Annotated in this window: 105 protein-coding genes and 1 riboswitch (1 of these 106 only partly in view); of the genes, 53 read left to right on the forward strand and 52 right to left on the reverse strand. The window is 61.0% G+C overall.

Annotation, left to right across the window (positions count from 1 at the left end):
- Positions 1–104: 104 nt before the first annotated feature.
- The 3 genes from ACX3M4_RS28415 to ACX3M4_RS28425 form a co-directional block, all read right to left on the reverse strand.
- Positions 105–368, reverse strand: coding sequence for a hypothetical protein (locus ACX3M4_RS28415; protein WP_459356282.1), 264 nt, complete (start codon positions 366–368; stop codon positions 105–107).
- Between the two features lie 328 nt (positions 369–696).
- Positions 697–1,974, reverse strand: coding sequence for a malonyl-CoA decarboxylase (locus ACX3M4_RS28420; protein ID WP_459356283.1), 1,278 nt, complete (start codon positions 1,972–1,974; stop codon positions 697–699).
- 93 nt (positions 1,975–2,067) lie between these two features.
- A complete protein-coding gene (locus ACX3M4_RS28425; protein ID WP_459356284.1) occupies positions 2,068–2,454 on the reverse strand; it encodes a YciI family protein in 387 nt (128 codons plus the stop codon).
- A 101-nt stretch (positions 2,455–2,555) separates the two neighbouring features.
- Here ACX3M4_RS28425 and ACX3M4_RS28430 point away from each other — a divergent pair, with 101 nt between their 5' ends.
- From ACX3M4_RS28430 to ACX3M4_RS28455, 6 genes are all read left to right on the forward strand, one after another.
- Positions 2,556–3,440 carry a fumarylacetoacetate hydrolase family protein gene (locus ACX3M4_RS28430; protein ID WP_459356285.1) on the forward strand — a complete coding sequence of 295 codons (885 nt, stop codon included), beginning with the start codon at positions 2,556–2,558 and terminating at the stop codon, positions 3,438–3,440.
- Positions 3,437–4,117 carry a malonic semialdehyde reductase gene (locus tag ACX3M4_RS28435; RefSeq protein ID WP_459356286.1) on the forward strand — a complete coding sequence of 227 codons (681 nt, stop codon included), beginning with the start codon at positions 3,437–3,439 and terminating at the stop codon, positions 4,115–4,117. The genes ACX3M4_RS28430 and ACX3M4_RS28435 overlap by 4 nt, the downstream gene beginning before the upstream one ends.
- Positions 4,118–4,205: 88 nt before the next feature.
- Positions 4,206–5,291, forward strand: a complete 1,086-nt coding sequence (locus ACX3M4_RS28440; RefSeq protein WP_459356287.1) for a C4-dicarboxylate TRAP transporter substrate-binding protein — start codon at positions 4,206–4,208, stop codon at positions 5,289–5,291.
- Positions 5,292–5,436: 145 nt separating this feature from the next.
- Complete coding sequence (locus ACX3M4_RS28445; protein WP_459356288.1) at positions 5,437–5,997, forward strand: TRAP transporter small permease; 561 nt, start codon at positions 5,437–5,439, stop codon at positions 5,995–5,997.
- On the forward strand, positions 5,994–7,301 hold the full coding sequence (locus tag ACX3M4_RS28450; protein WP_459356289.1) for a TRAP transporter large permease: 1,308 nt from the start codon (positions 5,994–5,996) through the stop codon (positions 7,299–7,301). Before ACX3M4_RS28445 ends, ACX3M4_RS28450 begins: the two co-directional genes overlap by 4 nt.
- A gap of 10 nt (positions 7,302–7,311) precedes the next feature.
- On the forward strand, positions 7,312–8,181 hold the full coding sequence (locus tag ACX3M4_RS28455) for a dioxygenase family protein (RefSeq protein ID WP_459356290.1): 870 nt from the start codon (positions 7,312–7,314) through the stop codon (positions 8,179–8,181).
- A 104-nt stretch (positions 8,182–8,285) separates the two neighbouring features.
- Here the strand turns inward: ACX3M4_RS28455 and ACX3M4_RS28460 are convergent, their stop codons facing one another.
- On the reverse strand, positions 8,286–8,963 hold the full coding sequence (locus ACX3M4_RS28460; protein WP_459356291.1) for a GntR family transcriptional regulator: 678 nt from the start codon (positions 8,961–8,963) through the stop codon (positions 8,286–8,288).
- Positions 8,964–9,182: 219 nt separating this feature from the next.
- Between ACX3M4_RS28460 and trhO the strand changes: the two genes are divergently transcribed.
- From trhO to ACX3M4_RS28475, 3 genes are all read left to right on the forward strand, one after another.
- Positions 9,183–10,016: an oxygen-dependent tRNA uridine(34) hydroxylase TrhO gene (gene trhO, locus ACX3M4_RS28465; protein ID WP_459356292.1), complete on the forward strand. Its 834-nt coding sequence runs from the start codon at positions 9,183–9,185 to the stop codon at positions 10,014–10,016.
- An 89-nt stretch (positions 10,017–10,105) separates the two neighbouring features.
- Entirely contained in the window at positions 10,106–10,693 is a 588-nt protein-coding gene (locus ACX3M4_RS28470) for a hypothetical protein (RefSeq protein WP_459356293.1), read from the forward strand.
- Positions 10,694–10,725: 32 nt separating this feature from the next.
- A complete protein-coding gene (locus tag ACX3M4_RS28475; RefSeq protein ID WP_459356294.1) occupies positions 10,726–10,956 on the forward strand; it encodes a hypothetical protein in 231 nt (76 codons plus the stop codon).
- A gap of 314 nt (positions 10,957–11,270) precedes the next feature.
- Here ACX3M4_RS28475 and ACX3M4_RS28480 read toward each other — a convergent pair whose 3' ends face one another.
- Positions 11,271–12,161, reverse strand: coding sequence for an SMP-30/gluconolactonase/LRE family protein (locus tag ACX3M4_RS28480; protein WP_459356295.1), 891 nt, complete (start codon positions 12,159–12,161; stop codon positions 11,271–11,273).
- 149 nt (positions 12,162–12,310) lie between these two features.
- Positions 12,311–12,781, reverse strand: coding sequence for an Lrp/AsnC family transcriptional regulator (locus ACX3M4_RS28485; protein WP_459356296.1), 471 nt, complete (start codon positions 12,779–12,781; stop codon positions 12,311–12,313).
- 182 nt (positions 12,782–12,963) lie between these two features.
- Here ACX3M4_RS28485 and ald point away from each other — a divergent pair, with 182 nt between their 5' ends.
- Positions 12,964–14,103: an alanine dehydrogenase gene (gene ald, locus ACX3M4_RS28490; protein WP_459356297.1), complete on the forward strand. Its 1,140-nt coding sequence runs from the start codon at positions 12,964–12,966 to the stop codon at positions 14,101–14,103.
- A gap of 274 nt (positions 14,104–14,377) precedes the next feature.
- Entirely contained in the window at positions 14,378–14,554 is a 177-nt protein-coding gene (locus ACX3M4_RS28495) for a hypothetical protein (protein ID WP_459356298.1), read from the forward strand.
- 144 nt (positions 14,555–14,698) lie between these two features.
- On the opposite strand, the gene ACX3M4_RS28500 is transcribed toward ACX3M4_RS28495, so the two are convergent.
- The 7 genes from ACX3M4_RS28500 to ACX3M4_RS28530 form a co-directional block, all read right to left on the reverse strand.
- Positions 14,699–14,971 carry a glycine zipper domain-containing protein gene (locus tag ACX3M4_RS28500; protein WP_459356299.1) on the reverse strand — a complete coding sequence of 91 codons (273 nt, stop codon included), beginning with the start codon at positions 14,969–14,971 and terminating at the stop codon, positions 14,699–14,701.
- A gap of 192 nt (positions 14,972–15,163) precedes the next feature.
- Complete coding sequence (locus tag ACX3M4_RS28505; RefSeq protein ID WP_459356300.1) at positions 15,164–15,382, reverse strand: lipoprotein; 219 nt, start codon at positions 15,380–15,382, stop codon at positions 15,164–15,166.
- Between the two features lie 167 nt (positions 15,383–15,549).
- Positions 15,550–15,819 (reverse strand): bacteriocin, encoded by a 270-nt coding sequence (locus ACX3M4_RS28510; protein WP_459356301.1) that lies wholly within the window; start codon positions 15,817–15,819, stop codon positions 15,550–15,552.
- A 43-nt stretch (positions 15,820–15,862) separates the two neighbouring features.
- Positions 15,863–16,132, reverse strand: coding sequence for a lipoprotein (locus tag ACX3M4_RS28515; RefSeq protein ID WP_459356302.1), 270 nt, complete (start codon positions 16,130–16,132; stop codon positions 15,863–15,865).
- 49 nt (positions 16,133–16,181) lie between these two features.
- Positions 16,182–16,451 (reverse strand): glycine zipper domain-containing protein, encoded by a 270-nt coding sequence (locus tag ACX3M4_RS28520; protein WP_459356303.1) that lies wholly within the window; start codon positions 16,449–16,451, stop codon positions 16,182–16,184.
- A 255-nt stretch (positions 16,452–16,706) separates the two neighbouring features.
- On the reverse strand, positions 16,707–18,329 hold the full coding sequence (gene pgi, locus ACX3M4_RS28525) for a glucose-6-phosphate isomerase (protein WP_459356304.1): 1,623 nt from the start codon (positions 18,327–18,329) through the stop codon (positions 16,707–16,709).
- A gap of 155 nt (positions 18,330–18,484) precedes the next feature.
- Positions 18,485–19,276 carry a delta-class carbonic anhydrase gene (locus tag ACX3M4_RS28530; RefSeq protein ID WP_459356305.1) on the reverse strand — a complete coding sequence of 264 codons (792 nt, stop codon included), beginning with the start codon at positions 19,274–19,276 and terminating at the stop codon, positions 18,485–18,487.
- A 268-nt stretch (positions 19,277–19,544) separates the two neighbouring features.
- Here ACX3M4_RS28530 and ACX3M4_RS28535 point away from each other — a divergent pair, with 268 nt between their 5' ends.
- The 3 genes from ACX3M4_RS28535 to ACX3M4_RS28545 all read left to right on the forward strand — a co-directional run bounded on the left by ACX3M4_RS28535 (position 19,545) and on the right by ACX3M4_RS28545 (position 21,824).
- Positions 19,545–20,165, forward strand: a complete 621-nt coding sequence (locus ACX3M4_RS28535; protein WP_459356306.1) for a PilZ domain-containing protein — start codon at positions 19,545–19,547, stop codon at positions 20,163–20,165.
- Positions 20,166–20,387: 222 nt separating this feature from the next.
- Positions 20,388–21,419: a PRC-barrel domain-containing protein gene (locus ACX3M4_RS28540; RefSeq protein ID WP_459356307.1), complete on the forward strand. Its 1,032-nt coding sequence runs from the start codon at positions 20,388–20,390 to the stop codon at positions 21,417–21,419.
- A gap of 207 nt (positions 21,420–21,626) precedes the next feature.
- Positions 21,627–21,824 carry a CsbD family protein gene (locus ACX3M4_RS28545; protein ID WP_459356308.1) on the forward strand — a complete coding sequence of 66 codons (198 nt, stop codon included), beginning with the start codon at positions 21,627–21,629 and terminating at the stop codon, positions 21,822–21,824.
- 75 nt (positions 21,825–21,899) lie between these two features.
- Here ACX3M4_RS28545 and eda read toward each other — a convergent pair whose 3' ends face one another.
- A complete protein-coding gene (eda, locus tag ACX3M4_RS28550) occupies positions 21,900–22,538 on the reverse strand; it encodes a bifunctional 4-hydroxy-2-oxoglutarate aldolase/2-dehydro-3-deoxy-phosphogluconate aldolase (protein WP_459356309.1) in 639 nt (212 codons plus the stop codon).
- Between the two features lie 82 nt (positions 22,539–22,620).
- Here eda and ACX3M4_RS28555 point away from each other — a divergent pair, with 82 nt between their 5' ends.
- Positions 22,621–22,950: a hypothetical protein gene (locus ACX3M4_RS28555; protein WP_459356310.1), complete on the forward strand. Its 330-nt coding sequence runs from the start codon at positions 22,621–22,623 to the stop codon at positions 22,948–22,950.
- Positions 22,951–22,958: 8 nt separating this feature from the next.
- Here the strand turns inward: ACX3M4_RS28555 and edd are convergent, their stop codons facing one another.
- The 7 genes from edd to ACX3M4_RS28590 all read right to left on the reverse strand — a co-directional run bounded on the left by edd (position 22,959) and on the right by ACX3M4_RS28590 (position 32,016).
- Complete coding sequence (edd, locus tag ACX3M4_RS28560) at positions 22,959–24,779, reverse strand: phosphogluconate dehydratase (protein WP_459356311.1); 1,821 nt, start codon at positions 24,777–24,779, stop codon at positions 22,959–22,961.
- A gap of 138 nt (positions 24,780–24,917) precedes the next feature.
- Positions 24,918–26,393: a glucose-6-phosphate dehydrogenase gene (gene zwf / locus ACX3M4_RS28565; RefSeq protein ID WP_459356312.1), complete on the reverse strand. Its 1,476-nt coding sequence runs from the start codon at positions 26,391–26,393 to the stop codon at positions 24,918–24,920.
- A gap of 95 nt (positions 26,394–26,488) precedes the next feature.
- Positions 26,489–27,436, reverse strand: coding sequence for a carbohydrate kinase family protein (locus tag ACX3M4_RS28570; protein ID WP_459356313.1), 948 nt, complete (start codon positions 27,434–27,436; stop codon positions 26,489–26,491).
- A 283-nt stretch (positions 27,437–27,719) separates the two neighbouring features.
- Complete coding sequence (locus ACX3M4_RS28575) at positions 27,720–28,493, reverse strand: ATP-binding cassette domain-containing protein (RefSeq protein ID WP_459356314.1); 774 nt, start codon at positions 28,491–28,493, stop codon at positions 27,720–27,722.
- Positions 28,493–29,575 carry an ABC transporter permease gene (locus tag ACX3M4_RS28580; protein ID WP_459356315.1) on the reverse strand — a complete coding sequence of 361 codons (1,083 nt, stop codon included), beginning with the start codon at positions 29,573–29,575 and terminating at the stop codon, positions 28,493–28,495. Before ACX3M4_RS28580 ends, ACX3M4_RS28575 begins: the two co-directional genes overlap by 1 nt.
- Positions 29,576–29,651: 76 nt before the next feature.
- Positions 29,652–30,668, reverse strand: coding sequence for a substrate-binding domain-containing protein (locus tag ACX3M4_RS28585; RefSeq protein WP_459356316.1), 1,017 nt, complete (start codon positions 30,666–30,668; stop codon positions 29,652–29,654).
- A gap of 25 nt (positions 30,669–30,693) precedes the next feature.
- Positions 30,694–32,016 carry an ROK family transcriptional regulator gene (locus tag ACX3M4_RS28590; protein WP_459356317.1) on the reverse strand — a complete coding sequence of 441 codons (1,323 nt, stop codon included), beginning with the start codon at positions 32,014–32,016 and terminating at the stop codon, positions 30,694–30,696.
- A gap of 369 nt (positions 32,017–32,385) precedes the next feature.
- Between ACX3M4_RS28590 and ade the strand changes: the two genes are divergently transcribed.
- Positions 32,386–34,107, forward strand: coding sequence for an adenine deaminase (ade, locus tag ACX3M4_RS28595; RefSeq protein ID WP_459356318.1), 1,722 nt, complete (start codon positions 32,386–32,388; stop codon positions 34,105–34,107).
- 9 nt (positions 34,108–34,116) lie between these two features.
- On the opposite strand, the gene ACX3M4_RS28600 is transcribed toward ade, so the two are convergent.
- The gene (locus ACX3M4_RS28600; RefSeq protein ID WP_459356319.1) at positions 34,117–34,662 is read right to left on the reverse strand and encodes a DUF3592 domain-containing protein; all 546 of its coding nucleotides are present in this window, start codon (positions 34,660–34,662) and stop codon (positions 34,117–34,119) included.
- Between the two features lie 99 nt (positions 34,663–34,761).
- Here ACX3M4_RS28600 and ACX3M4_RS28605 point away from each other — a divergent pair, with 99 nt between their 5' ends.
- Together ACX3M4_RS28605 and ACX3M4_RS28610 are read left to right on the forward strand one after the other, a co-directional pair.
- Positions 34,762–35,919 (forward strand): AAA family ATPase, encoded by a 1,158-nt coding sequence (locus ACX3M4_RS28605; protein WP_459356320.1) that lies wholly within the window; start codon positions 34,762–34,764, stop codon positions 35,917–35,919.
- A 301-nt stretch (positions 35,920–36,220) separates the two neighbouring features.
- On the forward strand, positions 36,221–37,891 hold the full coding sequence (locus ACX3M4_RS28610) for a long-chain-fatty-acid--CoA ligase (RefSeq protein ID WP_459356321.1): 1,671 nt from the start codon (positions 36,221–36,223) through the stop codon (positions 37,889–37,891).
- Between the two features lie 236 nt (positions 37,892–38,127).
- On the opposite strand, the gene ACX3M4_RS28615 is transcribed toward ACX3M4_RS28610, so the two are convergent.
- Complete coding sequence (locus ACX3M4_RS28615) at positions 38,128–38,793, reverse strand: helix-turn-helix transcriptional regulator (protein ID WP_459356322.1); 666 nt, start codon at positions 38,791–38,793, stop codon at positions 38,128–38,130.
- A gap of 136 nt (positions 38,794–38,929) precedes the next feature.
- Here ACX3M4_RS28615 and ACX3M4_RS28620 point away from each other — a divergent pair, with 136 nt between their 5' ends.
- Positions 38,930–39,568: a hypothetical protein gene (locus ACX3M4_RS28620; protein WP_459356323.1), complete on the forward strand. Its 639-nt coding sequence runs from the start codon at positions 38,930–38,932 to the stop codon at positions 39,566–39,568.
- Between the two features lie 39 nt (positions 39,569–39,607).
- Here the strand turns inward: ACX3M4_RS28620 and ACX3M4_RS28625 are convergent, their stop codons facing one another.
- Positions 39,608–40,585 (reverse strand): DMT family transporter, encoded by a 978-nt coding sequence (locus ACX3M4_RS28625; protein ID WP_459356324.1) that lies wholly within the window; start codon positions 40,583–40,585, stop codon positions 39,608–39,610.
- 187 nt (positions 40,586–40,772) lie between these two features.
- Between ACX3M4_RS28625 and ACX3M4_RS28630 the strand changes: the two genes are divergently transcribed.
- The 7 genes from ACX3M4_RS28630 (at position 40,773) to ACX3M4_RS28660 (ending at position 49,488) form a co-directional block, all read left to right on the forward strand.
- Positions 40,773–41,369 carry a VOC family protein gene (locus ACX3M4_RS28630; protein WP_459356325.1) on the forward strand — a complete coding sequence of 199 codons (597 nt, stop codon included), beginning with the start codon at positions 40,773–40,775 and terminating at the stop codon, positions 41,367–41,369.
- Positions 41,370–41,571: 202 nt separating this feature from the next.
- Complete coding sequence (locus ACX3M4_RS28635) at positions 41,572–42,045, forward strand: ATP-dependent zinc protease family protein (RefSeq protein ID WP_459356326.1); 474 nt, start codon at positions 41,572–41,574, stop codon at positions 42,043–42,045.
- 88 nt (positions 42,046–42,133) lie between these two features.
- Entirely contained in the window at positions 42,134–43,039 is a 906-nt protein-coding gene (rimK, locus tag ACX3M4_RS28640) for a 30S ribosomal protein S6--L-glutamate ligase (protein WP_459356327.1), read from the forward strand.
- Positions 43,036–44,097 (forward strand): succinylglutamate desuccinylase/aspartoacylase family protein, encoded by a 1,062-nt coding sequence (locus tag ACX3M4_RS28645; RefSeq protein WP_459356328.1) that lies wholly within the window; start codon positions 43,036–43,038, stop codon positions 44,095–44,097. The genes rimK and ACX3M4_RS28645 overlap by 4 nt, the downstream gene beginning before the upstream one ends.
- A 373-nt stretch (positions 44,098–44,470) precedes the next feature.
- Positions 44,471–46,768 (forward strand): xanthine dehydrogenase family protein molybdopterin-binding subunit, encoded by a 2,298-nt coding sequence (locus tag ACX3M4_RS28650; protein ID WP_459356329.1) that lies wholly within the window; start codon positions 44,471–44,473, stop codon positions 46,766–46,768.
- Between the two features lie 192 nt (positions 46,769–46,960).
- Positions 46,961–48,220: a peptide antibiotic transporter SbmA gene (gene sbmA, locus ACX3M4_RS28655; protein WP_459356330.1), complete on the forward strand. Its 1,260-nt coding sequence runs from the start codon at positions 46,961–46,963 to the stop codon at positions 48,218–48,220.
- 275 nt (positions 48,221–48,495) lie between these two features.
- Complete coding sequence (locus ACX3M4_RS28660; protein ID WP_459356331.1) at positions 48,496–49,488, forward strand: DMT family transporter; 993 nt, start codon at positions 48,496–48,498, stop codon at positions 49,486–49,488.
- Positions 49,489–49,583: 95 nt separating this feature from the next.
- Here the strand turns inward: ACX3M4_RS28660 and ACX3M4_RS28665 are convergent, their stop codons facing one another.
- On the reverse strand, positions 49,584–49,991 hold the full coding sequence (locus tag ACX3M4_RS28665) for a hypothetical protein (RefSeq protein ID WP_459356332.1): 408 nt from the start codon (positions 49,989–49,991) through the stop codon (positions 49,584–49,586).
- Positions 49,992–50,034: 43 nt separating this feature from the next.
- Complete coding sequence (locus tag ACX3M4_RS28670; protein ID WP_459356333.1) at positions 50,035–50,271, reverse strand: Lrp/AsnC ligand binding domain-containing protein; 237 nt, start codon at positions 50,269–50,271, stop codon at positions 50,035–50,037.
- Between the two features lie 123 nt (positions 50,272–50,394).
- A riboswitch (TPP riboswitch) is annotated at positions 50,395–50,505 on the forward strand.
- A 68-nt stretch (positions 50,506–50,573) separates the two neighbouring features.
- On the opposite strand from ACX3M4_RS28670, the gene thiM reads away from it, so the two are divergent.
- The 5 genes from thiM to ACX3M4_RS28695 all read left to right on the forward strand — a co-directional run bounded on the left by thiM (position 50,574) and on the right by ACX3M4_RS28695 (position 56,253).
- A complete protein-coding gene (gene thiM / locus ACX3M4_RS28675; protein WP_459356334.1) occupies positions 50,574–51,347 on the forward strand; it encodes a hydroxyethylthiazole kinase in 774 nt (257 codons plus the stop codon).
- A 30-nt stretch (positions 51,348–51,377) separates the two neighbouring features.
- On the forward strand, positions 51,378–52,184 hold the full coding sequence (thiD, locus tag ACX3M4_RS28680; RefSeq protein ID WP_459356335.1) for a bifunctional hydroxymethylpyrimidine kinase/phosphomethylpyrimidine kinase: 807 nt from the start codon (positions 51,378–51,380) through the stop codon (positions 52,182–52,184).
- Position 52,185: 1 nt separating this feature from the next.
- Positions 52,186–53,295, forward strand: a complete 1,110-nt coding sequence (locus ACX3M4_RS28685) for a TRAP transporter substrate-binding protein (RefSeq protein WP_459356336.1) — start codon at positions 52,186–52,188, stop codon at positions 53,293–53,295.
- A gap of 627 nt (positions 53,296–53,922) precedes the next feature.
- Positions 53,923–55,254 (forward strand): OmpP1/FadL family transporter, encoded by a 1,332-nt coding sequence (locus tag ACX3M4_RS28690; protein WP_459356337.1) that lies wholly within the window; start codon positions 53,923–53,925, stop codon positions 55,252–55,254.
- A 336-nt stretch (positions 55,255–55,590) separates the two neighbouring features.
- Positions 55,591–56,253 carry a DUF6915 family protein gene (locus tag ACX3M4_RS28695; RefSeq protein ID WP_459356338.1) on the forward strand — a complete coding sequence of 221 codons (663 nt, stop codon included), beginning with the start codon at positions 55,591–55,593 and terminating at the stop codon, positions 56,251–56,253.
- A gap of 16 nt (positions 56,254–56,269) precedes the next feature.
- Here the strand turns inward: ACX3M4_RS28695 and ACX3M4_RS28700 are convergent, their stop codons facing one another.
- The 3 genes from ACX3M4_RS28700 to ACX3M4_RS28710 all read right to left on the reverse strand — a co-directional run bounded on the left by ACX3M4_RS28700 (position 56,270) and on the right by ACX3M4_RS28710 (position 59,903).
- Positions 56,270–57,544 (reverse strand): hypothetical protein, encoded by a 1,275-nt coding sequence (locus ACX3M4_RS28700; protein WP_459356339.1) that lies wholly within the window; start codon positions 57,542–57,544, stop codon positions 56,270–56,272.
- Positions 57,545–57,666: 122 nt separating this feature from the next.
- Complete coding sequence (locus tag ACX3M4_RS28705) at positions 57,667–58,926, reverse strand: hypothetical protein (RefSeq protein WP_459356340.1); 1,260 nt, start codon at positions 58,924–58,926, stop codon at positions 57,667–57,669.
- Positions 58,927–59,123: 197 nt separating this feature from the next.
- Positions 59,124–59,903, reverse strand: a complete 780-nt coding sequence (locus ACX3M4_RS28710; protein ID WP_459356341.1) for an SDR family oxidoreductase — start codon at positions 59,901–59,903, stop codon at positions 59,124–59,126.
- A 263-nt stretch (positions 59,904–60,166) separates the two neighbouring features.
- Here ACX3M4_RS28710 and ACX3M4_RS28715 point away from each other — a divergent pair, with 263 nt between their 5' ends.
- The 3 genes from ACX3M4_RS28715 (at position 60,167) to ACX3M4_RS28725 (ending at position 63,258) form a co-directional block, all read left to right on the forward strand.
- Entirely contained in the window at positions 60,167–60,970 is an 804-nt protein-coding gene (locus tag ACX3M4_RS28715) for a UDP-2,3-diacylglucosamine diphosphatase (protein ID WP_459356342.1), read from the forward strand.
- Complete coding sequence (locus ACX3M4_RS28720) at positions 60,967–62,016, forward strand: glycosyltransferase family 4 protein (protein WP_459356343.1); 1,050 nt, start codon at positions 60,967–60,969, stop codon at positions 62,014–62,016. The genes ACX3M4_RS28715 and ACX3M4_RS28720 overlap by 4 nt, the downstream gene beginning before the upstream one ends.
- A gap of 216 nt (positions 62,017–62,232) precedes the next feature.
- A complete protein-coding gene (locus ACX3M4_RS28725) occupies positions 62,233–63,258 on the forward strand; it encodes a threonine ammonia-lyase (RefSeq protein ID WP_459356344.1) in 1,026 nt (341 codons plus the stop codon).
- A 158-nt stretch (positions 63,259–63,416) separates the two neighbouring features.
- Here the strand turns inward: ACX3M4_RS28725 and ACX3M4_RS28730 are convergent, their stop codons facing one another.
- The 5 genes from ACX3M4_RS28730 to ACX3M4_RS28750 all read right to left on the reverse strand — a co-directional run bounded on the left by ACX3M4_RS28730 (position 63,417) and on the right by ACX3M4_RS28750 (position 69,363).
- A complete protein-coding gene (locus ACX3M4_RS28730) occupies positions 63,417–64,436 on the reverse strand; it encodes an ABC transporter permease (protein WP_459356345.1) in 1,020 nt (339 codons plus the stop codon).
- Positions 64,437–64,452: 16 nt separating this feature from the next.
- Positions 64,453–65,955 carry a sugar ABC transporter ATP-binding protein gene (locus tag ACX3M4_RS28735; RefSeq protein ID WP_459356346.1) on the reverse strand — a complete coding sequence of 501 codons (1,503 nt, stop codon included), beginning with the start codon at positions 65,953–65,955 and terminating at the stop codon, positions 64,453–64,455.
- A gap of 193 nt (positions 65,956–66,148) precedes the next feature.
- Positions 66,149–67,096, reverse strand: a complete 948-nt coding sequence (locus ACX3M4_RS28740) for a sugar-binding protein (protein ID WP_459356347.1) — start codon at positions 67,094–67,096, stop codon at positions 66,149–66,151.
- A 254-nt stretch (positions 67,097–67,350) separates the two neighbouring features.
- A complete protein-coding gene (locus ACX3M4_RS28745; protein ID WP_459356348.1) occupies positions 67,351–68,343 on the reverse strand; it encodes a substrate-binding domain-containing protein in 993 nt (330 codons plus the stop codon).
- Between the two features lie 39 nt (positions 68,344–68,382).
- Complete coding sequence (locus ACX3M4_RS28750) at positions 68,383–69,363, reverse strand: NAD-dependent epimerase/dehydratase family protein (RefSeq protein WP_459356349.1); 981 nt, start codon at positions 69,361–69,363, stop codon at positions 68,383–68,385.
- A 190-nt stretch (positions 69,364–69,553) separates the two neighbouring features.
- On the opposite strand from ACX3M4_RS28750, the gene ACX3M4_RS28755 reads away from it, so the two are divergent.
- From ACX3M4_RS28755 to ACX3M4_RS28765, 3 genes are all read left to right on the forward strand, one after another.
- Positions 69,554–70,294: an ATP-binding cassette domain-containing protein gene (locus ACX3M4_RS28755; RefSeq protein WP_459356350.1), complete on the forward strand. Its 741-nt coding sequence runs from the start codon at positions 69,554–69,556 to the stop codon at positions 70,292–70,294.
- 13 nt (positions 70,295–70,307) lie between these two features.
- A complete protein-coding gene (locus ACX3M4_RS28760) occupies positions 70,308–71,303 on the forward strand; it encodes an ABC transporter permease (protein ID WP_459356351.1) in 996 nt (331 codons plus the stop codon).
- 171 nt (positions 71,304–71,474) lie between these two features.
- Positions 71,475–72,473 carry a LacI family DNA-binding transcriptional regulator gene (locus tag ACX3M4_RS28765; RefSeq protein ID WP_459356352.1) on the forward strand — a complete coding sequence of 333 codons (999 nt, stop codon included), beginning with the start codon at positions 71,475–71,477 and terminating at the stop codon, positions 72,471–72,473.
- 79 nt (positions 72,474–72,552) lie between these two features.
- On the opposite strand, the gene fsa is transcribed toward ACX3M4_RS28765, so the two are convergent.
- The 7 genes from fsa to ACX3M4_RS28800 form a co-directional block, all read right to left on the reverse strand.
- Positions 72,553–73,206, reverse strand: a complete 654-nt coding sequence (fsa, locus tag ACX3M4_RS28770) for a fructose-6-phosphate aldolase (protein ID WP_459356353.1) — start codon at positions 73,204–73,206, stop codon at positions 72,553–72,555.
- 50 nt (positions 73,207–73,256) lie between these two features.
- Positions 73,257–74,873, reverse strand: a complete 1,617-nt coding sequence (locus tag ACX3M4_RS28775) for an FGGY-family carbohydrate kinase (RefSeq protein WP_459356354.1) — start codon at positions 74,871–74,873, stop codon at positions 73,257–73,259.
- 4 nt (positions 74,874–74,877) lie between these two features.
- Positions 74,878–75,606: an SDR family oxidoreductase gene (locus ACX3M4_RS28780; RefSeq protein ID WP_459356355.1), complete on the reverse strand. Its 729-nt coding sequence runs from the start codon at positions 75,604–75,606 to the stop codon at positions 74,878–74,880.
- 27 nt (positions 75,607–75,633) lie between these two features.
- Positions 75,634–76,881, reverse strand: coding sequence for a sugar ABC transporter permease (locus ACX3M4_RS28785; RefSeq protein ID WP_459356356.1), 1,248 nt, complete (start codon positions 76,879–76,881; stop codon positions 75,634–75,636).
- A gap of 26 nt (positions 76,882–76,907) precedes the next feature.
- Positions 76,908–77,720: an ATP-binding cassette domain-containing protein gene (locus tag ACX3M4_RS28790; protein ID WP_459356357.1), complete on the reverse strand. Its 813-nt coding sequence runs from the start codon at positions 77,718–77,720 to the stop codon at positions 76,908–76,910.
- 95 nt (positions 77,721–77,815) lie between these two features.
- Positions 77,816–78,868: an ABC transporter substrate-binding protein gene (locus ACX3M4_RS28795; protein ID WP_459356358.1), complete on the reverse strand. Its 1,053-nt coding sequence runs from the start codon at positions 78,866–78,868 to the stop codon at positions 77,816–77,818.
- 450 nt (positions 78,869–79,318) lie between these two features.
- Entirely contained in the window at positions 79,319–80,413 is a 1,095-nt protein-coding gene (locus ACX3M4_RS28800; RefSeq protein WP_459356359.1) for a LacI family DNA-binding transcriptional regulator, read from the reverse strand.
- Positions 80,414–80,844: 431 nt separating this feature from the next.
- On the opposite strand from ACX3M4_RS28800, the gene ACX3M4_RS28805 reads away from it, so the two are divergent.
- The 6 genes from ACX3M4_RS28805 (at position 80,845) to ACX3M4_RS28830 (ending at position 87,579) form a co-directional block, all read left to right on the forward strand.
- On the forward strand, positions 80,845–81,882 hold the full coding sequence (locus ACX3M4_RS28805) for a helix-turn-helix transcriptional regulator (protein WP_459356360.1): 1,038 nt from the start codon (positions 80,845–80,847) through the stop codon (positions 81,880–81,882).
- A gap of 412 nt (positions 81,883–82,294) precedes the next feature.
- Positions 82,295–83,755 carry a DUF1254 domain-containing protein gene (locus tag ACX3M4_RS28810; protein ID WP_459356361.1) on the forward strand — a complete coding sequence of 487 codons (1,461 nt, stop codon included), beginning with the start codon at positions 82,295–82,297 and terminating at the stop codon, positions 83,753–83,755.
- A gap of 101 nt (positions 83,756–83,856) precedes the next feature.
- On the forward strand, positions 83,857–85,338 hold the full coding sequence (locus ACX3M4_RS28815; protein ID WP_459356362.1) for a DUF1254 domain-containing protein: 1,482 nt from the start codon (positions 83,857–83,859) through the stop codon (positions 85,336–85,338).
- Between the two features lie 10 nt (positions 85,339–85,348).
- Complete coding sequence (locus ACX3M4_RS28820) at positions 85,349–86,146, forward strand: transporter (protein ID WP_459356363.1); 798 nt, start codon at positions 85,349–85,351, stop codon at positions 86,144–86,146.
- 88 nt (positions 86,147–86,234) lie between these two features.
- Positions 86,235–87,008 (forward strand): DUF2092 domain-containing protein, encoded by a 774-nt coding sequence (locus ACX3M4_RS28825; RefSeq protein ID WP_459356364.1) that lies wholly within the window; start codon positions 86,235–86,237, stop codon positions 87,006–87,008.
- A 19-nt stretch (positions 87,009–87,027) separates the two neighbouring features.
- Entirely contained in the window at positions 87,028–87,579 is a 552-nt protein-coding gene (locus ACX3M4_RS28830) for a DUF6515 family protein (protein ID WP_459356365.1), read from the forward strand.
- A gap of 257 nt (positions 87,580–87,836) precedes the next feature.
- Here the strand turns inward: ACX3M4_RS28830 and ACX3M4_RS28835 are convergent, their stop codons facing one another.
- Positions 87,837–89,063 carry a protein phosphatase CheZ gene (locus ACX3M4_RS28835; RefSeq protein WP_459356366.1) on the reverse strand — a complete coding sequence of 409 codons (1,227 nt, stop codon included), beginning with the start codon at positions 89,061–89,063 and terminating at the stop codon, positions 87,837–87,839.
- A 385-nt stretch (positions 89,064–89,448) separates the two neighbouring features.
- Here ACX3M4_RS28835 and ACX3M4_RS28840 point away from each other — a divergent pair, with 385 nt between their 5' ends.
- Positions 89,449–90,630: an MFS transporter gene (locus tag ACX3M4_RS28840; RefSeq protein WP_459356367.1), complete on the forward strand. Its 1,182-nt coding sequence runs from the start codon at positions 89,449–89,451 to the stop codon at positions 90,628–90,630.
- Positions 90,631–90,878: 248 nt separating this feature from the next.
- Here ACX3M4_RS28840 and ACX3M4_RS28845 read toward each other — a convergent pair whose 3' ends face one another.
- The 3 genes from ACX3M4_RS28845 to dgcN all read right to left on the reverse strand — a co-directional run bounded on the left by ACX3M4_RS28845 (position 90,879) and on the right by dgcN (position 93,836).
- A complete protein-coding gene (locus ACX3M4_RS28845; RefSeq protein ID WP_459356368.1) occupies positions 90,879–91,175 on the reverse strand; it encodes a hypothetical protein in 297 nt (98 codons plus the stop codon).
- A gap of 667 nt (positions 91,176–91,842) precedes the next feature.
- On the reverse strand, positions 91,843–92,826 hold the full coding sequence (dgcA, locus tag ACX3M4_RS28850; RefSeq protein ID WP_459356369.1) for an N-acetyl-D-Glu racemase DgcA: 984 nt from the start codon (positions 92,824–92,826) through the stop codon (positions 91,843–91,845).
- Positions 92,823–93,836, reverse strand: a complete 1,014-nt coding sequence (dgcN, locus tag ACX3M4_RS28855; protein WP_459356370.1) for an N-acetyltransferase DgcN — start codon at positions 93,834–93,836, stop codon at positions 92,823–92,825. The genes dgcA and dgcN overlap by 4 nt, the downstream gene beginning before the upstream one ends.
- A 137-nt stretch (positions 93,837–93,973) precedes the next feature.
- Here dgcN and ACX3M4_RS28860 point away from each other — a divergent pair, with 137 nt between their 5' ends.
- The 5 genes from ACX3M4_RS28860 (at position 93,974) to ACX3M4_RS28880 (ending at position 99,604) form a co-directional block, all read left to right on the forward strand.
- Entirely contained in the window at positions 93,974–95,122 is a 1,149-nt protein-coding gene (locus tag ACX3M4_RS28860) for an ABC transporter permease (RefSeq protein ID WP_459356371.1), read from the forward strand.
- An 8-nt stretch (positions 95,123–95,130) separates the two neighbouring features.
- Positions 95,131–95,964, forward strand: coding sequence for an ABC transporter ATP-binding protein (locus ACX3M4_RS28865; RefSeq protein WP_459356372.1), 834 nt, complete (start codon positions 95,131–95,133; stop codon positions 95,962–95,964).
- 10 nt (positions 95,965–95,974) lie between these two features.
- Entirely contained in the window at positions 95,975–97,969 is a 1,995-nt protein-coding gene (locus ACX3M4_RS28870; RefSeq protein ID WP_459356373.1) for an MlaD family protein, read from the forward strand.
- Positions 97,970–97,991: 22 nt separating this feature from the next.
- A complete protein-coding gene (locus ACX3M4_RS28875) occupies positions 97,992–98,597 on the forward strand; it encodes an ABC-type transport auxiliary lipoprotein family protein (protein ID WP_459356374.1) in 606 nt (201 codons plus the stop codon).
- A gap of 275 nt (positions 98,598–98,872) precedes the next feature.
- Positions 98,873–99,604 carry a substrate-binding periplasmic protein gene (locus ACX3M4_RS28880; protein WP_459356375.1) on the forward strand — a complete coding sequence of 244 codons (732 nt, stop codon included), beginning with the start codon at positions 98,873–98,875 and terminating at the stop codon, positions 99,602–99,604.
- Positions 99,605–99,610: 6 nt separating this feature from the next.
- Here the strand turns inward: ACX3M4_RS28880 and ACX3M4_RS28885 are convergent, their stop codons facing one another.
- The 4 genes from ACX3M4_RS28885 to ACX3M4_RS28900 form a co-directional block, all read right to left on the reverse strand.
- Entirely contained in the window at positions 99,611–100,594 is a 984-nt protein-coding gene (locus ACX3M4_RS28885; protein ID WP_459356376.1) for an agmatine deiminase family protein, read from the reverse strand.
- Between the two features lie 200 nt (positions 100,595–100,794).
- Positions 100,795–102,102, reverse strand: a complete 1,308-nt coding sequence (locus ACX3M4_RS28890) for a TRAP transporter large permease (protein ID WP_459356377.1) — start codon at positions 102,100–102,102, stop codon at positions 100,795–100,797.
- A gap of 3 nt (positions 102,103–102,105) precedes the next feature.
- A complete protein-coding gene (locus ACX3M4_RS28895) occupies positions 102,106–102,615 on the reverse strand; it encodes a TRAP transporter small permease (protein WP_459356378.1) in 510 nt (169 codons plus the stop codon).
- Positions 102,616–102,617: 2 nt separating this feature from the next.
- Positions 102,618–103,646, reverse strand: a complete 1,029-nt coding sequence (locus ACX3M4_RS28900) for a TRAP transporter substrate-binding protein (RefSeq protein ID WP_459356379.1) — start codon at positions 103,644–103,646, stop codon at positions 102,618–102,620.
- 160 nt (positions 103,647–103,806) lie between these two features.
- On the opposite strand from ACX3M4_RS28900, the gene ACX3M4_RS28905 reads away from it, so the two are divergent.
- Positions 103,807–104,340, forward strand: a complete 534-nt coding sequence (locus ACX3M4_RS28905) for a MarR family winged helix-turn-helix transcriptional regulator (RefSeq protein WP_459356380.1) — start codon at positions 103,807–103,809, stop codon at positions 104,338–104,340.
- Between the two features lie 221 nt (positions 104,341–104,561).
- Here the strand turns inward: ACX3M4_RS28905 and ACX3M4_RS28910 are convergent, their stop codons facing one another.
- Together ACX3M4_RS28910 and ACX3M4_RS28915 are read right to left on the reverse strand one after the other, a co-directional pair.
- Positions 104,562–104,840 carry a GIY-YIG nuclease family protein gene (locus ACX3M4_RS28910; protein ID WP_459356381.1) on the reverse strand — a complete coding sequence of 93 codons (279 nt, stop codon included), beginning with the start codon at positions 104,838–104,840 and terminating at the stop codon, positions 104,562–104,564.
- A 391-nt stretch (positions 104,841–105,231) separates the two neighbouring features.
- Positions 105,232–110,907 carry an apolipoprotein A-IV repeat region-like domain-containing protein gene (locus tag ACX3M4_RS28915; protein ID WP_459356382.1) on the reverse strand — a complete coding sequence of 1,892 codons (5,676 nt, stop codon included), beginning with the start codon at positions 110,905–110,907 and terminating at the stop codon, positions 105,232–105,234.
- A gap of 282 nt (positions 110,908–111,189) precedes the next feature.
- On the opposite strand from ACX3M4_RS28915, the gene ACX3M4_RS28920 reads away from it, so the two are divergent.
- From ACX3M4_RS28920 to ACX3M4_RS28930, 3 genes are all read left to right on the forward strand, one after another.
- A complete protein-coding gene (locus ACX3M4_RS28920; RefSeq protein ID WP_459356383.1) occupies positions 111,190–111,504 on the forward strand; it encodes a hypothetical protein in 315 nt (104 codons plus the stop codon).
- 251 nt (positions 111,505–111,755) lie between these two features.
- Positions 111,756–112,118, forward strand: coding sequence for an Hpt domain-containing protein (locus tag ACX3M4_RS28925; RefSeq protein ID WP_459356384.1), 363 nt, complete (start codon positions 111,756–111,758; stop codon positions 112,116–112,118).
- 160 nt (positions 112,119–112,278) lie between these two features.
- Positions 112,279–112,599 carry a 2Fe-2S iron-sulfur cluster-binding protein gene (locus tag ACX3M4_RS28930; protein WP_459356385.1) on the forward strand — a complete coding sequence of 107 codons (321 nt, stop codon included), beginning with the start codon at positions 112,279–112,281 and terminating at the stop codon, positions 112,597–112,599.
- An 84-nt stretch (positions 112,600–112,683) separates the two neighbouring features.
- Here ACX3M4_RS28930 and ACX3M4_RS28935 read toward each other — a convergent pair whose 3' ends face one another.
- On the reverse strand, positions 112,684–113,606 hold the 3' portion of the coding sequence (locus ACX3M4_RS28935) for an MFS transporter (RefSeq protein ID WP_459356386.1). 304 nt of this gene lie beyond the right edge of the window; the window shows 923 of its 1,227 coding nt (coding positions 305–1,227); its start codon lies beyond the right edge, outside the window; it ends in the stop codon at positions 112,684–112,686.

Genomic DNA, 113,606 nt, shown 5'->3' on the forward strand with positions numbered 1-113,606 from the left:
GGCTGTCCTGCAGGATGATGCCCTGGTTGTCGCGCCACGTCTTGAACAGGAAGCCGGTCTTCTCACCGGCCAGCCCGTTTTCGATCAGCGAAAAGGGGAGGGGCTCAACAAAAGCGTTGTTGCTCATGAATGCCTCCGAAGGGACTGGATTGCGGAAGATATCCTTTCTGGATGGCCTCGGCATAGATGTCGTATCTCGCCGCTGCGGCCAACTGGGCGCGTTCCGCATCGCTCAGCCGGCTGGTCTGGTCGTGGTCGAAGAGATCGAAACAGTGAAAGTCGAGCAAAAACAGGCAATCGTATCTTGCTGCGATTTCGAATAATTCCAGGAACTCGAGCTGTTCTTTCGTATAATCTTGTTGGCTCATCCCGGCCGCCTTTTCTCAAGAGACATTCATAGTTTGCCTTTCAGACAAGTTCGGGCTTCGGCCTGCCATGAACCTGACCGTGCACCTGGAACTCGCTTGCCCAGCTGCGCGCTCCGCTTCCCAAGCGTTCCCACCAACGCCGAGGCTGCTTCAATCCGCGATTGGTACGGTCCATCCGTCGCCAATCGCAGATTAGCAAACAATTCTGCGCCAGGCGAGTTTTCGTCGTCGGCTTTTTCAAGAGGCAACGGACCACATCAACACGGCCTCGATCACGCCGGCCTTACGGCCGGAGACGAGGCCGGGTGAACATGGTCTTCCGGCGGCTCTACTTTTCCGCCTGCTCCGCCAGAGGTTTCTTCGCCTCCCTCTTTCTGGCCGTGGCATCGAGGCTTTTGATGTCGGAGGAGGCGGCGATGTCGAGGCTGGTCGCATAGCGCTCGTGGTTCTGGGTGACCTTGCCGAGGTCATAGAGGTAGTTGACCATCACGCCGGCCGACTGGGCGCGGCCCTTCTCGGATGTGTCGGCTTCCGCATGAACGGCATGGACCTGGGCGCCATTGCCGAGATGAAAGCGGGCGACCGGGTCGAGCGGCTGGCCATCTTCGCGCTTTGCCGAAAGCAGGTAGTGGGCCGCAAGGGTGCGGAGCCCTTTCTCATCGGCGTCCGCAATCGCAATGCCCTCCGCGAGCAGCCATTTGGTGAGGCCCGGGATCGGCGACAGCGTGACGAAGGTCTTCAGGGAGGGCAACTCGGCCGAGAGGTCCGCCGCCACCTGCTTGATCAGCGAATTGCCGAAGGAAATGCTCGCAAGGCCCTCCTGGCAGTTGGAGATCGAATAGAAGACAGCCGTGCGGGCCTTCGCCGCGGTGATCGGTTCCCGGTCTTCGGCCAGGAGATCCTGGATCGAACCCGGAACGCTGTCGGTCAGTGCGACTTCCACGAAAATCAGCGGCTCGTCGGGCATGGAGGGGTGGAAGAAGGCAAAGCAGCGGCGGTCGCCCGGTGCAAGGCGCCGGCGCAGGTCCTCCCAACTCGTGATTTCGTGCACGGCTTCGTAGGCAATGATCTTTTCCAGGATATGGGCCGGGCTTTCCCAGCTGATCGGCCGCAGCACCAGGAAGCCCCGGTTGAACCAGGAGACAAAGAGATGCCGGAAATCCTGGTCCAGCGCCTGAAGTTCCGGATCGCGGGCCCCGAGCTGCAACAGGTCGGCGCGCATGCGCACGAGCTTTTCCGTTGCTCCGGGGATCTGGTTCAGCCGCCTTATAAGTTCCTGCCGGTCGGGCTCCACCGCAGACATGAAGTCCCGGTAGGTTGCCTTGCCGGGAGCGGCCTCATAGGCCTCCAGGGTCGTGCGCACCTTGCCCGGATCGATATTCATGTCGTGGGCAAGGTGACGGAAGAAGGCCAGCTTGCCGTCGTCGTCCATCTCTCCGTAGCGCTGCAGCAATGTGCTGGCGAGGGACAGGCCCGCAATGTCACCGGATGCGCTGACAAGCGCGGCAATAAGCTCGTCGGTGGAGCGCGGGTCCCGCCGGTTGGGTGCCGCCAGTCCGCTGCGCCGTTCGAAAATGGTCGACAGAAGATCGCCTAGAATGGTCATGCGTGTCTCCAGGTCAGTCGCATTGAGCCTGAAGATAAGGGGCCTCTGGCCCGGACCCAATTCCCCAAAAGAGGCAATGCCGGATAATTGGCCTCAGGAGAGTGCGATCTTCTTGCCCGACAGACCAACGGAAAGCGTGAAACTGCCTTCGTTGATCAGCCACCGGCGCAGCGTGAAGGTGCGCACGCCGCGCTGGTGCATCGGATCCGCCTCAGCCAGAGCTCTCGCTTCTTCCATCGAAGCCGCGCGGTAGATGATCATGCCTTCACCCGTCATCTCTTCTCCCGATGGATCCGACACCGGCCCGGCAAAGGCCAGCTTTCCCGCAGCTTCAAGCTCGGCCTGATAGGCCAGATGATCCGGCAGCGTGCCTGGCAGGTCCGCGTCGGACCCGGCAGGGGTCGAGTTGACGACGTAAAGTTCCAGCGCAAGCGCGCCGCGCTCCCGTGCGATGCGTTTGTAGTCGGTCCATTTCGGCATGGCTTCCTCCTGTTGGAGGCATCTTAAAAAAATCGATATTATTTGACAAATAGAAAAATAGTCGCCAAAAATTGAGAAAGTCAAAAAACATAGAGGCGAAGATGCGCTTTATCGTGGGAGCAGGAGTGTCGGGCAGGGGCGTGCACCTCGTGGAAGGGGAGTGGGCCTGGAACCTGACGGCGGCGGATGCCCGCGTGGGTCCGGATCTGATGGCACTGGCTCAAGGCAGGGTCGATGCCGATAGCCTTCTCGCACTCAAGGATCGGGCCGATCCAGAGCCGGTCTCCTCGCTGACGCCGGGCCTGCCGGTTGCCCAGCCAGGCAAGATCCTGTGCCTCGGCCTCAACTATGTCGACCACATCAAGGAGGGCGGTTACGACGTGCCGGTCTACCCGGCCCTCTTCATGCGCTCGCTGACATCGCTTATTCCCGCGGGTGCGCCGTTGGTTAGGCCTTCCTGCTCGGAGCAGCTCGACTACGAGGCCGAGCTTATGGTGATCGTCGGCAAGGGCGGCAAGCATATCCGGGAGGAAGACGCGCTCGGCCACGTCTTCGGGTACACCATCTTCAATGACGGCTCCGTGCGCGAATATCAGCGCAAGACCCACCAGTGGACGCCGGGCAAGAACTTCGACGCCACCGGACCGGTCGGTCCCGTCGTGGTGACGCCCGATGAGCTGCCGGAAGGGGCGGCGGGTCTCAAGATCGAATCGAGGGTCGGTTCCGAGATCCTGCAAAGCGCGACAACCTCCGACATGTTGTGGAGCGTTGCGCGGACGATCTCGACCGTATCCGAGTTCTCCACCCTGGAGCCGGGGGACCTTCTGGCCATGGGCACGCCGCCAGGCGTCGGCCATGCCAGAAGGCCGCCCCGTTGGCTGCGGCCGGGGGAAACGGTCGAGGTGGAGATCGAAGGCATCGGTATCTGCTCCAATCCCGTCGTGGCGGAGGAAGATGTTCGGGCGAAGACGGAGGCGGCGGAATGAATATGATCGCATCCAAGGCCCCGACCGGTGAAGCGCTCGAGAAGCTGCGCGCCGAAGCCCGGGAAACCGTCCGCGCGCTGCGGCAACGGATCGGCCGTCTGGATGACTACAGCATCGATCTTGTTCTGAGAGCCGCGCGCTCGCATTACGCTTGGCAGGACCGTCCGGTGCCGAGAGAGCTCCTGGAGACGATCTACGACATAACGGCGGCCGGTCCGACGAGCATGAATTCCTGTCCGGCAAGGTTCGTCTTCGTCGAGACACCGGAAGCCAAGACCCGGCTTGCGAAGGCGCTGAAGGACAAGAACATCGACAAGATGATGTCTGCCCCGGTGACGGTGATCATCGCGCACGATCTGGAGTTCTGGAAAGAGCTTCCATACCTCTTTCCGCACGAGGACCGGCGCCCGCATTTCATGGACAAACCCGGCCATGCCGAGACGACGGCCTTTCGCAACGGGACACTGCAGGGGGCCTATTTCATGATTGCGGCACGGGCGGTCGGTCTCGATGTCGGTGCGATGTCGGGATTTTCGAACAAGATCGTCGACGAGGAATTCTTTGCCGGTACGACGCTGAAATCCAATTTCCTCTGCAATCTTGGCTATGCCGACGAGACGGCGCTGTTTCAGAAACTGCCGCGCCTGCCTTTCGGTTCCGCCTGCAAGTTTGTGTGAGGCAAGCTGTGCCGGTGGCCGGGCACAGGTATTGAGACGATCCGGCGGAGAGCCCGACCGGTCTCGCTTTCTTTGGGAGGAGAATGCAATGATTGGAAAACTGACACGGCGGGGCGCGCTGGCGCTGGCGCTCCTGAGCGCAACCGCACTACCTGCCTTTGCCACCGAAACCATCAAGGCGGTGGTTATCGACGGCTATCCGGCGAAAGCCATGTGGGTGCAGGAATTCACCAATTTCTTCATCCCCGAAGTCGACAAACGCCTGGCGGAAACCGGCAATTACAAGATCGACTGGCAGGAAAGCTATGGCGGCACCATCGTCAAGCCCAAGGGCGTTCTGGACGGGGTGAAGCTGGGCCTCGGCGATATCGGTATCGTCACCACGATTTTCCATTCGTCCAAATTGCCGAGCCAGGCAATCGCTGCCGTCACACCCTTCGTCGCCCCGGATGCGCGCGCCGTTGCCAAGGCGGTTGACGAGATCGCCAAGGAATTCCCGGCCATGCAGAAGGAGTTCGAGGCGCAGAATCAGGTGTATCTCGCCACCGGGGTCGTCCTCGACACCTACCAGATGTATTCCAGGGAGCCGGTCAAATCGCTGAAAGATCTGGAAGGCAAGAAGGTTGCCGGGGCCGGCATGAACATGCGTTACATCGAGGGCATCGACGGAGCGGCCGGCGTGCGCGGCGGTCTGACGGACTTCTACAACATATTGCAGACCGGTCTTGCCGACGATGCCATGCTGTGGCCGGAGGCGGCCGAAACCTTCAAGATCGCGGAAGTCGCGCCCTATATGCTGAAGGCCGATTTCGGTGCCGTTAATTCCAAGACGGTGACCGTCAACAAGGACTATTGGGAGAAGCTTCCGGACGAAGTGAAAGCGGTGCTGCAGGAAGTGGCGGTCTCTTATCGGGATCATGTGGCGGGGATCGCCATGGACAAGGCCGAAGCCAGCCTTGCCGCCTATGTTGAATCAGGCGGCACCATTGTCGAGTTGAGCCCGGAGGAACGGGGCGCCTGGGCAGCCTCCATGCCGAATATCGCGGCGGAGTGGGCAGCCGAGCTCGACGCAGCGGGTGAGCCGGGCAGCGACATGCTGAAGGCCTATATGGCCAAGCTCGAAGCGGCCGGCTACACGCCTGTCCGCGACTGGGCGGCGGAATTGTCCCAATAGAACCAGGCTGCAAGTGCGGGCCGGCGCGATCCGGTCCGCACTGGTCCTCTTCGCTCCGGCCTGTCGGTTGCCCAGCAATACACCGGACAACCGATACCCGTGTGCCATAATACCCCCACCAAACGCACAAGCCGGGATGGCAGGCATGCTTCCTTTCCTCACCCCTGGTCTTCGCGCCGTCACCGCGCTGGCCAATCGCATCGCAATTTCCGCAAATGCCGCCGGCACGCTGATCGTGCTCGGCCTGATCATGGTGGTTAATTACGACGTGATCGCCCGCGGCTTCTTTCATGCCCCCTTTCGCGGGGCGGTCGAGGTGGTACAGTTTTCCATGGTGCTGATCGTCTTCCTGCAACTGCCGGACGTGGTGCGGACCGGACGCCTGACCCGGTCCGACGGCTTCCTGATACTGCTCCAGGCAACAAGGCCGAAACTTGCAGCAACGCTCAGGCGCCTGATCGATACCGCGTCGGCAGTCTTCATGGGGCTCGTTGCCTATGCGATCTGGCCGGAATTCGTCGAAATGTACGAGACACGAGACTATTTCGGCGTGCCGGGCATCTTCACGGCGCCCTGGTGGCCGGTGAAGCTGGCGATTTATCTCAGCGCGCTGCTGTGCGCGCTCCTGTTCCTGATCAAGGTCCTGTCACCGAAGAAGGAAGACCAGTCCGGGCAAACCGGTGAAACCGCAGAGGACGTCGCGTGACCCCCATTGAAATCGGCCTGCTTTCGGTCGTCGCAATCGTCCTTCTGGTCTATCTCGGCGTCTATATCCCGATCGCCCTTGGGCTTGTCTCTTTCGTGTCCATCGTGCTGATGCGCGGCAATGTCGACCTGGCGATCAATCTTCTCAAGATCGCCATCGGCGACAGCGTGATGGAATATACATTCGCCACGGTGCCACTCTTCACCTTCATGGGACTGATCGTTTCCAAAGCCGGGCTCGGGGCGGATATCTATCAGGTCATGAACACCGGCTTCCGGCGCGTCCGGGGTGGCATCGGCATGGCGACCGTCGGCGCAAATGCCATCTTTGCAGCTGTCACCGGTTCGTCGATCGCCTCGGCCTCGGTGTTCTCCAAGGTCTCCGTGCCGCAGATGCTGGCCTTCGACTACAATCCCCGCTTTGCGGTCGGTGTGGTTGCCGGGTCATCCGTGCTCGGCATGATCATCCCGCCCTCGGCGATGCTGATCATCTATTCCTTTGTCGCGGAGCAAAGCGTCGGCGACATGTTCCTGGCCGGGATCGTCCCGGGCATCCTCCTGGCGATTGCCTATGTTGCCGCGATCTTTCTGACCGGGCGCTTCGCGCCGTCCTATATCGGCGGGCGGACGGAGGCCGGCAGCGACTGGATGACGCCGCTTGAAATTGCCGACAAGACAATTCCGACCCTGCTTTTGATCGCTGCCGTGCTCGGCGGTATCTATACGGGCTGGCTGACGCCGGTGGAGGCCGGGGCCGCCGGTTCGCTGCTCGGACTCGTGATCGCGCTGGTGCGCCGGAAGCTCACCTGGAAAGGACTTTGGACCGCACTCCTGGAAACCGGGCACATCACCGCCTCGATCCTGTTCCTGATCACGGCAGCCTCCATCTACAGCCGCATGCTCGGCCTCGCAGCCCTGCCGAACGAACTCGGCGATCTCCTGTCGGCAACCCAGATGAGCTTTTTCTGGGTAATGGTCATCTATGTATTGCTGATGATCTTTCTGGGCACGCTGCTCGACACGGCCTCGATCATTCTGATCGTGGTGCCGCTGTTCCTGCCTTTAGTCGAACCGATGGGGCTCTCGCTGGTCTGGTTCGGCATCGTCACAGTCGTCGGAGCGGAGATCGGTCTCCTGACCCCGCCGCTCGGCATTTCCTGTTTTGTCATCAAGGCGACGCTGAACGATCCACGGATATCGCTGAAGGACGTCTTTATCGGCGCGTTCCCCTTCGCACTGGTTATGCTGGTTGTCCTGATTGCACTTATCCGCTGGCCGTCCTTGAGCCTTGCCATTTTGAACTGAGGGAGATCCCATGCGTCACGTCACCAAGGACACCATCACGGATGTCTTCATGGGGTATTTCGGGCCGGATACCGATCCCCGGCTGAAGGAAATCCTCAAAGGCCTGGTCACGCATCTGCACGCCTTTGCCCGCGAGACCAATCTCACTCATGCCGAGTGGCGCAAGGGGATCGAATTTCTGGAATGGGCGGGCCGGATCTCCGACGCGGAGCGGCACGAATTCGTGCTCCTGTCGGATGTGCTCGGCCTGTCGTCGCTCATTGATATGCTGCACTCCAACCCCGAGGGAACCTCTTCCAGCGTGCTTGGGCCGTTCCACATCACCGGCGCACCACCTCTGCCGGTTGGAGGCGACCTGCGGCAGGAGTTCAAGGACCAGGTCCTGCTGGCCGAGGGCACCATCCGCGACACGGATGGCAATCCGATCGACGGTGCCGAACTCGATATCTGGCAAACGGCACCGAACGGGCTCTATTCCAGCCAGGACCCGGACCAGGACACCTATTCCTTCCACGGGCTGCAGACAACCGGCGCGGACGGGCGCTATGCCTTCACGACGGTCAAGCCGGTCAGCTACACCGTGCCCGGCGACGGCCCGGTCGGCGACATCCTGCGCGCCAGCGGCCGCCATCCCTGGCGGCCGTCGCATCTCCATTACATCGTCACGGCACCGGGCTTCCGGCCGCTGGTGACGGAAATCTTCCCAGATGATGATCCCTATCTCGATCAGGACACGGTCTTCGGCGTGCGCGAGGATCTGGTTATGACCTATGTGGAACAGCCCGCGGGATCATTCCCGGCAGAGGGCTTCGATCTCTCCGGCAAGGTCGACGGGCCATGGCTGAAGGCCGCGTTCGATCTGGTACTGGTGCGGGAGTAGGGGAGAATTCAGCTTGCCTCACCATCGTCATCCCTGCCAAGCGAAGCGCGAGCCGGGATGACGGCGGATGGTCTGGATAAGCGGAGCTCACAAGCGAGCACTAGCTACCTCACCTCGGCTCCGAAATGCTTTTCCAGAAAATCGCCCGTCTTGCGGTAGTGGTCGAGCAGCAGATGGCAGGCCTTGTCTGCGTCCCGGTCGACGGCGGCATTCATGATGTCCGTGTGTTCCTTGCCGATATCGCGCTTGGAATAGTTCAGCGCCTTGCCGGCGAGATAGCGGTAGCGGATGTTGAGGTCGTAGAGCTGGTTGCAGAATTTCAGCAGCACCGGGGAGGCGCAGGCACCGATCAGGTTCATGTGGAAGGCCTTGTGCAGGTCTTCGAAGCGTTCCTCGTTGCTGCGCGGTTCGCGCATCATCTTGTGATGGCTCAAGACAAGCTTGTCCTCCCAGTCCTGGCCGGCGAGTGCCAGGCTCTCGCGCAGGGCCATTTCCTCAAGCTGGCAGCGCAACTTCAGGATCTCGCTGAAATTCCGGGGACCGACCTCGGCGGAACGGAAACCGCGCTGGTCGAGCCGCTCCACCAGAAGGTCCGACACCAGCAGCGTCAGCGCCTCGCGGATGGGCGAACCGCCCATATCGAGAAGCTTGCGCAGATTTTCGATCTTGAGTTTCTCGCCCGGCGGCAAGGCGCCCGTGAGGATCATCCGCCGGATGGTGAGATAGGCCCGCTGGGTGGAGGAAGAATCCTGCGACGGTTCGACAAGGGACTGAATGTTCATGGCGCGATAATATCGATATTTTTGACTTCCATCCATTTATTTGTTCTGTTTTGTCATCACGCCTGCCAGGAAAATGGCCGATTTCAGGCAAGTGCACGGGGATCCGAGAAACTGCGGACTTTTCACGCAAGTTGCGAAGGCGTATAGAGGGCGCCGATCGCCGGTGGCCGTGCCCTGAGGGCGCCGTTCCGGCTCTTTTCAAGAAAAAGAACAAGCCTGATGAACGAATTCCTCGTTGCCGCCCTTTATCTGTTCACGCCGCTTGATGATTTCGAGGCCATGCGCGATCCGCTGAAGGCCTATTGCGAAGCAAGGGACGTGCGCGGCAGCCTGCTTTTGGCCTCCGAAGGCATCAACGGAACCATCTGCGGTCCGGAAGAGGGCGTGCGCGCCGTGCTGGCGCATCTGCGCGCCGATCCAAGGTTTGCCGAGCTGCGCCACAAGGAGGCCTGGACACACCGGCATGTGTTCAAGCGCATGAAGGTGCGGTTGAAGCAGGAAATCGTGCGCCTTGCGGTGGACGGCATCGATCCCAACGAGATCGTCGGCGAATATGTGAAGCCGGAAGACTGGAATGCCCTGATTTCCGATCCGGACGTGGTCGTGATCGACACCCGCAACGACTATGAATTCGCCTTCGGCACCTTCGAGCATGCGCTCAATCCGAAGACCCAGTCGTTCCGGGAATTTCCGGATTGGGTGGAAAGCCAGGACGTGCTGCAGAAAAAGCCGAAGGTGGCCATGTTCTGCACCGGCGGCATCCGCTGTGAAAAGGCGACCGCCTGGATGCTGAAGAACGGATTCGACGAGGTCTATCACCTGGAAGGCGGTATCCTGAACTATCTGGAAAAGGTGCCGGAGGAGAAGAGCCTCTGGAAGGGCGAGTGTTTCGTCTTCGACGACCGTGTCTCCGTCGACCACCAGTTGCAGCCGCGCTGGGGCCAGTGGATACCGGAAGAAGCGCGCCACATCATCAACGAGGATACGGATTACGAACAGGGTCCAAAGAATGATGAGGCGCTGAGTGCGGATGCGGGCGAGCCTGTTTCTTAACGGACATTAACTTTTTCGCTTTAACCCCTTGCGGAACTTCCCTAAAGTCAAGCCAGCAGATGTTTCTGCGCCAGACTGGGGGAAAGTCCATGCGTCACAGCTTCTGGAGCGCGGCCGCCGCGCTGATCATCGGTCCGTTGTTGAGTTCGTCCGTCTTCGCTGGCGGGAATGCGCTCTCCTGCTACGAACAAGCCACCGTTCCAGCCGTCTACCGGACGGTGAATCAGCAGGTTCTTGTTCAGGCAGCCTCAAGCCACGTGGTTCAGAAACCGGCGGTTTATGCCTATCAGACAAGACGGGTTCTGGTGCAGCCGGAGCGGGTTTCCTATCGCACGACACCGGCCGTCTACCAGACACAGCAGAGCCGTGTACTCGTGCAACCGGCCAGCATCGGCTGGGAGTACCGGGTGATCCGGGGCAAGAATGTCCTGTGCAAGGTCCAGAACCCGGCCGTCTACCAGACCGTCAGCCGCCGTGTGCTGGTACAGCCCGCGGGGAAGGTGGCTGTCCGTCAGCCGGCCATCTACAGCTCCATCCGCGAAAAGGTTCTGGTCCAGCCGGCCTCCAGTTATGTGGTGCAGAAACCGGCCGTCTACCGAACCGTCAGCCGACAGGTTCTGGTTCAGCCTGCCCAGACGGTGTGGAAGCCGGTCAGAGTCCGCGGCTGCCGCTACTGAATTTTCGCCGCATCGCCAGCGGGGCCTGACCCATGATTTGCACCCTGATCGCGTCTTCCATCCTGCTGAGCGTGTCGGACGGCTCGATGGCCGTGCTCATTCCGGACAACCAGTCGGTGCGGATCTATAACGAGCAATCTGCCTCGGGCGAAACGGCGGTGGTTCATCTCTACGGCGAAACCAAGATCCAGGTGCCGGGCGTCAAGGCCGAGCAGATCATCAAGGCGCTGCGCGACTGCCAAGCTGCGAAGGGAGCGAAATAGGTGCTATTGGAGTAAGCTTCCAATTGAATATTCACGCTGGCTGAAGCCGAAATTTTCCCCTTCATCCTGCAACGCGGCCGCAATCTCTCCCTCATCCTGAGGAAGCGCGTAAGCGCTGTCTCGAAGAATGGGCGGCATATTCGGAGCAAGCGGCCCATCCTTCGAGACGGACCTGACGGTCCTCCTCAGGATGAGGTTGTGGGGCGATTATCGCCGCGCCAAAGCCAAGAAATGAGGTGAGGCACCGGAGACCGGACATGGCCCCGGGAATGCGGCGCGTCTCAGAGTATTGAAGCTTCGCCGACAGTTGCCGGTCAGTCGCGCGCCGTCCTGAACCGGTAGGTCTTCAGCCCCGTCTTGCCATGTCCTTCCACCAGGAACAGACCGCCGGACAGTGTGTCCGGTTCTTTGGCGGCCGGATCGGCGGGCTGGCGGATGCTGGTGACGATCAGGTGATCCAGATCAGGCCCGCAGAAGCAGGGCATGGTCGGCTTGGCGACCGGCATCCTGATCGCGTGCAGCAGGTTGCCGTCCGGGCCGAAGCAGTTGAGAACGCCGGCGGAGACACCTGCACTCCAGTAATTGCCCTCGGTGTCGACCGCAGCACCATCCGGGCGGCCGCCCTCGTTGGTCTGCTGGGCGTAGAGCATCTTGGAACCGAGTGCACCGGTTTCCGGGTCGAAGGCGTAATATTCGATCCAGCCGGGAGAACTGTCGGCGTGATACATGTAGGTGCCGTCCGGCGTCCACGCGAGGCCGTTGGAACATTGCAGCTCGTCGCGGATTTCGGCGACTTCGCCGCCGCCTTCGATGCGGTAGAGACCCGCAATCGGCTCGCGCGGGGAACTGGTGTCCATGGTTCCGACCCAGAAGGCTCCGTCCGGACCGACCTTACCGTCGTTGAGGCGCGTGCGCGGCTCGTCCGCCTGAACTTCCGCCAGCACTTCGCTTGCGCCCGTCGCCGGATCGAACAGTACGATCCTGTCCCAGACCGCGACCACAAGCCTGTCGTCGTCGGTCAGGCCGAAGGAGCCGACTTCGTTGTCGAACTGCCAGGTGGTGATTTGACGGCTGGCCCAGTCCATCGACTGGATCGTGCGGCCCTGAATGTCGGCCCAGAGCAGGCGGTTGTTTCGATCGTCCCAGGTCGGACATTCGGCAAGCTGGTAAGTGGTGTCGAGAAAACGGGTGATCGTATGTGTCACCGGAGCGGGTTCCTTGAAATGCCAATCTCTTGAATGGATGCGGACTATAGCGGCCAGCACAGGCTGCGTCGAGACCGGGTCCTGATCCCGCTGGACATACGCGGTAATCCTCCTGGATACCAGCAGTGCTTTCCTTTTTGCCTGATAGGTCAGCTGTCTCCATCCAGTGGGATCGCCGTGCGTTTGACGATCGGGCGGATGGCGAAGGAGGATTTCATCCTCAGGACACCCGGGAGCTGGGCAAGGTGATCGCGGTGGATGCGCTCGAAGTCGATCGGGTCCTGTGCAGACAGCCGCAGGATATAGTCCGCATCGCCCGCCATCAGGAAACATTCCATGATCTCGGTTGAGCGGGCGACGGCGCGCTCGAAATTCTCAAGCGTTTCCTTCGACTGGCCGGTGAGCGAGATTTCGACGAAGACATCCATCAGCCGGCCGAGTTTCTTCTGGTTCAAAAGGGCGACGTATTTGTCGATGATGCCGGCTTCCTCGAGCGCACGCATGCGGCGCAGGCACGCGGACGGGGAGAGGCCGACCTTCTCCGCCAGATCCGCGTTGGCGATGCGGCCGTCCGCCTGAAGCTCATTTAGGATCTTCTTGTCGATGCGGTCGAGTTTCATTTTGCTGCACTGCACATAATGCCGGGTAACGAAACTTGTATAGCAGGAAATTCGACGATTTGTCGATCTTGCGCAAGAAACGTGCATCACGCGGGGCGGCGAGCTTCAGGAACGCAAGCACATTCGATCAAATGAGGCGTAGACTCTCCGGCAATCAAAACGCTTCCAGAGGAGACGGGAACATGCGGATTGGTGTGCCGAAAGAAATCAAGAACCATGAATACCGGGTTGGCCTGACCCCCGACAGCGTTCACGAAATGGTGGCCCATGGCCATGAAGTGCTGGTGGAAACCAATGCCGGCATCGGCATCGGCGCCAGCGACGCTGATTATGAAGCTGCCGGCGCAAAGATCCTGAAGACCGCCCGGGAAGTCTTCGATGCCGCCAACATGATCGTCAAGGTCAAGGAGCCGCAGGCCGTCGAGCGCGCCATGCTGCGCCCGGACCACATCCTCTTCACCTATCTGCACCTGGCTCCCGATGCCGAGCAGACTGCCGATCTCGTCAAGTCCGGCGCGACCTGCATTGCCTATGAAACCGTTGTCGATGCCCGCGGCGGCCTGCCGCTGCTCGTCCCCATGTCCCAGGTTGCCGGCCGTCTGTCGGTGATCGCCGGGGCCAAGGCGCTGGAAAAGGCCCAGGGCGGCTCCGGCACCCTCGTCGGCGGTGTTCCGGGCGTTGAGCCGGCCAAAATCGTCGTCATCGGCGGCGGTGTCGTCGGTTCCCACGCCATCACCATGGCGCTTGGCCTCGGTGCCGACGTCACGGTGCTCGACCGCTCGACCACCGTTCTCGGCAATCTCTCCCAGACCTTCGGCCCGGCTCTCAAGACCGTCTATTCCACCAAGGCTGCGCTCGAAAAGCACGTCCTGGAAGCCGACATGGTCATCGGAGCCGTTCTGGTGGCTGGTGCCGCCGCGCCGAAGCTGGTTTCCCGCGACCTCATCAGCCGCATGAAGCCGGGCTCGGTTCTGGTGGATGTTGCCATTGATCAGGGCGGCTGCTTCGAAACCTCCAAGGCGACCACCCATTCCGACCCGACCTTCATCATCGACGGCGTCGTTCACTACTGCGTTGCCAACATGCCGGGCGCCGTGCCGAAAACCTCCACCTACGCCCTCAACAACGCCACCCTGCCGTTCGCGCTGGCACTGGCCGACAAGGGCGCCAAGAAGGCCCTGCTCGACGACCCGCACTTCCTGCCGGGTCTCAACGTCATCGGCGGCCAGGTCACCTGCGAAGCCGTCGCAACGGCTCTCGGCTACGCCTATGTCGACCCGAAGGTGGCCCTGGAACAGGTCAAGACAAGCGCGGCTGCCTGATAAGTCGCGCTGTCCTTATGAGACGAGAGAAGCCGGTCCTTGGGGCCGGCTTTTTTGCTTTCAGGACGTTGCGCAACCTCAATGGGCGAGCGGCTGCATCTCATGGGTTCCTCTCTCTTGCGCCAAATAGACACTGCCGGCTACGGGGCTGTTGAATGGTGCTATCTCGAAGAGCCGGTATGGTTCACGGTATCGGTAAATTTGCTGATAGAGAGCTTTTCTTAATGCCTATCAAAAATAGTGGAGTGAAATTTTGCACCAAAGGAGTTGACGGGTGTTTGTTTCAGTCATATTTGCCGCGATCGTGGGCGCCGGTATTGTTCTGCTTAATCAGGGCTGGAAAAAGCGAAGCTTTCTTCTGTCGCTGGCGGGCGTGGTGTTTTTGCTGGTCGGGGTCGCTCTCTTTGCCTTGAACACCATGGCCGAAATGAAGAAGACCGGTGTGATTTAAGGAGCTTTCAGATTGCTTTCCTATGGACAGGAAATGCGAGGCCTCTCCAGCAGGTCGTTGGCACTGAAGGTTTGAAAAATGTCCTGCGACAGCCAGCTTGCTTGAAAAGGTTGTTCCCGCGCGTCTAAACGAAGGCTCTCGGCCTCAAGGACACCGAACCTTGTAAGGCGTGCCCTGTTCGTCAGTGGCGATACAGTTGCGCGGAGTGGTGACGACGCCGATGAGACCGCCGCCGACAGCGCCGAGGGCCGCGCCTGCAAGGGTGGCATTGACGGTGGACCCAGCGACCGCGCCGATGGTCGCGCCGGTTGCTGCGCCGAGGCCGGCGCCGATCAGCATCCTGTCGCGCTGGCTTTCGGTATTGGCGCAGCCGGTCAGCAGAACGGCCAGACAAGCGGCGGCAAGGACGGGTTTCATCCGGGAATCCCCTGGCGGAAGGTAAGACGTCCGCCAAGGGTGTCTGGCTATGGTTAACAGTTCCTTACCCGGGGCCCGTTTATCCAAGACGTTGTATCGCACGCCTTTGTCGCTTCGCGCGTTGAACCCTGCGAAAACCGGAGAGCGTTCAGGCGGGCCGCCGATCGAGCTATCCCGACATGAGTTGGCTTGTTAGCGGGGTGTCGTTGCCGCGCCGATGGCCGCACCTCCCGCCGCGCCGATAGCTGCGCCCGCGAGAACCGGTGCGGCGCCGGCGCCGACCGCGGCCCCGACAATGGCACCAGTCGCAGCGCCAAGGCCGCCACCGATCAGGGCGCGGTCGCGTTGTCTGGCTGAGCTGCAACCGGCGAGCAGGGCGGCTGCGAGGGCTACAATCACAATCTTTTTCATTGTCTGCTTTCAAAGTGGGTCCGATTTGGATCGAACCTGATGGGACAGTATCGGCAGCTGGTCAACGAGCCACGATTGAGCCGCCGAAAACGGATCACTTGCAAAGCGTCTAAGCATCTTGTTGGCCTTCAGTTCACGCAGAAGGCTTCGATTTATCGTGAAACGCGTTAGGGGCAGGCGACCTTGTAGCTGTTGCCGTGGCGGTCGCGAGCCACGCAGTTTTTCGGTGTGGTTACGGCACCGATGACGGCACCGCCGGCAGCGCCGATGGCTGCTCCAGCCAGAACAGGCCCGGCGCCCGCACCGGCCGCTGCTCCGACAATGGCGCCGGTGGCGGCACCAAGGCCGCCGCCGACCAAAGCACGGTCTCTTTGGCTGCCTGACTGGCAGCCAGCAAGCAGGATGGCAACTGTCGAGAGGAGAACGAGGTTCTTCATTCCATTCCCCGAATGGGATCAGTGGCCGTCGGGTCAGATGTGATCAGGGACAGGCGACCCGGTAGGGGTTGCCGTAGCGGTCATAGGCGACGCAGTTTTTCGGCGTTGTCGCCGCGCCGACGATGGCACCGCCCGCTGCCCCGATCGCCGCACCTGCAAGTGCGGGGCCGACACCATTGCCGGCGGCGGCGCCGATAATGGCACCCGTTGCCGCCCCGAGACCGCCCCCTACGAGGGCGCGGTCTGTTTGGCTGTCGGATTGGCAGCCGGCAAGAAGCGCAGCTGAAGCGGCAATCAGGAAAAGCTTCTTCATCATCATCTTCCCAAAAGTTTCATTTCTGAAACAGACGAATCATGCCGCCTTACGGGCAGGCAACGCGGTAGGGGTTGCCGTAGCGGTCGTAGGCTACGCAGTTTTTCGGCGTGGTACCCGCACCGACAATGGCACCGCCGGCTCCGCCGATTGCCGCACCGACCAGTGCGCCGCCGACATCGCCCGTCGCCGCTGCACCGATGGCAGCACCGGTTGCCGCGCCAAGACCACCGCCAACAAGCGCGCGGTCGCGCTGGCTATCGGACTGACAGCCCGCCAAAGCCAGGCCAGCTACTGCAAGCAGAACGAGTTTCTTCATCTATGCACCTTCCTTCTCGAACCGCCGCCAATGGTGCGTTCGAAACGATTAATGTCTCACCAGAGGGTAAGCCGCTTTCCTTATCGGAGCAATCGCTGTTTGCCTCAACCGGACCGGGCCACCGTCGAATCTCGGACAGAGTTCTTCAATGGCGAGAACAAGATAGGGCCGGTTGGGCAAAATTAAGGCGTCCTGCCCGACATATTAACGCCGGTGCAGCCCAAGAGTTCCAAGGGTTGCGGCGGGTCAGGGCCTTCAGCTCCTCAGAGCAGCCAGCAGGCCCTGTGTCGAGGCATCCTTCGTATCGGCCGGCAGGTCACCCTTCACCATCGGCAGCAGGGCGGTAGCCAGTTCCTTGCCGAGTTCGACACCCCATTGGTCGAAGGAATTGATGCCCCAGATCACGCCTTCGACAAAGACGCGGTGTTCATAAAGGGCGATCAGGCGGCCGAGCGCGAAGGGAGTCAGCCGGTCATGGACCAGCGTGACCGACGGCCGGTCACCCGGGAAAACCTTGTGCGGGGCGAGGCGTTCCACCTCGTCCGCCGCCATGCCGGCAGCGCTCAGGAGTGCCTTGGCTTCCTCAAGGGTACGGCCGAGCATCAGCGCCTCTGACTGGGCGAGGCAGTTGGCGATGAGAAGGTCGTGCTGATGCTTGAGGTCGTCCTCGTGGCCATTTGCGGCGATCAGGAACTCGCAAGGGATGACGTTCGTGCCCTGGTGCAGCAGCTGGTAAAAGGCGTGCTGGCCGTTGGTGCCCGGCTCTCCCCAGACCAGCGGGCCGGTATCCCGTCCGACCGGGCTGCCATCCTGCTTCACGCGCTTGCCGTTCGATTCCATGTCAAGCTGCTGCAGATAGGCAGGCAGACGGGCGAGGCGCTGGTCATAGGGCAGCACCGCCCGGGCGCTGTAGCCCAGCACATCGCGGTTCCACACCCCGATCAGGGCCATCAGGACCGGCAGGTTCTGTTCCAGCGGCGCTTCGATGAAATGGGTGTCGAGCGCGTGGGCGCCTTCCAGGAAATCGGAAAAGGCATCGGGGCCGATGGCGATCATCAGCGGCAGGCCGATCGCGGACCAGACCGAATAGCGTCCGCCGACCCAGTCCCAGAAACCGAAGACCCGGTCTTCGTCGATGCCGAAGGCGGCAACCTTGTCGAGGGCGGTGGAAACAGCGGCGAAATGGTCGCCGACGGCCTCTTCGCCAAGGGCTCCGGCAATCCAGGACCGCGCTGTCTGCGCATTGGTCATGGTTTCGATGGTGGTGAAGGTCTTGGAGGCGACGATGATCAGCGTGGTGGCCGGATCAAGTTTTTCCAATGTGTCGGCAACATGCGCGCCGTCCACATTGGAAACGTAATGCAGCTCGGGCCCGTCGTGATAGGGGCTGAGCGCCAGCGTGGTCATGACCGGGCCGAGATCGGACCCGCCGATGCCGATATTGACCACATCGGTAAAGGCGTCTCCGGTGGAAGAGGTGAGCTCGCCGGAGCGCACGGCCTCGGAAAAGTCGGCCATGGCGTCAAGGACGGCGCGAACGTCCGGCATGACATCCTTGCCATCGACCATCACCGGCTTGTCGGATCTGTTGCGAAGGGCGGTGTGCAGAACGGCGCGCTTTTCCGTGCTGTTGATCTTCTCACCGGCAAACATCGCCGCTCGCCGGCCTTCGACATCGGCGGCACGGGCGAGGTCACAGAGAAGCTCCATCGCCTTTGCGTCGATCCGGGACTTGGAGTAATCGAGCAGCAGATCGTCACAGCTCGCGGAGAAGGACTGGAAGCGGCCGGGATCGGCGGCAAAGAGCTGCCGCAGCGTGGTGCTCCGCAATTCGTCCGCGTGCCGGATGAGCGCTTCGAATGCTGCATCAAGAGCCATGAACAGTCCCCTTAAATCGATTTAGCTGCCGGTATTCGCGCCAATTCGTGCGCAGACCCGAATGTCGCGCGTCAGATAGCATAGCTCCATGACGAGGGGGAGAGGAAATCGGAAAAATGCCGCCGGAAGACGCTCTCCGGCGGCACGTCACCGTTTCAATTGGCGATCGGCGCCAGCAGTTCGGGGGCGGTTACCAGCTGGCGGACACCGTGGGAATGGTCCTCTTCAAAGACATTGCCCTTTTCCGCCCAGGCGTTCAGCGAATTGATGTCCAGCTTGGCGCATTGCGGCCGCACGCTCCAGGTCACCTGCAGCGGCGAGCAGACGGCGTGATCGAAATTGGGGCCGGTGGTCGACCCGATGAAGGTAACGGGCGTGCCGGTGTCTGCGGGCAGAGCCTTGGCCTGGTGGAACCCGTTCTGGACATTGCCGTCATAGGCGAAGTCCAGGAAGTTGAGCGCGTTCGGATCGTTGACCACGAGGAAGACCTGGGCCTCCACGCGCAATTGCGGATTGCCGCAGGCCTCGCTCAGGCACGAGCCCAGGCCCTTGCCGGGTTTGACGTTGCAGGACGTGTGCACCCAGTGAACTTCGATCGTGTCGCCCGGTTTGACGCCGTGGAAGGCATGGCTTGCCGGGTCTGCCAGTTCGGCATCGGTGAGGTCCGCTGTCTCGTTGCATTGATAGCCGCCATGTTCACCCTCACCGGCAAAGAGGGTGAACCCGGGTCCCTTGTGCTCCGCATTGGTATGGGTGTGGATGTTGCACAGGTTCAGTTTGTCGGGGGACGGGGCGAGCGAGACCGATGCTGCGTGCAGGCCGTTCTTGTCGGAAATATCGCGGGGCGTCTGGGGACCATAGCCCTCGCAGAGTTCTTCGGCCTGCGCCTGCGACAGCAAGGCAAGCACCGATGCACAGATTAGGACGGAACCAAAAACTTTCGACATGAATGCCTCCTGAAGTCAGAACGGATGCCCGTGGTGAAGAAGTTGAATTCCGCAAGAAGCCGGGCCCGAGAGCGAGTGAAGCCGCCGTGGCGAATTGCAATTCATGATTTGAACCACGAAATTGAGAACAGCGCCAATTGCAAAAAATGCACAGGCACCGTGATGATTGCAGAACCGGTTACCCATGTGCGGCTCAAAGCTGGGTGAAATGCCGCTGGGGAATGCTATTTTAAGTGATTTGAAAGTTTGCCGAAGGTAATTTTACGTCATGAAAGCGGACACCAAATCTCACGGCCTGTCGCACCTGCAGGACCAACCGGACGCAGAAGAAGAAGTTCTGGTTGTCGATTTCGACACCCTGTCGGTGATCAATGCCGTCGTTTCCAATGTCAGCGAATGGGGGTTCCGGCTGACCTCGGTGGATATCGGCGAGCTTTACAAGAACATCGGCGTGCGGACGAAGGATGCGGGCAAGCTGATTAAAGCCCATGTCACCTCGGTCAAGGGCAACGACGCAGCCGTCGTTTTCGCCAAGAACGAGAGGTCGGTGTCGGACAAGCGCCGGGAAAAACGCAACAATGTCAGCATTTCGGTGAAGATCGCAGACATGGACGGCATCACCGAAATCACCGGTGTGATTGTCGATGCAGGCAAGAACGGCGTGCGGGTTACCGCCAAGGGCCTGACGGCACTGCCTGAGGAAGTGCTGCTGACGATGAAGAAATTCGACAGGCCGGTCGTCGCGGAATTTGCCTGGCGCAACGAGACATCCGCCGGACTGCGCCTTTTGTGGGATCGCACGCTTGAACACGGCGACGACGGCGAAGCGGAAGGGAGCGGCGCCGAAAGGCCTGCTGCCGAAACGTTCTCGGAATCAGGCGGCGCCTGACACCGCGAAAGCGGAAGGTGTCCGTGCGTTTGCCTGGGGAAGAGTAATCGCAGCCCGCGCCGGCTTTGCCACCATTGCCATGTCCCGGTGTCGTGGTCCTGAATTATAAAAATATTTTCTTCTGGAACTTCTCACATCCTCGAATGTTCTCACAGTAACCGTTCAGGCGACACCATCATTGTTCCTGGCGGCGAATGATTTACAGGTTGAGGAGAAGATGAGATGAAGCGTATTATTACGGCAACTGCTGTATCCCTGATGCTGACGACATCGCTATACGCAGCCGAAGAAATCAAACCCCTCCAGACATACGAATTCGATGAGTCCGTTCAGATGAACGACGTTCGCGCGTCGCAACTGATCGGCATGCGGATTTATTCCGTCGAGGAAAACTACGACCGGTTCAACGACGAATACAAGGCCAAGACCGATGAAGAGAAGGAATGGGACGACATTGGCGAAGTCAATGACGTGATCCTTGGCTTCGACGGTTCCGTGAAGGCGGTCGTGCTCGGCATCGGCGGCTTCCTGGGAGTCGGCGAAAAGGACATTGCTCTGCCGATGGACCAGCTCAAGGTGGTTCGTGAGCAGGACGATGAAGACGACTACTTCCTGGTCGTCAACGCCAACAAGGACGTTCTGACCAACGCGGCGGCCTACGAAGATCCGGACGCGGACACCTCGGAAACCATTGCTACCCAGACCTCTGAAGGCGTTGAGAAGCCCGCGGATACCGCGATGACCACGCAAACGGACACGTCGACCGAAACCGCCATGAGCCAGGACGCCGACGCCAGCGCGATGACTGCGCCTGAAGGCTCGAGCGAGACCGCGATGAGCCAGGAAACCGATGCCGGCGTGACGACGGCTCCGGAAGGCGCATCGGAAACGGCAATGGCTCCGCGGACTGACGCCGATGGCCGCGCCATGCTGCCGCGTGCCGAAGTTGAGCGCGAGGGCTATATCAACGCGGTTGTTGCCGAGTTGACTGCCGAAGACCTTGAAGGTGCGACGATCTATGACGCCAACGACGACAACATCGGCGAAATCAACTCGCTGATCGTCAGCGAAGACGGCACCATCGAGCGCGTGATCCTGGATGTCGGCGGTTTCCTCGGGATCGGCGAGCGTGAAGTTGCCGTGACCTTCGACGAGCTGCAGATCATTCGCAACGAAGACGGATCTGACCTGCGCGTCTATGTCGGCGCCACGAAGGAAGAACTGGAAGCTCAGCCGGACTACGTCGCTGAGTAAAGAGATCGGACTGTCCCGGATGATGGCATTCGGGACAGCCTGACACTCCGCCCGGCGTTTTCGAAATTCGTTTTGATCGCCGGGCGGTTTTCCCCAAGACGGACGGCCTCCAGGGACCGTCTGTCATCTTCTGAAACTTCAACCAATGCAGCAGCGTCCCGGAAAATCCGGGCGAGAACTAGCTGCAGACTAAAAGGAGTGATGGAAATGAACTGGGACATCATCGAAGGCAATTGGAAGCAGGTTAAAGGCAAGGCCCAGGAACAGTGGGGCAAGCTGACCAACGACGATCTCGACCGGATCGAAGGTAACCGCGAACAGCTTGCCGGCCGGATCCAGGAGCTTTACGGCAAGTCTCGCGACGAAGCCGAGCGTGAAGTGGATGAGTGGGCACGTCGCCACTGAACGAAATTGAAAAAAGGCCGGCGGAATTCTGCCGGCCTTTTCGCATGTCGCAATTGAATTCCCGGTCAGCGTGTCTCAGCGCTTCAAGCCTGCCGCAGCCCGGGCGCGCATTTCAATGCCGGCCCAGTCGTCTTCCGCAATGGCCTTGGCATCCGCAATCCAGGACCCGCCGACGCACAGCACGTTCGGCAGCTTCAAATAGTCCGGAGCCTTGTCCAGGCTGACGCCGCCGGTCGGGCAGAACTTGGCGGCTGCCAGCGGCGAGGAGAGGGACTTCAGGTAGGACGCGCCACCCGCCTGTTCTGCCGGGAAGAATTTCAGCCGTTCATAGCCGCGTTCCAGCAGGAACATCACTTCCGAAGCCGTTGCCGCACCCGGCAGCAGCGGAACGCTGTGCTGGTCGGCGGCATCGAGCAGGGTTTTAGTCGCACCTGGTGAAACGATAAAGCGGGCGCCGGCGGAAACGGCCGCATCATACAGCTTGCCGTTTAGTACGGTGCCGGCCCCGACGATGGCGCCTTCCACATGTTCGTTGACCGCGTTGATTGCCTCGAGCGCATGCGGCGTGCGCAGCGTGATCTCGATGGCCGGCAGACCGCCGCGCACCAGGGCCTCTGCCATCGGCACGGCCTTTTTCGGGTCTTCGACGATCAGCACCGGGATCACCGGCGCCGCGCACATTACTTTCTCGATCTTTTCAATGTCCTGGGCCATTTAGATACCGTCTGTTTCAGATTTCCAATACGTTCACATCGTCTGAAGCGCCGCTGGATCGAACGTGCGCGAAAGGGAAGTTGTGTCTGAAGTCAGATTTGATGCCACCGTATTCTCCATTTCCTGCGAGGAATTCGGAACAACCATTGGATTTTCCGAGGAACCGGATGGATCGGGCCAGTATGTCATCCTCATCGAAAATGAGACCGGATGTTACCTGGAGCTGAATGACCAGATCTATTCCTCGTATGGCGACGTTTCCTCTGCTGCCCTATCCGGCGACGAAGTTGTCCTTCAGCTGAACAAGGGCTTCGTGATCGACGGCAAGCAGCATAGGTGCATCAAAATCAGGCTTCACTCCTTTCCAGATGGACCAGAGCCGCTGCGGGCAGCTCTGAACCTGTTGATATAAGTCTGTTCCTACGCGCCGAACACATGCGCGCCGGTGTCCGGCGTGCCGACATTGGCGCGGAAGGCGGCGAAGAGATCGCGGCCGACGCCGGCCTGGTGAGCGCTGAGATCCATCTCGGCAACCGGGCGGGTATTGAATTCTGCTTCGTCAACAAGCACTTCCAGCTTGCCGGTCACTGCATCGATGCGGATCATGTCGCCATCGCGGATCTTCGCGATCGGGCCGCCTGCGGCGGCCTCAGGCGTCACGTGGATCGCCGCCGGCACCTTGCCGGAAGCGCCCGACATGCGTCCGTCGGTGATGAGAGCCACCTTGTGGCCGCGGTCCTGCAGGATGCCGAGGCAGGGGGTCAGCTTGTGCAGCTCCGGCATGCCGCAGGCCTTCGGGCCCTGGAAGCGGACGACGGCGGCGACGTCGCCGGTGAATTCCTTGTTGTTGAAGGCGGCGAGGAAATCCTCCTGGGAATGGAAGACGCGAGCCGGGGCTTCAATGACGTGACGCTCCTTGGCAACGGCGGAGATCTTGATGACCGCCTTGCCGAAATTGCCTGTCAGCATCTTCAGGCCGCCAGTCGGCTGGAAGGCCTTGGAAACTGGTGCCAGAACCGTTTCGTCGCCGGAAGTTTCCGGTGCTTCCTCGCGGCGGACATTGCCGTCCGCGTCGAGCTTGGCTTCGACCGTGTAGCCGGAGAGGTCCGTACCGTAGACGGTCTTCACGTCCTGGTGCAGATAACCGTCGCCGAGAAGTTCGCGGATCAGAAATGCGAGGCCGCCGGCAGCCTGGAAGTGGTTCACGTCCGCCTTGCCGTTCGGATAGACGCGGGCAAGCAGCGGCACGACATCGGAGAGATCGGAGATGTCGTCCCAGGTCAGCTTGATCCCGGCAGCCGCCGCTATCGCGACCAGGTGCATGGTGTGGTTGGTCGAGCCGCCGGTGGCGTGCAGTCCGACGACGCCGTTGACGATGGCCTTCTCGCTGATGACTTCACCGGCCGGCGTATATTCGTTGCCGAGGGCGGAGATGGCGATGGCGCGCTTTGCGGCTTCCCGCGTCAGGGCATCGCGCAGCGGTGTGCCCGGATTGACGAAGGAGGCACCCGGCATGTGCAGGCCCATGATTTCCATCAGCATCTGGTTGGAATTGGCCGTCCCGTAGAAGGTGCAGGTGCCCGGGGAATGATAGGCTCGGGATTCACTTTCCAGAAGCGCGTCGCGGCCGACTTTTCCTTCCGCGTAAAGCTGGCGGATCTTGGCCTTCTCGTCGTTGGAAATGCCCGTCGGCATCGGCCCGGCCGGCACGAAGACAGCCGGCAGGTGGCCGAAGGAGAGGGCGGCGATCGCAAGGCCCGGGACGATCTTGTCGCAGATACCGAGGAAGACGGCTGCGTCGAACATCTGGTGCGACAGGCCGACGGCAGCGGCCATCGCGATGATGTCGCGCGAGAACAGCGACAGTTCCATGCCTTCCTGGCCCTGGGTGACGCCGTCGCACATGGCCGGAACACCGCCTGCCACCTGGGCAACGGCGCCGACGTCGTGGGCTGCCTGGCGGATGAGGGCCGGATAGGTCTCGTAGGGCTGGTGCGCCGACAGCATATCGTTATAGGACGTAATGATACCGAGGTTCGGAACCACGTCGCCGGAAAGGGCGGCCTTGTCGGAGAGGCCACAGGCGGCAAAACCGTGAGCAAGGTTGCCGCAGGACAGGCGCGAGCGCTGTGGTCCCTTGTCAGCGGCCTTGCCGATCCGATCCAGATAGATCGAGCGGCTGTCGTGACTGCGTTTGACGATCCGTTCGGTGACGTCGCCGATGCGATCCTGGATGGTCATGGCTTCAAATCCCTTTGCTAGCCGTCTGCCGGCTTGGCTGGTCCTTGGTCAGGCACATAGGGCGGCGAGGTCTGTCTGCCGCCTTCTAATCGATTTAGCTGTCCGGAAGCGCGCAGGACCGGGATCCTGCGCGCGGTCCTACTGGCCGTCGTCCTCAGCCCAGGTGCGGCCGTCGCGCTCAACCAGCGCGATGGAAGCGGACGGTCCCCAGGTGCCGGCGGTGTAGCCTTTCGGCGTTTCCTTGGAAGCGGCCCAGGCGGCCAGGATCGGATCGATCCAGGCCCATGCGGCGTCCACTTCGTCACGGCGCATGAACAGCGTCTGGTTGCCGCGGATGACGTCCATGATCAGGCGTTCATAGGCATCCGGGTTGCGCACCTTGAAGGCTTCGGCGAAGGACATGTCGAGCGGGACCTGGCGCAGGCGCATGCCGCCCGGGCCCGGGTCCTTGATCATGATCTGCATCTGCACGCCTTCATCCGGCTGCAGGCGGATGATCAAGCGGTTGGCGGTGATGACACCGGCTTCCTTGTCGAAGATCGAGTGCGGGATCGGGCGGAACTGCACGACGATTTCCGACACCCGTTGCGCCAGGCGCTTGCCGGTGCGCAGGTAGAACGGCACGCCCGCCCACCGCCAGTTGGCGATTTCCGCTTTCAGCGCGACGAAGGTCTCGGTCCGGCTCTCGTCATTGCCGAGTTCTTCCAGATACCCCGGCACCGCGCCGCCTGAGGACGCACCGGCCCGGTACTGGCCGCGGACCGTCAGCTTGTCGATGCTCTGTTCGTCGATCGGGGCAAGTGCCTTCAGAACTTTCAGCTTCTCGTCGCGGACGCTGTCGGCATTCATGCTTTCCGGCGGCTCCATCGCTACCAGGCAGAGCAGCTGCATGATGTGGTTCTGAACCATGTCTCTCAGCGCACCGGCCGTGTCGTAATAACCGGCGCGGCCGCCGGTGCCGAGGGATTCGGCGACGGTGATCTGCACGTGGTCGATATGGGCGGCGTTCCAGAGCGGCTCGAACAGGGCGTTCGCAAAGCGCAGCGCCATCAGGTTCTGCACCGTTTCCTTGCCAAGGTAGTGGTCGATACGGAAGATCTGGTCTTCCTTGAAGACCGCGCCGACCGTGTCGTTGAGGGCCTTCGCCGACTTGCCGTCCTTGCCGATCGGCTTTTCCATGACGACGCGCGAATGGTCGTTGACAACACCGACCCGGCCGAGGTTTTCGCAGATCGTGCCGAAGAGATCCGGGCCAACCGCCATGTAGAAGGCGCGGATGTGGTCCGGGCACTCGTCCAGGATTGTCTTGAGGTCCTCAAAACCCTCGCCGGTGGCAATGTCGATCTGGACGTAGCGCAGGCGCTTCAGGAACTGCTTGAGATGTACGTCGTCGAGGTCGTGGACATGTTCCTTGAGGGCAGCCTCGGCATAGTCCCGGTAGTCGTCGTCGGAATAGTCGCGGCGGGCGCTGCAGATGATGCGGGCATCCGCGGGCATCTGGCCGTCGGCATCCCGGTGGTAGAGCGCCGGCAGAAGCTTGCGGTGGGCAAGGTCTCCGGAGGCTCCGAACACGACCAGGTCGAATTCTTCCACTTCAATGACGCGTACCGCCATGGTTCATTCCTTCTCACAGCTGCCGGTCCGCGTCCCAGTGCAACGGGACCGTTTTCGACTGCCTTTTAAATCGATTTAATTCTCTTGTCAGCCCCTCATTTCAGAGCGGCCCACTCTTTTTCCAGCTCGTGCCTGCGCGGCAGGTCGGCACCCCTGCGCGAACAGGTGATGGCGGCCGCGCCAACGGCAAACGCAAGAAGACGATTCAAGGCCTCCGCGTCAAGAGCAGACAATCCGTCGCGGCTGGTGGCGCCGAGCTGTTTCAGGCCCGCAAGCAGGGCCGCCTGGAAGGTATCTCCAGCGCCGACCGTGTCCTCGACCGCCACCTTGATGCCCGGGCAGCTGACTTCGATGCCTTGGGCAAAGGCGGTCGCGCCATCGCCGCCGCGGGTGACGATCACGAGTTTTGCTCCAAGGTCCAGCCAGGACCGCGCCATTGTCTCGACGGGCGTGCCTGGAGCGATCAGGGCAAGATCCTCGTCCGAGACCTTCACGACATCGGTCAGGGGCACGAGGCTTTCCGTGTTCCGGCGCCACAGGGCCATGTCGCCAACGACGGTCGGGCGGATATTGGGGTCGAAGGAAATCAGCGTGTGGTTCCGTTCGCGCTCGATAAGCGCTCTGAGCGCACCGGAGACCGGTTCGACCAGAGCGGTGTAGGACCCGACATGCAGGAACAGCGGGGGCGTGTCGAACGAAGGCAGGTCGGCTGACGTCACCATCCGGTCGGCGGCGCTTTCGCCATAGAACGTATAGGCTGGCGATCCGTGCGCATCCTTCTGCACAAGGCTGAGGGTGGTCAGGTAGTCCGTGTGCAGGATGTAGCGTTCGGACACGCCTTCGGTCCGGAATTTCTCGACAAGCTTTTCTCCGAGCGCATCGCGCGAGATGCCGCCGAAAAAGCCCGCTTCTTCGCCAAGGCGGGCAAGGCCCATGGCGACGTTGAATGGAGAGCCGCCGATACGGGCGTCAAAGGAAATGCTGTCGCCGGAGCCGGCTTCACCAAAGAGATCGAAGAGCGCTTCACCGCAAATCAGAAACATTCAGGCCAATACTTCCGTTGTTCTTTCCAGGAGACGCTCGTCGAAAGCGTCTTGTCGTGTTTCTGTGGGCGGGTTCCATTGACCGCCTCATCCTGAGGAGGGCCAACGGCCCGTCTCGAAGGATGGGCCGCTTGCGCCGAGTGTGCCGCCCATCCTTCGAGACGAACCTGGCGGTTCTCCTCAGGATGAGGTCGTGGGGAGGGGCGCTTGCCAGACTGTCGCGCCATCAGACGCCCCTCGTTGACTTGCCGGTCCCAGACCGCGAGGCTGCCAGATCGTCTTCCTAAGCCGCCAGGCTGCCCGGCGGGTCCATGGCACCGGTCATGATTGCCACCGCGTCGGACATGGAATAGTCCGACGGCTTGATCACGCAGGCACGCCGGCCGAGCCGGTGGATGTGGATGCGATCGGCCACCTCGAACACATGCGGCATGTTGTGAGAGATCAGCACAATGGGCAAGCCCCTTGCCCGGACGTCCTTGATCAGGTCCAGCACGCGCCGGCTTTCCTTGACGCCAAGGGCGGCCGTCGGTTCGTCCATGATCACCACCTTGGAGCCGAAGGCCGCGGCCCGCGCGACCGCCACCCCCTGGCGCTGACCGCCGGAGAGCGTTTCAACCGCCTGGTTGATGTTCTGAATGGTCAGGAGGCCGAGCTCGTTGAGCTTGTCCCGGGCGATCTCCTCCATCTTCTTGCGGTCCAGCTGGCGCAGCCAGGTGCCGCGAAAGCCGGGTTTGCGGAGCTCGCGGCCCATGAACATGTTGTCGGTGATCGAGAGCGCCGGCGACATGGCCAGCGTCTGGTAGACGGTCTCGATGCCGGCTTCGCGGGCATCGATGGGCGAGGTGAAGTGGACGGGCTTGCCGTCCAGCAGGATCTCGCCGCTATCGGGCAGGACCGCGCCGCTGAGGGCCTTGATGAGGGTGGATTTACCCGCCCCGTTGTCGCCGATCACGGCCAGGATCTCGCCCGGATAGAGTTCGAAATCGGCATGGTCCATGGCCACCACACGGCCGTAGCGCTTGACCAGGTTGCGCGCTTGCAGGACTGGTTCCATCACACCGATACCTTTCTGATCCACTGATCGACGGCAACAGCCGCGATGATGAGAATGCCGATCAACAGGTAGGTCCATTGGGCATCGGCACCGAGCAGGCGCAGGCTGAGCGTGAAGACGCCGACGATCAGCGCGCCGAACAGCGTGCCCAGGATCGAACCGCGGCCGCCGAAGAGTGAAATGCCGCCAATGACCACCGCGGTGATGGATTCGATGTTGGCAAGCTGACCGGTTGTCGGCGAGACCGAGCCGATGCGGCCGATCATGGCCCAGCCTGCAAAGGCACAGATAAGGCCGGACAGCATATAGACCGAGATAAGCACCTTCTTGACCTGTACGCCGGAGAGCTGTGCCGCTTCCGGGTCGTCGCCGACCGCGTAGACATGCCGGCCCCAGGCGGTCTGGCGCAGGATGTAGGCGAGCAGAAGGATCAGCAGCACCATGAAGATCACGCCGTAGGTGAAGATGGCTCCGCCGAGATTGACCTTGTTGCCGAAGAACTGCAGCAACGGTGCCATCTCGGAGATTTCCTGCGACCGGATGGTCTCGTTGGCCGAATAGAGGAAATTGGTTGCCAGCACGATCTGCCACATGCCGAGGGTGACGATGAAGGGTGGCAGCTTCACATAGGCGACGAGAAAGCCGTTCAGGTAGCCGCAGACCGTGCCGCAGATGAGACCGCAGAGAATGGAAACTTCTGCCGGCAGGCCGTAGCGGAAGGTGAACTGACCCATCACCACGGAAGACAGCACCATGATGGCGCCGACGGAAAGGTCGATGCCGGCCGTCAGGATGACGATGCTCTGGGCGGCAGCCACGATGCCGACGATCTGCACCTGCTGCAGGATCAGCGTGAGCGCAAAGGGAGAGAACAGTTTCGACCCGAGCAGGGCGCCGAAGATCACCAGCGACAGGACGAGAACGATGAGAGGGACCAGCGAGGGGGTCTGGTGCAGCGAATGTTGAATTTTATGCCCGATCCCATGACGGTCGTCATCGAACGAGGCAACGGCTTGCGGACTTGAGGCTGCGGCGGATTCGTAATCCGCCTGTCCGGTTGCCGTTTTGCTTTCCAAGGTCATGCCCGTTTAACCTTTCGTGCGATTTTTTAAAAAAGGGGCAAGGTTGCCCATGCCCCTTTTGATCTCGAAAGCGGGATTAACCCCAGCAGAGTTCCGTGCCCTTGGCGGTGTCGATGCTTTCGACGCCGTCGACCGGCTTGTCGGTCACCAGGGCAACGCCGGTGTCGAAGAAGTCCTTGCCGGGGGTCGGCTCGGGCTTCGCGCCGCTGTCGGCCCAGGCCTTGATCGCCTCGATGCCGAGGGATGCCATGAGCAGCGGATACTGCTGCGAGGTCGCGCCAATGACGCCGTCCTTGACGTTCTGCACGCCCGGGCAACCGCCATCGACGGAAACAATGAGGACGTCGTTCTCGCGGCCGATCGCCTTCAGCGCCTCATAGGCACCGGCGGCAGCCGGTTCGTTGATCGTGTAGACGACATTCACCATCGGGTCCTTGGCGAGCAGGTTTTCCATCGCCTTGCGACCGCCTTCCTCGTTGCCGGACGTCACGTCGTTGCCGACGATGCGGGCATCGGTTTCGTCGCCCCACTTGTTCGGGTCGCCAAGTTCGATGCCGAAGCCCTGCAGGAAGCCCTGGTCACGCAGCACGCCGACCGTCGGCTGGCTGATGGCGAGGTCCAGCATTGCGATCTTGGCGTTCGCGGCTTCATCGCCGAGAGCTGCTGCCGCCCACTGGCCGATCAGTTCGCCGGCCTTGAAGTTGTCGGTGGCGAATGTCGCGTCGGCAGCGTCGATCGGGCTGAGCGGGGTGTCGAGCGCGATCACCAGAAGGCCGGCATCGCGGGCCTGCTGCACCGCCGGAACGATCGACGAGGTGTCGGATGCGGTCAGAAGGATACCCTTGGCGCCGTCGGCAATGCAGGTTTCGATGGCGGCAACTTGAGTTTCATGGTCGCCGTCGATCTTGCCGGCGTAGGACTTCAGCTCGATGCCGAGCTCTTCGGCCTTGGCAGTAGCGCCTTCCTTCATCTTCACGAAGAACGGATTGGTGTCCGTCTTGGTGATGAGACATGCCGAGATATCTGCGGCAGCTGCGGGCGCTGCCGCCATGACGGCAAGAACGGAACCGGTTACGAGAAGTTTGCGGATCATTTGCGTTTTTCCTCCCTGGCCAAAGTCAGTTGGAACGGCTGGGTGCGGCCAGATGTGACCCCAACCGTGCTGCCCGTGCCGGAAAGCTGGCTCTGTCCTCCGAGCTGCCAGCCCCGGCGGGTCCGGTGTCTTTCCCGCCCGTCAGGATCGCGGCCCTGGGCGAGAAATTGAAGAATTGCGGCAGGCTCGCCGCGCCGATGGCGCCGGCGTCATGGCGGAAACTGCCGATTTCGATGTCCGGCGACTGCCGCTTCTCGGGCGCGGACCTTTCCACGGCTTCCTTGAGGGCGGCCCGGAAGGCCTCGGGGAAGGGGCCGCCGAGATCACCGTCGATCACGACCAGCGGCACATCGAGCAACGCGTAGGCGGAGCGCAGCGCCAGCCCCAGGGCTTCGGCGCAGTCCTTCATCCATTCGGTGTATTTCGGATCGCCCGCCTCGACAGCCGCCTGGAGATCCGTGCGGTTGAGGCTGGGGAAGTTCTCCGGCGACATGTGCCGGGCCAGAGCCACCAGCGACGCCCGAGCCAGCAAAAGGTCCCAGGCCTGGCGCGGTTTCGGCGCCGTGGAGAGCGTGCTGGGCGGCACCGGCATCATGGCGACGTCGCCGGCGTTGCCGGAAACACCGCGCACGACATCGCCCTTCAGGATCAGGCCGCCGCCGATGGCAGGCCCGAGAAACAGATAGAGGAAATCGTCGTTCTGGCGGCCGAAGCCGTAGAAGAGCTCGGCCACAGCAGCAGCCGTTCCGTCGTTCTCGCTGAAGACGGGAAGGTCGGTGGCCTTTTCCAGTGCCGATGCGAGGTCGTAATCCTCCCACTTCGCAAAATCGGCTTCCGGCAGGCCCAGTTCGTGCAGCCAGGCGCCGAGGTTGAAGGGCTGCGCGAGACCAATGCCGGTGATACGGCTCTGGTCCTCTTCGCTCAGGTGCTGGCGCAGCAGCGCCAGGTCACCGGTGAGGATTTCCATTGCCCTTTCGGGGGCAGGAAGGATCATGTCGTGCAGGCGGCGGGCGATGATCTGCCCGGAAAAATCCATCAGCACCGTTTCCATGTTCGTGCGGTCCAGCCGGACGCCGAAGGAAAAGGCACCACGCGGGGCAAGGCGCAGGATCGTGGCCGGCTGCCCGCGGCTGCCGTCGTGGCGCTTGCCCGCCTCGACGATCAGGCCTTCCTCGATGAGGTTCTGGATGATGGCGCCGATGGCAGCGTTGGTCAGCTGCACTGCGCGGGCGAGTTCAGCCTTGGAGGCTTCCCCGGCGCGCCGCAGGATCTGAAGCACGATGCGTTCGTTGTAACGCCGCAATTGCGCCGAATTCGAGCCGCGGCCGCTTTTGCGCGAGTCCTCCATCGTTTCCATCCTCCCCAGGATACGGCTTATTCCGCCCGCCTTTTCGAAACGGTTCAGAATAATTTAGTTTGATGAAATTATTCGCCTATGTACCCCGTCTGTCAATCGCAATTTGTTTTGCAATGCAGGGATTCGGTGTTGTCATGCGGTAAGATGCTGCGCAACAACACGAAAAAATTTGCGGCCTTTCGGCAACAAATAGGCCGGATCCGGCCGCTGTCCAGCGAATGACGGTCACCTGCCAGTTCCTGCCAAACCGGCGAAGGTTCAGCTTCCCGCTGCAATTCATTCTACCACACGTTCGTGAAACCGTTGCTGCGGCACGCAAGTTTCGTATTGTCGGAACGAGACAGAGAATCGGAGATAAAAATGCCGGCAAGACACGACGAAGCGTTTCTGAAACGGGCGATTGCCACCGGAGCGGGGGAGAGCCCAGCCGACCTTGTGATCAAGGATGTGCGCCTTTTCAGCGTCGTCGACGGTTCGACGACGGAAACGGATATCGCCATCGTCGGTGACCGGATCGTCGGGACGCACGGAAGCTATGACGGGGCGGAAACCATTGACGGTGCCGGTCTGACCGCAGTGCCCGGCTTTATCGACACGCATCTTCATGTGGAATCCTCCCTCGTCACGCCTTTCGAGTTCGACCGCTGCGTGCTGCCGCACGGGGTGACGACCGCGATCTGCGATCCGCACGAGATTGCCAACGTGCTCGGCGCCGAGGGCATCCGCTATTTCCTCGACAGCTCGCTTGAAACGGTGATGGACCTTCGGGTGAACCTTTCCTCCTGCGTCCCGGCAACGGCCTTCGAGACAGCCGGTGCCCGGCTGGAAATCGAGGATCTTCTGCCGTACCGGGATCATCCGAGCGTCATCGGCCTTGCGGAATTCATGAATTTCCCCGGCGTGCTTGCCTGCGACCCGAAGGTTCTTGCCAAGCTCGCCGCCTTTCAGGACGGCCATATCGACGGCCATGCACCGCTGCTTTCGGGCCTCGGTCTCAACGGCTATCTCGCGGCCGGCATCCGCACCGACCACGAGGCGACGACGGCGGAAGAGGCGCTGGAAAAACTTGCCAAGGGCATGACGATCCTGATGCGGGAAGGCTCCGTTTCGAAGGATCTGGAGGCGCTGGCGCCGATCCTGACGCCGGACGTCTCCGCGTTCGTTGCGCTTTGCACCGACGACCGCAATCCGCTCGACATTGCCGAGGAAGGTCATCTCGACAGCATGATCCGGCGGCTGATCGCCAGGGGCATCCGCCCGCTCGATGCCTACCGGGCCGCGAGCTGGTCGGCGGCCAATGCCTTCGGGCTCAGGGACCGCGGCGTCATCGCCCCCGGCAAGCGGGCGGATATCGCGCTCCTGAGCGATTTCGGCGATTGCCGGGTCGCAAAGGTCCTCTGCGGCGGTGTTCTGGCGAGCGACGAAGCCTTTGCCAGGAGAACCGTCGTGCCGCCGGTGGGCCTCGACAGCGTTCATGTCGGCCCGGTCACAGCGGCGAAATTCGACATTCCGGCGCGCAACAGCGAGGCGGACGTCATCGGCGTGGTTCCGGGAAAGATCATCACCGAACACCTGAAGCGCACCCTGCCGGTCACCGGCGGCAAGACGCTGGCCGATCTGACCCAGGACGTCCTGAAGGTTGCCGTTGTCGAACGCCACAAGGGCACCGGCAATATCGGCCTCGGCTTCGTCAACGGGTTCGGCATGAAGCGCGGGGCGATCGCCTCCTCGGTCGGCCATGACAGCCACAATATCTGCGTTGTCGGTGCTGAGGAGGAGGCGATGGCCCACGCGGTCAACCGGGTGATTGCGATGAAGGGCGGTTTCGCCGTTGCCGACAAGGATGGCGTGAAGGCCGAACTGGCGCTGCCGCTGGCCGGCCTCATGAGCCTGGAGCCGTTCGAGACGGTGAGGGAAGAGCTGGAAGTGCTTCGGGCGGCGGCCAGGGATCTCGGCTGTACGCTTGCCGAACCCTTCCTGCAGGTGGCCTTCCTGCCGCTGCCGGTGATCCCGCATCTGAAGATCACCGATTTCGGCGTCTTCGATGTGAACAGGTTCGAGCTGGTGGATCAGGGGAGTTGATGCTTCCCCTTAGTACCGGCGCATGTTCCGCCGGAAGCCCAGCCAGGCGACGGCCTTGTCGTAGCTGAAGATCACGAGAAAGCCGCCGATTGCCAGCGCCCAGAGCATGATCCGGCTGTCGAGAGCGAAGTCCGACAGGTGGTCGGCCGGATAGGCGATGCGCGGGTTGAGAGGCAGATAGGTCACCGGCAAGGTGCTGCCCGCCGGTTTGCCGGACATATCGTCCGGAAGCGTGACCGTCATTAGGAGGGGCTGGTCGGGGTCGGGTGCGTAGGAAATATGAAGTCTTTCGCCATGCACCCAGGTTCTGGAGTTCTTCAGGAAGTTGCGCGGGTTCTCGCGCTTGCGGGCCTGCTGGCCGGAGGCGCTGTCCGGCGCATGTTCCAGCGACAGCACGGTTCCGGTCGTACGCTCGCCAAAATTTTCAAGCAGCCAGTATTTCAGCGCGCCGTCGTGATGCAGGTAGATGGTGACCGAAACGGCCAGCATGGCGAAGAAGAGGATCGCGAGAATGAGCGCGTGGCTATCTTCCGCCGCTTCCTTGGGATTATACATGGTGCTGAACTCTCCCCTGGGTCGAACAGAGGTCTGTCATTCGCAAGTGCAATTTTGCCAAATTTGCATTGAATTTTCCATAGTCGATCAGGTTTTTCGATGATCCTCACGCTTGCCGTTTCCGGCTACCGTTCCCTTAGAGACATTGTCTTGCCGCTCGACCGGATCACCCTTGTGACCGGTGCCAATGGCAGCGGCAAATCGAGCCTTTACCGCTCGATCCGGCTGCTGGCCGAGGTTGCCCAGGGGCAGGCCATCGCCTCGCTGGCCGCCGAAGGCGGGCTCAACTCCACGCTGTGGGCGGGACCGGAAGCCTTTTCCCGGGCGATGAAAGCAGGTGAGGTGCCGGTTCAGGGAACCGTGCGCAAGGGCGTCGTCAGCCTGAAGCTCGGTTTTGCCGACGAGGATTACGGCTATGCCATCGATCTCGGCCTGCCGGCCGACGCCGGCAGCTCGTTCTTTTCCATGGATCCGGAAATCAAGGCCGAGGTGCTGTGGGCGGGCGAGGCCCTGTCGCGCTCCAACGAGATCGCCGGACGCAACGGGCCGATGGTGCGAGTCTTGAACAGCCAGGGCCAGCGTATGCCGGTTGTCCAGAACCTTGCCCGTTTCGACAGCATGATGACCCACGCTGCCGACCCGAAGGACGGGTTGGAGCTCTTGGTGATGCGTGAGCGGATGCGTGCCTGGCGGTTCTACGATCACTTGCGCACCGACCGGGACGCGCCGGCGAGATTTCCGAAGATCGGCACGCGAACGCCGGTTCTCAGCGGCGATGGCGGGGATCTGGCAGCCGCGCTGCAGACCATCATGGAAATCGGTGACGAACTGGCCCTGCAAGACGCCATCGACGATGCGTTTCCGGGCGCTACAATCCGGATCTCCGTCAATGACGGCTATTTCGAATTGCTGATGCAGCAGAAGGGGTTGCTGCGCGAACTCAGGGCAAGCGAACTTTCCGACGGCACCTTGCGCTATCTCCTTTTGACGGCAGCGCTGCTGTCGCCGCGCCCGGCGCCGCTCATTGTCCTGAACGAACCGGAGACCAGCCTGCATCCGGCGCTGCTGCAGCCGCTTGCCAGGCTGATTGCGACAGCGGCCGAAAAGACCCAGGTGATCGTCGTCTCCCATGCCGACGAACTGGTCTGCGAACTTGCCGTCGAGCGTGGTTGTGTGCGCTACGATCTGCGCAAGGAACTTGGGGAAACGGTTGTGGATAGCGCTGATACACCTCGCTGGGACTGGCCAAAGAGATAATCCGCGTCATTTCGCAGTGCGGGCATAAGTTTTTGATTTTCGGCGCCTATTGCCATCCGCACCGTCTCGCTTATCTTTAATCCCAAGCTGCCCGAGCGGAAAAAAATGATCGGGTGTCGTTACGTCGCGAGTTGACGTGAACGGAAGGTTGCGTCATGTCAGGAGTAGCCCAGAGAGGTGACGCCTCATTGGCGGCCGGGACCTGAGGGGGAAGATGTCCGCATTCGGGAGGATCGTTTGCGGAACTGTCAGGTTGTAGGCCCGCCCGCGCAGTGGAGCGGAAAACGCGTTGGAGAACGTTATGACGACTGCGGAGGAGTGGAACGCGGCGTTCAAGCCCCGTCCAGTACACGAGTATCTTGAGACCACTGTTGCCGAGTTCGGCACACGGCCGGCCTGTGATTTCATGGGCAAGACCTGGACCTACGCGGAAATCGGGGCCCTTGTGGACCGCACCGCAGCCGGTCTTCAGGCCATGGGCGTCGGGCCGGGCGTGAATGTCGGCCTTTGCCTGCCCAACACGCCCTATTACACCATCTTCTATTTTGCGATCCTGAAAATCGGCGCCACGGTCGCCAACTTCAATCCGCTCTATGTAGAGCGTGAAATCGCCTTCCAGGCACGCGATGCAGACGTGCGCATCATGGTCACCATGGATCTGAAGGTGATCTACGACAAGGTCGAGGAGGTCCGGAAGGAAAAGATCCTCGACAAGATCATCGTCTGCCCGATGAGCTTCTGCCTGCCGACGGTCAAGAAGGTTCTGTTCAGTCTTTTCAAGCGCAAGGAAATGGCCGATATCCCGCACGATGCGGCTCATATCCGCTTCGACGATCTGCAGACAAAGGGGTCCGCACCGAAGCCGGTCAAGATCGACGTCGCCGACGACATTGCCGTCCTGCAGTATACCGGCGGCACCACGGGCGTTCCGAAAGGTGCGATGCTGACGCACAGAAACCTTGCCGCCAATATCGAACAGATGCGCTGCATCTTCGAAAAGGCGAAGCCGGGTGAGGAGCGGATGCTGTGCGTGCTGCCTTTCTTCCATGTGTTCGCAATGACGGTTGCCCAGAACCTGTCGGTCATCCTCGGCGCCGAAATGGTGCTGCAGCCGCGTTTCGAACTGAAGGCGCTGCTGGATGCGATCAAGCGCAAGAAGGTGACGCTTTTCCCCGGCGTGCCGACGATCTACACGGCCATCAACAATTCGCCTATGACGAAGAACTACGATCTCACCAGTATCCGGCTGTGCCTTTCCGGCGGCGCGCCGTTGCCGGTGGAAGTGAAGGAAAGCTTCGAGAAGATCACCGGCTGCGTTCTGGTGGAAGGCTACGGCCTGACGGAATCTTCGCCCGTTGCGGCCGTCAATCCGCTCGACGACAGCCGCCGGGCCGGGTCCATCGGCCGCCTGGCTCCGGGCACGACGGCCCGCTTCGTCAGCATAGAGGACCGCAAGACCGAGGTTGCTTCGGGCGAGAAGGGCGAGTTGCTGCTGCATGGCCCGCAGATCATGAAGGGCTACTGGAAGCGGGACGACGCAACGGCCGAATCCATCACCGAGGACGGCTACCTCCACACCGGTGATGTCGGCTACCAGGATCCGGACGGTTTCATCTATCTGGTCGACCGCATCAAGGACCTGATCCTGTGCTCGGGCTACAATGTCTATCCGCGCATGATCGAGGAAGCGATCTACCAGCATGAGGCCGTCGACGAGACCATCGTCATCGCCGTGCCGGACGAATACCGCGGCCAGAGCCCGAAGGCCTTCATCAAGCTGAAGGAAGGCCATTCGCTGACGGCAGCCGACATGAAGACCTTCCTGAAGGATCATCTGTCCGCAATTGAAATGCCGCGGGAGATCGAGTTCCGCGACGAGCTGCCCAAGACCATGGTTGGCAAATTGTCGAAGAAGGAGCTGGTCGAGGAAGAAGCCCGCAAGCGGGCCATGGCCGAGGCCAAGAGCGCATAAGTTAAAAAAACGAGGCGCTTCCGACCGGGGCGCTTCGTCCTGAATGAGCATTCCTACCCCTCCACCGTCATCCCGGCCAAGCGAAGCGCGAGCCGGGACCGGGGAGGCGAAAGAGTCGGGTTCAAGGATCTTAACGAAAAGCCCGGGCTCTCCGGTCCCGGATCTTCGCTTCGCTGCGTCCGGGATGACGACGATAGAGGTGGGTGTACGGCACTGAAGAACGCATACCGCTCCCCCTATAGCGTCCTGATATAGTCCTGAAATTCCTTGCCCTTTTCCCTGGCGAAGCGCTCCGGCGTCACCTCGTGCGCTTCTATCCGGTCAAGGCGGAAGTTGCGGAAGTCGTCGCGCATTTCGCACCAGGCCGTCAGCACCCAGACGCTTTCGAACGCAGTCAGGCCGAGGGGGCGGACCACGCGGTCACTCGCCTTGCCGTTGGTGTCGCGATAGGTCAGGCGGGTTTTTCGCCGGTCGCGGATCGCGGCACGGAGCGGGGTCAGGGCCTCATGGCCTTCCGCGGACGAGGCTTTGCCGACGGCCAGAAGCGGGCGGTCGAGCGGGCGGCCGCTGTCGGAGAGCACCGCGCCGATCTTGCCGAGCACCCGCTCGGCCGCCTCTCGCATGGCCGTGTCGCCACGGGCCTTCACCATGCGGATGCCGAGCAGCATGACGTCCAGCTCGTCCGGGTCGAACTGCATCGGCGGCAGGAAGTAGCCGCGCTCGATGACATAGCCCACGCCGCCTTCGCCGGGGATCGGAGCGCCCATTGCCTTGAGCGTCGCCATGTCGCGATAAACCGTGCGTTCGGTCACGTTCAAGAGCTCTGCCAGCGTGGCTGCGGCAACCGGACCGCGCCGGCTGCGCAGAATGTCGAGGATCGAAAACAGCCGGATCGTGCGCATGAACTGGACTTCCCTTTCCTGCCGGCGGGGTTTTGGGACCCCGTGCGTTCTGCCGCCAGTCTTGCATAATCCCCTGACAGAAACTGTCTCTGTCCGCTTCTATAGATCTCGCAGCAGAACCGCGAAAGGACATTCCATGCTGCGAAAAGATCTTGGACCGCTGACCGTCATGGGCTTTGCCCGCTACCAGGCAAAGGAGGGCGTCGAAGTGCCGGACCTGATTGCCGCCGCGCGTGCCTGGCAGAAGGAGTTCCTCGCCCGCCAGCCCGGCATTGCCATGCATTGCTTTCTGGGCAATTCGAAAGGCCACTATGCTGACGCCATCCTGGCGACCGGCGGGGAGGCCTTCGCCGCGATGGCGGAAGCGCATATGCAGGCACCAAGCTCCCGGGCCTTCATGGAGTTGCTGCAGGTGGATACGATCCGCCTTTGCCAGAATGCCTTGATGACGCCGCTCACCGTCGTGCCTGAAGGATTTGCCGCCATCGAATTCGGAACGTTCCGGCCGAAGGCGGGGAACGGGTTTTCGGAAGAGGCGCTGATGGCCGCGTCGGATCGGGTGGAGAGCGGTTTTCTTGCCCATCACCCGGAAAGCCGCGTTCACGTGATGGCCCGGGCCGGGGAGGAAACCTATTCGGAGATCTGTTTCGTGGAGAGCGAAGGCGCTGCCCGGGAAATCTGCGGCGGCTACCTCAGCAGCGAAGCTTGTGCGCCGCTGCTCGCGCTGTTCGATCCGGACAGTGTCGATCTCGACTTCTGGCACGTTTTGGCCTGAGCGAGGTACCCACGGCCTGCAGCTCCGGCCTGCAGGCCGTCAGCTGTTGTATCCCCGGCCATCGGCCGCCCGGGCAAGCTCGCGGCCGCGCTTAGCTTCGCGGCGGACGGTGTAGATCGAGGCGGCGATGATGACCGCGGCACCGATCAGGGTTTCGATGCGCGGCCACTGGCTGAAGACCAGCGCGCCGAAGATGGTGGCGTAAAGAAGCCGCGTATAGTCGAGCGAAGCGATGGCCGTTGCCTCTCCCGCCTTGAAGGCGCGGATATTGGCCATCTGGGCGGCCCACGAAATGATGCCGATTGCCAGCAGCAATCCCCATTGCTGCAGTGTCGGTGCCTGCCAGGTGAGAATGGCCGGGATCAGCATCAGGATGCCGACGCCGAAGGCCTGATAGGTGAGGATGGTCACCGGCGCATCCGTGCGCGTCAGCATGCGTACCACGATCATCACCATGCCGGCGCAGGCAGCGCCCGCGATGGCGAGCAGGGCGTAGGGATCGACAAGCCCGTCGCCGTCCGGACGCAGCATCAGGACGACGCCGAGAAAGCCGACGATCGTCGCGCCCCAACGGTGAATGCCGACGGTCTCGCCCAGCAGCCAGATGGCGAAAATGGTGATGAAGAAGGTCTTGGAGAAGCTGATCGCGGTCGCATCGGCCAGCGGCAGTTCGATCACGGCGGTGAAACCGCAGAGCATGGCGGTGGTGGCGAAGACAATACGGGTCAGCTGCAGGCCCGGCCGCTTGGTCGCCAGGGAACTCGGCAGGCCGCTCAGGATTTTCGGTGCGACGATGCACAGCATGATCGCCTGTCGGACGAGCAGGATCTGGAACACGGTCAGGTCCTTGCCGAGAAGTTTGATCAGCGTGACCATGATCGAAAACAGGAACGCTGCCAGCAGGATCCAGAGCGCGCCAATAGTGTTGGAGGGCAGGGTCTCCGTCAGGTTGGTCAGCTTGCGCTGAAGACGGTGACCCGCCGACGAAGGCGCCGGGTCTTTGTTGGGCATGTCCATGGTCTCATCCTTGCCGGGGGCATGCGAATGCGGCGGCTCAAGGGGCCGGAGCATGGGGAGGACTCAGATAGAGGGTCGATCGTTGCAGTTGAAACAAGCCTAGAGCTTTTCGCCGGGAAGGGAAGGGGGCAGCGATTGCATTTGCTTGGGGATGGTTCCAGACTGACCTGATCGGGAGGCCGGAAACATGCAGAAGATCCAGGTTCAGGGTATTCACCACATCACCCTTGTCGGCGCCGACCGGCAGACCTCCATCGATTTCTGGGAAGGGCTGCTCGGCATGCCTTTCGTCTTCGAGCAGCCGAACCTGGACGACCCCAACCAGAGCCATCTCTATTTCGACCCGGGCGACGGACGCCTGATCACGATCTTCACCAACGAGGACCGCAAGCCGGACCCGGAGCCCGCGCCGCAGACCATCGGCTGTGTGCACCATCTGGCGCTTGCCGTTTCGCAGGCGACTTTCCGCCAGACCGTTGCCCGGCTCGACGAGCGGGGGATCCATCACAGTGGCCCGAAAGACCGGGGCTTCATGGATTCGATCTATTTCCGCGACCCGCTCGGGCTCCTGATCGAGCTGGCGAGCTACCGCTTCGTGCCGCCCGAAGGGGTGGCGATGGGTGAAGTCATGCTGGAAGCGCACAAGATCCGGGTTGCCCGCGGCGACTACAATATCCAGGAGGTTCACCTGGCCGATGCCATCGAGCGCCTGACGCTGGCAACACGGGGCAGCCTCTCAGAAGACCGGTCGCCCAGGAACCCCTATTCGGACAGCAAGGACTGAGGAAACAAGGCGGCCGCTTGGTCATGCCCGTGCGGCCGATTGATTTGGCTTGCGCGTTGCCTTGAATCGTGATGATGAGCGGCGCCGGAGTTTTACGGGCTGGCGGGCATCTGCAACCGAGTTGCACCGCCCGGCGGGCCATGCAATGCTCGAATTGAATTGATTGGATGAGGTCCCGGTAGGGGCGCCAGGGTTTCATTGGATGACAAGGGCAAAAAAGGGGCGTCCCTTATCGGCCGCGGATATTATCGGCTGGCGTGAGATCGTGAGCCTACCCGAACTCGGCGTATTCGACATGCGCGCCAAGATCGATACCGGTGCGCGCACCTCGGCGCTTCACGCCGAGGACCAGGAAGTGTTTCAGCGCGACGGGAGGACCTGGGTTCGCTTCCGCGTTCCGGCCTCGCGCCACCACAGCGATTACCGGGCGGAAGTCCCCGTCCTGGATCAACGCGACATTAAAAATACGAGTGGCGTACCGGAAACGCGCATTGTCATTCGCACATTACTTCATCTTGGAAATCATCACTGGCATGTGGATGTTTCGCTCGCTGACCGGAGCAACATGGGCTTCGACATGATCCTGGGGAGAACGGCCATCCGCCGGCACAACGTGCTGGTGGACGCGGGCCGCTCGTTCCTGGCCGGGAAGCCCGCCGCGGCAATAAAACATTAGACCGGCCCGGAGCCGGACAGAACAATCACTGGATAAGCGGTGCTAAGACACCGACCGGACTAAGGCTGAGACCGAGGGACTTGAGTCAATGAAGATTGCAATGCTGGCGCGGAATGCCGAGCTCTATTCGCACAAGCGTCTGAAGGAAGCCGCGGAAGAGCGCGGGCACCAGCTCGATATCATCAACACGCTGCGCTGTTACATGAATATCGCCTCGCGGCGGCCGGAGATCTATTACAACGGCAGCAAGCTGACCGGTTACGATGCGGTCATCCCGAGGATCGGGGCGTCGGTCACCTTCTACGGTCTCGCCGTGTTGCGCCAGTTCGAGATGATGGGCGTCTACCCGGTGAATGAATCGGTTGCGATCGGACGCTCGCGCGACAAGCTGCGCTCCATGCAACTGCTCGCCCGTGACGGCATCGGCCTGCCCGTCACCACCTTCGCGCACGATCCGAAAATGACGGAAGAGGTGCTGCGCACAGCTGGCGGTGCGCCGCTGGTGATCAAGCTGCTGGAAGGCACGCAAGGCATCGGGGTGGTTCTTGCCGATACGGAACGGTCCGCCAAATCGGTCATCGAGGCTTTCCGTGGTGCCAACGTCAACATCCTGGTGCAGGAATTCATCAAGGAAGCCGGCGGCACGGATATCCGCGCCCTGGTGGTCGGCGGCAAGGTGATCGCGGCGATGAAACGGACCGGGGCCGAAGGCGAGTTCCGTTCCAATCTCCATCGGGGTGGCAGCGCGGCGTCGGTCAAGATCTCGCCGGAGGAACGCTCCACTGCCATCCGCGCGGCCAAGACGATGGGTCTCAATGTCTGCGGCGTCGACATGCTGCGCTCCAACCACGGTGCGGTGGTTATGGAGGTCAACTCCTCGCCTGGCCTGGAAGGCGTTGAAAAGGCGACGGGGATTGATGTTGCCGGCAAAATCATCGACTTTATCGCCAAGAATGCCCAGGAGGGCAAAACCAAGACGAAGGGGCGCGGTTGAGCAGCAAGGTCAAACCATTCCAGATCGGCGAACATTCGCTCGCTCCAGGGACGCGGCGCACCATTGACCTGCCGGTCAGCGTGCTGTCCGACCATACCCCTGTCACCATGTCCGTCCACGTGCTGCACGGCGCCAAGCCAGGCCCGGTCATGTTCGTCAGCGCGGCAGTTCATGGCGACGAGGTCATCGGTGTGGAGATCGCCCGGCGCGTGCTGAAGGCGCCGCAGCTGGAGGCACAGGAACTGGGCAAACTGAAGGGCACGCTGATGGTCATCCCGATCGTAAATGCCTTCGGCTTCCTCAACCATTCGCGCTACCTGCCGGACCGTCGCGACCTCAACCGGTCCTTCCCCGGCAGCCAGCGTGGCTCCCTGGCCGGACGGCTGGCGCACCTCTTCATGAGCGAGATCGTCAACCGGGCCGATTACGGTATCGACCTGCATTCGGCGGCAATCCACCGGACCAACCTGCCGCAGATCCGCGTCTCGCCCTCCAGGCCCGATACGATGTCGCTTGCCCGCGCCTTCGGCGCACCGGTGATCCTGACCTCCAAGGTGCGCGACGGATCCTTGCGCGAAGCCGCCCAGCTCAAGGGGTCGGACGTTCTGGTGTTCGAGGCGGGCGAAGGCCTGCGTTTCGACGAAATGGCGATCCGCGCCGGTGTTTCCGGCATCCTCAGGGTCATGCGTGCCTTGAAGATGGTCGGTTCCAAGGGCATCACCCGGCCAAAGGCGCGCTCTATCCTCAGCAAATCGAGCTATTGGGTCCGTGCCCCCGCGGGCGGCCTGCTGAGGCCGTTCAAGTCGATCGGCGATGTGGTCGAGCCGGGCATGCTGCTCGGCATCACCTCAGACCCCTTCGGCGAGAAAGAGCGCAATGTGGTGGCCGGACAGAGCGGACTGATCGTCGGCCGTACCAACCTGCCCATCGTCAACGAAGGCGACGGCCTCTTCCACATTGCCGAGGTGAGCGAGCGTTACGACGCGGAAACCACCCTCGACAGCCTCGCCTCGCAACTGGAAGCCGACCCGCTCTTCGACGAGGATGAAATCATCTAGTTGCGGGTCTTGGAGACCTTGGTCACCAGGGCTGGATGTTCGACCTTGCCGCAACCTCCACCTCATCCTGAGGAGGACCGAAGGTCCGTCTCGAAGGATGGGCTGCTTGTCCGGGTGTTTGCCGCCGATCCTTCGAGACGGCCTGTCGGCCTCCTCAGGATGAGGTCGAGTGTGTGGAAGTGGTTTGAAGGGCGGTTGGAGAGACTGACCTGATGAGAGATGGTCCAAGGACGGCGAAAAACTCTTGTGCCGCACCGATTAACCGCTGCCTCTGGCCTCGGCGGCGTTCAGGTACTATGTTGAAGGTCAACCGGCGCTCCCGGCGCATGGGCATTTCCCGGGGAAGCTCTTCCCAAACTACAGGTCCAGACAGATGAACCAGATGATCACTCCGAAATTCGGTGTCGGCGCCCCATTGCGCCGCAAGGAAGATGAGACGCTCATCACGGGCAAGGGCCTCTATACGGCGGACTACGTGCCGGAAGGCAGCCTCACCGGGGTCATGGTCCGCTCCGCCATGGCGCATGCGAAAATCGCTCTGCCCAACGTAGACGATATCCGTGCGATGGACGGGGTGCATCTGGTGCTGACCGGAGCCGAGCTGGAAGGCCGCAAGATGCCCTGCCGGGCGCGGCCGCCGCAGATCGACGGCAGCGCTTTCCCTGTTCCCGAGCAGCCGGTTCTGTGTCTCGATGAAGTGCGTTACGTGGGCGACGCCATTGCCTTCGTCGTCGCGGACAATGCGGAAACCGCAAAGAACGCGGCCGAAATGCTGGAGGTGGACTATGAGCCTCTGGATGTCGTTGTCGGCATCGACAACGCATTGGCTCCGGATGCGGTCAAGGTCTGGCCCGGCTTCGACAGCAATGTCGCATTCACCTACGGCCAGGGCGACCAGGCCAAGACCGATGCCGCTTTCGCCAGCGCCGCGAAGGTCGTCGCCATCGATGTCGTCAACAACCGCATCGTCGCCAATTACATGGAGCTGCGCGGCTGCGTTGCCGAGTTCGATGCGGCGAGCGAGCGCTTCAAGCTGACGGTAGGCACCCAGGGCGGTCATGGCCTGCGGGATGTCATCTGCAGCATTCTGGATCTGGAGCAGGACAAACTGCGGATCATCACGCCGGAAGTCGGCGGCGGTTTCGGCACCAAGATGTTCTGCTACCGGGAATATCCGCTGACGCTGGTTGCCGCGCGCGAACTCGGCCGGCCGGTGCGCTGGATCGGCGAGCGCATGGATCATTTCGTCACCGACGCCCATGGCCGCGACAACATCTCCCATGCGGAACTGGCGCTCGATACCGACAACCGCATCCTGGGTCTGAAGGTGCATGTGAAAGCGGCGATGGGCGCCTATCTGCATCAGTTCGGCCCGTTCATTCCCTTTGTCGGCACATCCATGTCCTCCGGGCTCTATGACATTCCGGCCGTCTTCGCGAAGGTCGAGGGCGTCTACATGCACACCGTTCCGCTCGATGCCTTCCGTGGTGCCGGCCGTCCGGAAGCGGCCTATCTGATCGAGCGGCTGATCGACAAGGCGGGTGAGGAAACCGGCCTCGGCCCGGTCGAAATCCGCAAGCGCAATTTCATCAGGCAGGACCAGCTCCCCTACACGACCCAGACAGGGCGCATGTACGATACCGGCGATTTCGCCGGTCATCTCGACAAGGCGCTGGAGGTTGCCGGCTGGGATGGCTTCCCGGCCCGCCAGGCGGAAAGCGCGAAGCAGGGCAAATACCGCGGTATCGGCATCTGCTCCTATATCGAGGCCTGCGCCTTTGCCGGCAGCGAGGAAGCAACACTCGAACTGAACGACAAGGGCAGCCTGACGCTGCTGATCGGCACACAGACAAACGGTCAGGGTCATGCCACGGCCTACAGCCAGGTGGTCGCCGAGCAGTTCGGCGTAACCATTGAAGACGTCGACGTCATCCAGGGCGACACCGATCGGGTGCGCAAGGGTGGCGGTACGGGCGGCTCACGCTCCATCCCCATCGGCCTTCCTTCCGTGCGCGATGCCAGCGTCGCCCTGGTCAAGAAGGTCAAGGAACTGGCGGCCGACAGGCTGGAAGCCGGGATAGAGGATCTTGAACTGGAAAGCGGCGTCGTCCGCGTCGTCGGCACCGACCAGCAGGTGACGCTGGCCGAAATCGTCGCCGGGGCAGGGGAGACGCTCTCTGCGCGCGAGGAGGTCAAGCAGTCGGAAAACACCTATCCGAACGGCACCCATGTCTGTGAGGTCGAGGTGGATCCTGACACCGGCGATGTTGCTATTCTCAACTATGTGATCGTCGACGATTTCGGTGTCACCGTGAACCCGCTGCTGCTGGCCGGTCAGGTGCATGGCGGGGCCGCCTCCGCGCTCAGCCAGGCCTTGTGCGAACAGACGATCTACGACGAGGACGGCCAGTTGTTGACTGCCTCGCTCCTGGATTACCGCATGATCCGCGCGGCGGACCTGCCGGATATCCATTTCGAGACCCGCAACATTCCCTCCACCACCAATGCCATGGGCATCAAGGGCGCGGGCGAGGCCGGTACCATCGGCGGCTGCGCTTCTGTGATGAACGCCGTCCAGCAGGCGCTTAAGGACGGGGCCGGGGTCACTGATCTGATCGACATGCCGGCAACGCCGCTGAAGGTCTGGGAAACGATCAGGGCAGCAGGATAGCCTGAGACTTGCCAGGGCGCTCTTCGGGGCGCCTTTCGCTTGGCCCGCATTTCTTGCGCATTGGCAACAGTTCTCGCAGGAATGTGTCTGTGGTTTGTTTCAAATAATCGTATGAATTGGCCGGTTCTTGCCGCAATCTAGCGGTTCAAAGATGTGAGCGTTTCCTTCAGATTCAGAAACAGGATCCTCCCGTTGTTTCAGTCCTTCTTTCCCAGTCCGAAATTGTTTTTCGGTTCCGCCGCCATCTGGTCATTGATAGCCGTGCTTTCGTGGTACGGCTTTGCGAGCGGGCTCGGGGAGACGTTTGGGTTCGGCGCACCGCTGGAGGGACCGCCACCGATCAATCTCACCTATTTCATCACGCCAGACTTTCTGTGGTTCTACGCCTATTACGCCTTCGTGACGCTGGTTTTTTGCGGGTTCTGGTGGGTCTTTACCCGAAACCATCGTTGGTACTGGTGGTCTGTCTGCGGTTCCTCGCTGATCATCTTCATCACCTACTTCTCGGTGCAGGTTTCCGTTGCCATCAACAACTGGCGCCGGCCGTTCGGCGACACGCTGCAGAACGCGCTTGAGGGCGACAAGGGGGTGGTCGCCTCGGACTTCTACGTTCTGATGCTGATGTTCGCGCAGATTGCCGGCCTGTCCATGCTGGTTTACGTGATGAACCGGTTTTTCGTCAGCCACTATATCTTCCGCTGGCGCACAGCGATGAACGACTATTACGTCGCCAAGTGGACGAATGTCCGGCATATCGAGGGTGCTTCGCAGCGTATCCAGGAGGACACGATGCGGTTCGCATCGATCATGGAAGGGCTCGGCGTCTCGATGATCGACGCGGTCATGACGCTCATCGCCTTCCTGCCGGTCCTGTTCAGTTTGTCGAGCTATGTCTCCACCTTGCCCATCGTCGGCGAGATTCCGGCACCCCTGTTCACCGCGGCAATTCTCTGGTCGCTCTTTGGCACGGTTCTTCTGGCGGTCGTTGGGATCAAGCTCCCGGGGCTTGAGTTCCACAACCAGCGTGTCGAGGCCGCGTATCGTAAGGAACTCGTCTATGGCGAGGACCACGAGCACAGAGCGCAGCCGCTCACCCTGGTGGAACTGTTCGGAAATGTCCGCAAAAACTATTTCCGCCTGTATTTCCACTACCTCTATTTCAATCTCGCCCGAGGCTTCTACATCCAGGCGGATAACCTCTTCACCTACTTCATCCTGGTCCCGACGATCGTAGCAGGAACCATCACCTACGGGATCGTGCAGCAGATCCTGACCGCCTTCGGCCAGGTGTCGAACTCGTTCCAGTATCTGGTGAACTCCTGGTCGACCATCATCGAACTCCTGTCGATCTATAAACGCCTCAAGGGCTTTGAGGTCTCTATCGCAGAGCGGGAGAAGATGTCGCCGGAAGAACTGGCGAAAATCCTGACAGCGAAGGAAGCTCAGCTCTGATGTTGTGTCCTGTCACAGGGCGCGACTGACAATCTGCTGTCCGGGTCCATCGGGCAGCACTCTTTCAGGAACGAATGCAGCTGTTTTGCCGTTCCTGGTACCTTGCGACGGCCCCTCTTTTCGATCCCGTCCGCAGCCATCGCCGATGCGGACCATGTTTCGATCCGCGACACCCTTTCGGGCCTGTCAGCCTGAAGATACCCGCGGTTTTTTGAACCGGTTTGCCGTGGGACAAGTCTTTGAAAATGCCGGACCTGGAAAGAGTTAGGGCGTTCTTGAGCCTGAAATCCCGTACCGCCACCCCGCCGGCTTCCACAGGCATGACCCGGCAAGCCCCTCTCATCGGCATATCCCTGAAAGTTGCCTCGACGCTCGTCTTTTTCGTCATGGCGACGGCGTTGAAGATTGCGGCGGAGGTGGTGCCGATCGGGGAACTGGTCTTTGCGCGGAATTTCTTCGGCCTGTTTCCGGTGTTGCTGATGGTTGCCATGCGCGGCGAACTCGGCCTCGCCTTCCGCACCAAAAATCCCGTCGGCCACCTGACCCGGGCCAGCGTCGGGCTGACGGCAATGGTCTGCGGCTTCACCGCGCTGCACCTGCTGCCGCTGCCGGATGCAACGGCCATCGGCTTTGCCTCGCCGCTCTTCGTGGTGGTGCTGGCCTTCTTCCTGCTGAAGGAGCCTGTGAGGATCTTCCGCTGGAGCGCGGTCGCAATCGGCTTTGTCGGCATCCTTGTGGTGCTGTCGCCTCATCTGGGGGATACCGAACTCGACAACGCCTCCCTGATCGGAGCGCTGGTCGGCCTCACGGGGGCGGGATTTGCGGCGCTGGCCATGATCACCGTGCGCAAGCTCTGCGAAACGGAACGGACCTCCACCATCGTCACCTGGTTCGCGGGGGCTTCCTCCGTGCTGGCGCTGCTGACATGGCCGCTCGGTCTGTTGCTGCCGGGCCAGGCCTGGATCGTGCCTGATTTGCCTACGGCCGGCCTGCTTTTGCTGATAGGCCTTGCCGGCGGCGTCGGCCAGATCCTGATGACCCAGAGCTACCGCTATGCAGATGCTTCCACCATTGCGCCGTTCGACTATGTGAACATGCTCTGGGCGATCATCGTCGGCTGGGTGGTGTTCGACGAAATGCCGGTTCCGGCCGTGGTGCTCGGCGCAATGATCGTCATCGCCGCCGGCATCTTCGTCATCTACCGCGAACACAAGCTCGGCCTTGACCGCACCAAGGCCCGCCGGGCGTCGACACCGTCGCGCTCGTAAGGATTCTCTTCAATCCCTCCACCGTCATTCCGGATCGGCGCGCAGCGTTGCTGCGCTTGTCCGGAATGACGGCCAGGGAAGATTTCACGGGACCATTACTGCGGCTTGTACTCGAACCGCTCCACGGCGCTCTTAGTGCCGTCCTTGAAGATCAGCTGCACGCTGAACGACTGGGTCGAACCGGCGGGGCGTTCCAGATAGGGTTTGTCCTTCAGCACCGCGTTCGGATTGTCCGGATCGCAGGGCTCCAGCTGCCATTCCTGGTCGATCGGGCCGTCATTGACGCCATAGAAGACGTAGTCGATGCCGCATTTCCAGGATTCCAGGTGCGTGAAATAGACCAGCTCCTGACCCTCCCAGTCCCGGAAGGCAATCCAGTTCGCCTTGGTGAGGTCCAGGATCTGCTTGATCTGTTCCGGCGGCATGCCCTGGGCCGAAGCCGGGGCACCGAGCGGCGCGAACGCAAGGGCGAGGCAAAGCGTGGCGGAATGAAAAAGGCGCATGAGACCTCCAGAAATGCGGGACCCGAGCGAGGGGGCGGAGGCTTCAGAAAGCCTTGAAGGTGATGATGGTCTTGGTGTCCTGAATGCCGTCGATCGGATGCACCTTCTCGTTGACGAAATGGCCGATATCCGCGCCGTCCTCGACATAGAACTTGACGAGCAGGTCGTAGTCGCCGGAGGTGGAATAGACCTCGGAGGCGATTTCCGCATCGGCAATGGCGCTTGCAACCTGGTAGGTCTTGCCCAGCTGGCATTTGATCATCACGAAAAACGGTACCATGGGGCGCTCCGGGCGGTTGGCGATTGCAATTGGTGCCCTTGGACATCGCCTATCTCGGCTCCCCAGTCAATTGCCGAGGCCTTCCCCACCCTTGCAATCCGGAACCAGCCTTGTTAGCAGTCGATTGTCTCATGGGGGTGCCCGGCCATTCAGGACCGGGCTGAGAGGCGGCCTGCCAACTCCTTGAACCTGATCCGGCTGATACCGGCGGAGGGATTTGAGATCATGATAAATGTCTGCAGGGCCCTGTTGCGGCAAAACGCCATTGCTGACCTTCCGGTCTTGCCGGAAAGAGGCACGGCATGACGCTGACCGTTGCCGCATCCACGATGCCGCTGCAGCCCGAGACGGTGTTCGAGCGGCTGGAACGCGTGCGGGAAAAGGCCCCGCGGGTCCATGCGATCACCAACGCGGTCGCCCAGAACTTCACCGCCAATGTGCTGCTCGCCCTTGGGGCCGTCCCGTCGATGACGCTGGCGGCGGAAGAGGTTGCAGGCTTTGCCGCCAGCGCCGGCGCGCTGCTTGTCAACCTGGGAACGCTTGACGGTACCAGGCGGCAGGCGATTCCGGTCGCCATGGATGCGGCCCGCAAGGCTGGCCGCCCGATTGCCATCGATCCGGTTTTTGTCGACCGCTCGCCGCTGCGCTGCGCCTATGCGCGCGATCTGCTGGCTGCAGGACCGGATCTTGTCCGGCTGAACCGGCCGGAAATGGACGCGCTGTTTGCGGACAGGAGTGCGGCCGAAGAGCTGATTGCCTCCGGGACCGTTTTCGCGGTCACTGGCGACGAGGACAAGATCGAAAGCCGGGGTGAGGACTATCGCCTGCAGAACGGTCATCCGCTGATGGGCCGGGTGACGGCGACAGGCTGCGCCGGCGGTGCCGTTCTTGCGGCTTTCACTTGCGTGGAAGACGACACGGCACTTGCCGCTGCCTGCGGCCTGTCGGTTTTCAACATTGCCGGGGAGATCGCGGCGGAGCGGGCCGGCGGGCCAGGCAGTTTCGTGCCGGAACTGCTGGACACCCTCTACAGCCTCAGCCTGGGCGACATCGAACTTCGTCTCAAGACCGCCTGACCGGCAACAGCATTACACGAGGAGATCTTCATGACCGCAATTGCGGTGACCATTGCAGGATCGGATTCCGGCGGCGGTGCCGGTATCCAGGCCGACCTCAAGACCTTTTCCGCCAACGGCGTTTACGGCGCCAGCGTCCTGACCGCACTGACGGCACAGAACACTCTTGGCGTCAGCGCCATTCACGATGTGCCGCCGGAGTTCGTGCGTGCGCAGATGGATGCGGTCTATTCGGACCTCGGCGTGACGGCGACCAAGATCGGCATGCTCTCCCGCGTTGAAACGATCGAGGCCGTGGCCGGCGGACTGAAAGCCAACGCCACCGGTCCGGTGGTGCTCGACCCGGTGATGGTGGCCGCCTCCGGCGATCCCCTGCTCGCCGCGAGCGCCGTCGACGGACTGATCTCCATCCTGGTGCCGCTTGCCGACATCATCACGCCGAACCTGCACGAGGCGGCACGCATGCTGAAGTCCGGGATCGCGACAGGCGAAACCGAGATGCATGCCCAGGCGGAGCGGTTGCTGGGGCTTGGTGCCAGGGCGGTCCTTCTGAAGGGCGGTCACGGTGAGGGCAAGGATAGCGCCGATCTCTTCCTGGACGGTGAGGGGAACGCGGTCTGGCTCAGGGCCGAGCGTCTTGCGACGGCCAACACCCACGGCACGGGTTGCACGCTTTCCTCGGCGATCGCGGCGGGCCTTGCAAAGCGAGAAGGCCTCGAGGCGGCTGTCCGCAATGCCAAGAGCTATATCCAGTCGGCCATCGCGACTGCCGATACGCTGCAGATCGGTGCTGGTCATGGCCCGGTCCACCACTTTCACGCCTTCTGGAGCAGATGAGATGAGCGACCAGACGAGACCGGGCTCCCGTCCGATCAGCCGCAGGAACCTGCTTGGCGCTTCCGTGGCTGCAGCCGGTACCGCATCCCTTGCCGCGCCGGCTCTGGCGCAAGGGGAGGCGACGCTGGAATGGAAGATGGTGACCTCATGGCCGAAGAACCTGCCGGGGCCGGGCGTGACCGCGCAAAGGATCGCCGACCGGATTGAACTTATGTCCGGCGGCCGGTTGCGCGTGCGCCTCTATGCGGCGGGTGAACTTGTGCCGGCGCTGGGCGTCTTCGAGGCCGTCTCCGCGGGAACCGCCCAGATGGGACACAGCGCCTCGTTCTTCTGGCAGGGCAAGGTCCCGGCGGCGGTCTTTTTCACCGCCACGCCCTTTGGCCTGCTGCCGCATGAACATATCGCCTGGATCGAACAGGGCGGCGGCCAGGCACTCTGGGACGAGCTTTACGAACCCTTCGGGCTGAAACCTGTGATGGCCGGTAACACCGGCGTCCAGATGGGCGGCTGGTTCAAGCGCGAGATAAACGGCCTTGAGGATCTGAATGGTCTGAAGATCCGCATGCCGGGCCTGGGCGGTGAAGTGATGCGGCGGCTTGGCGCGACGCCGCTCAGTCTGCCGCCTGGTGAATTGTTCCAGGCGCTCGACAGCGGCGTTCTCGATGCGGCTGAATTCCTCGGTCCATGGTCGGACCGGGCGATGGGGTTCCAGAAGGCCGCGAAATCATACTACACACCAGGATTTCACGAACCGAACGGCACCGGTGAGGCGATCTTCAACCAGGTCGCACTTGAAGGCCTGCCGGAAGACCTGAGAGCGATCGTCCTGGAAGCCTGCCGGGCGGAAAACGGTCGGGCTCTTGCCGAAAGCGACTGGGAGAACGCAGGTGCTCTCCAGGTGCTGCAGCAAGAGGACGGCGTGACGGTCAGACCCTATCCGGACGCGGTTCTTGCTGCCCTGCGGGACACCGCGTCTGAAGTCCTCGCGGAATTTGCCGCACAGGACGACCTCAGCCAGCGCATCCACGACAGCCAGCAGGCGGCGCGCGCGCGTCTGGCACCCTGGAGCGAGGTTGCCATGCGCCGGTTCCTGAGCGCACGGGACGGTTAATTCCAAAGGCGGTCAGATGAGTGATCGTCAACACTCTTTGGTATCAGGCCACAACCGGAACGCGGCATGGCGAGCGTTCGGCGACAGGGTTCGTAGCCCATTGCCGCGTGAAACACGGCAATGGTGTTCTGGAAAGAGCTGCAACCTGACTTTCCGTTTGCCCGACTTCCTGACAGTTCAGGGGGGGGAGCGATGCGCGTTCCAGCGCTGCTTCCCCTGAACAACAGAACATTCCCTTAGGTGATCTCATCAGCCATTTTACGGAGGGAGATCAATGAGTTTGTCCTACATATCCCCCGTATTCCCTTAGGAAACCTGTGGTAAAGCCGCAACGATCCTCACTTAATTTACGTTATCGGAAACTGACATTTGGTTTGCCTATTTTTTGGGCAAACGGGTGAAAGTGTGTCGGTGGCATGACGAAATGCGACCAATCCTGACACTTTTGAGGTGAATGGCGCGCAATCGCAGAAATACGGTGCTTAAACTGCTGCGATTTTGCATTGCAGCATGAAAAAAAGCGGCGAACCCGGCGTTATTATTGAGTTGAAACGGACCCCGATCTCCGAGAACTCTGTCATCAGTTGTCATGATTCATCCGGTGGCTAGGGGATGGGAGGAAACTCAATGCCGTGGGCAAACAACAAAACGATACTATTTACGACTACCGCGATCGCTCTATCTCTGGTTGCAGGTGCTGCACATGCGGGCGGTTTCGCTCTGCGTGAGCAGAGCGCCTACTACCAGGGCATGTCTTTCGCGGGTAACGGCACGACGAGCGACAGCATTTCGTCGATGTTCTGGAACCCGGCGACCCTGACGGCGGCGGGCCATGGGATTACGTCCGAGTCTCACAGCGCGTTCATCGTGCCCCAGTCGACCATCGACGGCACCTTCACCCCGTCCGGTACGGTAAACGCGTTGACGGGCGGTTTTGGTGCCAGCTCGGTGAGCAGCGGCGACATTGCGTCTGACGCGTGGATCCCGGCGACCTACCTTAGCTACGGGCTGAACGAGAACTGGTATTTCGGCCTTGCGATCAACACGCCGTTCGGCCTGTCGACGAAGCCGGACCAGTCATGGGCGGGACAATACTATTCCCGTTCCTCGGAAGTCTTCTCGGTCAATGCCAATCCGGTTGTCGCCTACAAGTTCAACGAGATGTTCTCCGTTGCTCTCGGGCTTCAGGCGCAATACCTGCAGGTACGGTTGAAGTCGGCTTATCCGCTCAGCGCGTCTCTTACCTCGACCATTCCCAGCACTGAAGTGAAGGGTGGAAGTCTCGGCTTCGGTGCCACCGCCGGTGTGACCATCAAGCCGTTCGAGGGAACGGAATTCGGCGTCGGTTTCCGGTCTGCGGTTTTCCACGAACTGGAAGGTCATTTCACCAATCCCAACTCCGTGCCGCTGGTAGGCGTCTCGTCAAGCCGGACCGGCATCAAGACCAATGTCATCATGCCTGAAATGGTGACGCTTTCCGCCAAGCAGCGCATTACCGACAAGATCCGTGTTCTGGGTACGGTCGAATGGACCAACTGGAGCCGTCTCGGTACAGCAAAGCTGACGGCAACAGATGGCACGACCACCAACCCCACGGGCCTGCCGGATCTTCACTTCAACTATGAAGACGGCTGGTTCTTCGCTCTCGGCGGCGAGTATGACTGGAACGAGCAGGTCACCCTGCGCGCCGGTGTCGGTTATGAACTGTCGCCGATCGACGACGAAATCCGGTCGACCCGTCTTCCGGACAACGACCGTCTCTGGCTGTCTGCCGGCGCAAGCTGGAAGCCGACCGAGCACCTGGCCTTCGACGTCGGCGTTTCTCACCTGATCCCGGCCGATACCGAGATCAACATCGTTCCGGGGCACCAGGACTACAACGCCAATATCGGCACCTATACCGGGGAAGTTGACAGCCAGGTCAGCATCTTCTCCGCTTCGCTGCGCTATAAGTTCTGATCTCATCGAGCTTGGACACTGCAACAGAAAAGGCCGGGGCATTGCTCCGGCCTTTTGGCGCTTGGAAATCGGTAGCCGCTAATTGCTGCGGCTATCTCCTTGATTGAAATGTCTTTGCCACAGAGGTCTCACGGCTCTTCTTACAAGCCTGGAGACGTCAAAAACGCATTCTGAGAGGTTGTGGCAGCATGCGATGAATAATAAGGACTTAGCCGCAGGGAGCGTGTAGCTCTGCGGGTTCATTGTCTTGTTCAGAGGCAGGAATTCTTGGGAATTATGTCGTCTTGGACCATCCTTGACAGACAAAACAGCGGGCGAGTCGAAAGACGCATTTTCATGAGACCTTGGCGACACGCAAAATCAAGTGCCGGTAAGGACCGGGACTGGCAGCTCGATCTGCCAATTCACGAGTTTTTGGACATGACCAAGATGGGATGCGCCGACCGGCGGCATCGCGTTGTCCTTCATCACAGCGATCTTGGAGCCGCAATAGCGCAACTTGCCTTCCCGGACCGGCATGCCGACATACCTTCGATTGTCGAACAGCATATCCGGGAAGACATGGGTGTGACCTGTTCTCTGGCAGACTGGTTTGAACATATCGAACTAGAAAGGCTGCCTTCCGTCTTGCCGCGCCGCCTCTTGTCGGGGAAAGAAGGCGTAGTCCGGATGATTGCTCAACCGCTGCCGCACCCGGTGCACCAAGCTGTCGAGGAGGTGGTGGACTTTCTCTACTTGCCCTCCCGGTTTGTCGCCGAACCTATTGAGAAAACTGTTTCCATACTGATGAATTCGATCGGGCTTTTTCTCGTGCGGCGGGTATTTGGACCGCCGGTGGAGGTGAGGGACAGCTGTTTCGGGCAAACCTGTGTCATCGACCATGGATGGATCGCCGAAGCCGTGATTTTTTCAATGTTTGGTCGAATTCCAGACCTGAGAGAAGTCGTCCAAGCAGTCAGGTCGGAGCCCGGTGAAGGACAAAGACCGCCGAACATTTGAAATCAGGCAGGTTGAGTTAACCCTCGCTCGCGGGGGAGAAATAGAGGGTCTCGATTTCTGCGGCGCTCAAAACGCCTTCCGGCACGAGCTGTCCATCAAGCAGTCTGAACAGCGAAAAGCCGCGTGTGAACAGGACATCCTTGGGCGTGACCTTCAGGTACAGTTGATCATAGTCCTCAATGGGTGAGGAAAATGCGGCTGAAAATAGAGCTTTCAACTCTGCCTTTGGCGATTGTTGATATTTTTGCTTCAACGCTGCATCAAGGATTTTGCCCAAGTCCTGAATAATATCTGGCGCAGGTTCAAGGGTGGCAGCTGTGCGTTTTTTGATCTCCGGATCCCAATTGTAAGAGCGTAAACTGGAACATGGGAACCTGTTGCCTGCAAAGTGGATCTCGCTGCGTACTCTGAAGAACTGATCACGGCTCTTGCCCAGAAAATAGGTTACAGGTTCTGAAGTGCACTTTCTGAGCTGGTTTGCAAGATCTTCGAACAACTGTGAAATCTGAGTGCGGGCTGTTTGTTCCTGGGGGGTGAGAGATGCATCTCTGCCCGGAAGGAACCAGTTTCTGATGGCACTGGACAGTCTTTCGATAGCGTTGATGTTGATGTCGGTAAAACCGGCCGATGGGGTTCCGGCTATCGTCATGGGGCCCCCCCTGTAGAGGTCATGCGGGAGCGCAACTTGCGCAAAGTGAAACAGAGATCCTTCATCCGGCAAATGCCAGATCTCGGCCTTGTAGTTATATCGATCCTGTCCGGTGGAGGCCGTCGGTTCTTTGATGGTCCGGCCACGAACCAGCCAGACGCCACCGTGAAACAAATAAACACCAAGCGCTGAAAACCCTCTCGATGAGAAAGCTTTTTCAGACAGTTCTCGCCAATCGGTTTTCTCCAGATCGCTGATGAGGTTTTGCATCCGTATTGGAAGTGGATTTTCGAAGGCTGCACCTACCTCAACCATCTCTTCGTCGGGCGTGCCGTGAACTGCTGAAGCTTTTTCGGATATTCCAACGAAATCCTGGACCTTCAGTTTCTCCATATTCGTCCGGTCATCGTTCTTGCCGAACTTGTGTAGTGCAGACCAATAGGAAGGGGCTGAGTGGTCCCCCTTTCTGGTATCAACCTGAACTTTGGCCCAATAGTCGCCGTGAATTCGACCGAGATCGCCGTGGGCAATGGCCGGTTCATTTCCCAGCTCGACAAGATTTCCACCAGCCTTGCGGACAATCTCGGCAAGCCTGTCCGCGGCATACGGATCAATCACGGTTTCTTCGATAAATCGTGGCATTTGATTTCTGTCTCAAGACCGGTGCTTCTGAAATTCTGCGGTCAAGCAAGAGCGTCTGTCTGAATTGAAAGCCTCCTGCGGGATTTCGATTTGGCTCCGGCAGGCCTTTCCTTCTCCCGTCGTCATATGCTTTCTTCCGTTTCCGGCTTACTCGCCAAAACAGATACGGCTTCCGAAAAATAGCTGTGTTCGATGAACAGCCAGTCCACATTATCGTCGCTTAGAAAACCGACTGGTCTTAGCAAACCGTCCTCTAGGCAAAAGGCTGAGTTGCTACGTAACAGGTTGATGTCGTTTTCTGCAATCATCAGGTGAAGATCGTCATGATCCTGCAGAGGGCAAGCAAATGCTTCTCCAAAGAGCTGTCTCCAGCCGCGTGATTCCAGGTAATCCAGCTGCTTGCCTATTTCCTGAACGATCTCCTGCACTCTGTCATCGGAGTCTTGAATTTGATGCGAATTCAGCGACGCGGGATATGGTGTGCTAACTCCCACCATGACAAACTGGTTGTCTTCAGACCGATAGAAACCATGGCCGAGCCACCTAACCTCGGGATTTGGATTCCTATCGGATTGCCCTGTCTTGATGGAAGAAAGCGTGATGGGCCCTGCTGTTTCAGAGCGCAGTTTTCCTGCAACTTTCAAAAGCAAGGCAGAGAGGTCCTGAAGGCTTTTGTATCGATCCGGTGTGGCGGCTGTGGGTGCCAAGGGAAAATACCAGTCGCGTGCCGCGCCATCCAGCTTGCTGATGGTCTTCGCATCGATGTCAACAAAACGGATTGGACGTGGATCGCCTATACCTGTCGTTGCATTTAGGACTTCTGCAAAATAGCTCAGTTCGCCGCCCATATTGCAATACCAGGCGTGGCCTTCATCGGCGCCGGAATAGTGCGTCTGTATCAGCCAAGTCCCACCGTTGATCAGGTATAGTCCCAGACCGAAACTGTCACGTAGCCCGAGTGCCTTTACCGACAAATCCCTCCAGGCGGTCTTTTCCAGGTCACTCAGCACATTGCGTACCGTTTTCAACTTCTTCCGGAGTGTCTCGGGCGTTTCTCTGAGCTGATTGGATTCGCCGGAAACGTAGTTTGCGCGCTCCGCGACATGGCCGGCACCACTGTCGAATTCCGGTGCTTGACCCGATCTGTAGCCGTTCAGATACGCATACCTGTAGAACTGGGAGGCCTCCCAGTAGCTGCGCCCAACCTGAACCGCGCACCAGTAGTCGTCATAACCTGCGTCATTGTATTTGTGCGGATAAGCGATGATCAGGATCGGTTCGTTGCCGAGCTGGTTCAACTCATCAGCAGCATTCAGGAGCAAATTTCCCAAGGCCGCAGCCGCGGCTGGATCCTTAATGTGATTGTTGGAGCTGTCTGGCATCTGGCTATCGCATAAATGAAAAGATTGTAGCCTTCGGCCATGGCCGAAGGCTATCGGATCGGCATGTCATCGGAAAAACATGAAGAATACAATGTGGAAGTGGGGCTTCAGATAATGTGTCCACTCCCGCGTCTCTGCAGCTCGAAACCTTCACTCTTCTGGCTGCAGACGCGCTTAACACCTTGCTTGTGTGTCCCTCAAAACGCCGCCGGATAGAGGCCGCCGTCCATGAGGATGTTCTGGCCGGTGATGTAGCCAGCGTGACGTGAACACAGGAAGGCGCAAGTCTGGCCGAATTCCTCTGCCGTGCCGAAGCGCCGGGCGGGGATCTCCGCCGTCTGGGCGGCGCGCACGTCTTCCACGCTCCGGCCGGACTGGCTGGCGGTCCGCTCGAAACCGCCCTTCAGCCGGTCGGTGTCCATCTTGCCGGGCAGGAGATTGTTGATGGTGATGCCGTGCGGCGCAAGCTGACGGCAGACACCGGCGAGAAAGGCTGTCAGGCCGGCCCGGGCGCCGCTGGAAAGATCCAGCCCCTCGATCGGCATCTTCACCGACATCGACGTGATGTTGACGATGCGGCCGAAGCCGCGAGCCTTCATGCCCGGCACCACGGCCTGGATCAGCTCCACGGGCGTCACGAAATTCTGGATTGCCCCTTCCAGCAGTGCCGCCCGGTCGAGTTCGCTGAAGTCCCTGCGCGGCGGGCCGCCATTGTTGTTGACGAGGATGTCCGGATCCGGACAGGCCGACAGCAGGGCGTCCTGGCCGGCCATGGTCGAGACATCCGCGACGACTGCGGTCACCGCGACGCCGAAACGGGTTTCCAGATCCGCCCTGGCGGCATCCAGAACGGCTTCGTTGCGCCCGTTGAGGACGATGTCGCAGCCCGCTTCCGCCAGTGCTTGCGCGCAGCCCCGGCCGAGGCCGCGGCTCGACGCGCAAATGATTGCTTTCCTGCCCTTGAGACCAAGGTCCATGGACGATCTCCTTCGAATTGTTTCGCGTCTATGTGGCCGCCGGCAGGAGACCCTGTCAAACCCTGTTACGGCGATTGCGGAACTGCTGCCGAGGAGATGCGGCATCCCCGCGATCGTCACGTCAAAGCATAAGGGAAAGCCTTGTCCCGCCCATTAAGGATGATCGGGGAAAACAACCGCAGATTAGGAAGACGGCTCATTTGTCATAATAGTGATACTTGAATCGCGTCTATAGCGCTCCAACGAGACATTGGAGAAGTGCTATGTCTACCGCAGAGGCATCGCGGCATTACCGGGCCTTGTTCATTTCGGACGTTCATCTGGGCACGCGCGGATGCCAGGCCGAGCTCTTGCTCGACTTTCTGAAGGACAACGATGCCGAGACGATTTACCTGGTCGGCGACATCGCCGACGGCTGGCGCCTGAAGCGCTCGTGGTACTGGCCGCAGCTGCATAACGACGTGGTGCAGAAGATCCTCCGCAAGGGCCGCAAGGGTGCGCGGGTGATCTATATTCCGGGCAATCACGACGAGTTTCTGCGCAATTTCCTCGGCACTCATTTCGGCGGCGTCGAGGTGACGGACAGCATCATTCACGAAGCGGCCAACGGAAAGCGCTATCTGGTGATCCACGGCGACCAGTTCGACGTGGTCATCCGCCACGCCAAGTGGCTCGCCTTCTTCGGCGACAAGGCTTATGTCACCGCGCTCAACATCAATACCGTTCTCAACGCCGTCCGCCGCCGTCTTGGCCTGACCTACTGGTCGCTGTCGGCCTGGGCGAAGCTGAAGGTGAAGAACGCAGTCAGCTTCATCGGCCGGTTCGAGGAAGCGCTCTCCGACGAAGCGCGCCGCCAGGGTGTGGACGGCGTCATCTGCGGGCATATTCATCATGCCGCCGATCGCGATATGAATGGTATTCACTACATCAATACCGGTGACTGGGTGGAAAGCTGCACTGCGGTTGCCGAGCACCACGATGGAACCTTTGAGGTGATCCGATGGGTGGACCACACGCAGGAAACACTCGTGCCGGCGAAATCCCGGGAAACTCCGGTCGCCGCATGAGCTCCATTCTGATTGTCACGGATGCCTGGCATCCCCAGATCAACGGTGTCGTTCGCTCTCTGGAACGCACGGCGGAAGAGCTGCAGGCCATCGGCGTACGCATGGAATTCCTGTCGCCACAGGAATTCAGAACGCTGCCCTGTCCAACCTATCCGGAAATCCGCCTCTCCCTGACCCATCGCGGCATCGTCCGACGCAAGATCGAGGACCGTGCCTGCGAGCACCTGCACATTGCCACGGAAGGTCCTTTGGGCCTGCTGGCGGCGAGCGTTGCGAAGAAGGCGGGCATTCCCTTCACCACCAGCTATCACACCCGGTTTCCGGAATACGTGTCGGCGCGGCTGCCCATACCGCTCACCTGGTCCTACAGCTGGCTGCGCCGCTTCCACAATGGGGGCAGCGGCTGCATGGTGGCGACACGTTCGCTGGAACAGGACCTGCGTGCCCGCGGCTTCACCAACCTGATGCGCTGGTCGCGCGGCGTCGATGAAGACCTCTTCCGGCCCTATGAAGGCTCGGTGCTGCCGGCCGATCTGCCGCGGCCGGTCTTCATGTATGTGGGCCGGGTGGCCATCGAGAAGAACATCAAGGCCTTTCTCGATCTGGACCTGCCCGGATCGAAGGTTGTGGTCGGTGGCGGACCACAGCTGGACAGCCTGCGCCGGGACTATCCGTCCGTGCATTTTACCGGCTCGAAGGTCGGCGAGGATCTCGCCCGGCATTATTCGGCCGGCGATGTCTTCGTCTTTCCCTCGCTCACCGACACCTTCGGCAACGTCATGCTGGAAGCGCTTGCCTGCGGCGTGCCGGTGGCCGCCTATCCGGTGATGGGACCTCTGGATGTCATCGGTGACACCGGCGCCGGTGTTCTTTCCGAGGACTTGAAGGAAGCTTGCGAGGCCGCGCTGGATATTCCGCGCGATCATTGCCGGGCAATTGCCATGAACTACACCTGGGCCGCCAGCGCCCGCCAGTTTCTCGACAATTGCATTGCCGCACGCGACATTTTCAACGCCCAGTCCGGCGCCGCCAGGGCGGCGGAGTGATCTGTTCAGGAGGATGATCCGGCCACGCTGCCGATTCTCCCCGTGAAGAGCCGCATTCTTTCCAAAATTGCCACCCGCACAAATTCCCGCTGGAATGGACCGCCCCGGTGTGAAAACACTTATGGCCTGAGAAAGCTGCCGTCCGGCAGCAAGTGGCCTCTCATGCCCTGTTGCATCCGAGTGGCGACGTGCGTTTGACGATGGAAGTGAGTTCCGATGACCGATCCCCAGCTTCAGCCCGTTCCGGCCGCCGATCCGGATCTTTCCGGCCTGGCCGTCACCTTTCAGGACATCGAGGCGGCAGCGGAGCGGATCCGCGGCGAGGCGGTGCTGACACCGGTGCTGCGCCATCCTCTGCTTGACGAAGTCACCGGCGCGACGGTGCTGATCAAGCCGGAGAACCTGCAAAAGAGCGGCTCGTTCAAGTTCCGCGGTGCCTTCAACTGCATCAGCCAGATCCCGGAAGCCGCAAGGTCCAGGGGCGTCGTCGCCTGTTCCTCCGGCAACCACGCGCAAGGGGTGGCGGCCAGCGCGCAGCTTCTCGGCATGCCGGCAACCATCGTCATGCCGGCCGATGCGCCGAAGATCAAGCTTGAGCGCACCCGCGGCTATGGCGCAAGGGTGGTGACCTATGACCGGGAAACGGAAGACCGCGACGGCATTGCTGCAAGCATCTGTGCCGAGACAGGGGCGACCTTTGTCCATCCCTACAACGATCCGGCGGTCATTGCCGGCCAGGGCACCGTCGGGCTGGAACTTGCCCGCCAGGCGGCGGATCTCGGGATCCGGCTGGACGATGTGCTGGCCTGCACGGGCGGCGGAGGCCTTTCCAGCGGCATTGCCCTGGCACTGGCGGAGACAACACCGGGCACCGTTTTCCACACCTGCGAACCGGCGCTCTTCGACGATTACAAGCGCTCGCTGGAAGCAGGAACGCCGCTTGCCAATGCGGTGAAGTCCGGCTCGATCTGCGATGCGCTCCTGTCCGAGTCGCCTGGCGATATCGGATTTTCAATCCTCAGCCGCCTGGCAGGCGAGGGGGCGACCGTGACGGACGAGGAAGCCCTTGCCGCCGTCGCCTTCGCGTTTACCGAATTGAAGCTGGTGGTGGAGCCGGGAGGGGCCGCCGCCCTGGCAGCGCTTCTTTCGGCAAAACTGCCGCTCAAGGGCCGCACCGTTGGCGTGGTTCTGACCGGTGGCAACATCGATCCACAGATGCTGATGACGGCGCTCGCCCGTTAACGCACCCATTGGAGCTGTCCCGTCAGAGCAGCGTCGAAGGCACGGTCAGCTCGATCCGGGACATGCCGGCGAGCCTCAAAGGCCAGGCGGAACAGTTTGGACGTCAGGCAGAGGCGTTTTTCGGGCGGATCCGGGCCGGGGTTTTGAGCGTTTCACGGTCAGGTCAGGCCACCTGGCGCCTGCGCCTCGACAGGCTTGCGTCCTGCAATACTGGCCAGCGCTTTGGCTTGACGCTTTATGCGCCGGTGGCGCGCAATCTGCGTGTCGGCGATGACGCCTATGAGAATGACGCTCCCCATGACTGCGAAGTTGAGCGAGGAGGGGATCCCCAGGAGATTGACCAGATTCTGGAGAACCTGCAGAAGAATGACACCCAGGACGACGCCGACAACCGATCCTTCGCCGCCGCGAAGCGAAAATCCTCCAAGAACCGCGGCTGCGATTGCATAGAGTTCGTAGAAATTGCCGTGGGAAGCCGGGTGGATGGAACGCGTGTACATGGCAAAGAAAATGGCGGAAAGGCCGGTGAGTACGGCACAGATGACATAGGCCGCAACGATCACCCGTCTTGTATTGATGCCTGTAAACCGCGCTGCTTCCTCATTCTTGCCAACTGCGAAAAGATGTCTGCCGAATACGGTCCGGTGAAGAACGAACCAGGCAATCACCGCAATGATCGTGAACGCGATTATCGAGTGGGGCACACCGTAAGTACGCCCTGAAATCAGCCATTCAAGAACCGGAAATTCGTCACCGAAGGAGAAGCCCGCGGTACCGTCCTTTGTGTAGAAACGTGCCACGCCGCGATAAATCAGCAGACCGCACAAGGTGACGATGAAAGGTTGCAGTTGCAGCCGCGTGATCAGCCAGCCGTGAATCATGCCGAAAATGGCGCCCAACATCAGGACGATCAGACAGGCGATGGGCCAGGGCACTCCCTGAACGACAATCAAGTCGACAAATATGACTCCAAGCAGCGCGATGAGGGATCCGACGGACAATTCGATGCCGGCCGTCACGATCACGAAAGCTTCGGCAAGGGAAAACAGTCCGAAGAGGCCGATGAGGTTGGCTGTGTTGGCCAGGTTGATCGGCGATAGAAACCTCGGATTGATGAAAGCAACGACCCCGCCAACGACTAGAACCAGCAGGGCCAGACCAATATCCTTCTTTTGCATTCGCTTTCCTCACCGATTATCCGACCGCAAGCCGGAGGATGTTCTCTTCCGTCAGTTGATCTGAATTCAAGATCCCCGTGACATGCCCCCGGCGCATGACCGCGACCCGGTCGGACACGCCGATGACTTCCTCCATGTCGCTCGAGATCATGAGAATGCCGACCCCTTCTCGTGCCAGCGCCTGCAGGAGATGGTAGACTTCAGCCTTGGCTCCGACATCGATGCCGCGCGTCGGTTCGTCGAAAATGATCACCTTCGGCTGCGTGGCGAGCCATTTTGCCAGCACCACCTTTTGCTGGTTTCCACCTGAAAGTTCTGCTGCGGCGCTGGAAACCGACCTGGTCTTGATGGCGAGGCGGACCTGCGAGGCTTGCGCGAGCGCTGTTTCGCGCTCCCTGTTGACCATGCCCCAGCGCGACAAGTTTTTCAGGCAAGGCAGGGCGATGTTCGCTGCGATCGGAAAATCCAGCAAAAGCCCCTGTTCCTTCCTGTTTTCAGGCACAAGCGACAGACCTGCGGAGATTGCCTCGGGAACGGAATGCGACTGCAGTTCTAAACCGTTGAGACGGATCGATCCGCTCGACAACGCGTCGACACCGAAGATTGCCCGCGCAAGCTCCGTTCTCCCGGCCCCGACCAGTCCGGCCACTCCAAGAATTTCACCCGCATGGAGATCGAGGTCGACGCTTGCTTCGGGATAGGTGGACGTGCGGGCACCACGCAGTGAGAGTATCGGTTCTCGAGTGCTATGCGCGGATTTTTCGTAGAATTGGCTGACGTCCCTGCCGACCATCATCCGCACCATCGCCTCCTTGCGGATCTGCGGTCCGACGAGTTCGCCGGCATTTCTGCCGTCACGTAGACACACGACCCTGTCTGCGACTTCTTCCACCTCGCTCAGGCGGTGGCTGATGAAAAGTATCGCTACGCCCTGGCTCCGCAGCTGCCGCATCACTTCCAGCAATCCTTCGGTTTCCGTCAGCGTCAAACTGGAGGTCGGCTCGTCGAGAATGACCAGCCGCGCGTTCATGGAAAGCGCTCTGGCGATTTCAAGCAGTTGCTGGTCGGCGAGCGAGAGACCGGCAACCGGATCGCCAGGACCGAAACGCGTTTTAAGAAGCTGCAGGATCGGTGCGACCTTGGCCTCCATCGCTTTCCGGTCGAGCATCCGAAACGGACCGGAAGTGATTTCGCGTCCAAGGAGAACGTTTCCGGTTACGTCCAGATTGGAAAACGGATTGAGTTCCTGATGAACGAAGGCAATCCCGTGCGTGCTGGCTTCAGCTGGCGTCAGGCTGTCAACACTCTTGCCGTCGATTATGATCTGGCCCCCGTCGGGCGGCGCCGTGCCGCCAAGCACCTTCATCAGGGTGGATTTGCCGGCCCCGTTCTCGCCAATCAGCCCGACGATTTCTCCACCCGAAATGTCGAGGTCGACATCCTGCAGGGCCACGACACCCGGGTAGACCTTCGTCACCTGGGAAAGCTCTAGCGAAATCTTCTGAAAACCGGGCGGCAAGGTTCTGAATCCTACAACTGGTCATTTTTGGCTGCGCGGGCCGCAAGATGCAGTCCGCGCAGCCGTCAGGCCGGCTTGGGAGAGCCCGACCCAGATCAGCGGATGCGCACCCGGAACCGGTTGAGCGTCCAAAAGCTGATCGATCTTCAAGTGGTAGAGCTTCTTAGGTTCGTTCTTGCGAACGCACGATGCTCTAGCCTTTGATCCGCGCCTTCAATTCGGCTTCGAACGGATCGACATTCGACGCGTCGATGACCTTCGTCGGGACAATGATCAAGCCGTCGGCCGGAATTTCGCTCTTGTCGCCTTCAAGGAACTTTGCCATCAGATGCATGCCCTGATAGCCCCACTGATAGGGGTCCTGAACGACGGTCCCGGCAAAGCTGCCTTCCCGGATGGCGCCGAGCGTAATCGGGTCTTCGTCAAAGGCGATGACGGTGATCTCGCCGAGTTTCCCCGCCGCCTGAAGGGCTTCGTAGATCTTGGGTGGATTGTATGAATAGAACCCGACCATGCAGTCGACTTCCGGATTGGCGGCCAGGACATCGTCGACATTCTGGCGGGCCTTTGGAAAGTCCACATCATCGCCGCGCACGTCGACGAGCTCGATGCCCGAGCCCTTCACCGTTTCACGGAAGCCGGCAATGCGCTCCTTGGCGTTGTCCGCTCCGAGAAACCCGACGAAACCCATGCAGGTGCCGCCGTTCGGCAGCGCCTTCTTGGCAATCTCGCCCGCTTGATTGCCGGCAAGCGTGTTCGACGAACCGAGATAGGCGATCCGGTCGCTTTCGGGCGCATCGCTGTCCGTGGTGAACAGGGGAATTTGCGCCGCAATCCGGTTGAAGGCGTCAATGGAAGTTTTCGGATCGACCGATGAGATCATGATGGCGTCCGTGCCGGCGGCCACAAGATCGTCCATCAATGCATTTTGAAGCGCAGCCGTTCCTTGGGCGGGGTAGCGGAACTGCAGGTCGTAACCGGGCAGTTCGGCCTGGGCCGCATTCACACCGGCTTCGGCCAGTTTCCAGAAATCGGAGGCCGCGTTCACGACGAACGCAAGCTGCGGTTTTTCCTGGGCCTGTGCTGAGGTCGCGACGACCGCGGCAAACGCCGCCAGGCAAAGTGTCTTCCTGAGTTTCATGTTTTCCTCCCTTTCACGCGTGCCGAGGGGGCATTCGTCACTAATATAAGTAATATTATTATCGTTAGACGTGGGGCGGCACTGGCGCCGGTTTACGGCGCCTGACCCGCCAAACATTCGGGTTAGTCTCGCTGCCAGTCTGTCAAATCTGCCTGGTCAGGCGATCAGGCCTTTCCAGGGGAACATTTCAGGCTCTCCGGAAAAGTGCCGCCGAACCCAATGCGAAAGTCCGGCGGCCAGGAGAGGTTCACAGATCAGTTGTTCGCACAAAAGCCGGGATCTTCCTGGTTACAGACATCCAGGCCCGTGTAGAGCGGATCCTCGACGCTTTCGCCGTTGATCAGCTGGATCATGACGTCGGGAGCCCGATAGCCCATTTCGAACGGACGTTGTCCGACCTGAGCATGACTTCTGCCGTCCCGGAACGCTTTGGTCTGTGGTGGCAAAGTGTCGCCCGCGATGATGATCAGATCCTTGGATTTCAACTTGTCCATGACCTGATCGGTCACCTGCGTATAGGCCTGCGGGGCGAACTGCGCCCATCCACCGATCAGGATGAAGGCATCCAGGTCCGGGTTGGCAATGAAGGTGTCGGCCATCTGCTGATTTGCAAGATCGGCCTGGTCGTTGGTGAAGACCGGGCAGCCGTCCACTTCGCTCCAGCCATTCTGGCCGCTCAGCCGGTCGATGCCTTTTTCACCGGAAGCCGTGTCCCGGAAGCCCTGTGCGCGGGCATTGATGTTGTCCGCCGCCACATTGCCGAGCTGCAGGCAGACGGTGCCGCCATCCGGCTTCAGCTTTGCGGCTTCCTCAGCCATCTTGACGCCCATCAGGTAGTTGTCGGTGCCCAGATACGTCTTGCGCAGATCCCGGTCATCCGCCAGGAAATCGGCATCGATGGTCATGACGGGAACGCTCGGCGCGATCTGACGGACACGATTGGCCATGGCCGGGGCGTTTGAGGGAGAAATCGCGATCGCCGCAACGCCGCGCGTCAGCAGATCATCCACGATCTGCACTTCGCCGGCTTCGTCGGCGGAAGAGGCGGGGCCGGTGTAGAGGCACTCGTATTCGCTGTTCGCGTTTTCCGACATCCACTTCTGGCAACCGAGATTTATCTGTTCGAAGAACGGGTTATCGAGACCTTTCACGACAATCGCGAGGGTTTTCTTGTCCTGCGCCGGCGCGGTGCCGACCTGAAGCGCCATCACGACCGCAGTCCCGAACATCAATAACTTGTGTCTCATGCGTATCACTCCCTTCTGTCCTTCAGGTCCCGGCGCGGATTACCCCGGGTACCAGATCATGCGGGGATCTTTTTCGTCCCTTCTATAGTTCCAGGCCCGGTCGATGAGGGCCTCGAGGTCCACCGACGGATTCCAGCCGAGCAATTGGCGCGCCTTCGAGTTGTCGAGCCAGTTGCTGTGCATGGGTGTCGGAATCTCGACGATCTTCAACGAACGGGTCTCGGCGAGGTGTCGAACAACGCGGGCGTAGTCGACCGGTTCGTTCATCGAAATGTTGAAGAGCTGTCCTTCTGCTTCCGGCGCGCCGAGGGCAGCCAGGATTGCGGAAACGAGGTCGTCCACATGGACGAAATTTCTCTTGAGCGGCTGCCCGGTGCGGTCCATCAGCAACGGGACGCAATTTCCGTCCGCATAGGTCCTGATTTCCTCTTCCGGCAGCAGCTCCGGCCACAGAGGGCCGCCGAACTGTTCGGGCCCGAAGGCAAGCGCATACCTGAAGTCGTCCTTCTCCATGATCCAGGGAGCGCGCAGGACGCAGCCGTTCAGGCCGTACTGATGCCGGTACTGCTCCAGCATCACCTCCTCCAGCACCTTCGTCAGCGCATAGCAGCCCGGATAGGCTTTCCGTTCAGAGCTTTCCGTGACCGGCCCTTCATACGGCTGAAAGGCATGGCCGACGGCACAATCGCCACTTATCAGAATGAATTGCCCGGGAGTTTCCCGCCGGCGGAATTCCTCCAGCAACACGAACATTCCCTTCACGGAAACATCCATTGCGAGATCGGGGGATTCCTTGACCGCAGCCATATGCACAACATGTGTCACGCCTGCCATGGCGGCAGCGACTGCTGCCGGATCGGCGATAGAGCCCTGAACGACTTCCAGACGCTCACCGCCCGGTATCATCCGGTTGTTGCAAAGCGCCACGACGCTCCATTCCCGGTATCGATCCGAGGACAGAAATTCCGGCAGAAAGTTTTGTCCAACTTTTCCGGAAGCGCCGGTAAGCAGCAATTTCATTCGTTCTCCCCTTGCGTTTATTAAATATTATTTATTAATATTAGTTAGTCAAGGATTGAAAAAGAACCGAATGGCGGTGTGCCATGCGGGCATCTACCGGGATCAGGCCGAACGCTGCCGTGCCGCGAACGCCTGAAATCGTCGGAGGAGGCAACACCGCGCCGGCTGGCCTGCGGGGAGGAGCAATTGCATGTCGAGGCTGCGGCTGACGGGAATCTCAAAGAGTTTTGGCGCAATCCAGGCCTTGAGCGATGTTTCGCTTGAAGTGGCGCCGGGCGAAGTGCTGGGGTTGATGGGGGACAATGGTGCCGGCAAGTCGACGCTTGTGAAAATCGTCGCCGGCAATTTCAGGCCGACGCACGGCTCGATCTCGATTGATGGCGCCCCGGTGGATTTTCACAAGCCGCGCGATGCGCAACGGCAGGGAATTGAAGTCGTCTATCAGGATCTGGCGCTTTGCGACAACCTGTCGGCTGCTTCGAATGTTTTTCTCGGCCGTGAGCCAAGGCGGTCCTTTGGCGGCATCCTGCTGCTCGACTATGCCACCATGCATCGCCGGTCGGCGGAACTCTTTTCAATCCTGAAATCCGAGACCCGCCCGCGGGACCTCGTCAAGCGGATGTCAGGCGGACAGCGCCAGGCTGTCGCCATCGCCAGAACGCTGCTGTCGAACGCAAAGATAGTGCTCATGGACGAACCGACCGCCGCCATCTCGGTGCGTCAGGTGGCGGAGGTCCTGGACCTGATCCACCGCCTCAGCGATCAGGGCATCAGCGTCGTCCTGATCAGCCATCGCATGCCGGATGTGTTTGCCGTCTGCAGCCGCATAGCCGTCTTGCGCAGGGGGCAGCTCGTCGCCAGCAAGCCGGCCAATGAAAGCTCCCCCGAAGAAGTGACCGGTCTGATCACCGGCGCTATCGAGACGGCGTGAGGAGGAGGACAAGATGACCACTCTTGAACAGGCAATCGGCCTCAGCCAGCACCGGTCCCCGGTTGCCCGGATCCTCAATTCCCAGATTTTCTGGGTATTTGCGGCAGCTGTTCTGGCGTGTCTTGCGCTGTCGCTCTTGACGGACTCGTTCGCCACGCAGCGCAATCTTTTCAACGTCACCCGCAATTTCGCTTTCGTCGGCCTCATCGCGATCGGCATGACGACGGTGATCGCCTCCGGCGGCATCGATCTGTCTGTCGGCTCGACGGTTGTGCTGGCAGCAATGGTCATCAGCGTGTTGATGTCGGCCGGCAGTCCGTTCTGGATCGCCGCACTGGCCGCGCTCGCCGCGGCGGCGATGGTGGGCTTCCTGAACGGTCTGCTGATTGCATATGTCGGGATGCCGCCATTCGTCGTGACCCTCGGCATGCTGTCGGCTGCCCGGTCACTCGCGATGGTGCTTTCGAACAACAAGATGATCTGGGAATTCGGTCCCGATCACGACCTGTTTCTATGGATCGGCGGCGGTTCGACACTCGGACTGCCGCATCCGATCTACGCGCTTGTCTTTCTTGCGGCCCTGATGAGCGTCGTCTTCCGCTGGACGAGATGGGGGCAGTACGTCTTCGCAATCGGCGGCAACGAGCAGGCGGCGACCCTGACCGGCATTCCGGTGAAGCGAATCAAGGTCTCGATTTACGTCTTTTCAGCGCTGACAGCAGGTGTTGCAGGCATTCTCATGGCCGGCTGGCTTGGCAGCGTGACGACAAATCTTGGCCAGGCGATGGAACTTACCGTGATCGCCGCCGCTGTTATCGGCGGCGCAAACCTTGCGGGCGGACAGGGAACGGCCCTTGGTGCGGTGATCGGGGCCCTGCTGATAGAAGTTATCCGGAACTCTCTGATTCTTCTCGGTATTTCGACCTTCTGGCAGGGAATGTTCATCGGTTGCTTCATCATCGTCGCAGTCGCATTCGACCGCATCCGGAATCTGGGTTCGAGCGACTGAAAACTCAGGAGTTCCAGATACCTGGCCGGGATCGGCAACCCTGGAATCGTTGCTTTTGCCGTTCAATGCGGATAGTCAATTCGCCGGCTTTACAGTCCATTTCTCAACGATGAGGAAACCCGAAATCAGATGACGAAAAAACGCCGGCTCGGAACAGATAGGCGTCCCACGATGATGGACGTTGCAGCGACAGCCGGAGTTTCCCAGGCGACGGTATCTCTCGTCCTGAACGGCAGTCCAGGGGCGAAGTTGAGCGACACAACCCGCATGCGGGTCAACGAAGCCGCAAAGGCGCTCGGCTATACGCTGGTGCGCCGCGGTCCAAGGACGGTTCTCGGAGACCGTTCCAACATTTTGTTCATTGCCGACGAGATCACGACCGATCCCTGGATGGCCCTGGCGTTCGAAGGCGTCAGGGACAAGGCATACGAATATGGCATCCATGTCAGCCTTGCGGTTAGCCACGGTGACGAAGAAACCGAAAGGATGATCCTTTCGCAGATGAGCCACATGCCAATGCTGGGCATCGTCTACGGAACTATCCTCACGCGCCGTGTGGACCTGTCTCCCGCCTTCGACGATCAGCACACCGTTCTTCTGAACTGCTACAGGACCGAGCGGGACCTGCCATCGGTCGTTCCGGGCGATGTCCTCGGCGGACGTGCCGCAACGGATCATCTCATCAACGCGGGATACCATCGTATCGCCCTCATCAACGGTCAGCAGGGCGTGGATGCCTCCAGGGACCGGCTAAAGGGGTATCGGCAGGCGCTTTCAAGCCATGACATCCCGTTCGACACCGATCTTGTGAAGCCTGGCAACTGGGAACCGCTTTCCGGCTACGAACATACCCATGCGCTGCTCGATCTTGAGACCCCGCCTGACGCCATTTTCTGCGCCAACGATCTGATGGCGCTCGGATGCTACGATGCGTTGAAGGAACGCGGCCTGCGGGTGCCCGAGGATATCGCCGTCATCGGCTTCGACAACCGCGAGATCTCCAAGAGCATGCACCCGCCGCTGTCGACGCTTTTGCTGCCGCATTACGAAATGGGTGAGATTGCCTTCGAATTGCTTCTCGACAATGCCAATGGTCGTCAAGCCGGACCCGCCCAGATCAAAGTTGAATGCCCTCTCGTCGAGCGAAACTCGGTCACGCCAATCGAGTGACCCTGTGCCGCTATGCCCCTTTGCAGGCAGAGTGAGGCAGTTGGGGGCAAGACTACTGCCTTGTCCCCCTCAGTCAGCTTCACCCGATTTTCTGCCCGGTCTTCGCCCAATCGCTCAGAAACTGGTCCAGGCCCTTGTCGGTCAGCGGGTGCTTGACCAGGGCCTTGAGGGTGGCGGCGGGGACAGTGGCGACGTCCGCGCCGATGAGGGCGGCTTCCTTCACGTGATTGACCGTGCGGATGGAGGCGGCAAGGATTTCTGTCCGGAAGCCGTAATTGTCGTAGATCTGCCGGATCTCGCGGATGAGATCCATGCCGTCGACGGCAACGTCATCCAGGCGGCCGATGAAGGGCGAGATGAAGGTGGCGCCCGCCTTGGCGGCCAAGAGGGCCTGGTTGGCGGAAAAGCACAAGGTGACGTTGGTCTGGAAGCCTTCGCCGGTCAGGGCCCGGCAGGCGCGGAGGCCGTCCAGGGTCAACGGCAGCTTGATGCAGATGTTCGGCGCGATCCTGGCGAGCGCCTTGCCCTCGCGGACCATGGCCTCGAACTCGGTCGCGGTCACTTCGGCCGAGACGGGACCTTCGACGATCGAGCAGATTTCCCGGGTCACCTCGGTGATGTCACGGCCTGATTTCAGGATCAGCGAAGGGTTGGTGGTGACGCCGTCGATCAGGCCGAGGCTGTTGAGGTCGCGGATTTCGGCGACATCCGCCGTGTCGACAAAGAATTTCATCTGTCTGTCCTTCTGGAAGAGGGGAGAAGCTGGACCGGGGGAGAACGCCGTCAGGCGCGAAGCTTTCGGCCGGTCGCCTGAAGCAGTTCGAACGCCTCGAAGCGCTTGTCGTGATAGGCCGCAGTCACGCCGCCGGTGGGCTCATAGGTTTCGCCTGCCGCCGACATTGCCGCCATCGCCGCCGGGATATCCGGCAGCAGGCCTGCGGCGACAGCCCCAAGCATGGCGGAACCGAGGAGGACCGGTTCCGGCGTTTTCGGTGCGGCGATGGTGAGACCTGTTGCATCCGCCAGAAGCCGGCGTACCAGCGGGCTCTGGCCGGCGCCGCCGCTCACCACGATCGTGTCGAGACGGATGCCCTTTGCGGCCTGGGCCGCGATGATCTGCCGAAGCCCATAGCCAAGGCCACAGATGCCCGCGATGTATAGCCGGACAAGCGACGCGGCAGACGTGTCCATGTCGAGCCCGGCGATCAGCGCCTTGGCCTCCGGATCGGCGAAGGGCGCCCGATTGCCGAGGAATTCCGGAACCACATGGAGGCCATCTGCGAGCCGTGCCGGATCGGTGCCCTTAGCCGTCATCCGGTCGGCTTCCGCCGCCAGCCACTGGCTGAGGCCGAGACCTTTCTCCTTGGCCATTCTCGCCGCTTCGGCAGATGCAGGATGAAAACGCACCAGATAGTCGATGGCGGCACCCGCTGCCGATTGCCCGGCCTCGTTCAGCCAAACGCCCGGAACCATGGCGGAAAAATAGGGGCCCCAGACCCCGGGGACGAAGGCGGGTGCTTCCGTTGTCGTCATGGTGCAGGCGGAGGTGCCGAAGACATAGGCCATGCGGCTGGTGGCCGAGCCCTCTGATCTCGCATCGCGCCAGCCGACGGTGCCGATGCCGCCCGCATGAGCATCGATCAGACCCGCTGCGACCGGGGTTCCGACGGGCAAGCCCAGTTCATCGGCAGCCTTGGCCGTCAATCCGGTTCCAAGCGCGGTTCCGGCATCGACAACACTCGAGCCGATCCGGGCAAAACCGTCTTCGCACAGTTCCGGCAGGCCGATGGTTTCAAAATAGCTGCCGTCCCAACGGCGCTCATGGCCGAGATAGGTCCATTTGCAGGTGACCGTGCAGATGGAGCGGGCGAGGCTGCCTGTGGCGCGCCAGGTGAGGAAGTCGGTGAGGTCGAAGAAGTTTTCGCCGGCCTTGAAGATGTCCGGGCTGTTCTCCTTCAGCCAGAGCAGCTTCGGTGTTTCCATTTCCGGCGAGATCTGGCTGCCGACATAGCGCAACACCTCATGGCCGGTGGCGTTGATCCTCTCGGCCTGATCGAGCGCCCGGTGATCCATCCAGACGATGATGTTGCGCTCCGGATGGGACGGGTCGCCGACAGGGAGAGGCTGCTCATCATGCCCGATCACCACCAGCGAGCAGGTGGCGTCCATGCCGATGCCGGCGACGTCCGCCGGATCGATGCCAGCCGCCCGGACGGCCTCGCGGACCGAAGCACAGACCGCCTGCCAGATATCGTCCGACGACTGTTCGTAAAGGTTCGGTCCCCGGTTGAAGAGGGCGATGTCGCGTTTTGCCGACGCAACCAGGCCGCCGGTCTCGTCAAAGAGCCCGGCCCTGGCACTGCCCGTTCCGACGTCGATACCGATCAGGTACTTGGACATGGCTTCAAAGGTCCACGCTTTGCGGCAGGATGACAAGATCGCGGATCGTGACGCCGCGCGGCCGGCTTAGCATGAAGAGAACCGCATCGGCGACTTCCCGCGGTTGCATCAGGCTGCCGTTGGCGAGTGCTTCTTCCATCTTGGCCTTGGGCCAGTCATCCAAGAGGGCCGTGACGACCGGGCCGGGGGCTACCGCGCCGACGCGGATGCCGTGCCCGGCCACCTGGCGGCGGACGGTGTGGACGAAGGCCTGGACGGCAAATTTCGAGGCCGTATAGATCGGCTCCCAGACCACCGGCACCAGTCCGGCTATGGAACTGGTGACGATGATGTCGCCGCTCTTGCGCTCCACCATGTGGGGCAGCACGGCGCGAATGGAGCGGAAGGCCGCGTTGATGTTGAGGTTCAGCATCCTGTCCCACTGGTCCGGGTCGCCGTCGACGACACTGCCGCCGACATAAGCGCCCGCATTGGCGTGGAAGATGTCGAGATGCCCGGTTTTCTCCACGATCCTGTCGATCATGCCGTCAACGGCGGGACCGTCCATCAGGTCGACGACGAGGGGAATGGCGTCGGGACCGAGCGTGGAACAGATCTGGGTGAGGCGGTCCTCGGCCCGGTCGATCAGGACGACCCGGCAGCCGGAGGCGATGAGGCTGCGGGCGCATTCCAGGCCGATCCCGGAGGCGGCGCCGGTGATCGCCGCGACCTTACCTTTCAGGTCTTCAGTCATGTGCAGGTTCCTAAAGTTGGTCTGAGGTCAGGCGCGGCCATGGGAAACACGGCTTTGGCGGGCAAGGCTGTCGACGATGACGGCAATGGCAAGCACGCAGCCGGTGATCATGTAGCGGAGTGACGAGGACATGTTCAGAAGCGTCAGTCCGTTCGAGATCGACTGGATGACGATGATGCCGAGAAGGGCCGACCAGGCAGAGCCACGTCCGCCGAAGAGGCTGGTACCGCCGATAACGGCTGCGGCGATGGCGTTGAGGTTGACGTCGCCGGTGCCCGCCTGCTGGCTGGCCGAAGCGAGCCGGGCCGAGGACAGCACCCCGCCGAGAGCCGCCAGAAGCGAGCACAGGGCAAAGGAGGTGAGGTAGGTGTAGGTGACGTTGATGCCGGCGCGCCGGGCAGCTTCGGCGTTGCCGCCGACGGCCTTCACCGAGCGGCCCCACCTGGTGCGGGTGAAGAGATAGTTCATGGCCACGACCAGCAGGGCGAAGAGGCCGAACATCCACGGCACGCCGCGGCCGAGATTGAGATAGAAGACGGCGGCCTCGAAGGCGAATGTCGTGACCAGCGCCTTGATGAGCAGGCCGCCGATCGAGCCGGCCGAAAGGTTCGCAGCCTGGCGCTGGAGACGGGTCTTGAAGCCCATCACCAGGATGGCGGCACCCGGCAGCAGCGCGACAAGATACGAGAACCAGTCCGGCATCATCATCAGTTGGCCGAAATTCACCATTGCCGAGCCGTAGGGCAGGTTGATGGATCCCGTGGAGCCGAGCATGTAGAGCTGCAGGCCGAGCAAGGCGAGCAGGCCAGCCAGCGTGGAGACGAAGCTCGGCATGCCGAGCTGGGTGCGCAGCAGCGCATAGACGGAGCCGATGACGGCACCGGTGCTGAGGGCTGCCAGAATGGCAAGGGGCAGCGGGACGCCCTGGTTGACCCAGAGCACGCCGATCAGCGCCGAGCCGACGCCGCTCATGGAGCCGACGGAGAGATCGATTTCCCCCAGCATCAGCACGCAGACGATGCCGAGCGAAATGACGCCGACGGTCGAGCAGTCGAACAGCAGGTTGACCAGGTTGTTCGGCGTCACGAAGAGCGGGTTGAGCGTGGTGAAGACGGTCCAGATGACGATGAGGCCGACGATAACGGGCAAGGAGCCGAGATCGCCCGCCTTTACACGGTCGATGAAGGCGCCGACGACGTCGCTGACACTGCTGGCATGCTTGACGCGCGTATCGCTGCGATCGAGCAGACGGGGTTCGGGGGCGGAACCGGTCATGGGAGTTTCCTTGTTCATGGCCTGCCTCAGTTTCCTGCGGCGGCAGCCCGCCGGCTGGCGCGGCGCGTGACGGCATTGTCTGTGGCGCCGGTGATGGCACCGACGAGTTCCTCGTTGGACGATTGCGGCGAGAAGACCCCGTTGTTGCGGCCGAGCCGCAGCACCACGATGCGGTCGGCGACGGCGCGCACGTCCTCCATGTTGTGGGAGATCATGATGACGCCGAGGCCCTTGTCGCGGACGCGCTCCACAAGGTTCAGCACTTCCGCCGTCTGGGCGACCCCAAGGGCTGCGGTCGGCTCGTCCAGCATGATGATCTTGGGGTTGAGCAGCAGCGAGCGGGCAATGGCGACGGTCTGGCGCTGACCGCCGGAGAGGGAGGCGATCGGCTCGCGCACGCTCGGGATCCGGGCTGCCAGCTCGTTCAGGAGCTCCCAGGCACGCACTTCCATGGCGACCTCGTCGAGGTGCCAGGGGCTGCGTTCCTGACCGAGGAAGATATTGGCGACGACGTCGAGGTTCTCGCAGAGCGCCAGGTCCTGGAAGACGGTGGCTATGCCCAGATGGAGGGCGTCGCTCGGACCGTGCATCGTCACCGGCTTGCCTTCGAAATGAATGCTGCCGGAAGACGGCGCATGGACGCCCGAAAGCACCTTGATCAGGGTCGATTTGCCCGCGCCGTTGTCGCCGACCAGGGCGACGACTTCGCCGGCATTGACGTCGAGATCGATGTCCGTCAGGGCGGACACGGCGCCGAAATTCTTGGAGATGCCCTTCAGGCTCAGGATCGGCTGGGCCGACGTGCCATTCGCGGCGGAAGTGTTGGGTAGGTCGGTCATCACGTCCGGCTCTTCGCTTGGTGTTTCCTCTGGTTGGCCGCCCGGCCCCCGAGATCGGGATATCGAGGGTCGAGCGGCCTGCTCGGGAGGAGGGGTTATTGAATGCCGAGTTCCTTGCAGCCCTCGGCATAGCGGCCCGTGCACAGTTCTTCCGCCGTATGGATGCCCATATCGATGATCTCTTCCTTCAGGTTCTGGCGTGTGACCACAGCCGGAACAAACAGCTCCGACGGGGTGTCGTAGAGCGAGGTCCAGGCCATCGGCGTTTCCCCGTTCAGAAACTGGACGGCGACCTTGGCTGCCGCCGCGGCGACGATTTCAGAAGGCTTGGAGATCGTGTTGTACTGGTCGCCCGCGATGATCAGCTGCAGGGCGGCGATGGTGGCGTCGTTGCCAGTGACCGGCGGCAGCGGATCGACGCCGGCGGCCTTCAGCGCGGCGATGGCGCCGCCGCCGGTGCCGTCATTGGCCGCCACGATGCCGATGATCTGATCGCCGAAGCGGGTGATCTGGCCGCTGGCCCATTCCTGTGCCTTGGGCGGGGCCCAGTCCGGCGTGTCGAATTCGGCAAGGGTCAGGTATTTGCCGGTCGCGATGCCCGCATGAATGCCCTTCTTGATAAGACCGGCGGCGGCATCCGTCGGCGAACCGTTGATCTGAAGCAGGCCGCCGGCATCCGGCGAGACGCCCTGTTCGGCCAGATGCGCAACCAGAGACTCCGCAATCGCCTTGCCGATGCCCTCGTTGTCGAAGGACACGTAATAGTCGGCGGTCTTGTCCGGGATCGGCCGGTCATAGGCGATGACCTTGATGCCCTGGCTCTGCGCGAGGGCGACGAGCGAGGCGGCCGCGCTGGAATCCACCGGATCGAGCACGATCACCTTGGCGCCCTGCGTGATCACCGAGTTGAACTGCTGCTGCTGGCGGGCGACATCCGCATCCGCGTTCTGGTAGATCACGGTGCAGTCCGGGCAGAGCTTTGCCATTTCGGCCTTGAAGCCCGGGAAATCGTGTTCCTCATAGCGTGTCGAGGCCTGGTCCGGCATCAGGAAGGCAACGGTGCCCGAGGCGGCCAGCGCGGCGGTTCCGTGCAACAGGACGGCTGCGAGGCCGGCCGCGCCGGCAAGGGTCTTGTAGGTGACGTTCATTTCAGTTCCTCCAGTGGATGATCGGTCGTCTCGCGTCCCTCCCGGGCGCGGTCGAAGACCGGTTGGTTTCCTGAAAGACCGCTGGTACTCTTCGGCGAGCAGGATCTGCTTCGCCCCGAACCCGGACGCACCGCCGCTGCAACGGCGCGCGCATCCGAAAGGGTTCGCGGCGGATATCGGGATCTCCCGGCCGCTTCGGTCCATGGGTGTTTCAGGACGATCTTGCTGACGCGCGGGGCTGCTTGTTGCACTCCGCGCGTTTGCGTTTGAGGCTCATTGTTCTCGGCGAGAGAGCAGGGCCTCCAAATTTTTCCGCGATCGGTGGTGTCGGTGCAGGTCTTCCCGTCAAACACCCGTCGATCTGTCGTTCTTTTCCTCCTCTTCCTCCCTGAATTCCTGTCCATTGCGGTCTCTGCCGCCTGTCTGCCCGCACCGAACCCGGTGCGGACATCAGTGGATCTTCTTGACGGTCTCTGTGCTGCTTGCGGCCACCTTTGCCGGCAGCGGCAAATCTTCTTCCGTGTCAGCCGCGCCGGACAGGTCGCGAACCGAGGCGCGTACGATCAGGCTGGCATTCAGCACGGTCGGCGTCGCCGGTGCCTTGCCATCCCCCTCGATGCGGGCCTGCAGCCGCTTCCAGGCAGTCTCGGCGATGTCGTCGACCGGTTGGCGAATGGCGGTAAGGCCGGTGTTGCGGGCGGACATCCAGGCGTAATCGTCGAAGGCGACGACGGAGGCCCGGCTCGGAATGTCGATGCGATGTTCGGCAAGCGCGGAAAGCACGCTCAAGGTCGTCACGTTGGTGAGCGCGATGATCGCCTCCGGCAGCGGATTGCGCTCCATCCAGTCAAGCAGCGTCCGGGTTCCCGCAGCAATGTCGGACCCGAGCTTGAGGATGGTCGGGCGCTGGCCCGTCTTTGCCTCGATGACCGACGCCGCGCCTTCCGTTCTTTCCACGATCGGCGGGTGGTTCAGGTCGGAAACGCCGATGGCGATGTTCCTGTGGCCCCGTTCCAGCAGGTGCCGGGCGGCGATCTCGCCCGCCTCGAAATTGTCGATGGTGACCGTGTCGGCAATGGCGTTCTTCGTGGCAACGCGGTCGACAAGAACCATCGGCAGGGATTTGCGAACTTCCTTCAGCTCCGCCGGGACGGCGCTGGAGCAGGGGACGGCAATCAAGCCTTCCGGCCGCCAGGACAGAAGCGCCTTCAGGCGCGAAGCCTCGACAGCACGGTCATTGTGGGAACTGGCGACGATGACGTCGTAGCCTTCCGCCGAAGCGGCGGTCTCCAGCTTTGAGACGATGGTGGCAAAGAAGGTGTCGGTCAGATCGGGCACCAGCACGGCGATGATGCGCGTGCGGCCCGAACGCAGCTGCGAGGCGGCCCGGTCGAGCTGATAGCCGAGCTCACGCGCAGCCTTGTGCACGCTTTCCTTCAGCTCATCATTGACGGGTTTGCGCCCGGAAAAGACGTTCGACACCGTCGCGATCGACACGCCCGCAAGCGCGGCAACTTCCTTGATGGACGGCTTTTTCCGGGACATCCGCAGCGCCTCCCAACGCTGTTAAACGTTTTACAGTTAAACGTTTAACAGAGAGGTTTCGGGAACGCAAGCTGGAATCGTTCCGGCTGTGTCGGTGAGGTTTAAAGGGCAGGGGAGATTTGCGGTGATGGGTGGAGCAGGTCATCGGGAGGATGTGGGCTGGGTAAAGGGGGGGGGCGGACCTACTGCGGTGGTCGGGGTAGGAAAGGGGCCGGGAGGAGACTGTCGGCTGCTGGTATCTGGCACAACAGAAGCCGACACTTTCTAGCACTGCCTTCGACTACTTGTCGTGGAGGCAAGTACTTCAAGCCACGAGTTTTTTACGGCCAGTTTTTTGGTCATTTACCGGAAAGGTTGTCCTTCCATTCCGCTCGTTGAATAATCGCGCGCAAATCAAGGCTCTGTTTGCCAAGTCATTTGATAGGTACGCGTTGGAACAAGCTCTCGACCGCGCAAATCAGCACGACCCTGGGTCAGACTGGCCATCCGGTCCTCTGTCAAGAGAAATCGAGAAGAGAGAACAGCCGCAATCCGCGCCCTGGCTGAGAGTACCCCTCCAGCGAATAGAGGACCTGAGCGATGCCGTGCTAGGCGCAGGGCTGGAGGCGATACAGTTTTCCCGCGCGCAAATGTCCGGAAGCCTCATCTTTCAGGAACGCGACGGTATCACCTATGGCTCGGGGCTGATAAAAGGAAAAGTGGGCTTGAAGGGCCCACTCTCACAGGACCAGATCACTTTCGGCATCGGACTTGATATCGCGCCAGGCACGAGCCACTGGCATTGCGAGTTGGGAACAGGAAATATTGGGCTTTTTCTTCCCGGTGACGAACACAATTCCATCTATGCGTCGGGGTCGCTCTACGCCACATTAAGCCTGTCCCAAGAGCGACTCGAAGCCTTGCTGGAAGCACGGGGGATCGTGCTGAACGACGTTTTCGCGCAGGGGACAGGTTTTCACGAACAACTCCTTGACCGGTTACCGATCACAAGGCTCGCACGATCGTTTGCCGACTTGCACTCGGCGAACAAAATGCAGCCGCGTGATACTCTCCTTCTTGGTCCGGAGCTTCTGGAACATGCGCTCGTAGCCTTTTCACGGCCACCCGTGCAAATCGTAGGGATATCAGCCGCTAGAAGCCACGGCCGAATTGTTGCAAAAGCGCGAGCCTATATCGACGCACACTTGCACCGTCCTTTGACGATTGAAAAAATTCAGGAGAATTCAGGAACTTCGCGCCGCACGCTTTATCGTGCCTTTGCCGACATTCTGGACGAGACGCCACAATCTTACACCAGAAAGCTACGGTTGCACCGCCTCCGGCAAGACCTGGCAAAACGAAGCGAAAGGCAGTGTACAATCGCTATTGTCGCCAATGATTGGGGCGTGACCGAACTCGGCCGGTTTGCAGGCTGGTATCGAAATCTTTTCGGAGAATTGCCATCCGAAACTCTCGCGCGCGGACACTAAGTATCTGTAATTAAAATTTTTTATAGATACTACATAAAATCCGGCGGATTGGCACAAATTGCATAGACGTGCTCGCCTCTGCATTGTAGTATTTCCCTACGTAATATACCTAAGAGGGAAAATGCGTATGAATCCGCCTGTTCAATCACCGCGGGAGGTGGGCGGTAGGACAGATTTTCGTTCGACCGCTGAGAGAAGCGGCCAATTTCAAAAAGTTTATTCCAACATATCGTGCCGCGAACAGGTCAGGTAGCACTGGGCCGGAGCAAAATAAGCGGCCGGACCTTGTGGTCCAGCTATCTGAGATCCGCACCAATTCTTTCGGTGAGACCTCCTGCCAATCACATCCAGTTCGCGCTTGTGCACCTGCAAAGACCGATATTCGGCATCGAATAGCAAAGGGAGATATCCGATGAAAAGAAGACATTCACTGCGTATTTTGACGTCCATTTCGGTCCTGGCACTTCTTGCCGGTAGCGCCTTGGCGCAAGAGACGCTGAATACCCGCATTGGCGAGCTGACCGTTGACGAGAGTGGTTATCTGACCGACGAAACCGTCCAGAAACTTTACGACGAGATGGATTTTCAGCGCGCATCCCAAGCCTATATCTGGGGTGTTCCGGCGGTCGGCCTGAATGAGTGGCGGCGTGCTCACTACAACGTCTTCGGCGGCAAGAGCGGTGAGATGCTGAATTATTTCGACTTCACCGAGAAGCTCGGAATTCTTACGCCGAACTTCACCACTCCGTATATCGCGACCTTCATCGACCTCAAGGAAACCGGGCCATTCGTCATCGAGGTCCCTGCCGGGCTGATCGCGGGCATGATCCTCGACAACTGGCAGCGGGTGCTTGCCGATCTGGGCGTCGTGGGGCCGGACATGGGCAAGGGCGGGAAATTCCTCATCATGCCGCCTGGATACGGACCGGTCGAAGCCGACGGCTATTTCGTTGTGCAGGCAACAAGCCGCGATGTGCTGGCCGGATTCCGTCTTCTGGGCGAAGACAAAGAGAAGGAAATCGCCAATCTGGTCCCGCAGATCAAAACCTATCCGTGGACGGTCGAGGGTACGGGCGCGCCTATGCCGGCGCGCGACGCCGGCGACAAGAAATGGAGCCAGATGCCACCGCACGGAATGGGATATTGGGACAACCTCAACGAGGTCATCCAGCGCAATCCCATCGACGAACGCGATCGGCTGGTACTTGCCCAGCTGAAGTTCCTCGGCATCGAACGAGGCAAACCGTTCAAGCCTGACGAACGGCAAACAAAGCTACTCGGCGACGGCGCGGTCGTCGGCGAGGCTATGGCAAGGGCCAACACTACTGACAAAAGGGTCGAACCGCCGTTCTGGGACGGCACCCACTGGAAACATGCACTGGTGGTTTCGGTCGACCAGAAAGCCGATACCTACGACCAGCTCGACGAGCGCGCCGCCTGGTTCTACGAGGCCGTGGTCATTTCCAAGGCGATGCTGACCCAGACACCGGGCGTCGGCCAGCGTTACATCGCCGCCTACAAGGATGCCGACGGCAACTGGCTATCGGGCAGCGACACCTACAAGCTGCACGTGCCGGCCAATCCGCCGGTCAAACAATTCTGGTCGGCAACCGCTTATGACGAAGCCACGCGCCAGATGGTGGTGACAGAGCAGGGCCGGCCGGACATCTCCTCGCGCAAGGACGACATCGTCAAGAACGAGGACGGCTCGATTGACGTCTATTTCGGCCCCGAGGCTCCGGAAGGGCACGAGACCAACTGGGTTCAGACCGAACCGGGCAAGGGCTGGTTTTCCTACTTCCGGTTCTACGCCCCGACCGAGGCGTTCTTCGACAAGTCCTGGGCATTGCCGGATTTCGAGAAGGTCAATTGAGACATTCTGGCCGCCGCAACTCCCAGGCGTGGCGGCCATAGAAATGCGAACGCCAAGCAACTTGCCAACACCTGACGAAAGCACCGACAATGCTGCCAAACATGTTCAAGAGATCCGTCGCCCTCACCACCGTCGCCGCCATTCTTGCGACCGGCACTTCGGCATTTTCCCAGGATACATCGCCCGTTCCGCCGCTGGTCGGCCAAATCAACAATGGTAACTGGCTTGCTCAGGACGAGGCGGAATCGCTTCTCGCCGAACTCTACTATCAGCGTGCCGTCCACGCTTACATGACCATGCTGCCGGCGCTCAACGTAATTGGCATGCGCGACGGCTCCGAGAAGACCTTCGGCTCGGGCTACAATGTCTTGCCGATCTGGAAGGACCGAATGGACAGTCGCACCTGGGTGCCAACGCCCAATGCGGATGTCATCTATTCGATGAACTACCTTGATCTCAAGGAAACTGGTCCTCTGGTGATCAAGGCACCGCCGAACGTCATCGGCATGTTCACCGATTTCTTCCAGCGCACCATCACGGATGTCGGAGCGATCGGGCCGGACCGGGCGCGCGGCGGGCTCTACCTCCTCCTGCCACCTGACTACCAGGGTCACGTTCCAGCGAGTTACTACGCGGTCCGGTCTTCGACCTATAACGTCTTCCTGTTTTTCCGGACCGTGATGGCGAAGGGCGACGGTGCGCCCGATCCCAAGCCGGCAGTGGCACTTGCCGAGACGACCCGGATCTACCCGCTCTGGGCAGAGGAAAAGAATATTCCGGCCATGGAATTTCCCAATGCCAGCGGCGTGCGTGTCAACATGATGTACCCGACCGATTTCGAATACTGGACCAAGCTGAAGGAATTCGTTGACTACGAGCCGGTGGGGGCAATCGATCCGGAACTGCGCGGTGTTCTTGCCAGCATTGGCATCGTCAAGGGCAAACCCTTCGAACCGAATGACTGGCAGCGCGAGCAGCTTGAAAAGGCGTTGGTCGATGCGCCGAAGATGATCCTCGCCTCGGCCCAGCTTGGACGCGAGGACGGGCGCAACAAATATTACGAAGACCGGCAATGGGAACGCGCCTGGGCAGGTGGTACGGCGGAGTGGATGCAGGAAAGCTATCTGGATCTCGGCGCGCGCTCACGTTTCTTCCAGTATGCCTACTCCTCCGCTCCCGCCATGGTGATGCGTACAACTGGAGCTGGGTCAAAGTATCCGTACACGATTCGAGACGCGGACGGGAATTTCCTCGACGGCGGCAACACCTACAAGCTTCATCTGCCAGCGAACGCACCAGCGGCGCTGTTCTGGGCGGTGACGGCCTACAACGTGACGGACGGAACGATGCCCGAGACGGAGCAACTGCTGCCGTCAACGAATGGTTATTACGACATTCCGAAGAATGAGGATGGCTCCATCGACATCTGGTTCGGCCCAGAGAAGCCGGATGGCATATCCGACCACGCCTTCATCCAAACCGTCCCCGGTCGCAATTTTGTCACCTGCCTGCGGCTCTACGGCGCTGAAGACGCTTTTTATGACCAGACATGGAAGCCAGACGATCTGGTCAAGGTCGAGTAGGACAATTGAAATGAAACCGAACCTGTCTTTTGCCTGTGCGGTTGCAGGACTTCTTACCTACCTCGTGCCTGCATCCGCCCAGGACGCCGATCTTGCCAAGAAGCTTTCCAATCCCGTTGCTTCCCTGATCAGCGTTCCGTTCCAATGGAACTACGATCACGGTTTCGGCCCGTCGGACGGCAGCAAGGTCACACTCAATATCCAGCCCGTTGTCCCGATCTCGATGACCCCGGACTGGAATATTATCTCAAGAACGATTTTCCCCGTAGTTTGGCAGAACGATATTGCCGGAAATTCGGGAACACAGTTTGGCCTCTCCGACACTGTTCAGAGCCTCTTTCTGTCTCCAGCAGAGCCGGGACCATCCGGCATCATCTGGGGTGTCGGACCGGCATTGCTTTTTCCAACCGGGACTGACGATCTGCTGAGCGCCCGTAAATGGGGAGCAGGCCCGACCGGTGTCGTGCTGAAACAGTCCGGCCCCTGGACCTACGGCGGTCTTGCCAACCACATCTGGTCCTATGCCGGACCGGACGGACAGCCCGACGTCAATGCCACGTTCCTTCAGCCGTTCCTGTCCTACACAACCAAGGACGCCTGGACGTTTACACTCAATTCGGAAAGCACCTACGACTGGACCTCGGACGAATGGTCCATTCCGATCAACGCAATGGTTTCCAAACTCGTCACCATCGACAATCAGCCCATCAGTTTCCAGGCAGGTGTGCGATACTATGCTGCCAGCTCCGACAACGGGCCCGAAGGGTTCGGCGCCCGGACGGCAGTAACTTTTCTGTTCCCGAAATAGCAGTCTTGCGCCGTGCTTCCCACAGGTAACGGTGCAACGGAAATCGCCCGATATCGTTCAAAGCCAGCGTTTTCAGTTGGAGGGTAAAATGTTGATTTTTTATAGGAATGCCTCTGTTCTCGCCTTAGCCGGTCTCCTGGTCTCGACTGGGCTGCCACCGGTCGCCATGGCGGCTGATGGTGCCGTTGACGAGGCAACGCAGACCGCCATCGACGCGGTTGCCGAAATGGGTGCACAGTTACGAGCGCTCAAAAGCTTCGGCATCCATGCGGACGTTGCCTATGACGACGTGATCGACGACGATGTGCTCGTCCAACGAAACGAACAGGTCACCATCTCCGTGCGGACACCGGATGGCCTCCGGGCAGAAATCGAGGGCGCAGACCTTCATCGAAGCATCACCTACGACGGACAGAAGGTGACGATCTACGGCGAAACGCTCGGCTACTATGCCCAGTTCGAAGCGCCCGCAACGATCCGCGAAACGCTGCAAAAAGCTGCCGAAAATCACGATCTTCAGCTTCCGCTGGTCGACCTGTTCTTCTGGGGAACCGGTGAAGACGACCTCGCCGATGTCGATGCGGCGACATTGGTCGGGCCGGCGAAAATCGGCGACCGCCTCTGCGATCAGTATGTCTTTTCCCAGGAGGATGTGAGCTGGCAGATATGGATCACCCAGGGAGACCGCAAGCTTCCCTGCAAGCTGGCCATCGTCGATCTGTCTCAGCCTGCAAAACCGCAATATTCAGCGGTCATCGAGCTGACGCCGGAAGCGGCCTTCGATCCGGCATTGTTCAGTTTCGTCCCGCCGGCGGCCGCCAAGAAGATCAGGATCTACACCGCGGACGCGGTTGACCAGTAACCCGGGAGGAGAAAAGATCATGCGCACATTCCTGATGTCAGTCCTGTCGGCGGCCCTGATTTATGGACTCGTTCCTGCAACAGTTCATCTCGCAAGCACCGAACAGGCGGAAGCCCGTGGAGGCGGTCACCGTGGCGGTGGGGGTGGCGGTGGACGCCACTCAGTCAACACGCGTCCAAGTGGAAACCATCACGCAGGAGCGAACCGGCCTGGCGGGGGCGGTGGCGGTGTCCAGCACAACGGCAACAACACAGTGGTGAAACGCAACAACACGGTGGTGAAACGCAACAACACGGTGGTGAAACGCAATGACGTCGATGTGAACGTCAACCGGAACACCAACATCAATGTCGACGGCCGCTACTATGACCGCGACTACCATCCGGTTGCCGCGGCAGCCGCCATCACCGCGACCGCTGTTGCAGTCGGAACGATCGTTGCATCGATACCGTCCGGCTGTTCCCAGGTAGAGGTTGACGGCATCGTCTACCAACAATGCGGAGACGTCTGGTATGCGCCGCAATACCAGGGCACGACGGTCAACTACATCGTGGTGAACCCACCAAGGTAATTAATAACGGAGCGTTGGCAGCCGGACCTTGAAAACCGGCTGCCAAGCCTGACGGCTAAATGAGCGTTTCCGCCACCATGCCGTCAACAGTCGAACTACTCCCGCGTGTGAAGATGTCAATCTAGGAATAGCAGTTTTCGGAGAGTTGATTTGGGCAATGGAACGTCCGGAATGGGGACGCACAGCAGACTTCCCGTTCCACCAACAAAAAAGGCGCCAAAACCGGCGCCTTTTTCATGTCTCGGATTTGAAAACCGTCAGTTGAAGAGGGCCTGACGCTCGGCTTCGGACAGGCGCTCCAGCGGATCGTCGCTGTCCTCGGCGGTTTCCTCGGTCATTTCCCACTCGGCGTCGGCGTCGGCTTCGGCTTCGTCCGCCACTTCGTTGTCGAAGAGGCGTTCGATGGCGGCTTCGTCCAGGGTAGCGTCCGGGTCGAGGCTGTCGAAGTCGTCGGCGGCAGCTTCCGTTTCGTTTTCGGCTTCCACTGCCGGGGCAGAGGCGAACATGTCGTCGATGGCGGCTGCGTCCATCGGCTCGTCGCCGCCGGCCATGATGGCGTCGATGTCGACTTCTTCGGTCTCGCCTTCATCGTCATCACCGGCGGGAGCGGAGGCGAACATGTCGTCGATGGCAGCTGCGTCCATCGGCTCACTGGCGCCGGCCATGATGGCGTCGATGTCGTCGTCGCTGGCGTGGACCGGCTCGGCAGCGGCGGGGGCTGCAACCTCCGCCTTGGTATCCTTCAGTGCGGCGTTGAAGACATCGTCGCTGACGGACATCAGTTCGTCGACGTTGTTCTGGGAAACGCCGCCGCCTGCGAGTTGCGGGCCGTTGAGGAGATGGGCATCCGGGCGGCTGTCGACCGGACCGGCGGTTGCTTCCGCTTCCAGTTCCTCGATGCCCCAGATGTTGATCATCAGGTTGATGCGGCTTTCCAGGTAACGCAGCACCTGCACCACCTTGTTGGTGCGCTGGCCAGTCAGGTCCTGGAAGGAGCAGGCCATGAAGATCTCGGTCGCCTTGGCGTCGATATCGTCGCAGACCGCGTCGTCGGCACCGTTCTCGCGCAGCACCCAGGCCTTTTCCTGGATCTGCTCGGCAGCTTCCAGGATCGACTGGGTCGCGCCTTCGGTCTGGGTGACGATGGCGTCGAGTTCATGCGAGGCATCGACGAAGCGGTTGCTTTCCTCGCCCTCGGCCTTGATATTGGCGATCTCCGCCTTGGTGCGCTCGATGGCTTCGTGCATATCGGCGATATCGAGGCGAATCTTGTCGAGATCCGGCACCTTGCGCTGCCGGGTCATCATTTTCTCAAGCCGGCCAATCGCCGTCAGGATCTCGGTCGTTTCCGGGGTCTTGTGACGATTGAGGAATTCTTTCAGAAACCGACGCCCGCGATCGGATTCCATCAGGGTCTGTTCGAGAGTCTGATATTCGGCTTCGCCGATCAGCTCCGGTTCTTCCTGTACTGCTTCCGCTTTCATGTGGACGCGAATCTCAACTTGCCTAAGGGTCGTTTGTTGCCTTAAACCGACAACTTCTTTTCCAAGGTAAGGCGAAAATCGTTAACATCCTTTTTAGCGCCTTATCCGTGCGGACTTTCATGGCATTCAACCTCAGGGTCTGAGCTCACAAATGAAGGCGAAATGGTTTGAGGCGCACTGGTCTTCATCAAGGAGCGAAAGCGCCGGAAATGCGGTTCATTTTCAAACCTTTCGCGGCGCGGAGGAGGATCAATCCGGTCCAATCCAAAGGACATGGAAATGGCTTTCCCCCGCTTCGTCAGCATGCTCGACCGGGCAGGGAGCCCGCGCCGTGCACGCTTCCTGACGGTATTTCGCCATTTTCCATGCCATTTCGTCTTCCTTTATGAGTTCAAGCCCTAGCCCCCTCAGCGTCCGTGTCTCGGGCCTCTTCGCCAGCCATTTCTTCGGCGTTGGCCTGTTTCTGCCGTTTTTTCCGGTGGTGCTGGGGTTCCGCGGGCTAAGTGCAGCCGAAATCGGATTTGTTCTGGGGATAGGCACGATCGCCCGCATCGCGGCCAGTCCGCTCCTGTCGAATCTGTCCGACCGCACGGGCCAAAGACGTCTTTCGATCCTCATCTATTCGCTGGCGGCCGCTGTCTTTATCGCCCTCTATTTCCTGCCCTTCGGTCTGGTGTTCCTGGCCGTCATGGTCGTCGGCTACATGGTGATGAACGCGCCCGTGGTGCCGCTCAGCGATGCCTATGCGCTGGATGTCCAGCGCAACACGGGTGCGGATTATGCCCGCATGCGGCTTTGGGGATCGGCCGGGTTCGTTGCCGCCAGCGTGGTCGGCGGCGCGCTGGCGTCGGAAGGGACCTCGTGGCTGCTGGTGGTTGCCGTCGGTCTTGCGTCGCTGGCAACGGGTGCGGTCGCCATGTCGCTGCCGCGGCAAAAACGGGGCGCGAAGCCTTCCGGGGACGATCTGGCCGCTGGGACAGACACCGAAGCGGACGGGAATACGCCGTTCCGCAGCTTGTGGTTCTGGCCGTTGCTGGTCGTGCTTGGCCTCTACCAGGCCAGCCATTCGGCCTTCTACGGTTTCGGCACGCTCTACTGGCAGGCGATGAAGGTGCCGGACTTTGCCATCGGCCTGCTCTGGGCCACCGGCGTATCCGCAGAGATCGCCCTTTTCACAATTGCCGGCAAGCTGGCGCAGCGGTTCGACCCGCCGCTCTTTCTGCTGGTGGCCGGGGCGGCGGCAACAGTGCGCTGGCTGCTCTTTCCCTTCGCCGATTCCATTCCCGCCATGGCGGCCCTCCAGACCTTGCACGGGCTGTCCTTCGGCGCGGCGCATCTTGGGGCAGTTGCGATCCTGGCGCGGATCGTGCCGAGCCGCTGGGCCGGAACCGGGCAGGGGCTGCTCGCCACTTCCGTCGGCATCCAAATGGCCATCGGCCTCAGCCTCTCCGGTGCGCTCTACGAGATCAACCCGGACTGGCCATTCTATGTGATGGCGGTGGTTGCCGCCATCGGCACGCTGCTGACGCTGGCCATGACACCGATGCTGCGGCGGCGGATGGGCTGAGGCGGAAGGGGAATTCACCCACCCACAAACCTCATCCTGAGGAGGCGCACCAGCGCCGTCTCGAAGGATCGGCCCCTTGTTTAAGAATTCTCAGCCGATCCTTCGAGACGGGCCTGGCGGCCCTCCTCAGGATGAGGTGGTGTGTGTGGACTGGCTTTGACGAATAGGCCTTCGCGAATTTGACAGAACAGGAGGTCACAGCAAACGGAAGCGTGCGATCCTTAGGATATGAAGCCAAAAAATCAGTTTCAATTGTTGTTGTGTCGTCCAGGAAAGCTGTTACAAGAAATCAGAAAATTTTCTTCTGATAAATATTGCTCTCCTGATCCCTTTATTCCAACATTGAACATCCTAAAACTGTGGCTGTCTGATATTTCGTTGGTGGGGAGGAGTAAATAGGTGATAGGTATTTCATAAATGTTTGTTTGTAAGATCGTCTGAGCTGAATCCAATGATGGAATTCGAACAGCAAGCCTTCGGGTGCCTGCGAGGTTTTCTGTAAGGAAGGCGTTTTCTTTGTTTTCCATTGCGATCAATGAAAACACGAACGGCCATCCACGGATTGGGACGCAGTCCTTGTTTTCATTGCAAGCTTGGCGCGGATAACAGTACCAGGGCGGCGGACCGGGCGGCATTCTCGCGTATGCTGGTAACGCAAGAAAAACCAAAAGAAATGCAAGAAATCTCATTGCAGGGGCTATGACCGTTTCTAGGCAGCGAACATCTAACTTCAACATATTCGAAAGAGCGGGGCTTTGAAATGGACGTTCTCAGCCACACAAGAGCCTCATCCTGAGGAGGCGCGCCAGCGCCGTCTCGAAGGATCGGCCCCTTGTTTCAGAGTTCTCAGCCGATCCTTCGAGACGGGCCTGGCGGCCCTCCTCAGGATGAGGTGGTGTGTGTGGACTGGCTTTGACGAAAACGCATCATGGTCGCGAGGGTCGCGGCATATGCCCCTCTCCCCCCTTGAGGGGGAGATGTCTCCGCCAGGAGACAGAGGGGGGGCAGCCCATCGGTATTGTTCGGCATTGCCGGTTAAAGCGGAGAGATTTCACCCCCCTCTGTCCGGTTCCCGGACATCTCCCCCTCAAGGGGGGAGAGGGGAACAAGCGGCAAGGGCGGTGCCGAGACCTTGGCTCAGAAAGCGGGAAAGTCACCGAACCTGCCGATTTAGGCGACCTCCCGAATGTGGTGCCGGATTGGGAGTACCCTCTACCCCCACAGCTCCGGAAGCGGCGGGTAAAGTGTGCTGCCTTCAAAGCGCAGGCCCGGGGAGCGGTCTTTTGCTAACAGCAATGGTCCGTCGAGGTCGGTGTAATCCGCGCCCTGCGCGATCAGCACCGCCGGGGCCATGGCGAGCGACGTGCCGAGCATGCAGCCGACCATGATCTTGAGGTTCTGGGCGCGGGCTTCCTCATAGAGCTTCAGCGCCGCAGTCAGGCCGCCGGCCTTGTCGAGCTTGATGTTGACCGCGTCGTATTTTTCTTTCAGGCCATCGATGCTCTTGCCCGGATGCAGGCTTTCGTCTGCGCAGAGCGCGACCTTTCGGGAAAGGCCTTTCAGGCGGTCGTCGGCCTTTGAGGGCAGCGGCTGCTCGATGAGGGCAACGCCGGCGGCCTCGCAGGCGGCCATGTTGGCGTCAAAGCAACTGTCGTCCCAGGCTTCGTTGGCATCGACGATCAGCGTGCTGTCGGGAGCTGCCTTGCGCACGGCGGCAATGCGTGAATCGTCACCGGGGCCGCCCAGCTTGATCTTCAACAGCGGACGGTGAGCGGCGGCGCGGGTCTTTTCGGCCATCATCTCAGGTGTGTCGACACTGATGGTGAAGGCGGTGGTCAGCGGTCTCAAGGTGCCCACGCCGGCAAGCTCGGCGGCGGATTTTCGGGTGCGCTTGGCTTCCAGGTCCCAGAGGGCACAGTCGACGGCGTTGCGTGCGGCTCCTGCCGGCATTGCCTCCTGCAGCTGCGCGCGCGACAGGCCGCCTTTCAGGAGCGGCGCGATCTCCTCGATCAGCACCTGCACGCTTTCCAGCGATTCGCCATAGCGCGGATAGGGCACGCACTCGCCCCGGCCCCTGTGGGTGCCGTCGTCAAGCGTGACGACGACAACCTTGGCATGGGTTCGGGTCTCGCGGGAGATCTTGAAACCGCCCGCGATCTCGAAGCTTTCGGCTTCGATGCCGACGTCAAGGCTCATGGCGCACCGAATTCGGCGGAGACCTTGTCGACGATGGCTTCCATGCCGTAGCGGACCGGATCGGTTGCCGGCAGACCGTGTTTCTCGCCGACCTTGGCGAGATAGGCGAGCGCCTCGTCATCGTCGAGCGCGGCTGTGTTGATGGCGATGCCGACGCAGCGGATATCCGGATTGGTGAGCTTGCCGCAGGCGATCGTCATGTCGATGACCTGCTGGATGGTCGGCAACGGGGTTTCGACGCCGCGCATCTTCGTGCGGGTCGGTTCGTGGCAGACGATGAAGCCGTCCGGCTGGGAGCCGTGCAACAGGCCGAGCGTGACGCCCGCAAAGGACGGATGGAAGAGCGAGCCCTGGCCCTCGATTATCTGCCAGTGATCGGCATCGGTTTCCGGCGACAGCCACTCGGCGGCACCGGAGATGAAGTCGGCGATTACCGCGTCGAGTGCCGCGCCACGGCCGGAAATGAAGACCCCGGTCTGGCCTGTGGCGCAGAACGAACTCGTGTAGCCGCGCTCGTTCATGGCCTTGTCCATGGCAAGGGCGGTGTATTTCTTGCCGACGGAGCAATCGGTGCCGACCGCAAGGATACGCTTGCCCTGGCGCTTGGTGCCCTTGCCCGTGGCAAAGGTCATCGTGGAGTGGCGTACGTCATGCAGCTGACGGCCGTTGCGCTCGGCCGCTTCCTTGATGGCCGGAATGCTTGCAAGGCGCACATGCAGGCCCGAGGCCACATCCATGCCGGCGTCGAGCGCCTCGACGACGGATTCCACCCAATGATCCGGCAGACGGCCGCCTGCGTTGACGGAGCCGATGATGAAGGTCTTCGCACCGGCGCCGGCCCCGTCGGCAATCGTCATGTCCGGCAGGCCGGTATCGGCCGCGCATCCGGGCAGCCGCACCTGTCCGAGGCACCAGTCCTCACGCCAGTCGACAATGCCGATGGCGGTCTTGGCCGCAAGGGCATCGGGAACGTCACCGAGGAACAACAGGTAGGGACGGGCAATTTCCATGGCAAAGCTTTCAAGTGGCTGCGGTTGAGGTCCAGGGTCAGGCGCATTGATGGCAAACGCATTGACGGTTGGAATTGAAGTTCTCCTTCAGGTATACGGGGGATGGTGAACCAGCGGCAAGAGGGCAGCCAGCCGGAATGGCATTCTTGGAAAAAAACATTGCACCGGCGATGGTCCTGGAGGCGGAAGGGGCCGAGCATCAGTTCCTGGCCCTGTCCGGAGACTGGACCGTGAACACCGTTGGCGATGCGGAAAAGCAGCTCGCCAATCTCGCCGTCGGCAAGACCAAGCTCACCTGTATCGATGTTTCCAGGATCGAGCATCTGGACACAAGCGGCGCCTGGCTGATCCACCGCACCCGCGGCCGGCTGGAATTCCAGGGACGCAAGGTCGGCCTCACCGGTGTCACATCTGTCCGGCAGACGCTCTTTGACGAAATCGAGCGCCACCATCCGCCCCGTTACAAGCCGGACCGGAACTCCTTTTCCATTGCAGGCTTTCTGGAAGCGGTCGGCCGCCAGATGGTGGATATCTGGCAGGACGCGCTGGCGATGCTGCACATTCTGGGCTCGCTCGGACTGGTGCTGTCGACGGTATTGCTTCAGCCCAAGCGCCTGCGTTCCGTCTCCATCGCCGTCCAGTTCGACCGCAGTTGCATCGGCGCCATTCCGATCGTCGCCCTGATGAGTTTTCTCATCGGTGCGATCATTTCCCAGCAGGGCGGCTTTTACCTGAAGCAGTTCGGCGCGGATATCTTCGTGGTCGATCTCGCCGGCATTCTGGTTCTGCGGGAGATCGGCGTCATCCTGACGGCGATCATGGTTGCGGGCCGGTCCGGATCGGCCTTCACGGCCGAACTCGGTGCCATGCGCATGCAGGAGGAAGTGGACGCCCTGCATGTGATCGGCCTCAGCGTCACGGAAGTTCTCGTACTGCCGCGCATCCTGGCGCTCATGATCGCGCTGCCCATCCTGACGTTCGTTTCCGACATGGCGGCACTCTTCGGTTCGGGGATCGTCACCTGGGCTTATCTCGACATTCCACCGGCCGCCTTCCTGACGCAACTACAGGCGGCGATCACCATCGATACGCTCGTGGTGGGGATCGTCAAGGCGCCCTTCATGGCGCTGATCGTCGGCCTCATTGCCTGCGTGGAAGGGCTGAAAGTGGAAGGATCGTCGGAATCCCTCGGCCGTCACACCACCATGTCCGTGGTCAAGGCGATCTTCCTCGTCATCGTCGTTGACGGTTTTTTCGCCATGTTCTTCGCGGCAATCGGGGTATAAGCGAAGAGATGGCGCTGAGCGATATACAGACAGGTTCAGGGACTGACGGCACGGCGCAAGCGGGTTCGGCCCCGGCGACGAGCGAGAAGGACGACAACGTCCTTTCCGTGCGCGGCATCACCGTCGGCTTCGGTTCCAAGATCGTACTGCAGGATCTCGATCTCGACGTGCGCCGGGGGGAAGTGCTTGGCTTTGTCGGTGGTTCGGGCATGGGCAAATCGGTGCTGATGCGCACGATCCTGGGCCTGACGCCGAAACGTGCCGGAAAGATCTCGGTTTTCGGGTATGACCTGTCGACCGCAACAGCGAAGGAACGCCGGGCCATCGAGCGCCGCTGGGGTGTCCTGTTCCAGCAGGGAGCGCTGTTCTCCTCGCTCACCGTGAAGCAGAACATCCAGGTGCCCATGCGCGAACATCTGAAGCTGTCGCCGCAGCTGATGGACGAACTCGCGACCTTGAAACTCGAGCTTGTCGGTCTGCCCCAGGATGCCGCTGACAAGCTGCCGTCAGAGCTTTCCGGCGGCATGATCAAGCGCGCCAGCCTGGCGCGTGCCCTTGCACTCGATCCGGATTTGGTGTTTCTGGACGAGCCGACATCCGGTCTCGATCCGATCGGGGCTGCGGCTTTTGATTCGCTGATTGCAAATCTCAGTTCGACCCTCGGACTGACCGTCTATATGGTCACCCACGATCTCGACAGTCTGCATTCCATCTGTGATCGTATTGCTGTTCTTGGGAAAAAGCGTGTTCTGGCCATCGGAACACTGGACGACATGATGAAAAATGACGATCCCTGGATTAAGTCTTATTTCCGGGGTGAGCGGGCCCTGCGCCGAGTATAGGTTGGAGTGAATGGAAACCCGAGCGAACTACATCCTGATCGGTGCCTTCATGGTCGCGATCCTGGTCGGAGCGTTCGGCTTTGTTTATTGGCTCGCCGTCACCGCGGAATCCAGGCAGAACGTGGTGGTGAAGATCATCTATCCGGGGCCGGTCACCGGTCTGCCGGTCGGTGGACAGGTGCTGTTCAACGGCATCAAGGTCGGTGACGTCAAGTCGCTGGATTTTGCCCCAGACGATCCGACCAAGGTGGTGGCGACCGTCGGCATCAAGCCTTCGACGCCGCTGCGCGAGGACACCAAGGCGACGCTGAATTTCACCGGACTGACGGGTGTCGCCTATGTGGACATGACGGGTGGTACTTCCGATTCGCCGCTGCTGCTCGGTCGCGACGATGCCCAGGTGCCCGTCATCTACGCCGAGCGCTCCTTCTTTGACGACATTGTCGATGGTGCGCGTGACGTTCTGAAACGCGCGGATTCGACCATGAAGACGGTCGAGGATGTGCTGAAGGAGAACCAGCCGGCGATCCGGAAGATCGTCAGCAACGCCGAGACCTTCTCAGATGCGCTTGCGGCCAATTCGGACGGCGTAAAGGATTTCATGGCCAGCATCGGCAAGGCGTCTGACGCCTTTTCCAGTCTGGCCGCCCGGATGGAAACCCTGGTCGAACAGGGCGAACGGCTGCTTGCGGCGGTGCCGAGCGACAAGGTCACGGCCATTGTCGACGATCTGTCCAAATTCTCCAACAGCCTTGGCAAGGCGAGCGACGATATCGACCTTCTGATGGCCGACGCCCAGAGCGCCGCGAAGGAGCTGCAGACCTTCACCGAGAACCTGAACACGGGTCTCGACAACGTTCACAAGATCGTCGATGCCATCAAGCCCGAGGACGTGGAGAACGTCATGAAGGGGGCGGCGGCACTCGGCGACGTTCTGGAAAAGCGGACCGGCGATATCGACAAGCTGATCGTCTCGACCAGCGAGACCATGCAGAACGTCAGGTCCATCGTTGCCTCCCTGCAGGAGGAAGAGGGCACGATCAGGGAAATCATCGAAGGCGGGCGTCAGGTCGTCGTCAAGGTGGATGCGATCATGACCCGCGGCGTGGAGATTGCTACCGCTATCGATCCGTTGAAGGTGGAAAGCGTGGTGGCTTCGGTGGGGACGTTCACCGACGGCCTCAATGCGTCGCTTGAGAAAGTGGATGCGCTCGTGGCCAGTGTCGATCCTGAGAAGGTCGGCAAGGCGGTCGACAATGTCACCAGCATCATCGACAACTTCAACAATCAGCAGAGTCAGATCAACGAGATCATCGCCTCCACCAAGTCCACCGTGCAGAACTTCGAGGCGGTGTCGGCGACGGTGCGCGGCCAGGACGACCGGATCGCCGTGCTGATCACCGATGTTCAGGCGGCAGCCGAACGGTTCGCAACGACGCTGCAAACCGCCAATGACCTGATGAAGGCCGTGGACCCTGAAAAGGTCGCCAATATCGTCGGCTCGGTCGAGACGGCAGCGTCGGAACTGGCCAACAACGAGGACGGCATTCCGGCCATCCTGCAGAGCGCGCGCCAGGCCGCCGACAATGTACAGAAGATGACGGCGGATCTTTCCAAGCGCACGCCGGATGTCGACCAGATCATCTCCGACGCCAAGCAGATGACCGCGACGCTGAATTCCACTTCCGTGCGCGTCGAAAGCCTGGTTGAGAAGGTCTCCACCATGGTCGATGGCGACGGCGAAGGCCTGATCAAGGAAGCAACGCTTGCCGCGGCAGCCATCCGCAAGGTTGCGGTCGCCTTCGAAAGCCGGGCGGATTCCATCGCCGGCGGGCTTTCCAAGTTCGCAACGCAGGGCTCGGCCGATTTCGCGGCGGCGCTCGGTCAGCTCAACCGGACGCTGATTTCTATCCAGCGCGCGGTGGAAAGCTTTGAACGCAGCCCCAATCGTGTGATCTTCGGCGGCGAGGATGTACCGACCTATTCCGGCGGCCGGCGGCGGTAAGAATGTGCAAAGGCAGAGGTAAATGACGAAGGCAACCACAGACATGACCCGCCGGGGCGTCCTGACCGCTCTCGGGCTCGGTGTGCTGGTTTCCGGCTGCGCCAGCACCGCGCCGTCTGCCTATTACAGCATTAGCGCGGCCGATGTCGGCGGTCTTCAGGGCCGCTCCAGCCGCGTCCAGGTGCTGGTCGCCCCTCCGCGTGCGCTAAAGGCGCTCGATACCACCTATATCGCCGTCGTCGACAAGGGGCCTGTCTACAGCTATTTCCCGAAGTCGGCCTGGGCCGACACGTTGCCGAATGTGGTGCAACTGAAGCTGGTGGAAACGCTGCAGAATACCGGCCGCTTGCGCGGCGTCGGTGTGCCGGGCGACGGGCTGCTGATCGACTATCAGCTGCAGACCGAAATCCGCGCCTTCGAACTCAATATCGCCGGCGCCAATCGCGCTGTCGTCGAGATTTCCGCCCGCGTCGTCAACGACCGCAACGGGCGCACCGTCGCAACCAGGGTCTTCCGTGCCGAGACGCCGTCGGGCAGCACCTCTGTCGACAAGGCGGTCGAGGCGATGAATGCCTCCGCCGACCGGGTCTTTGCCGAGATGGCAGCCTGGACGTTGCAGAACGTTTGATTGCCCAAGTGTTCCGTCTGAATCCAATCGCCGGTATCGGCCTCAATCCCCATTGCTTTGGTGGACGGCGTGTTGGTGTTTCGTTTCAGGCTATTTAACTGAAGAAAAACGGGAATTTCATTTCGTGAAACGGCCGTAAGTAATGATACTCATGTGGTTTATCGTATAGTTATTGAGTTATCGATAATTCACCTTATCGAAGCATTCTTATTTCTCCAATTGACTTTCCCTTGACCTCCCATAGATGAAAATCTGAGGCGCTGGAGGTGCGTTTGATGAATTTGCCAAGCCGATATTTTTTGCGGATCTCCGCGGCAATCCTTTATTTTGCCTCCGCTTCTCCGTCCCTTGCCGACACCATCACCGCCTATACCAGTTTCTTGCCGCCGCTTTCCTTGAACGAGTCGGACAAGGGCATCGCGGTGGAAATGATGGAAGCGGTCGCGGAGCGGGCGGCGATCGATCTCAGGATCGAGTTCGTGCCCTGGAAACGGGCGCAGACCATCGTTCAGAACACGCCGGGGACGCTGATCTTCTCCATCGGCCGGTCGGAGGACCGCGAACAGGACTACACCTGGATCGCGTCGCTGGTGGAGACGGAAAGCGGTTTCATCACGACGGGAAAGCCCATCGACAGTTTCCGGCAGGCAGTGGAGGAAATGCCGATTGTGGGGGTGCTGCTGGGCTCCGGCCGGGTGCGAGTGCTGCGCGACAATGATGTCACGACCCTCGACGAGATCGCTGAGGAAGACCAGTTTCTCACCATGTTGTCCACGGGACGGATCGATGCCTGGTACACGATGCTGTGGCGTGGGGCCTATTTCCTGAAGAAACAGGGGTATGACCGCGACGCCTTCGTTTTCGGCAAGCCGGTCTATGTCGGTCGCCAGTATCTGGCCGCGCACAAGGAATTCGACCCGGACCTGGCCCGGCATATTGCGGACACCATAGCAGCATACCGCAAGACACCGGCTTACCGGGCGCTGATCAACCGGTATGTCAGGTGAGCCTGGTCAGGCCGCGGGCATCTGCTGCGTGGCACAGTGAATGCCTCCGCCAACCTCACCCAGTGCATCGACGTCAAGCATCACCACCTGACGGCCCGGGTAGTGCCTTTCCAGCGTCGCTTGGGCGATCGCATCCGTGTACCCATCTCCGAACTGGGCCGCGATGAGCCCGCCGATGCAGACATAAAAGTTGGCGTAGGATGCAACGAAGTCGACGCTTTTGACACGCCGGCTTTCCGGTTCCGGGATGACCTCGACATCGAGTTTCGCGGCAACCAGCCGGTCATGGGTTTCAATGGCTGCGCGGTGGAACGGATCGCTTTTGTCGGGCTCGTCCGGCAGGTTGATCAGGACGCGGCCAGTGCCGGTGAACCGCGCCAGGCTGTCGATGTGGTAGTCGGTAATGTCCTGGCCCCGGACGCCCGGCGACCAGAACATTTTCTCCGCGCCATAAGCCTGCAGCAACCGGCTTTCGATCTCATCGCGCGTGAGGCCCGGATTGCGGTTGGCGTTGACCCAGCAGCTTTCATGGGCCATCAGCAGCCCGTGTCCGTCGTGCTCGACACCGCCGGCCTCGCCGGTAACGCCGCTCGGATAGAGGTCCAGTCCGAGGTGGCCCGCAACCTTTGCGGCAATGGCGCCGTCCCGCCGATGCACCTGCCTGCCGCCCCAGCCGTTGAAGGGGATGTGGCTGACGGCGAGCTTGTTGTCAGGCGTTCTTGCGAAAAGCGGACCGGAGTCCCGGCACCAGAGATCTTCGGTCGGAATATCCCAGAGTTCCACACCTGAGGACAGCAGCTTGCGTGCCCCGCCGTGGTCGGATTGCGCCGCGAGCATCACCACACGTTCGAAGTCCGCCACAGCATTCGCAATGTCCGCAATGGTCTGCTGCAAGAGGTCGAGAAAATCGCGGTCCGGGTGCACCTGTCGGTTCACGGGCCATTGCATGAAGGTCAGTTCATGCGGGTCTTCTTCAGGCGGTACCAGCAATCGAGGTCCTTCGGCAGCAATCGATCGGGTGCCAAGCAATCCAAACGACGCAGCGGCTGTACCGAAAGTCATGAAATCGCGTCTGTTCATCGGGCCATCTGATCCATGGCCTGCGATTTTCCTTCAATACGAGTGAAAGGTAAAGAAGCGGCCGCATAACCTTGAAGGTGATGCGGCCGGCACAGCAGAGTGATCGTCTTCTAGATCAGCAGCAGCGACAGCACCGGCACCGCTATCAGAAGTGCCAGGCGGGCGATATCGGCTAGCCAGAACGGCAGGATGCCGGCAAACATGGTGCGGAGCGGCACGTCCGTCAGCACGGAACGCAGCACGAAGACGTTGAGGCCGATGGGCGGTGAGATCAGGCTGATTTCGGTGACCACCACCACGATGATGCCGAACCAGATCAGCACATATTCCGGATCTGCCAGGAGGCCGTTGCCGAAGTCGAGCGAGGTCACCAGAGGGAAGAACACCGGCACGGTCAGCAAAATCATCGAGAGGCTTTCCAGCACCGCGCCCAGCACCAGGTAGATCAGCACCAGCACCAGGATGACCACATAGGCGTTGACATCCAGTGCCTGGACGAAGGCGAGAAGGGCGTCCGGAACGCCGGCATAGCTGATGAAGTTGGAAAAGACCTCCGCACCGATGATGATGGCGAAGATCATCGCCGTTGTGCGGGCACAGTTCAGTCCGGCCGTATAGAGCTTTTCGAAGGTGAGACCACCCGAGACGAGGGCGATGAGGAAAGCGGTGGCTGCTCCGACACCGGCCGCCTCGGTCGGTGTGAAGAAACCGCCATAGATGCCGATCATGATGACCGCGAAGAGGCCGACGACGGCGAGAACGCCCCAGACATCGCGCCGCGCCATCTTCATGTCTTCAGCAGCTTGCGGCGCCAGATCCGGCTTCAGGAGAACCGTGACCCAGATGGCGCCGAGATAGAATAGAACGCCGAGGAGCCCCGGAATGATGCCGGCAATGAAGAGCTTGCCGATATCGGCTTCAGTCAGCAGGCCGTAGATGATCAGGATGACAGAAGGGGGGATCAAGATGCCGAGCGTGCCGCCGGCAGCGATGGAGCCGGTCGCCAGGCTGTCGGCATAACCGGCCTTGCGCATGGAGGGCATCGAGACCTTCGACATGGTGGCGGCCGTTGCCAGCGACGAGCCGCAGACGGCGGAGAAACCTCCGCAGGCGACAATCGTTGCCATGGCAAGGCCGCCCCGCATGCGGTGAAGCAGATGGTGGGCCGTGGAGAAGAGCGACTGGCTGACGCCCGAGATCGTCAACAGATTGCCCATCAGGATAAAGAGGGGGATCACCGACAGGGTGAAGGAGAGGCCGGTTTCGAAGGCGGCATTGCCAAGCAGGTTCAGCGCGGCATTCCAGTTGCGGAGCGCGGCGAACCCGGCCGTGCCGACGATGATCATGGCAATGGCGATGGGCACGCGCAAAAGCACAAGCGCGAAGAGGGCGGCAAATCCGATCAGAGCTTCAATCACGGCTCAGGCCTTTTCCCGGTAACGTTTGACAGCAAAGCCGATGGCGGCGAGGGCCGACAGCGAGAACGAAGCGGCGCCCAGCCAGCCGACGAGTGAAAGCGGGATCTGCAGGGAATCCGTCACCTGGCCGCGCTGCTGCAGCTTTTCGGCATGTTCGAAGAGTTTGAAGGCGATCAGCGCCAGCACACCGACCGTGCAGATGGCGGCGACGATCGTACCAAGGCGCTTCAACAGGCTGCTTTTCAGACCGTCGAGCAGTTCCACCTCGATATGTTCGCCAGCGGCCGTCGTCAGCGGCAGGGCGAGGAAGATGAGGGTGGCGAGCAGGATCTCGGTCAGCTCATAGGCACCGGCGATGGGGCTGTTGAAGGCATAACGCGCGACAACGTCGACGCATGTGAGCCCGATCAGTCCGGCCAGCACCAGTAAACAGGCGAGGCCGAGCAGGAGGCCGGCGCCGCGCCGGATACTGTCGATCCGGCGGGGTGCCCCGTTGTTGGCAGAGGCGCTCATGCTCAGTGCTGAATGCCGGTCTTGGCGCGGAATTCTGCAAGTGCGGCCGTCCCGTCAAAGCCGGTCCCGGCAACAGCCTCCGCCCAGGCGGCTTCGTGTTTCGCCGCCAGGTCCTTCACCTTGCCCAGGACCGGTGCAGACGCGTGATAGACCTCGATATCCTTGTCGGCGATGTAGGAGGCTGCGCGGGCATCGGCACCGTCCCAGACACCGCCGGCCATTTCGGCAAGGGCAACGCCGGAGATCTTCTCGATCGCCGCCTGGTCTTCCGCGGAAAGGCCGCCCCAGGCATCCTCGTTCATCACCATGAACCAGGAAGTGTTGTAGAAGCCGCCCGGGATGCGCATGGAGTATTTGGTGTAGTCGGTGAGGTTGAAGGCCTGCAGCGCTTCCATGGGGAAGGTGACACCGTCGATCACGCCGCGGGAAAGCTTCTCGTAGACTTCGCCCGGGCCCATGAACTGGGTGATGATGTCGAGATCCTGGGACATGTCGGCGATGTATCCGCCCGGGGTGCGGATCTTGAGGCCTGCGAAATCCTCAGGTGCTTCGATCTTGCGCTGGTTGTTGTGGAACATGCCGGGACCATGCACCCACAGGCCGAGCAGCTTGGTGCCCTTGTGCTCCGCCTGGGCATCCAGCGAGCCGCCATAGACGTCCCAGTAGGCCTTGGAGCCTTCCGTCGCCGTGTCGGCGATGAAGGAGAACTGGCCGACGCGCGAACGCAGGAAGCGGTCGTCGCGGGTGAAGGAGTGGAGGCCATAGGTGATGTCGACGATGCCTTCGGCGGCAAGATCGAAATGCTCGGGCGGCGAGCCGACGGGCTTGGGCAGGATGCGCACGGTGACGCGGCCATCGGTGGCCTTGGCAACTTCCTCGGCCCAGGGTTCCATGACGCCGGTGACGATCGGGTGCTTCGGCGGCAGCCAGGACGACAGGACCAGTTCATCGGCGCTGGCGGCGGCCGTGAAACCGGTCAGCGCAGATGCGGTGACCGCGGCCAGAAGGGAAAGTCTTTTCAACTGTTTCACTGGGGTCTCCTCCCTATTTATGCTGGCCGCCCTTGCCGGTATGATCGGCACCTTGAACTGTCAGGCCAAACATAGTTACATATGAAACAAAATAGTTGCATATGTAACCAAGTCAATCCTAAAATCGCGTATTGACCCAAAGGAACAATGCTGACCGCCAATGACCAAGCTGACCGACACAGACACCGACCCGCAGGAACTCGTTGAAGGAACATCCGGATTTCCGTCAGAGCCGGCGGCCGACTTCGAACTGGAAACGTTTTTCCCTTACCGGGTGCGCGTCTTCTATTCCGACGTCACCCGGGCGCTGTCAGCGGTTTATCAGCGCGACTACGGCATGATGCCGGCCGAATGGCGCACGATGGCGATCCTCGGCTCTGCATCGTCGGGCCTGCAGGCAACGGAAATCGTCGCCCGCTCCAGCATGGACAAGGTCGTGGTCAGCCGTGCGGTCAAGCGCATGGAGGAGAGGGGCTTTCTTGTCCGTGAAAGCAACGAGGCCGACGGCCGCAGCTTTCTTCTGCAATTGTCACCAGAGGGCAGGGCGGTCTACGAGGATCTGGGCCCCAAGCTCAAGGCGGTGGAAGCCCGGATGCTCAGCGGCCTGACCGGAGAGGAAATCTCCGCGTTCCTGGCGGTCGCGGGCAAGATCCGGGAGAACCTCAAGGACGAGTTGGACGGGGTGAGTGATTAGGTGAGGTTTGCTTTCCAGCCTTTTTCCAAACACGGATCGGCAAAAGAGGCCCTTAACCTCCAGTGTCACCCCGGCCAAGCGAAGCGCAGAGCCGGGGCCCACTCGCCTTTATGCTTGTTAAATCGGTTTTGGTGCGCGCGTCGCTGCCTGCCGCTTTTTCTCTCGCTCTGCAAACGAGTAGGCCCCGGGTCTCGCGTTGCTCGCCCGGGGTGACACTGGGGTCAATAGGTCAGCAAGTCGTTCCACTCCGGATTGGAGCTCTCGATCAACTGGATCTTCCAGGACCGGCGCCATTTCTTGAGCCGTTTTTCTTGTGCGATGGCTTCATTCACATCGTCAAAGGCCGTCGCGTAGACCAGTTTGTAGACTTCGTGTTTCTTGGAGAAATTGCTGCCGTCCCCGTTCCGGTGTTCTGCAACACGCCGGCTGAGATCGTTCGTAACGCCAATGTAAAGCGATCCGTTCATCCGGCTCGCAAGGATGTAAACGTAATAAGTCACAGACTCACCAAGGTTGCAGAGAGCCTATTGGGAAAGTCGGGTGGCGTCACCAACTCGATCGGCGACAGATTTGAGTTTGGGCGAGCAACAACTTCTGTGTCACCCCGGGCGAGCATCGCGAGACCCGGGGCCTACTCGTTCGCAGAGCTTTTGAATGGAGGTAGGCGCTGCCTCGTGTTTCTGTCAGCTTTTGACAAGTGGAAATGCGAGTGGGCCCCGGCTCTGCGCTTCGCTGCGGCCGGGGTGACACTGAGGTTGCTTCTTGGGGTGGAGAAAGAGGAGAGTGGCCGAGTTGGTGGTGCACCCCAAAATTTCTTGATGGCATTCAATCTTTCCCAACAAAAAAGGCGGCCAATGGCCGCCTTTTCCGTGTCTCGGTGCCTGACCGGGTTTAGTCGAGGCGGCCGCTGGCGTGGGCCAGCATGGTGTAGACCTTGCCGGTGTCCGAGGTGAGGTAGGTCTGGCCGAGCATGTTGTCGCGGTCGTTGCGCGACACCTGGGCCAGAAGCTGCTCGAAATCGGCCACGTAACGCTCGACCGCCGTGCGGAATTCCGGGTCGCGGGCATATTTCTGACGGATCTCGTCAAAGGTCTGCTGGCCCTGGAGCGTGTAGAGGCGGCGGGTGAAGACGTGACGCTCGCCGGTGCGGTAACGGTTCCACAGGTCCACGAAGGTCTCGTGGTCGATCGCCCGGGCAATGTCGACCGACAGCGAGTTGAGGCTTTCAACCGTGTGCAGCGGCGTGCGGCCCATATCCGTGTCGGAACCGGCGTCGTCGTCGCGGGAGGCGCGGCGCAGGAGATCCGCAACCCAGCCCTTGCCGCCTGAACCGCCGTTTTCGGCCGGAGCCGACGGCTGGCGGCGGGTTTCGACCGGGCGTGTCATCGATGGGCGCGGGTCGGCAACCGGTGCACTCTGCTGGCGGCTCGGTGCCGGCGGGGCGTAGGACGCCGGTGCCGGCTGCGGGGCAGGGGCGGCGCTTGCCGAGGCCGCCTGCGCCTGCGGGCGCGAGATGTCGAGCACGTTGGACTGCTTGGCGACGATTTCCGAAAGCTCGGTCAGCGCGCGGATCTGCTCGTTGACCACCTTGCGCAGCGCGGCGGAGGATTCTTCCGCTTCGTCCGGCAGGTTCAGGACGCCCTGTTTCAGTTCGCCGCGGGTTGCTTCCAGCTCACGGTGGACGTCGCGGGCAACATCACGCATCCGGGTCGCCGCATCGTTGAAGCGATCGGAGGCCTCGGTGACCGTGCGGGTCATTTCGGCAATGATGTCGTCCTGGGCCGAGCGGATGGCTTCGCGGGCCTTCTGGCCTTCCATGCCGGCCGTCAGGCGCATGGATTCGAATTGCTCTGCCACCTGCTTGGAGGCCGCTTCCGCAGCCGCCGACAGCATGTTGGCCGCGTCGCGCGCCTTGTCGTCGGCCGTTTCCAGCGTGTCGGACAGGGTTTGCGTGAACGACCGCATGAGCGTGTCGACTGCCTCGGTCTTGGCCAGCAGCGTGTCGGCCACCTGCTCGATTGCCGTGCGGCGTTCGGAAACGCGGCTTTCGACAGAGCGGTTGGTGTCCTCCAGGTGACGGGCCGCCTTCGTCAGTTCCTCTGACTGGTCGCCGAAGCGGCCGGTGAGGTTCTTGATGTCGGCAAGTGTCGTTTCCGTCACATCGCGCAGGTTAGAGACCTGGTCGGTGATGAGCGTCGTCGTGGCGTTGGTTTCCGTGACGGCGCGATCGACAGCAGAGCGGAACTCGCCGGCGCGGCGGGCGAGGTTGCCCTCCACTTCGTTGAGGTTCTCGCCTGCAGTGGCGACGATGCTTTGCAGGTTGGCGTTTGACGTCTCGATCTTGTTGAGGATCTCGGTGACATCTGCTTCCAGCCGACGCTTGGTGTCGGAGAGCAGGCCGGTGGCCTGTTCGCTGCGCTCGGTGATGGAAGTGACGATCCGGTCACCGGCTTCCACCAGGGCGCGGGTTGCGTCGAGGCCGGTATGGGCGAAGGTGTCGGTGACATCGCGGCCCTTGACCGTGATCGCCTCCAGGATAGCACCATGGACTTCGGACAGGCGGCCGGTGAGATCGTTGGCGCGCATTTCGATGGCGCTGATGAGCTCGTTGCCGTCGGTGCCGACGATCCTGGCCAGCTCGCCGGAACGGGCGCCGAAGGCCTCGTTGAGGGCTGTCGCCTTTTCCAAGAGTTCGTTGGCGACCTCGTTGCCGCGGCCGACCAGAAGATCGGCGGCCTCGGCAACGGCACTGTTGACGCGGGCGCGGACCATGCCGGCCTCGCTCGACATCTGGCCGCGGATTTCCTCAAGCGTGCGGGCAAGCGTCAGGCGTGCCTGTTCGCTTTCGGCGGAGAGGTTGCCGGAGATTTCGGCGATCAGGCCGGAGAGCTCGGTGCGGACCTTGTCGCTTTCGCCGGTCAGAGACCCGGTGAATTCGGCAAGCGTACCGGCATAGAGCGTGCGGGCCTTGTCGCTTTCGGCGGCCATCGCACGGGCGGCGTCACCAACGGCGCTGAGGACCAGCTCGCGGATGCGGCCGCTTTCACCGGACATGGCGCCGGTGGCCTGCTGCATGGCCGAGGTGACGGCATCGGCGGCCTTCTGGCTTTCGCCGACGAGGACGCCGCGTGCTTCGCCGACCGAGCCAAGCACGATCTGGCGCATACGGTCGCCTTCGCCGGTAAGCTTCTCGGTCGCCTGGGAGAGGGCGCTGTCGACGATCTCGACGGTGCGGGTGCGCTCGTCGGAGAGGGTCTGGACGGCGGCGGTGACCGCTTCCTGGACAACGTCGCGCAGGCGGGTGCTTTCGGTGGAAAGCGTTGCGCCGGCTTCGGAGATGACGGCCGTCAGGATATCGCGGGCGCGTTCGCTCTCGCCCGTCAGCGTGCCGGAAATGCTTTCAAGGCGCTCGTTGAGAAGGGTTTCCAGCTGGGTGGCGCGGCTGTCGAGGGTCTCGGCAACCTCGAACACCTTGGCGCCGAGGGAGACGTTGATCTCGGCGATGCGCTCGGACAAGGACTCGGTGAGCTGTTCGCTCTGCTTGCCCAGAACGCTGCCGGCTTCCGCAAGGCGATTGTCGAGCGCGCTGGTCATTTCGTCCTGACCGTCGACGAAGGCCTTGGCGATTTCCTTGGTGCGGTTGATCAGCGTCTCGGATATCTGGCGGGCACGGGCATCGAGCGTCTCGTCGATCCGGTCGGTGCCGGAGGTCATGGACGCGGAGATGAGTTCCGCCTTCTCGGCCATGGCAACAGCCGCGGTGTCGACGCGGGTGGAGAGCGACTGGCCGATTTCCTCGGCCCGTTCGGCAAGGGTGTTGCCGGCTGCCTCGATCCGCTGGCCGAGCTGCAGGGTGATCGCGTCGGAGCGGTCGGCCAGAACATCGGTGATGTTGCGGGTCTTTTCCTCCAGCGCGTCGCTGATGCCGGTGGTGCGGTTCTCGATCGCGTCCGACAGGATCTGCGTGCGGGCTTCCAGGGTCGCCTCGAAGGCGGCCGTGCGCTGGTCAAGGGTGAGATCCAGCGTGTTGATATGGCTGCCGAGGGATGAGTCCATGGTGGAGATCCGCTCGCCGAGCGAGGAATCCATCGTGGAGATGCGGTCGGTGAGGGTGACGTCCATGGTCGTCAGACGGCTTTCCAGCGACGCGTCCAGCGTCGAGATGCGGTCTGTCAGGGTGGCATCCATCAGCGAATAGCGCTGTTCAAGCGAGGTATCGATCGTGTGGATCCGCTCGCCGAGGGTCGTGTCGATTTCGGCAAAGCGGCGCTCGAGCGAGCTGTCCAGCGTGCTGACACGCTCGCTGAGGGTCGTATCGATGGCCGAATAACGCTGGTCGAGGGATGCGTCCATGGCGGCGATCCGGTTGCCGAGGGAGGCATCCATGGCATCGACGCGGGCCGCAAAAGTGGTGTCCAGCGTGGACAGGCGCGAGTCGAGCGCTTCGGACAGAAGCAGTGTCTTGGTGTCGAAGGCGTCGATCAGCATGCCGCCGCGATCGGTGACGATGGTTTCCAGTTCGGCAAGGCGCGTGGACAGGCCTTCCTGCAGCGCGGTGCCGCGGACTTCCAGGGTTTCGGCAATCTTGCCGCTGATCTGGTTGATGTCGCCGGCAACGCGGTCGCCACGGCTGCCGATGAGTTCGGCAAGCTGGGTGCCGGTTTCGGCCAGCTTGTGGGTGAGCGCGCTGGTCTGGTCGCCAAGGCCTGCGGCGAACTGGCCGCTGACGCTTTCCAGCGTTTCCCGGAAGCCGATGGTCTGCTGTTCCAGGATGGTGGCCATCTCGTTGCTGCGGGCAGCAAGACGATCGTCCAGCTCGGAGCCGTTGATGGAGATGGCGGTGTAGATGCGCTCGGAAATGGTGTCGAGCTTGTCGGCAAGTTCGCCGCCGCGCACGGAGATGGTCTCGGTGAGCGAGCCTGCGGTCTCGTCGAGCTTGGCCGCAATTTCGCCGCCGCGCAGCGACAGGTCGACGACGATGCTCTCGCCGGTGCCGCGCAGGATTTCCGCGACTTCGGTCGAGCGGCTGGAGAGGGTGTCGACGATCTCCGCACCCCGGATGGAGATGGTGTCGGTGACCGCCTGGCCCTTTTCGGAAATGCTCTCGACAACCCGGCTGCCGGTTTCGGCCAGCGATGCATCCAGCGTCGTGACGCGGGTGTCGACGGTCGCGACCAGTTCCTCGGTGCGCGAGGTGATGGTGTCGATGAGACGGCCGGAGGTCAGCGACAGGTTGGCGTTGATCTCCTCGCCGCGCGCCGTGATGACGTCGCCGACGGTCGTGCCGGTGGCTTCCAGGGTCACGCGGAACTCGTCCGCCTTCGTGCTCAGCGTGTTGATCACCGAGCTGGAGGAAGAGGAGAGGGTCTCGTTGATTTCCGTGCTGCGAACGGTCAGGGTCTCGACGAAGGTGTTGGCCGTGTTGGCGAACAGCTCGTTGACCTCGTTGCCGCGGGAGGTCAGCGTCTCCCACATGGTGGCGCCGGTTTCCGCCAGGTTGTCGACAAGGTCGTTGCCGGTGGAGGACAGGCGCGCGACATAGTCTTCGGCGCGGACAGTCAGGCTGTCGACCAGCTCGTTGCCGGAAGCATTGAGGGTCGCGCCCAGGGACTCGATGCGGCTGTCGACGGTCTGGGTCAGTTCCTCGACACGGCTGTTGACCGCATCGATCATGCGCTGGGTCGCGTTGTCGACGGTGCTGCCGAGTTCGCCGGAGGTCGAGGAGAGCTGTGAGGCGAAGCTCTCATGGGCACCGGCAATGGTCTCGCGCACGCGTTCGGCGTTCATGACGATGGACTCGCGCTGGCTGACCAGTTCCTCGATCAGGCCGCGGATCTTCAGTTCGTTGTCGTTGTAGGACCGTTCGAGCGAGGACACCTCGTTGTGGACGAGGACTTCCAGCTCGCTGGCACGGGCGATGGCGCGTTCGATGCCGTCGCCCATGGCGGCGACTTCGCGGCGGATGGCCTGACCGACGCTGAGGATGCTTTCCTTGGCCATGTCTTCCGGCTCGGCGAGGCGCAGGGCGACCTCGGTCATGCCTCGGGCGACGATGCGCATTTCCTGCGCACGCCAGATCATCATGGCCATGACGAAGAAGAAGATGATCGGCACGACGATGCCGACGACCGCCAGGATCATCTCAGGCGAGCCCATGAGGGCCTGCGGGTCGGTGAGAGAGGTGACCTTGTCGGAGAAGGCCGACATGAAAAGGCTGCTGCCGAGCGCTGCCCAGAGGGCGCTGAGGGCAAGCGCACCCCAGAACGGGGCGGAGGAGGGACGACGCTGCAGGGCGTAGATCAGGTTGCCGATGTTGCGGCGGTCGTCATTGGCCGCGGGCGGGCGTCCGCCGCGGCCGCGACGGCGTGACTGGCGCTGATCGTCGCGCGCGGGCGCGTTGCGCGTGTCCGCCTGAGACCGTCGTGCCGGTTCCGCTTCCGCCAAGCTTTCTTCGGCAATGGAATTCGTTGCCGCAGTGTCCGGACCGCCGAAATCGAGTTTCAGCGCTTCTTCCACTGCAGACAGGGCCGCTTCCGCCGGGTCTTTCGCCTTTGTCGGATTTGCCATTTAGGGTCGCCTCACATCCGTACTCATTACACACCGGTATCATGCCAGCTGCTGGCGCAGCTTCTTACAGTTATCTACCGGATGCGTCCTCGTTGCGGCTGCCGCCTTTGGAAGGCCGAGCGCCGCAAAACCTGTTCGTGGAGGAGGGCCGCCGCTGACCGACCGCGAACTTTCCGTTCGACGGTTCACTCCCCACCTTGCCGCATCAGTAACTGTAATGGCACAATCTCTCCTAACGAACAAGAAACGGCAATAGCGTGAGTCACTTAGGGGGCGGTTTGAATGCCTGAATCAAAGCATGCTGACGCATCGGGAGACACCGTACCAAGCGCTGGAGCCGATGCTCTCAAGGCGGGAAACCTGACGGCGCCGCAAAAGCGCTGGTTGCGGAAGGGACTCGGCCAGCCGGGTGGAAAGCTGCCGCTCTTCGACGACAACGGAAAGGAAATTCCGGCACGCACGATCCGGGCCTGCATCGACGCAGGCTGGGCAGAGCCTTGGTTTTCCAACCCAATCAAGCCTGACTGGCTGGTCTGCAAACTGACACCCGCCGCCATCGAGGTACTTTCCGCAAGTCAAAAAGCTGAAAAAAGTTAACGCCGAATCAGGTCGTTAAAATTTTAGCGATTCAAGAAAACGGCCGATTTGCAAGGACTTTTTTAAGCGTGTTTCGTAACCTGCATTAAAACGCATTAACCATGAATACAATTTTTTGGGGACATAGCCGTTAGGCGCAGGTTTGAGCGACCGGTTTAACCGGGTGTTTGGGCTTCGGGCGCACACTTTCCGCAGTCACTGCTTGCGGCTGGGTGCCGCTGGGCAGGTAAAGCGTTCAGTGGAGCACCCTCATGGCCCCTTCATCCATGGCCCGTGTTGCCGGCCGCGTCGGTCCGGAGGCCCCGATCGACCTTGTGGCGCTGGCCACCAATACCCTCGGAAACCGGGATCTGGAAGTCCAGGTCCTGCACCTCTTCAAGTCCCAGTCCACGGCGACGCTGGAGCGCCTTGCCCGGGAGACCGATGCCAATGTCCGTCTCGATCTCGTGCATACGCTGAAAGGCTCCGCCCGGGCCATCGGCGCGGACCGGGTGGCGATTGTTTGCGAAAGCCTGGAAGGGCGGATGCGAATGTCGGCAAACGCGGCGACCGAAGGCCTGATTGCCGCGGTCGACGAAGCCAACGGCTATATCCGGGACCTGCTGGAAGGTTGAATTCTATCTCCCGGTCTTTCTGCTGTTCTTTTGGCGGCGTTTGGCCTGTATCGCGAAAGAGGCAGATTGACGCGCGGAAACGGCACGGTCCTTGACCTTTTGCCTGAAATCTTTATGTCGGTTCAGCTGAGATACGAATTTGAAGGCTTGGACGCGACTTATGCCGAAGATCACTTATGTAACCGCCGACGGAAACCGGACCGAAGTTGACGCCACTGAAGGCTCCACGGTGATGGAAAACGCCATCAAGAACATGGTCCAGGGCATCGAGGCGGAATGCGGCGGCGCCTGCGCCTGCGCCACCTGCCACGTCTATGTCGATGATGAATGGGCCGGCAAGACCGGTTCGCCCGAGCCGATGGAAGAGGACATGCTCGACTTTGCCTATGACGTGAAGCCGACCTCGCGCCTGTCCTGTCAGATCAAGGTAAGCGCCGATCTCGACGGCCTCGTCGTTCACATCCCGGAGCGTCAAGCCTGATCGACCTTTGCCAGGTTAGAACAGGTTCATACAAAAAAGCCCGCCGGAACAATCCGACGGGCTTTTTTGTTTCCTTAGTCCCGTTTATTCCGCCGGCTGCGGCACTGGCTTCTTGAACCAGAAGTCGACTTCCCGGCCTTCTTCCGGATCGCTCGGGATCAGGGTTGCCAGCAGCAGGCTGACAAAGGCCATGGCCGCGCCTGCCAGGAACACCGCGGCCGGGGAGATCAGCCAGACCAGGCCGAACAGGACCGGAATGAAGACAGCGGCGATGTGGTTGATCGTGAAGGCGACACCGGCCGTCGGCGCGATATCGGCCGGATCGGCAATCTTCTGAAAGTAGGTCTTGATGGCGATCGCGATCGCGAAGAAGGCATGGTCGATCACATAGAGAGCGGCTGCCAGGGTCTCGTTGGTGACGAAGGCATAGCAGACGAACACCCCGATCAGGCCGACATATTCCAGTATCAGCGCCTTGCGTTCGCCGAAGCGGACGATCAGCTGGCCGATCTTGGGAGCCAGAACCATGTTGAAGGCGCCGTTCAGAAGGAATAGCGCGGCGACTTCGTGCACGTCGTAGCCGAAGCGTTCGACCATCAGAAAGCCTGCAAAGACCGTGAAGATCTGGCGCCGGGCCCCTGCCATGAAGGTGAGGGCGTAATAAAGCCAGTAGCGTTTGCGCAGGATCAGCTTCTTGTGCTGGGGCACACCTTCGCGGAAGTGCGGATAGGCGAAGATCAGGAAGACCAGTACGACGAGGGTCAGGCCGCCGGCAATGGCGAACACCACCGTGAAGGACAGCTCGAACATCTTCCAGGCAATGAAAATGACGCCATAGGCAATCAGTTGCGCAAAGGCACCGACGGCGAGGATCTTGCCCATGCTGGCCGCCGCGGTTGCCTTGGGCAGCCATTGCAGCGACAGCGACTGGGCCATCGTTTCGTAATAGTGAAAGCCGATCGACATGATCAGCGTCGTCACATAGAAGCCGATCGCCGTCGGGAAAT

The sequence above is a fragment of the Roseibium sp. M-1 genome (assembly GCF_054515675.1).

Bases quoted from the DNA above. Each gene is read 5' to 3' on its own strand.
- ACX3M4_RS28415 (WP_459356282.1), bottom strand. From the start codon at position 368: ATGAGCCAACAAGATTATACGAAAGAACAGCTCGAGTTCCTGGAATTA.
- ACX3M4_RS28420 (WP_459356283.1), bottom strand. From the start codon at position 1,974: ATGACCATTCTAGGCGATCTTCTGTCGACCATTTTCGAACGGCGCAGC.
- ACX3M4_RS28425 (WP_459356284.1), bottom strand. From the start codon at position 2,454: ATGCCGAAATGGACCGACTACAAACGCATCGCACGGGAGCGCGGCGCG.
- ACX3M4_RS28430 (WP_459356285.1), top strand. From the start codon at position 2,556: ATGCGCTTTATCGTGGGAGCAGGAGTGTCGGGCAGGGGCGTGCACCTC.
- ACX3M4_RS28435 (WP_459356286.1), top strand. From the start codon at position 3,437: ATGAATATGATCGCATCCAAGGCCCCGACCGGTGAAGCGCTCGAGAAG.
- ACX3M4_RS28440 (WP_459356287.1), top strand. From the start codon at position 4,206: ATGATTGGAAAACTGACACGGCGGGGCGCGCTGGCGCTGGCGCTCCTG.
- ACX3M4_RS28445 (WP_459356288.1), top strand. From the start codon at position 5,437: ATGCTTCCTTTCCTCACCCCTGGTCTTCGCGCCGTCACCGCGCTGGCC.
- ACX3M4_RS28455 (WP_459356290.1), top strand. From the start codon at position 7,312: ATGCGTCACGTCACCAAGGACACCATCACGGATGTCTTCATGGGGTAT.
- ACX3M4_RS28460 (WP_459356291.1), bottom strand. From the start codon at position 8,963: ATGAACATTCAGTCCCTTGTCGAACCGTCGCAGGATTCTTCCTCCACC.
- trhO (WP_459356292.1), top strand. From the start codon at position 9,183: ATGAACGAATTCCTCGTTGCCGCCCTTTATCTGTTCACGCCGCTTGAT.
- ACX3M4_RS28470 (WP_459356293.1), top strand. From the start codon at position 10,106: ATGCGTCACAGCTTCTGGAGCGCGGCCGCCGCGCTGATCATCGGTCCG.
- ACX3M4_RS28475 (WP_459356294.1), top strand. From the start codon at position 10,726: ATGATTTGCACCCTGATCGCGTCTTCCATCCTGCTGAGCGTGTCGGAC.
- ACX3M4_RS28485 (WP_459356296.1), bottom strand. From the start codon at position 12,781: ATGAAACTCGACCGCATCGACAAGAAGATCCTAAATGAGCTTCAGGCG.
- ald (WP_459356297.1), top strand. From the start codon at position 12,964: ATGCGGATTGGTGTGCCGAAAGAAATCAAGAACCATGAATACCGGGTT.
- ACX3M4_RS28500 (WP_459356299.1), bottom strand. From the start codon at position 14,971: ATGAAACCCGTCCTTGCCGCCGCTTGTCTGGCCGTTCTGCTGACCGGC.
- ACX3M4_RS28505 (WP_459356300.1), bottom strand. From the start codon at position 15,382: ATGAAAAAGATTGTGATTGTAGCCCTCGCAGCCGCCCTGCTCGCCGGT.
- ACX3M4_RS28510 (WP_459356301.1), bottom strand. From the start codon at position 15,819: ATGAAGAACCTCGTTCTCCTCTCGACAGTTGCCATCCTGCTTGCTGGC.
- ACX3M4_RS28515 (WP_459356302.1), bottom strand. From the start codon at position 16,132: ATGAAGAAGCTTTTCCTGATTGCCGCTTCAGCTGCGCTTCTTGCCGGC.
- ACX3M4_RS28520 (WP_459356303.1), bottom strand. From the start codon at position 16,451: ATGAAGAAACTCGTTCTGCTTGCAGTAGCTGGCCTGGCTTTGGCGGGC.
- pgi (WP_459356304.1), bottom strand. From the start codon at position 18,329: ATGGCTCTTGATGCAGCATTCGAAGCGCTCATCCGGCACGCGGACGAA.
- ACX3M4_RS28530 (WP_459356305.1), bottom strand. From the start codon at position 19,276: ATGTCGAAAGTTTTTGGTTCCGTCCTAATCTGTGCATCGGTGCTTGCC.
- ACX3M4_RS28535 (WP_459356306.1), top strand. From the start codon at position 19,545: ATGAAAGCGGACACCAAATCTCACGGCCTGTCGCACCTGCAGGACCAA.
- ACX3M4_RS28540 (WP_459356307.1), top strand. From the start codon at position 20,388: ATGAAGCGTATTATTACGGCAACTGCTGTATCCCTGATGCTGACGACA.
- ACX3M4_RS28545 (WP_459356308.1), top strand. From the start codon at position 21,627: ATGAACTGGGACATCATCGAAGGCAATTGGAAGCAGGTTAAAGGCAAG.
- eda (WP_459356309.1), bottom strand. From the start codon at position 22,538: ATGGCCCAGGACATTGAAAAGATCGAGAAAGTAATGTGCGCGGCGCCG.
- edd (WP_459356311.1), bottom strand. From the start codon at position 24,779: ATGACCATCCAGGATCGCATCGGCGACGTCACCGAACGGATCGTCAAA.
- zwf (WP_459356312.1), bottom strand. From the start codon at position 26,393: ATGGCGGTACGCGTCATTGAAGTGGAAGAATTCGACCTGGTCGTGTTC.
- ACX3M4_RS28570 (WP_459356313.1), bottom strand. From the start codon at position 27,436: ATGTTTCTGATTTGCGGTGAAGCGCTCTTCGATCTCTTTGGTGAAGCC.
- ACX3M4_RS28575 (WP_459356314.1), bottom strand. From the start codon at position 28,493: ATGGAACCAGTCCTGCAAGCGCGCAACCTGGTCAAGCGCTACGGCCGT.
- ACX3M4_RS28580 (WP_459356315.1), bottom strand. From the start codon at position 29,575: ATGACCTTGGAAAGCAAAACGGCAACCGGACAGGCGGATTACGAATCC.
- ACX3M4_RS28585 (WP_459356316.1), bottom strand. From the start codon at position 30,668: ATGATCCGCAAACTTCTCGTAACCGGTTCCGTTCTTGCCGTCATGGCG.
- ACX3M4_RS28590 (WP_459356317.1), bottom strand. From the start codon at position 32,016: ATGGAGGACTCGCGCAAAAGCGGCCGCGGCTCGAATTCGGCGCAATTG.
- ade (WP_459356318.1), top strand. From the start codon at position 32,386: ATGCCGGCAAGACACGACGAAGCGTTTCTGAAACGGGCGATTGCCACC.
- ACX3M4_RS28600 (WP_459356319.1), bottom strand. From the start codon at position 34,662: ATGTATAATCCCAAGGAAGCGGCGGAAGATAGCCACGCGCTCATTCTC.
- ACX3M4_RS28605 (WP_459356320.1), top strand. From the start codon at position 34,762: ATGATCCTCACGCTTGCCGTTTCCGGCTACCGTTCCCTTAGAGACATT.
- ACX3M4_RS28610 (WP_459356321.1), top strand. From the start codon at position 36,221: ATGACGACTGCGGAGGAGTGGAACGCGGCGTTCAAGCCCCGTCCAGTA.
- ACX3M4_RS28615 (WP_459356322.1), bottom strand. From the start codon at position 38,793: ATGCGCACGATCCGGCTGTTTTCGATCCTCGACATTCTGCGCAGCCGG.
- ACX3M4_RS28620 (WP_459356323.1), top strand. From the start codon at position 38,930: ATGCTGCGAAAAGATCTTGGACCGCTGACCGTCATGGGCTTTGCCCGC.
- ACX3M4_RS28625 (WP_459356324.1), bottom strand. From the start codon at position 40,585: ATGGACATGCCCAACAAAGACCCGGCGCCTTCGTCGGCGGGTCACCGT.
- ACX3M4_RS28630 (WP_459356325.1), top strand. From the start codon at position 40,773: ATGCAGAAGATCCAGGTTCAGGGTATTCACCACATCACCCTTGTCGGC.
- ACX3M4_RS28635 (WP_459356326.1), top strand. From the start codon at position 41,572: ATGACAAGGGCAAAAAAGGGGCGTCCCTTATCGGCCGCGGATATTATC.
- rimK (WP_459356327.1), top strand. From the start codon at position 42,134: ATGAAGATTGCAATGCTGGCGCGGAATGCCGAGCTCTATTCGCACAAG.
- ACX3M4_RS28650 (WP_459356329.1), top strand. From the start codon at position 44,471: ATGAACCAGATGATCACTCCGAAATTCGGTGTCGGCGCCCCATTGCGC.
- ACX3M4_RS28665 (WP_459356332.1), bottom strand. From the start codon at position 49,991: ATGCGCCTTTTTCATTCCGCCACGCTTTGCCTCGCCCTTGCGTTCGCG.
- ACX3M4_RS28670 (WP_459356333.1), bottom strand. From the start codon at position 50,271: ATGGTACCGTTTTTCGTGATGATCAAATGCCAGCTGGGCAAGACCTAC.
- thiM (WP_459356334.1), top strand. From the start codon at position 50,574: ATGACGCTGACCGTTGCCGCATCCACGATGCCGCTGCAGCCCGAGACG.
- thiD (WP_459356335.1), top strand. From the start codon at position 51,378: ATGACCGCAATTGCGGTGACCATTGCAGGATCGGATTCCGGCGGCGGT.
- ACX3M4_RS28685 (WP_459356336.1), top strand. From the start codon at position 52,186: ATGAGCGACCAGACGAGACCGGGCTCCCGTCCGATCAGCCGCAGGAAC.
- ACX3M4_RS28690 (WP_459356337.1), top strand. From the start codon at position 53,923: ATGCCGTGGGCAAACAACAAAACGATACTATTTACGACTACCGCGATC.
- ACX3M4_RS28695 (WP_459356338.1), top strand. From the start codon at position 55,591: ATGAGACCTTGGCGACACGCAAAATCAAGTGCCGGTAAGGACCGGGAC.
- ACX3M4_RS28700 (WP_459356339.1), bottom strand. From the start codon at position 57,544: ATGCCACGATTTATCGAAGAAACCGTGATTGATCCGTATGCCGCGGAC.
- ACX3M4_RS28705 (WP_459356340.1), bottom strand. From the start codon at position 58,926: ATGCCAGACAGCTCCAACAATCACATTAAGGATCCAGCCGCGGCTGCG.
- ACX3M4_RS28710 (WP_459356341.1), bottom strand. From the start codon at position 59,903: ATGGACCTTGGTCTCAAGGGCAGGAAAGCAATCATTTGCGCGTCGAGC.
- ACX3M4_RS28715 (WP_459356342.1), top strand. From the start codon at position 60,167: ATGTCTACCGCAGAGGCATCGCGGCATTACCGGGCCTTGTTCATTTCG.
- ACX3M4_RS28720 (WP_459356343.1), top strand. From the start codon at position 60,967: ATGAGCTCCATTCTGATTGTCACGGATGCCTGGCATCCCCAGATCAAC.
- ACX3M4_RS28725 (WP_459356344.1), top strand. From the start codon at position 62,233: ATGACCGATCCCCAGCTTCAGCCCGTTCCGGCCGCCGATCCGGATCTT.
- ACX3M4_RS28730 (WP_459356345.1), bottom strand. From the start codon at position 64,436: ATGCAAAAGAAGGATATTGGTCTGGCCCTGCTGGTTCTAGTCGTTGGC.
- ACX3M4_RS28740 (WP_459356347.1), bottom strand. From the start codon at position 67,096: ATGAAACTCAGGAAGACACTTTGCCTGGCGGCGTTTGCCGCGGTCGTC.
- ACX3M4_RS28745 (WP_459356348.1), bottom strand. From the start codon at position 68,343: ATGAGACACAAGTTATTGATGTTCGGGACTGCGGTCGTGATGGCGCTT.
- ACX3M4_RS28750 (WP_459356349.1), bottom strand. From the start codon at position 69,363: ATGAAATTGCTGCTTACCGGCGCTTCCGGAAAAGTTGGACAAAACTTT.
- ACX3M4_RS28755 (WP_459356350.1), top strand. From the start codon at position 69,554: ATGTCGAGGCTGCGGCTGACGGGAATCTCAAAGAGTTTTGGCGCAATC.
- ACX3M4_RS28760 (WP_459356351.1), top strand. From the start codon at position 70,308: ATGACCACTCTTGAACAGGCAATCGGCCTCAGCCAGCACCGGTCCCCG.
- ACX3M4_RS28765 (WP_459356352.1), top strand. From the start codon at position 71,475: ATGATGGACGTTGCAGCGACAGCCGGAGTTTCCCAGGCGACGGTATCT.
- fsa (WP_459356353.1), bottom strand. From the start codon at position 73,206: ATGAAATTCTTTGTCGACACGGCGGATGTCGCCGAAATCCGCGACCTC.
- ACX3M4_RS28775 (WP_459356354.1), bottom strand. From the start codon at position 74,873: ATGTCCAAGTACCTGATCGGTATCGACGTCGGAACGGGCAGTGCCAGG.
- ACX3M4_RS28780 (WP_459356355.1), bottom strand. From the start codon at position 75,606: ATGACTGAAGACCTGAAAGGTAAGGTCGCGGCGATCACCGGCGCCGCC.
- ACX3M4_RS28785 (WP_459356356.1), bottom strand. From the start codon at position 76,881: ATGACCGGTTCCGCCCCCGAACCCCGTCTGCTCGATCGCAGCGATACG.
- ACX3M4_RS28790 (WP_459356357.1), bottom strand. From the start codon at position 77,720: ATGACCGACCTACCCAACACTTCCGCCGCGAATGGCACGTCGGCCCAG.
- ACX3M4_RS28795 (WP_459356358.1), bottom strand. From the start codon at position 78,868: ATGAACGTCACCTACAAGACCCTTGCCGGCGCGGCCGGCCTCGCAGCC.
- ACX3M4_RS28800 (WP_459356359.1), bottom strand. From the start codon at position 80,413: ATGTCCCGGAAAAAGCCGTCCATCAAGGAAGTTGCCGCGCTTGCGGGC.
- ACX3M4_RS28810 (WP_459356361.1), top strand. From the start codon at position 82,295: ATGAAAAGAAGACATTCACTGCGTATTTTGACGTCCATTTCGGTCCTG.
- ACX3M4_RS28815 (WP_459356362.1), top strand. From the start codon at position 83,857: ATGTTCAAGAGATCCGTCGCCCTCACCACCGTCGCCGCCATTCTTGCG.
- ACX3M4_RS28820 (WP_459356363.1), top strand. From the start codon at position 85,349: ATGAAACCGAACCTGTCTTTTGCCTGTGCGGTTGCAGGACTTCTTACC.
- ACX3M4_RS28825 (WP_459356364.1), top strand. From the start codon at position 86,235: ATGTTGATTTTTTATAGGAATGCCTCTGTTCTCGCCTTAGCCGGTCTC.
- ACX3M4_RS28830 (WP_459356365.1), top strand. From the start codon at position 87,028: ATGCGCACATTCCTGATGTCAGTCCTGTCGGCGGCCCTGATTTATGGA.
- ACX3M4_RS28835 (WP_459356366.1), bottom strand. From the start codon at position 89,063: ATGAAAGCGGAAGCAGTACAGGAAGAACCGGAGCTGATCGGCGAAGCC.
- ACX3M4_RS28840 (WP_459356367.1), top strand. From the start codon at position 89,449: ATGAGTTCAAGCCCTAGCCCCCTCAGCGTCCGTGTCTCGGGCCTCTTC.
- dgcA (WP_459356369.1), bottom strand. From the start codon at position 92,826: ATGAGCCTTGACGTCGGCATCGAAGCCGAAAGCTTCGAGATCGCGGGC.
- dgcN (WP_459356370.1), bottom strand. From the start codon at position 93,836: ATGGAAATTGCCCGTCCCTACCTGTTGTTCCTCGGTGACGTTCCCGAT.
- ACX3M4_RS28860 (WP_459356371.1), top strand. From the start codon at position 93,974: ATGGCATTCTTGGAAAAAAACATTGCACCGGCGATGGTCCTGGAGGCG.
- ACX3M4_RS28865 (WP_459356372.1), top strand. From the start codon at position 95,131: ATGGCGCTGAGCGATATACAGACAGGTTCAGGGACTGACGGCACGGCG.
- ACX3M4_RS28870 (WP_459356373.1), top strand. From the start codon at position 95,975: ATGGAAACCCGAGCGAACTACATCCTGATCGGTGCCTTCATGGTCGCG.
- ACX3M4_RS28875 (WP_459356374.1), top strand. From the start codon at position 97,992: ATGACGAAGGCAACCACAGACATGACCCGCCGGGGCGTCCTGACCGCT.
- ACX3M4_RS28880 (WP_459356375.1), top strand. From the start codon at position 98,873: ATGAATTTGCCAAGCCGATATTTTTTGCGGATCTCCGCGGCAATCCTT.
- ACX3M4_RS28895 (WP_459356378.1), bottom strand. From the start codon at position 102,615: ATGAGCGCCTCTGCCAACAACGGGGCACCCCGCCGGATCGACAGTATC.
- ACX3M4_RS28905 (WP_459356380.1), top strand. From the start codon at position 103,807: ATGACCAAGCTGACCGACACAGACACCGACCCGCAGGAACTCGTTGAA.
- ACX3M4_RS28915 (WP_459356382.1), bottom strand. From the start codon at position 110,907: ATGGCAAATCCGACAAAGGCGAAAGACCCGGCGGAAGCGGCCCTGTCT.
- ACX3M4_RS28920 (WP_459356383.1), top strand. From the start codon at position 111,190: ATGCCTGAATCAAAGCATGCTGACGCATCGGGAGACACCGTACCAAGC.
- ACX3M4_RS28925 (WP_459356384.1), top strand. From the start codon at position 111,756: ATGGCCCCTTCATCCATGGCCCGTGTTGCCGGCCGCGTCGGTCCGGAG.
- ACX3M4_RS28930 (WP_459356385.1), top strand. From the start codon at position 112,279: ATGCCGAAGATCACTTATGTAACCGCCGACGGAAACCGGACCGAAGTT.